We start from the raw sequence: 115343 nt of genomic DNA, 5'->3' as shown, positions 1-115343 counted from the left end.
CGAGATCGATGAATCAGAGTTTGAAGCCCTGCTTGACGCATTGCATGGTTCAGGAAAAGGCCCTGCAGTTTCGGATAAAGCACCTAGCCCTGCGGCAAGTGGTAATGATGATATTACCGATGATGAATTTGAATCACTGCTTGATGAGCTTCATGGTTCAGGTTCATTTAAATCAGAAGGTTCCAAGCCGGCCGTCGAGCCAGAGCCTGCTGCACCGCCAGTGGATTCAGATGAGATAACCGACGATGAGTTCGAGAAGTTACTCGATGAACTTCATGGTTCTGGTGCGCCGAATGTTGTCGCTGATGCCGGTAATAAACCTGCAGCAGTACCACCTAAGGCCGCTGCCCCCGTTGTCGCTCCGAAACCTGCTCTAGCACCAACTCCACAAGCTGCTGCTCCAGTTGTGAAAGAGAAAGCCCCAGTTGCTAAAGCGCCTTCGCAAAATATGCCGCAAGCTGAGACAACTGTTCGTGTAGATACCGCAAGGCTCGATCAGATCATGAATATGGTTGGCGAACTAGTATTGGTGCGTAATCGCTTACTGAGTTTAGGGATATCTCGTGATGATGAAGATATGTCTAAAGCATTAGCCAACTTAGATTTAGTCACAGCCGATCTTCAGGGCGCGGTGATGAAAACTCGCATGCAGCCCATTAAGAAAGTGTTTGGTCGCTTTCCTCGGGTTGTGCGTGATTTGGCGAGAAGCTTAAGTAAAGAGATTGATCTTCGTATGATAGGTGAAGATACAGATCTCGATAAAAACCTGGTTGAAGCACTGGCAGATCCATTGGTCCATTTGGTGCGTAACTCTGTCGATCACGGCATTGAGATGCCAGATGAGCGTGAAGCCAATGGGAAATCAAGAACCGGTACCATTACCCTATCTGCGAGTCAGGAAGGCGATCATATTCTTCTTAAAATTGAAGATGATGGTGCAGGGATGGACCCTGATAAACTTAAGCAAATCGCTATTACTCGCGGTGTACTCGATGAAGATGCTGCGGCCAGAATGTCAGATTCAGAAGCGTATAATCTGATTTTTGCACCGGGGTTCTCAACAAAGGTTGAAATCTCTGATATTTCAGGTCGTGGTGTGGGGATGGATGTCGTCAAGACTCGTATTACTCAGCTAAACGGTACTGTACATATTGACTCCCTTAAAGGTAAAGGGACCGTATTAGAGATTAAAGTCCCTCTAACTTTAGCTATTATGCCGACACTGATGGTTGGAGTGGCTGAGCAGGTCTTTGCATTACCACTATCGAGTGTCAGTGAAATATTCCACTTAGATTTGACCAAAACCAATATCGTTAATGGTCAATTGACAGTGATCGTGCGTGATAAGGCTGTGCCACTCTTCTACCTCGAATATTGGCTGAGTCGTAAAGAGGTCAACTTTAAGCATGGTGATAAGAAACACGGTCATGTGGTGATTGTTCAGCTAGGCACGATGCAAATTGGTTTTGTTGTTGATTCGCTCATTGGACAAGAAGAAGTCGTGATTAAACCGCTCGGTACCTTGCTTCACGGAACTCCAGGTATGGCAGGAGCGACCATTACCTCCGATGGTGGAATAGCATTGATTCTTGATGTGCCAGGCTTATTAAAACATTACGCGAAAAACAAGAATTAGTAAGGTTATGAGATAGCGGAAACTTAAACTGGCGTGATACCTAGCCGTATCACGCGCTGTTTCTGGACTGATGATCGCTGTCGATAGGAAAATGAATGGCCATTAAAGTATTAGTTGTCGATGATTCGAGTTTTTTTCGCCGCAGAGTCAGTGAAATCGTTACTAAAGATCCAGATTTAGAAGTGGTTGGTACTGCGGTGAATGGTGCTGAAGCGGTTAAGCTAGCAGAGCAGTTGAAGCCGCAAGTCATCACTATGGACATTGAAATGCCTGTGATGGATGGTATTACTGCTGTACGTGAGATTATGGCTAAATGTCCTACGCCAATTTTGATGTTCTCTTCGTTAACTCATGATGGCGCCAAGGCGACTTTAGATGCATTAGAAGCTGGGGCGCTAGATTTCCTACCAAAACGCTTTGAAGATATTGCGACCAACAAAGATGACGCAATTATCTTATTGCAACAGCGCATTAAAGCGTTAGGAAGGCGACGTGTATTCCGGCCTATTCAGCCAAGAACGCCAACACCGACACCAATCACCTCTCGGCCTTCAACATCTCGCGAGACAGCGCCAGCATCACGTCCTCCAGTGCGTGCGACCGCGCCTCAACGAGCCAGTGGTAAAAAGTACAAGATATTACTTATTGGTACGTCTACTGGTGGACCTGTCGCTTTGCAGCGAATCTTAACTAAACTTCCAGGGAATTACCCTCATCCAATTTTGTTGATTCAGCATATGCCTGCGGCATTTACGCCAGCCTTTGCTGGTCGACTCAATGGGTTGTGTGCTATCGATGTAAAAGAAGCCCAGAACGGTGATCAACTCAGGCCTGGTTGCGCTTATTTGGCGCCCGGTGGGATGCAGATGATGGTTGAACGCGGTGGTACTCACGGCAGAATAAAAATTGTTGCGGGTAGTGCTGACATGAATTACAAACCTTGTGTCGATATCACCTTTGCCTCTGCGTCTAAACTGATGGGCTCGGAGATTTTGGCCGTTGTCTTAACAGGCATGGGGGCTGATGGGCGTGAAGGCGCTCGGATGCTCAAATCAGCGGGTGCCACTATCTGGGCTCAGGATGAGGCGAGTTGTGTTGTTTACGGTATGCCTCAAGCCGTCGCATCTGCGGGATTGTCGACACAATCTATTGCGCTTGAAGATATGGCTGAATCCATTATTAGAGAAACCGCTCGTGGCTAACAAGCAAAAAGGCATGAGTACGCTCATGCTGCTTGTGTTATTTTTGATGTTAGTTAGCACTGTTGTCACGGGATCGCTGTATCTCGATATGCGCCATAAAAACCGCCTGTTACTCTCTGAGATTGAACAGCTTAAGAAAACCCAAGTACTTTTGATGGTGCCAGACGAACAGGCAAAGGCTGTTGCTGAATGGATGGCATCTAATCCTGACGCAACAAAGTCGTTGCTTTCTCAAGCTAAGCCAGGTGAACAAACCTCCGTTGAAATAGGACCAGGTGTTACATCCACAGAGCAATCTAAGTCTAAAGCGCTTAACGATAGAGATAGCCCATCTTTATTGATTTATCCTGCACCAGATATGCAGTCGACTGAGCCAGTTACAGTGCTAACTGACGACATTGAGTTGATCGATGCGGCTTCTACGACGACCGATAATAATATGTTAGGTAGTAAAACGGATGTAAACCCCGATCAAGTTGACAATTTGACGAGTTCGCAGCCAGTAAAGCTGTCTGAAAACCAAGATGGTGTTAAAGTAATAAGTCTGCCACATGGCGGAATACGGGTAACGACTCGTGAAGATAATTAGAACAGTAAGAGCTAGCACTTTGGTGAGTTAATTAAGGGGTTATTTTTGAAAGTCTGGACCATAGCAAATCAAAAAGGTGGTGTGGGTAAAACAACCACTGTTGCCAGCCTTGCAGGGGCTTTGGCAAAGCGTGGTCAGCGCGTACTCATGATTGATACCGATCCTCATGCCTCTTTAGGTTATTATCTTGGCGTCGACTCGGAAGAGGTTCCAGCATCGCTTTACGACCTGTTTCTTAAACATAAACAATTATCTAAAGACTTAGTCATCTCTCACATTGTGCCAACTAAAGTTGACGGAATTGAGTTATTGCCCGCAACGATGGCGTTGGCAACGTTAGACCGCTCGTTAGGTCATCAAGGCGGTATGGGGCTTATTCTTAAGAAGTTATTGACCTTAGTTGAAGACAACTATGATGTGGCATTGATCGACTGTCCGCCAGTACTCGGGGTGTTAATGGTGAATGCTCTGGCGGCGAGCCAGCATATTATCATCCCTGTGCAGACTGAATTTTTGGCCATTAAGGGCCTAGATAGAATGATAAAAACGATGACCTTAATGGGGCGTTCAAAGAGCACTACCTATAGTTATACGATTATTCCGACCATGTATGACAGGCGCACCAAAGCCTCTCCTTTAGCGTTAAATCAATTGGGAGAAGAGTACGGTGATACATTGTGGCCAGATGTTATTCCGGTGGATACTAAGTTTAGAGATGCAAGCCTTGCACACTTGCCAGCATCGCATTATGCGGGTAACACCCGAGGTGTCAAAGCATACGACAGGTTGCTAGATTATCTACTCTCTAAGGAGTTTGCGCATGTCAAACTCAGTTGATGAAGCAGTATTTGATTATTTCGCTCTGCTGCTTACAGAAGAGGATGTAGTTGAGGATGTCGCAGACGAGGCGGCTAAGAATATTAAGCCTATTATACCTCATGCTGCGCAGACTACTTTAGCTGCAACACCAGTTAAAGGTGACAAGGTGCTAGGTCAACAGCAGGTCAAATTGGCCGAGCAGCTTCAACGGGCGCCTGTCCCTGCAGCCAGTAAACCAAGTGTTGCAACAAAATCAGCATCATCGTTAGACAAACGAGCGTTGGAGCAATTATTGTCGGCCGTTTCCGCGCCCCCAACAGCACAGATCGACAAGCCTATAGAGGCGGTACAGACTAAGACTAAGGTTGCTGATGAAGCAATCGTGATTTCGAAAATAAAACAAACAGTTGTTGAGCCGCAAATAGAAGAAAAGATTGAAACTTCAGCTACTATTAAAGTTGAAGCGAAAGCGGTCGATGAACAAGTTACTGAGCAGCAACTTGAAACCCAAACGGGTATTACGCCACCGGGTATCACTGAAAGTTTAGTTGAGCAGTTAGATGAAGAGTTTCAGGTACTTTTTTTCAAAGTGGCAGGGCTCACATTGGCCGTCCCACTGGTTAGTTTAGGTGGCATCGTAAAAATTGAACGTGTAAATCATATTATGGGACGCCCAGAATGGTATCTTGGTGTGCAAACTCATCGCGAGTCTCAGCTAAATGTCGTTAATAGTTGTGCGTGGGTTATGCCGGAAAAATATGATGATACACTGGCGCAATCCGTTGATTACCAATATATTGTACTATTAGAAGATAGTAATTGGGGGCTAGCGTGCGAATCACTGGTTAACTCGGTTAAGATTTTGAAGTCCGAGGTTAATTGGCGTACAAAAGCCGGAAAACGGCCTTGGTTAGCGGGCGTGGTTAAAGAGCAGATGTGCGGCATATTACATGTGCAAGCATTGATTGAATTGTTGAATCTAGGATTAGGTAGTCAGGACTCTATTGGCTGAGGTTTATATGGCAGATGCAAAAAACGTAGCGGCAGTAGCTGCTGGTAAAGATGATGAAGTGTTGCAGTGGGTAACCTTCCGTTTAGATAATGAAACCTACGGTATCAACGTAATGCAGGTGCAAGAGGTATTACGTTATACCGAAATTGCACCGGTGCCTGGGGCGCCACATTATGTGCTTGGTATTATTAACCTACGTGGCAACGTTGTGACGGTGATTGACACCCGTTCTCGTTTTGGTTTGATGTCATCAGACGTTGATGATTCAACGCGTATTGTGATTATTGAAGCCGAAAAACAAGTAATTGGTATTCTTGTCGATAGCGTTGCTGAAGTGGTTTATCTACGTGGTTCTGAGATAGATAATGCACCGAATGTAGGCACTGAAGAGAGCGCTAAGTTTATCCAAGGTGTGAGTAATCGTGATAATGAGCTGCTTATTTTGGTTGATTTAGATAAGCTTTTGTCTGATGAAGAGTGGATGGATCTCGCGCAATTATAAATGGTGAATACTGTTAGCCATCGAGGTTATTAGCCTCGGTGGCGTTTTATTGCGTGGTCTTTACGGTGATGAGCATAATGCGAGTCGTTATGGTCACCAGGCTGGAAACTGGAGTGGTAACTTTTCATGATTGGCGATGAATTATTGATCGCGGCTTTGCTCTATGTCATAGCCTGTTTGGGGCTGGTGCTTTATCAGCAGAAACAAACCCGAAAACTGCAAGCAAAAATAGAAGCATTAACACTACTGGTAAAAGAGAGTGACCGTCAAAGAGAGGCGGTAAAGCGTGAGCTGCAAGAGCTACGCACAGGAACTATTGGTGTTGGGCGTCGCATGTTAGAACTTGAAAAGCGAGTTGCTAAACAAGATGCACGTATCGATGAAACTAATCAACAAGATCCCCAAGCCCGACTTTATTCTCGTGCCATGAAAATGGTTGCGTTGGGGGCCGGTGTCGAAGAATTAGTTAAAGAGTGTGAGTTGCCCAAGGCGGAAGCCGAATTACTGCTTAGATTACATAGCAAAGCGTAATATTTTAATACCAAGTTAATATAAAGATGTCAGCACTCAGCGAGAATTTAGCGCTTATCAGGCAAGGCCCTTAATTGCTCCTATCCATATAGTCGTGCATTAAGGGCATTCACAACATCCTTGTTGATTGCAACGAGTGAAGAGCCTAGTTGAACTAGGGTCAAGCTTATTAACGCGGCATCGAAAGCGCTAAGACTAGCCTGTTAGGCGTGTTTTTGACTTCCTACTTCTGCGTTGAACGGCCTCATAAGGGAGCAAGCATGCCGTCGTCCATTCGCCTTGAATTAGTTGTCAAAGTACACGGTGAGTCGATCACTTTCTTATACTGATTGCTATAAAGGCCTAGTATTAATATGCTGGGCTTCTTTCACTGAGTCATACTTATCTAGCGTCTATACCTGCTCCGCTATTTTTTGATGCATATTGTCCCATCTCTCGGGAAATTTTCCATCTAGCACATAAGCAAAGGCGATCAGCTCTGCAATAAGCTGATAAAGTTCTTTAGGGATCTCTTCGCCAATCTCTAGCATTTGCAAAAATTGACTCAGGTTGGCATCGCGATGAATATGAATGCCAGCCTCTTTGGCCAACGCTATAATCTCTTGGGCAACTAAATCCTCACCTTTCGCGGTCAGTGTTGGTGCACCATCACCTGTGTAACTGAGTGCAGCGGCTTGAGTCGATGTTTCGTTTGGCTGATTTTTGTCTGTATCTGGTTGCATACTGCCCTCAACTTTTCAATATGATGTCTGCTATGCGCACAAGTGCTAATACCGACTGAGCTTGAATGAGAGTCAAACCTTTAGCTTCACTAAATAGTGCTCGCCTGGTAATAAACTTGCGGGCAAGACACTTTTTTGTGTGGTTATCGGTTTTGGCTCAAAGCCTATTTGAGTCAGCTTGTGTGTTAGTGCGTCCGACTTATTAGTTATAGCTGTAAGCAACTGTTCACTGTCAGAAGTAAAACCGAGTGACACTTGCTGCTGTTTAACTTCTGCTTTAATCAATACCGCTCCAAGAGTTAAATGAAACTTGAGTTGTAAGCGCCAGTAATCTTTCTTTTGATGGTCTTGGTTGTCTTGTTCAAAATGCCCCTCAAACTCCTCTTGGCGTTCATCAATCATATAGGGCAGGGTGAAATACCACTGAGTATTTGTTGTACTGTCTGTTGAAGCTTGTTGGTATAAATTAAGCCCTGAAACCAATTTACCAAGGGATTCAGTCGCCCCCGCTTTATCGAGCATATTGAGTAAAGTTGAACGTATGCCAAGTTGCTGCTGTATCTGTTTTAACTGAGCACTTAATGCCTGACTGCTAGGAGTAGATTGTTGTCTGCCGAGCAGTAATTGAAATAACAGCGCGATGGTACCGCCGTGACTAGCATTTAATGCGTTCATCTGGCTGGGGGCCGATATACCTCTGAAGCTATCTATAAGCTCGGTTTTTAACATGTTAGTAGCAGCTAAGTCGGTGAGCGGTCTTGGAAAGGCCAGCGGAAACGCTATTTTTAATAAAGACAGTAGTGATTGTTGACTTGTGGTTTGCTCCGTTTGTAGCGCTTTAGGCCCTATATGGTTGAGTAGGTGCTTGAGTCCTCTGTGCAGAGGTTTAGTGGTTGGCGCCCCTTGGCTCTGCTCTGTATTGACCGTCAAACCGTTCGTTGATTTAGCAACAGGGTTAGCGTTGCTTTGCGTATGCTTAAGATTTGCCGTAGGTGATATGACTAAGTTGTCAGCACTGCCCCCAAGTGCTTCAGCTCCCTTGAACGTTTGCGCCATAGCGTCGACCGTTTGTTGGGGTAAAGGACTCTGGTTCGTCAATGGCTGAGTCAATTGGCCGGTTATCTGGCTGATCAACTTGAAAAGAGGAGTGTTCACTAACGCTGGCTGCTGCAATGCAAAGCTTGTGGTCGATAGAAGTGAAATACTGGCTACGGAAGGCCCGTTTCCCGCCTTAACTGGGCCTGGTAAAACGTCCACTGGCAAGGTGCCTCTTTGAGTCAACCCAATGGTATTAGATGACAATGAAGCTACTTCAGCTTTGTTGAGTGGCTGTGCAAGCGCGCTGAGTTGACTCTTGCTCAGTGACTGCTTGGCTAATTCGCGGTTTAGGCTAATGTAAGTACTCGCTAATGACGCCTTATTGATTAAGGCCGACATAGAAGAAGGCTTTGACTGTGTTGAGTTGTACGTATCTGTCCCTAATGCTGGCGATAAAGTGACGTTCGCTTGAGCAAGCAACGGTGATAGGGTAAGAGCAAGTGTGTTATTTTGCAGGGTTATTGTCGCTAAGTAACGCCCATTGCTGATTGCATCACCTGGCACAGTAAAGTGCAATGACTGACCAATTGTGGCTTTATTGCCTATGATGCTGGCTTCTCCAAGCTGATACCCTTGTGGACGCATTGCAAGCTGTTGTAATTGACTCTGGTCGATTTGATTTCCTTTTATATAGGCTAAAATAGAGCGAGGGAGCTCGATAGTGGTAGCCGTGCCGAAGGTTTTCAATAACGCGCTTATGCTTTGCTCAAGGCTCGCCTGCTGTTGAATAAGGGTTGTGGCCATGGGTTGTTCGCTAGCGAGTTTGATAAGGCTTCTATCTGTTGCTAGTAAATAACGGATATCTAGTGCTTGCTGGTTGAGAACGAGTGTGTCTTTATTAGTCGAAAATTGAATATTAGTCGGAATTAATTTTTCAATCGGCAGATTAGATGACGCAGTTGAATTTTGCCCAGTTGCGATTGCCGTTAAGGCTGGATTGATGCTCGACTGGCTCACAAATTAGCTCCCAATTTAGGTAATTAACACAACAGTATTTACAAAATTCAATTTGACCTATTCATTTTGCTGAGTATCCTTAGCCGTCTGAAACGGAAAATCAAACTGAGTAGTCTAGTATTACTACTATATCGTCACTTTTAGCCATTAGCTTTAACCGATAGGTAATACTAATTAGGAATCAAAGTTATATGAAGTGTAAATGGATTACGTTGAGTCTGCTGGTGTTTGTTGCATCGATTAAGGTGCAAGCGGCTGAGCAAAATGAGCAAGGTGCAATGGATAGCGCCGAAACGGTAGTTATTACCTATAATGATCCCCGTGACCCTATCGAGGGCTTTAACCGGGCGATGTGGGATTTTAACTATCAGTTTATGGACAGATATCTATATCGTCCTGTTGCGCATACCTATAATGATTACTTACCGCGGCCAGTTAAAACCGGTGTGAACAATTTTGTGCACAATTTTGAAGAGCCTAGTTCAATGGTCAACAATGCTTTGCAAGGCAAGTGGATGTGGGCGGTTAATGCGGGAGGGCGTTTCACCATCAATACCACATTGGGCCTTCTTGGTGTGGTTGACGTTGCGGACATGATGGGAATGCCGCGTAAGCAAGATGAGTTCAACGAAGTACTGGGTTATTATGGTGTGCCAAATGGCCCCTATTTTATGGCGCCATTTCTTGGCCCCTATGTTACGCGAGAATTAGCGTCAGACTGGGTTGATGGACTATATTTCCCATTATCCGAACTCACCATGTGGCAATCATTGGTTAAATGGGGTCTTAAAAACCTGCATAAACGCTCATCGGCAATTGATCAGGAGCGATTGGTCGACAATGCACTAGATCCTTATACATTTGTCAAAGAAGCTTACTTGCAACATATTGATTATAAAGTATATGATGGAGATGTCCCCAATACGACTGACGACGATGAGTTGCTTGACGAATATATGAAAGAGCTTGATTAACTTCAAATGACCTAGCTATATAGATTAGGAAACCGACGCTGTCGCAGTGTCGGTGAGGGAGAGGGAATTGCTAACTCAGGTTGTTGACGTAAACTTAAGCCATAAGGATGTTACATGGCATTAAAAGACCTCAGTATTTTGTTAGTAGAAGACGACCCCGTTTTTCGTAGTATCGTTGCGGCTTTTTTATCTAACCGTGGCGCCCAGGTTGTCGAAGCCGATGATGGTCAGCAAGGTTTAGAGCGTTTTAGCCAGAGTGATTTTGACGTTGTGTTAGCAGATTTAAGTATGCCTATCTTAGGTGGACTCGACATGCTAAAACAGATGATTAAACGTAAACCTAATACGGTAGCGATAGTTATCTCTGGAAACCAAGTGATGGCGGATGTGGTAGAGGCCTTGCGAGTAGGCGCCGTCGACTATCTCGTCAAACCCGTCAGTGATCTGTGCATCATCGAAAATGCAATTCTACAAAACCTTAGTGGCTCACTAGAACAAGATGTGAAAATTGACGATCTTGAAGAGCTTTCCTATCAAGAGCTTGAAGAGCACCTAAGCTTGTTAGAGCAAAATGCTCAGGCGGCAAAAAGTGTTCAACAGCAGTTATTCCCACCATCTGAAATCGACTATCCCAAAGCAAAAATTGATTACAGCTTATTCAAGTCAGATGAAGTGAGTGCCTATTTTATTGATAGCGCCAACGTTGGTGATCAATACTTAATCATGTATATGGCGCACTTTCATCCGCAAGATAATCGTGCAGCATTTGCCAGCGTGCTATTAAAAAGCTTCGTCAATCAAAAGTTAAAGCTATTCCGTAATGGCAGTACTCAAACGGTAATCGAACCGTTTAATATGCTCAGCTACCTTAATGAGCGGATGAACAAGTCCGGCTTGGATATCTACGTCGATATTATCTATTCGGTGGTAGAGCTAAGTCATTATCGTGCCTCAATTGCACAAGCTGGTAAGGGATTACGATGTTACATCCGCAACGATGAAGGCTTAATGCCATTAGCGCTGCCAGATTCGCTTCAGTTGGGGATTTTAGAGTGGGGGCAACCTTCTACGCAGTTTAGAAACTTAATGCCAGGAGAGAGCTTGTGTATTGTTTCTAGCATCGCTGAGCATAAGCAGATGTTGCTTGATAACCAATTCCATGGGCTAACCTACGACACCACCACTGCATCAGGCGGCTATGTTCAGATGAGTTTCTAGTCGCAAGGCTAGATATGCGCGCTAACGATACTCTACTGCATAAACAAAAACGCCTCGCTAGTAATAGCGAGGCGTTTTTTATTTTAGGACTTCTAAGCGTAAGAACCTAGAACTTATCTTTTGATTGCTTCATGCTCAGCAGTAACAGCAATCTCTTCTTCTAGTGCTTGCTCTTCAGTGTGGTGGCCATCTTCTGCGCCATGCATCCAATCGACTAACTTATCAGAGATAAAGTAGAGCAGAATACCTGACAGCGCAGCAGTGATAGCGATACCAGCAAAGATAGACATTGCATTAGCAAGTTGCTCTTCTTTCGCGCCGCCGTGTCCAATGAATGAACCAACGATACCACCAATCTTGTTAGCAGCCGCAACAAACAGGAACCATGCACCCATCATTAATGATGCGATACGCAGTGGAGCTAGCTTAGTCACCATTGAAAGGCCGATAGGTGAAAGACATAGCTCACCCATAGTATGGAAGAAGTATGCACCGACTAACCACCACATGCTTGACTTAGCACTTGCATCGCCACCCATTTCAAGTACGGCACCAATCATAAATAGGAAACCGATACCGAGTAGCACAAGACCTAAAGCAAACTTAACTGGAGAGTTAGGTTCGTTTTTGCCTAAGCGTATCCAGATAGAAGCAACGACTGGCGCAAAAATCACAATGAACATCGCGTTCAATGACTGGAACCAAGTTGTTGGTACTTCCCACGAACCGATTGAACGGTCAGTAAAGTCGTTAGTGAATAGGTTCATCAAGCCACCGGCTTGTTCAAAACCAGCCCAGAAGATGATGGTGAAAAGACCCATTATCATGATCACTTTAATGCGATCACGCTCAACTTTTGTCAGTGGTTCTTTACGAACTTCACCAGCGGCTTCAGCTTTCTCTTTTTCAAGTTGAGCGGCAGGGGTTCGACCGATATCACCAAGTAACTTTTGTGCAAAAACAAACTGGATGATTAGTGATAAAACCATACCAATACCAGCACAGATAAAGCCTGCTTGGAAATTACCGTCGAAGTAAGCGACTACTGAACCAACAATGATACCCGAGAGGAATGCACCGACGTTGATACCCATATAGAAGATGGTGAATGCACCGTCTCGGCGGTGGTCGCCTTCTTCATAAAGATCACCAACCATGGTAGAGATGTTTGGCTTAAACAGGCCGTTACCAAGAATAAGTACACCGAGACCGATATAAAACACTTCGGTTTCCATTCCTTGTACCCACGCATGTGGTGTACCAAGAATGAATTGACCCGCTGCCATCAAGGCACCACCAATGATAATGGCTTTACGTTGACCCAAATAGGTATCGGCTAACCATCCACCAATGAGGGGAGTTAAATAAACTAAACCAGTAAATGTACCATAAAGAGAAAGGGCATCAGCTTGGGTCCAACCCATGCCATGGCCGCCATCTGTTTGAACTTTATCAACCAAATACAGCACCAAAATGGCGCGCATTGCATAGTAACTGAAACGTTCCCATAACTCTGTTGTAAACAGCAGGAACAGTCCCTTAGGATGCCCGAGCATCGTACCTTGAGGTTTTGCTACGCTCATGTAAGTCTTCCACCTTCAGCTTGTGATTGCCTACATAACAAAAAATATGTAGAAAAATTGTTGTTGCGAATATTATCAATATCTTATCAAGAACTAGGTAATCATTAATAACTGATTGATCTTGTTTGAAGATCCAGTCTTTTAGGTTGCCTAACTGTTGTAGATTTTTGTTATATTTTAATATTTAGGGTGTAATTTTGTTTGAAACCCATCTTATATACCCTTTTAACCAGTCAAAAGTCAATTTGATTGGATTAAGTGGTGAGGAATTGAGCACTGGTAGACGTGGCATTCACCGCAGATTATCTGGTGTTTAGCTTAATTTATCGCAATAAATTGCGTGGTGGTTATATGATATAAAAAGGTTCAAATAGGTGTTTTCATTTCGTTAGAGTATTTGCTATGATTTCGCCCGTGATTAGGATGTCACTCGTATTATCTCGTTATCATTGCATTACGTGTTAATCATAGCGTCTTGCAATTTTCACTTTAATAGTGATTGTAAGGCCGTGTGGTTCCTACTAATTATTAACGATTAACACTAGGCGCTAAAGGAAGTTATGAAGTCTTGGTATCTTTTATATTGCAAACCCCGTGGCGAGGCCAGGGCACAGCAAAATCTTGCACTTCAGCAAATAGAAACTTATCTTCCCACCATGCCAGAGCAAATTACCAAGGGCGGTAAAACTACCGTTAAGCGTAATCCTTTGTTCCCTTGTTATCTTTTTATCTATTTTGATCCTTTAGAAACCAGTGTCAGTCGAATTCATTCCACTCGTGGCGTCTCACGCATTATTGGCTGTAAAGAAGAGATGACGGCCATTGATGACAGCATTATTCATGCAATTAAAATGCGTGAACATAAAATGCTGCTCAACTTGAAGCTTTCCGCAGATGAGTTCGTTGATGCTCAAGAAATCGAAGCGATCACAAAAGGTGGTAAAGTGAAATTTATAGAGGGGCCCTTTACCGACTTAGAAGGTATTTTCGAAGAATCAAGCGGTGATAAACGTTGCCATATTTTGTTTGAAATTATGGGGCAGCAAAAACGAGTCTCAGTACCAAGAAGTAGCATTAAATCAATTCAAGACCCAGAAATTAAATAATGTTGTGAGTGGTGCTGCTTACTGATCGTAAGCGGTTGAGCTTAAGCGACTAAGTTGCATAGAAAGTGAGTCAGTCGTAATACATAGTCGTAAGTCAAAGACGTAAGGCTTTGTAAGATATTTGCCATAGTGCATCTATTTCCTATAGAGAACAAGCGTTCGCTAAATCTTGATTTACTGATGTTTACTATTTGAGTAATTTGATGAATGTTTGCCCTATGCTGCTGTTATTTTTGATAATTTGTTAGTTATTCGTGTTCAGTTTGATGGGTTGGTGAGTAACTTGAGTGTTACTGCTAGTAAAGTAAACCAAGTGATTATGTGGCAAATGTCACCAAAAGTTTACTCAATGGTGTTTTGCGTTTGAATGGTGCATAAATGAGCAGTATTTGTAATTTACTTCCATTACAATGTGCCGCTGCTATTTTTGCGCATGACATAATGCAAAGGTTCGCATATACGGTTTGCCTAAAAGACTTAACTCAGTTCTCCGCTAGTTCTGAGCACTGAGTTAAGTTTTTTCAGAAGTTTAAAATTAGAATTTTCGCATCGCGAAGGGCAATTTAGGAGCCGCAACCTATGGGCGGTAGCGTGTCTGAAGGGTGATAAAACTGCTCGGTTCAAGGCTGTTTGCCAGCTCTTTGCTAAGAGGGGCTACATCCTGCTAGAGATCAAGCTGAAGAAGCCTCTTTTATTCCTGCTGTGGTTTTACCGTAAGAGTGATGTTCAGTCGATGAATTTACCAGCGCTCCGTATTTAGTAAGCGAAGCGTTAATCCCAGCTGTTAGTTTAATTTTTCAACGGAGATAACCGGTGTTACAACAAACCAAAAAAGTCATAATAACGGCAGTTGCAGCCCTGTTTTTGATGGGGACACAAGCGCAAGCTATTACTCCATCTCCTCAGATGATTGAGCAATTTAAAAACCTTCCCGCGTCTGAGCAGCAAAGACTTGCTCGTCAATATGGTATTGACCCATCAATGCTCGGTGGCTCAGGTCAATCGCAGCCAAAGGTTGAAAATCCTCAGGTTGTGCAACCTCGCGTTACCAATGATGTGGTTGATCACTCTCACGATGCCGCAAACGAATTAAATTTCTCCCAAGATTCGCAAAAAGCTGAACTAGAGCGTTTTGGCTATGAGTTGTTTCAAGGTGAGCCAACAACCTTTGCACCGGTTTCAGATGTGCCAGTACCAAGTGAATACCTAGTCGGGCCTGGTGATTCAATTAAAGTGCAACTTTTTGGTAAAGAGAACAAAGAGTATGACTTAGTCATCAATCGTGAGGGAAGTATTCAATTCCCTGAATTGGGCCCTATTTCTGTAGCGGGTTTAAGTTTTGCAGAGCTCAGAGAGTCGTTAAATCATCGCATTTCGCAGCAGATGATAGGGATTGAGTCAAACATCACTATGGGCGAACTGCGCTCTATTCGAATTTTTATTGCAGGTGATGCTTATAAGCCTGGCTCATATACCGTTTCAAGTTTATCAACTATCACTCAAGCACTGTTCGTTGCCGGAGGTGTCAATGAGATAGGCTCTTTACGCAACATTCAAGTAAAACGCAACGGTAAGTTAGTTGGCACGATGGATCTTTATGACCTACTCATGAGAGGTGATGCATCAGGGGATCTACGCTTACGTTCTGGTGATGTGGTGTTTATCCCGTCAGTGGGTGGCCTTGTAAGCATTACTGGAGAAGTTAGACGCCCAGCAGTATATGAATTAAAGCAAAACGAAACCATCGCTGACATCGTTGCAATGGCCGCGGGCTTAAAGCCCGGAGCATATCCTAAAAGCAGCAGCGTAGAGCGTTATAGCAGCAATGGTTTACGTTCAATTGTAAATGTTGATTTAACCGCACAAACAGGAAAAACAACCAAAGCCAAGTCAGGTGACTTTATCCGCGTAAAGAGTGCATCTAGCCAGTTTGAAGATGCTATAACCGTTGTTGGTGCCGTGGTTAGACCGGGTAAATACCAGTGGTATCAAGGTCAAAAAATCAGTGATTTATTTCCCTCAATATGGGGTGATTTAGCCATTTCAGCTGATCTTAACTATGCCATTATTGTTCGTGAGATTAACCGATATGGCGATATCAAGGTGTTACAGTTTTCGCCTAGCCAAGCGATTGGCGATAAGTTAGCAACGCAAGATTTAACATTACAGCCACGTGACAAGGTAATGTTCTTTAACTACAGCGATGAGACCCAAAATCGTTATGACTTAAACAAGTTAGTTAAACAGCGCGTCAAAAAGGTTACTGCACTGACGGGTGATTCACTAGTTGGCAACGATTTGTTTAAAGCAGGTTTTTCTCAGTTAGACAAAATGGAGCTGGTTAAACGTAGTCAAATTGGTGGCGTAGTGGTTGCCAATGAAGTGGTTGAAGATAAAAACCAGCTTGTTAAAGGTGAAGTCAACAAGATGTTGGCCAATCTGTTTGATGACAAAGAGCTGATAAAGCTCAGTGGTTCCATGAACCGCAGCGAATTGCTTTACCCGGTTGTTGCAAAATTAGCGACACAAGGTACAGCAGAGCAAGGCGCACAAGTTGTTGCTATTAGTGGCAAAGTACGTCATTCAGGGGTTTACCCGTTAAGTGAAGGCGCAAAGGTGAGTGAGCTCATTGCTGCAGCGGGTGGACTAACTGAAGGCGCTTATACTACTCGAGCTGAATTGACCAGTACTATGATTGCTGACGGTTCATCGTCTGTACGTCATACTAATATTGATTTAAATGCAGCAATCGCAGGTGATGTGAGTGCCGATGCTCAATTACATTCGCGTGATATCTTGACTGTGATGACAACACCAGACTGGCAAGAGAATAAATCGGTCGAAATACGCGGCGAAGTTAAATTTCCTGGTATTTATAATATCAGACGCGGCGAAACCTTAGCAGACGTGCTCGCCCGTGCTGGAGGGATGACAGAGTATGCTTATCTACCTTCGTCGGTATTTGTGCGTGAATCTGTGCGTCAGCAAGAGCAGCTAGAAATCAAAAAGCTTGCCGATCAACTAAGACGTGATATTGCAACGCGCGGTGTATCTAAAGACGGCAACGTGGTTAATTATAGCGATGCACAGATGATGCTGACTGACCTTGAGAATATCCAGGCAATGGGGCGTTTAGTGGTCGACCTTTCGGCCATTTCAGTGGGTATCGAGCAGGCTGATTTGCAGCTAGAAGACAAAGATGTGCTGTATGTTCCCTCAACCAAACAGACTATTGCTGTAATGGGGGAAGTACAACACGCCGCTACCCACAGATATAAAGATGGCTTAACGCTAGACCAATACCTAGCCATGTCTGGTGGCCCACGCCAGCGCGCCGATGATGACCGTACCTATGTGATTAAAGCAAATGGCTCAGTCATGATGCCAAGCCGCTCAATGTGGTTTAGTGGCGAAAGCAACTTGCAACCAGGCGATACCATCATTGTACCGCTTGATACTGAATACAAAGATAGCTTAACTCTATGGACACAAGTCACTGGCATCATCTACAACACCGCTGTTGCAATCTCGGCAATATCGGGACTCTAGTGCGGAGCGCTAGATAGACGCTGCTAGGACGTGACTTCGTCACTGCGAGAGCGCTTCGCTTCTAGATCATAAAAGCAGAATCTTTGGCTCCACTGTTGGCTGCACTATAGCAGGCCAAAGGCCGCTCTAGCCGCGTAGCGTCCTAGACTCTGCTTTAATCAAGGATTGATTATGCGATTTGAAAAGCTAGATGTATGGAAGAGAGCCTCACGTTTATCTTGTCAAATATATAAAGAGACTGAGGCTATTCAAAACTGGGGCTTTAAAGACCAAGTTACTCGTTCTGGCTTATCAGTTCCTTCAAACATTGCAGAGGGGGAGGAACGTGAAACCACAAAAGAGAAGATTAGGTTTCTCTATTATGCCAAAGGTTCATTAGGGGAGTTGGTTACTCAGTTATATATCGGAATAGAGATCGGTTATCTGAGTAAGCAATCTTCAATGGAAATGATAAAAGAAGCCAAAGAGATTGCAAAAATCATAGGTGCTCTAATTAGAAATAAGGAATCACAGATAAAAGAAGATAACGCTGATTACAAAATTTGATTAATTTAACTTAGCGGTTGGCTACTTTGACTTTCCGCTTGTATAGCAGCGTAGCGCTCTAGCCGCGAAGCGTCCTAGAATCTAGAATCTGAAGACTATATGAACAAACAAATACAACAAAAATACACCGATGCACAATTCGTCAACCCCCAAATAACGAGCGACGACGAAATTGATCTGCGTGAACTCTTTGCTGTTATCTGGCAAGGCAAGTGGTTAATCATCGCCATCACTGCTGTATTCGCTATTGGTTCTGTGATTTTTGCCATTATGCAGCCCAATATCTATAAATCTGAAGCACTGTTAGCCCCTGCGAGTGAAGAACAAGGCGGCGGATTAAGTGCCTTAGCGGGCCAATTCGGCGGTTTAGCCAGTATGGCTGGTATTAACTTAGGTGGCGGTGGTGGGGTAGATAAAACCCAAATGGCCATAGAGGTGATGAAATCACGCCAATTTGCCAGTGATTTTATTCAAAAGCATCAACTTCTGCCTGATTTAATGGCAGCAGAAAAATGGAACATGGCTGAAAATGCTGTCATCTACGATGCAGATCTTTATGACGTGTCAGCCAATAAATGGGTGCGAGAAGTCAAAGCGCCATTTAAACCTGAGCCCTCAATGCAAGAAGCATTTAAAGAGTTCAGTAAGATTGTGAGTGTAAACTCAGCAAAAGATACTGGCATGGTGACCGTTGCTGTTGAGCATTTGTCGCCATCGGTCGCTCAACAATGGGTCAACTGGCTAGTTGAAGACATCAACAAGGTAATGAAAGAGCGTGATGTAGCAGAGGCAATTCGCAGCAGTGACTTTTTAAACAAACAGATTGCCCAAACTAACGTAGCCGACATACGCTCCATTTTGTATAAACTTATTGAAGAGCAAGCGAAAACCATTATGTTCGCTGAAGTACGTGATGAGTATGTGTTTAAGACGATTGACCCAGCATTAGTGCCTGAAGAGAAAGCTAAACCCAAACGTGCCCTAATTTGTGTATTAGGCACCATGCTTGGTGGCATGCTGGCTGTGATGATTGTTTTAATAAGACATTTCGTTAGAAAAGAGAATTAAGAGTCTTTGGTTTTATCGTTTCTAGCAGCGAAGCGCTCTAGCAATCTAGAATCAAGTCTTTTAAGAGCCTATTGGGGTTGCTGCATTTAAATGAAGAGCAGAAAAAAGAATAGAAAAATCTACGAAACCCAAGGCTTACAAGGGATGGGCCTACTTAGAACTAAGAGCTACTGTCTCAAAATAGATCAAAAGTGTCTCGGCTTGGCTTGCAAGGTTGAGATGTAAAAGTACAAATTATCATCTAATTTTTGTGTATTTAATTTCGTTGGAACACCATCTATGAACAATAATCTTGAAAATTTAAACATTGGTATTATTGGGTTAGGGTATGTCGGTTTACCTCTAGCCGTTGAGTTCGGTAAGCAATACAACACCATCGGCTTTGACATCAATGAGCCAAGAGTAAAAGAGCTAACTTCAGGGAATGATTCAACTTTAGAATGTACAAACGCTGAACTAGCAGAAGCACATTTATTAAAATATACCTGTCATTTAGAAGATATTAAAGACTGCAATTTTTATATCGTCACTGTTCCGACACCTATTGATAGCAGTAATGCGCCAGATTTGACACCGTTGAGAAAAGCATCTGAGGCATTAGGTAAAGTTATTTCTGTAAACGATGTCGTTGTATTTGAGTCAACAGTATACCCAGGTGCTACTGAAGAGGTTTGTTTACCTATAATCGAACGTGTGTCAGGTTTGAAATTCAATCAAGACTTTTTTGCAGGATATAGTCCAGAACGCATCAATCCGGGTGATAAAGTTAACCGCTTAACAACCATAGTTAAAATTACATCTGGATCAACACCGGATATTGCTGATTTTGTCGATGCTGTATATCGTTCTGTTGTGACCGCTGGCACCCATAAGGCGTCATCTATCAAAGTGGCAGAAGCCGCTAAAGTCATTGAAAATACGCAGCGAGACTTAAATATTGCCATAATAAATGAGTTTGCCAAAATATTTAATCGTTTAGATATCGATACAGAGGAAGTGCTCAAAGCCGCTGGCACAAAGTGGAATTTTTTACATTTTAAACCCGGTTTAGTTGGCGGGCACTGTATCAGTGTTGATCCATACTACCTTACTTATAAAGCGAAGGAAGTCGGCTATATGCCAGAGGTGATTTTAGCCGGTCGTCGCATAAATGATGGTATGGGCAGCTATGTGGCAACTCAAATGGTAAAGAAGCTGGCAAGTAAAAAAATTCATATTGATGAAGCAAATGTGCTTGTGATGGGCTTCACCTTTAAAGGGAATTGTCCAGATGTTCGCAATACTAAGGTGATAGAGATAGTTAAAGAACTTAAAAGTTTCAATATTAATGTCGATGTACATGACACTTGGGCAGAACCTCAAGAAGTTAAGCATGAATATGGTATTGAGCTAACTTCAGAACTAAAAGAGAATTATTATGACGGCATTATCTTAGCGGTAGATCATAGTGAACTGAAGCAGATGGGTATTGAAAAAGTAAGAGCTCTTGGTAAAGAAAATCATGTTGTTTACGATGTGAAATATGTCTTCCCTCTTGATGCCGCTGATATTCGTTTATAAGGAATAACTTAATGAAAAAATTTGCCTTAATAGGTGCTGGTGGATATATCGCTCCTCGTCATTTGAAAGCCATTAAAGATACTGGCAACGATTTAGCTGTTGCTATGGATATTAATGACTCTGTAGGGATTATGGATATGCATTTTCCTGAATCTGAATTCTTCACAGAGTTTGAAGATTTTGCTGCTTACGTAGAAGATGAAGCGTTAAAAGGCAATAAACTTGATTATATTTCAATTTGCTCGCCAAATTACCTGCATACTCCACAGATGAAGTTTGCATTAAAAAACGGCATAGACGTTATCTGTGAAAAACCTTTAGTTCTAAGTTCTGAAGAGATTGATACGTTAAAAGTGTATGAGGAAAAGTATGGTGCAAAGGTCAACAGTATTCTTCAATTAAGGCTTCATCCTTCAATCATAGAGCTGAAAGAAAAGGTAATGAATGCACCTGAAGATAAAGTTTTCGATGTTGAATTAACCTATATGACATCGAGGGGGAAATGGTATTTAAAATCCTGGAAAGGTTCTGATGAGAAATCTGGCGGCATCGCTACAAATATAGGCGTTCATTTTTACGATATGCTTCATTTTATTTTTGGTGATGTTTTGCATAATGAAGTTCACTATCGCAGTGAAACAACCTCCTGTGGTTATTTGGAGTTTAAACGAGCGAAAGTAAAATGGTTCTTGTCTATAGATTCTAAAAACCTTCCTGAAGATGCTGTTGTTGGTGAAAAAACGACCTACAGGAGTATAGATATTGAAGGAGAGCAGTTAGAGTTTTCAGGGGGCTTTACAGATTTACACACTCAGAGCTACCAGCAAATTCTTAGCGGGCGTGGCTATGGTTTAGATGACAATCGAACTGCTATCGAGACTGTTGAAAACATAAGAAAGCAAATAGTCATCGATGATTCAATGAATAAACATCCATTGTTTTACAAGATATCATAAATTTATTCTGGTGAGATAATGAGTAGAAAATTTAATCGAATAGTTCGCCTATCGGAAGTTGATATTCCTAGTTTTAGTAATGTAGACGGTCTTGATGCTATTCAGGTAGAGTCTATTAGTGATAACACTAATACTAGTGAAAACAGTATTGCAGTTTACATTAAAGGTCCACTACCGAGTAATAAGGAAAACTTACAGTTATTGACATCGACAATCGTCCCCGGCTATTGCTGCATTATTGTTGACAATCCAAGAGTCGCTATGAATGAATTTATAGCTTTCATTGCGTTAAAAGTTGGCTTTACTCAAGATTATACTGACAGTATTTTACCTAGTTCAGTTAAAATTGGTAAGAATGTCGTTATTGAGCATAATGTAGAAATTGGTGAAGGTACTATAATCGAACATAATGTAGTGATTCATTCAGGAACTAGAATTGGCAGAAACTGTTTGATAAGGACTCATTCGTCAATAGGTGGCGGGGGTTATAATTATATAAAGGACAATCAATATCTTGTTAAGCAGATAGATCTCGGTGGTGTTTGGTTGGGTGATAATGTCGAAATTGGTTCAAATACCTGTGTAGTTAGAGGACTTGTTGACGATACTGTTATCATGAATAACGTCAAGGTTGATAATTTAGTTCATATTGCGCATGACTGTTTTATTGATGAAGATGCTTATATTATCGCAAAATCTGAATTATCCGGTTATGTTAAAATTGGCAAGCGAACAAGAATCGCTCCAGGATCGTGCATAAAACAGCGCTTAACAATTGGTGACGATGTTATTGTAGGATTAGGTTCTATAGTACTTAAAAATGTGTCAAGTGGATGTACGGTTTTTGGAAGTCCCGCAAGAAAAATTAACTAATTTTGTTTCTAGAGGTAAATATGAGTAATACAGCTAAAGTAATAGAAATCGTTCAGGATATCATCGAGATGGATAATGTAACGGCTAGCACGATATTGACTGAGGATATTTGGGATTCATTTGCTGTTATTTCATTTCTTTCTTCAGTACAAACTGAGTTTAATACTGTTGTTGATGCTGAAAAAGTAAGCAATGTGGAAACAGTTCAGGAGCTTATAGAGTTAATTAGCTAAAATCTAGTGTAAGTTTAGTTAAACTTTTTGTAATTGAATAGGAATGGTTATGAGCATGAAGGCTTATATTGCAGGTGTATCGAAATACCTGCCAACTAATACACTGACTAATGAAGAGTTGGTTCTTGATTATCCTGAGTGGAGTGTTGAGAAAATTTTTTCTAAAACGGGTATTAGTTCACGGCATATAGCTGAAGGCAATGAAACCGTATCTGATATGGCTGTTTCGGCATGTGAATCACTTTTTGACTCGTATAATGTAGATAAATCAAATATTGATTTTATTTTACTATGCACTCAAAGCCCTGACCATCTCCTTCCAACTACTGCTTGTATTGTTCAGCATAAGCTAGGACTCTCCACTACGTGTGGGGCTCTCGATTTTAACTTAGGATGTTCTGGTTATGTATATGGTCTAAGTTTGGCTAAAGGCTTAATAGAGACTGGGCAAGCCAAGAACATAATACTTATCACTTCTGAGCAATACAGCAAATATATCGCAGATGGTGACAAAAGTGTAAGAACGTTATTTGGAGACGCCGCAGCTGCGACTCTTATATCGGCGAGAGAATCTGCTACAGATCTATTGGGGCCCTTTTTATTTGGAACAGATGGTAGCGGCGCTGAGAACTTAATCGTACCTCACGGTGGTAGTCGCTTCCCGATTACGTCTGAATCTTCTGTCGAGCAAAGCGATAGTAGCGGAAATCGACGGGCACCTAAAAATCTATATATGAATGGTGGAGAGATATTTAATTTCACACTAAAAAGTGTTCCAGAAAGTGTTAATGCGATATTGGAAAAGGCGGAAGTAAAAAAGAATGACCTTGATTATATAGTTTTTCATCAGGCGAATAAGTTCATGCTGGAGCAGTTGAGAAAGATGTGCAAGTTTGAGAAAGAGCGTTTTTTAACTTCATATCAAAATTATGGAAACACAGTATCATCTACAATACCTTTGGGGATAGCTGATGCCGTGGATAATAAAGTGTTCAAGAGTGGTGACAAGATTTTGGTCCTTGGATTTGGTGTTGGGTATTCTTGGGCTGGTACTATTATTACATGGTCATAAAGCACTCCTTCAAAAGACATGGGTATAAATGTGAAAATAAACTTTATTGATTTAGCTGCGCAATATCAGCATTTAAAAGAAAGAATAGATTTAAGGATTAAGAGAGTTCTCGATCATGGAACCTATATAATGGGTCCTGAAGTCTTCGAGTTAGAAGAAAAATTAGCTGAATATGTTGGAGTGAAGCATGCAATCACGTGTGCTAATGGAACTGACGCGTTACAACTATCGCTAATGGTATTAGATATAGGTCCTGGGGATGTAGTTTTTTGTCCAACCTTTACATTCTTTGCTACGGCAGAAGTCATTGCTTACGCAGGTGCAACACCTGTTTTTGTTGATTCGGATATAGATACATTTAATATGTGCCCAGAGCACTTAGAGGTACAAATAAACAGAATACTTGTTGAGAAAAAACTTACTCCTAAAGCTATTATTTCGGTAGATTTATTTGGTTTACCAGCAAATTATCCGAGAATTGAAGCGATTGCAAAAAAATATCAATTGAGGCTGATAGAAGATGCTGCGCAAGGGTTTGGCGGCGAAATAAGTGGTAAAAAAGCTGGTGCCTTTGGAGATATCGCAACAACAAGCTTTTTCCCTGCTAAGCCTTTAGGTTGCTATGGTGACGGTGGCGCAGTTTTTACTAATAATGATGAATATGCAGAGTTAGTTAAATCGTATCGAGTCCATGGAAAAGGTCGTGACAAGTATGATAACGTCCGTATTGGCATTAATAGCAGGTTAGATACTATTCAGGCCGCAATTTTATTAGAAAAGTTGGCAGAATTTCCGATTGAATTAAAAAAACGGAATAATATCGCACATTACTACTCTCAGTCGTTACCAAGTTCCTTCATTAAGCCCCGTATCCCTAGTGAATACTCAAGTTCCTGGGCGCAATATACCTTGCTTGTAGAAGATCGAGAGGCCGTTAGAGAGCAATATGCAGCAAAGGGGATACCTACTATGATTTACTATGGTACCTGTATGCATAATCAAACAGCTTTTAGTCATTTAGGATATACTGATGAGGATTTTCCAGTAGCTTCGATGCTTGCAGAAAAAGTATTAAGTCTGCCTATGCATCCGTATCTGCCAGCGTCAACTTCTGATTACGACGATGCTAACTAGTTTAGTACAATTAAAGAACAAGTTTCTTTCTAATAAGTTCATATCTTCAGTGGCAGTTCTTGTGGGCGGAACTGCTTCAGCTCAAATAATCGGTATTATAACCTTACCATTTTTGACTAGAATCTATGGTCCAGAAGATTTTAATCTGTTTGCCATATTTCTTTCAATGTTAGCGGTTTTATCAGTATCATCTTGCCTTAGATTTGAAATTGCTATACCAATTCCAGATTCTGAAGATGATGCAATTAATTTAGTTGTACTTTCGTTATTAAGTTCAACATGTATCAGTCTACTGCTCTTTTGCATTATTATCTTAGTGCCAGATATCTATTTTGTAGATATTCTTGATGTTGATTTTTTGCCTTATCTAAAATGGTTGCCATTGGGCGTCTGGTTTTTATGTCTGTTCGGTGTTTTTCAGTATTGGACTATAAGATATAAACGGTTTGGATTATTAGCGAAAAATAGGATTAGTCAAGTCAGCATATATGTTGGTAGCCAGATTGTTTTTGGATTAAATGGTTTTTTATCATTTGGCCTAATTGCAGGGAATATAATTAGTAATATTTTTGCAGCTACAAATCTTGCTATGAATAATGGAAAGGTGCTCGTCGATAGAGTGAGTGCTATATCATACAGCAGTCTAAAACGGACATTCTTTAGATATAAAAATTATCCAAAATATTCAACTTTTGAAGCCTTTGCTAATAGCGCAGCAATTGAAGTTCCTGTTCTTATTATTGCAGCGCTCTCGGTAGGTCCTGTTGCTGGCTACCTTTTGCTTGCAACTCGTATTTTAGGTGCGCCTATATCATTACTTGGTAATGCTGTTGGACAGGTTTATTTATCACACGCCCCAGAAAAGTTACGCCATAATCTGTTGGCAGATTTTACTTTAACGACGCTACGGTCTTTGGTTAAGGTTGGGTTTGTTCCTATTTTTACATTCTCGGTGTTAGCACCGTATATTATCCCCCTAGTGTTCGGTAGCGATTGGGAGGCTACTGGTAAATATATCGTATTATTATTCCCTTGGTTTTTCATTCAGTTTCTTGTGTCGCCCATATCAATGGCACTCAATATTACAGATAATCAAAAGCTTGCATTGATGTTGCAAGTGGTTGGTCTAGTAATAAGAGTTGGTGCGATTCTTGTGGCTGCTGAGTATGCAAATAAGTTTATTATCGAAACCTATGCTATAAGTGGTTATATATTTTACCTTAGTTACTTATTGTTTGTGTTAAGGGTATTAGGAGTTCGTGTGACTCAACTCATTGGTTTATTAAGTATTGGCCTAACACTAGGTGTTATTAGTTTATGTTACTTCTCAATTATTTAGCCGGTGAATAATATGCGCCTTAAACTCAGTTCTTTGTTAGTGATCATATTCTTATGTTTTTTTGCGGTGAGTTGCGACTCTAGTTCAGTTGATGGTGGTCCGGGAACTCCACTTAAAGTATATGTTCATGGCAATATTGCACCTTATGATACGCTTTCTGATGCTGTTTCAGATATAGAGAATATAGATTGGCAAGAGGATAGCAAGAAAGCAGATGCAATAAGAACAGCGTTTGCTATTGAACAAGTAATAAGTCACTTAAAGATGAGTGAAATCGATATATCGTTCGGAAAGCCTGAATCTGATAATGATATATATGCAATTTATTTAAATTATTTTGAACCAAAAGAAGATGTTATTAACGAAGCCGATAGACAGTCGTACTCAATAATTTCTGATGACGTTAGTTTGAACATTTCGGCCAAATCGAGTATAGGTTTGTTATACGGGACATTCAGATATTTAGAGCACCTTGGCGTTAGCTGGTATGATCCGGAAGTAATCACATTTCCTGAACATTTAGAACTTAGAAAAGTTTGGGAAACCACTGAGTATCCAAAGAGCTTGAGTCGAGGTTTCTGGTTGTATAACCAAACACCTTTAAGTGACGAGTATCTATTATGGATGGCAAGAAATCGGCTTAATTTGGCAGGCCATAGCGAAGGAAACTATGCCAAAATGCTAGGTTTTAAGCGGTGGGGAGGCGGCCATCATATTATACAGGAAGTGTTTTCTGAAGATGGATTGTTTGAAAAGCATCCAGATTGGTTTGCATATAATGGGGGCGTGTACAGACAAATCCCTAAAAGTGGAACTTATTTTAACCCAGCTTTTGGCAAACAAGAAGTAGCAGATTTTTTTGCAGAGTCAATGTTAAAGCGATTAACTTTAGGTGATCTTGCTGATCACGATATAGTTAACGTATGGCCGGCTGATAGTAGACAGGACCTATTTGACCAAAGTGAGTTAGCTTTAAGTATAGGTAATGAGTCCGACAATCTAATGCTATTTTATCAGCGGGTTGCAGAGAAGTTTCAGCGAGCCTATGAGTCTGGAGAACTTAACAGACAAGTGACGCTTGCCGGGATCTCTTACTTTAATACTTGGAAAGCACCAATTAATGGATTTAGTTATAGTTTCGCTAAAAATAGCTATATTCATTTGTTTTATTTGAATGAAAGAACTTGGTCTTCGCCTTTATATGAGGACCTGGAAGTGCATGAGTCAAATAGACGGATCACCGAAAATCTATCGAGTTGGTCTGCTATCCAGGGGGTTGAGTTTGGCACTGTAGATTATTACAACTATAGTTCATTTTCGGCTGTGGGCTTATCTGACCATTTAAATTTTCAGGAGACTTACGACTCATTGGGCAGTATAAATGATGGATTAGTCGCCTATATGCACCCTCTCAAAACCAATCCTGGTCCGAGACGCCTAACAAATCAGTTGATTAGCAAGTTGACTTGGCAAGATACAGGTGAGGTCAATTCTCTAACTATCAGTGAACGTTATTTTAACGATCGATATGGCTCTTACTCGGATGAATGGCAAGCCTTTTATAAGACGTATTCCGATGCTATCGATAATGCAAAGGAGATGTTTGCTGAGGATTCGTTAACTTATCATTTATTTAAGGGGATCTTCTGGGGAGAACCTTGGACTGATAATGATATAAACATTATTCACCAGTTTAGGACTGGCGGTTTACAATCAATTCCTGTTCTTTTTCAAAATAGAAACTTATTGGAGCGTTTTAGGGGGTTAGATGAGTCGGTTGATATGTTAAATGATATAGTCTTCCGTTCTGAACGATTAATTAGTCAGGTAGATGATTTAAATATTAAAAATAATATGAGTCATGACCTTATTTGGTTTAAAGCTACTTATGCAAGGTATTTATTAATTTATTACATTTCACAGTTTGTTGAGTTGAAAATTGAAGGGCGGGATAATGATTTTTTGATCTCCAAAATTCAAACGGAAATAGATTTTTTAGATACTGTTAGTGTTACTGATGATACATTGTCCCCAGTAAATCAAAGGGCCTTTATCGTGTTCTGTAGAAAGTTAATTGAATGATTATCGTTAGTTTTCTTCGTTAGTATATTTGGGCTTAACGAATGATTTTTTTGAGTCAAGGTGATGATTATTAAAAAAAATAAAATGCAAAGTGTTTTTATTAAAAAGTCCTATGTATTTTTGGTTGTACTTCTATATGTGTTTTCAATATTGAGTGTGCAAAATGGATATTTATATAGTACGCAAAGTATGTTTGGCTTTAAGGAAGGCTATATTGATTTAATCGGTTTTGTACTTATATTTCTTTTGGTTTTTCCTTTTTGTTTTTTAGTGCCTATCACTATAAAAAAACCGTCAAATTTGATTGTGTGGATCGTTTTTGTTTTCATTTATATACCTTCTGTTGTTATTTCTATAACGAATGGAACTAATTCATATGAAAACTATCTTTATTCACTATTAGCATTCGCTTTGTCATTTATACTTGTAATTTCATTTTCTTTTTTTTGTATAAGGGGCTGGTCAGTAAAACCACTGTTTACATTTAGGCAATTTATGGTTGTAGTGACATTGTTCTGGTGTTTATTCGCTTCGATTCTTCTATATAATTATAGTTCAGTAATGAAACTGTCTGCGCTCGATTCTATCTATTTGCAACGAGAGTTAGGTAAAGCTACTTCTGCTTCTATGGGGTATATTCAGATTTACTTTGCTCAAGTGTTTACGCCCATTATGTTTACTATAGGTTTAGTTTATAAGAGAAGGATGTTTATATTTTTTGGTTTGATCGGTTTTGTTATGTCATATTCGATCACTGCTGAAAAGTCATTTATCTTGATGCCATTGATGATGGTTGTTATTAGCAGGGCTTTCTCAGAGGGTTGTATTAAGCTAAACAAGATATTAACGTCTATTATCCTGATTGCTTTATTAGTCCTCGGTGTGTCCTTGTTCTATCTTGACTCTATAATGTTTTTTATTATTGGCCTTTATTTGGTTGCTAGAGTTGTTGCAACTCCAGGGATAATGTTTAGCCTGTATAGTGATTTCGCTAATGAAAATGGATATACTTATTGGACTCACGTGAAAGGCGTTAGTCAATTTATCGAAATTCCAATTTTTTATGCAAACAACAGTTATTTTCCGGAGCTTGGACGTATAGTCGCGGAGTATAGTCTTGGAGTTAAGAGCAATTCAAATGCTAACTTTATAGCGGCGGATGGTATAGCAGCTCTAGGTCCTGTAGGGATAATTATTATCTCAATTTTATTTGGCATTTGGTTGTTGCTTTTAGATACTATGTCTAGACGGTGGAACACGCAATTTGTTTGTTGTGCCATGTTTCCCGTAATATTCGCTTTTACCAATGGTTCATTTTTTACCATTATGCTGTCTTTCGGCGGTATTTTTTGGATTATGTTGTTGTCATTATTTTCAAACACTCAGTCTGTAAAATTATAGATACTATGTAGGAATATATGGAATATTATCTTTCAAAAATATTAAAAAAAGCAAGATTTAAGTGTGTCAGAGCTTCAAACATCCATAGCACTGCGAAAGTAGAGTCAGGCTCATTGGTTTACAGTAGTAGTTTAGGCAAGCATAGTTTCTGCGGCTATGACTGTAATATTATAAACGCTTCCATAGGAGGGTTTTGTTCAATAGCTAGCCGTGTTTCCATTGGTGGTGCTAGTCATCCTGTCCATTTTGTTTCTACAAGCCCAGTATTTTTATCCCATAAGGATAGCGTTAAAGCAAAGTTTTCGGAGCATAATTATAATCCCCAGCTAGAAACGGTTGTAGGGCATGATGTTTGGATTGGCGAAGGCGCTTTTATTAAGGCGGGCGTAAAAATAGGACATGGTGCGGTTATTGGTATGGGAAGTATTGTGACTAAGGATGTGCCGCCTTATTCTATAGTCGGTGGTAATCCTGCAAAATTGATTCGATTTCGCTTTGAAGATGAGTTAATTGATGACCTTTTAGCTATACAATGGTGGGATTGGTCTGATGAGAAATTATCTAAATATGCAGAATTTTTTGATGACCCTGAAATTTTAGTAAAAAAGGTAAAGTCGCGAGGGGTTATATGAAAATAGTACATTGTTGTTTGTCTTGCTTTTATATTGATGGGTATGGATATCAAGAAAATGAGCTAGTAAGGCAAAATGTCGCGGACGGTCATGATGTAACTGTTATAGCTTCTACGGAAACTTTTGGTGATGATAGAAAACTGACTTATTTAGAACCGGGTGAGTATATCGGCACAGATGGCGCTAAGGTTTGCCGATTGGATTATGTTAAAATCCCCAAGTTTTTAGCTAGAAAGTTGAGAATAAACCCCGGGCTTATGAGGCTGCTTGAATTAGAAAAGCCTGATGTCATATTATTTCATGGTTTATGTGGTTGGGAACTATTAACGGTATCCAAATACAAAAAACTTAATCCAGAAGTAAAGCTATTCGCAGACAGCCATGAAGATAAGCATAACAGTGCTACAAGTTTTATTTCAAAGAATATTCTTCACTTAGGCTATTACAAACCCATAATTCAACGTTCTTTAAAGCACATTGATAAAGTGTTCTGTTTAAGCTCAGAAGTTAAAGATTTTTGTAGTAGTATGTATCAAATCCCCGATGAAAAAATGGAAATGTATCACCTAGGGGGGCACGTTTTATCTGATATGGAATACGATGAGCTTCGCACTCGAACTAGACGTAAACACGCTATTTCTGATTCAGATATTTTATTTGTCCAGTCGGGAAAGTTTGATTATAAGAAAAAACTTGTCGAGAGCTTGACGGCGTTTAAAAAGACTTCGAATGCATCTTTTAAGTATTTTGTAATAGGTGCTATTCCCGATGAAGTTGAGGCTGACGTAATGTCTTTGATAAAGTCGGACGTACGTATTGAGTTTTTAGGCTGGAAAAGCACAGAAGAACTACAAAATTATTTGTCTGCAGCTGATGTTTATGTGCAACCAGGTTCACAGTCAGCAACGATGCAAAATAGTGTCTGTGCTAGGTGCGCTGTAATTCTCGATGATGTAAAATCTCACCGGTTCCTACTTGGTGATGCTGGGTGGCTTGTCAGAGAACAATGTGATCTGGAAAATGTTTTCAATTTAATAGCTAATGACCCTAACTTAGTCAAATTACAGTCTGAGAAGTCGTTAAGCATAGCTAGGCAACATTTGGATTATAAAATGCTTGCTAAAAGATTAGAGGTTTAACTTTATTATGTCTGATTATTCGATTTGTAAAAAGTGCATCATGGATTCAAGCGATCCCAACTTGTCCTTGAATTCTGATGGGGTTTGCGAATATTGCCAAAATTTTGAGCAAAGTATTTTACCTAACTGGGACACTGGTAGCAAAGGTCACGCCGAGTTAATGGCTCTCGCTGCTAAAATAAAACAGGAAGGCGTGGGTAAAGAATTTGACTGTATTATCGGACTCAGTGGTGGGCTAGATAGTTCTTATACTGCATATGTCGCTAAAGAGATCATGGGTCTAAGACCTTTGTTATTTCATGTGGATGCGGGGTGGAATACAGACCAAGCCGTAGGTAACATTGAAAAGCTAGTCGATGGGTTAGGACTTGATTTATATACAGAGGTCATCAACTGGGAGGAAATGAAGAGCCTGCAGGTTGCTTTTTTGAAATCTCAAATACCTGATCAAGATTTCCCACAGGATACTGCTTTTTTCTCTGGTTTATATAAGTTTGCCCGTTCTCATAAAATTAAATATGTTTTGACAGGCGCGAATTATTCTACAGAGTGTTGTCGTGAGCCCGAAGAGTGGGGGGCTTATCCTGGGATTGACGCCATTTTGTTAAATGATATTAATAGTCAGTTTGGCCAGAGAGAGTTAAAGTCTTTTCCTGTTGTAGATATATTATCTTATAAGATTATTTATAAATACATATATGGAATGGAAGTCGTTAAACCTTTAAATCTGGTTCCGTACGATAAAGCCGATGCCGAAGAGACATTGGCGAAACTGTTTGGCTGGAAAAAATTCCAGCATAAACACCATGAGTCGAGGTTTACTCGTTTCTATGAAGATTACTGGATGCCACGCAAATTTGGGTATGAAAAGCGACGAGCACATTTCTCAAGCTTAATCATGACTGGACAAATGACGCGAGATCAAGCTCTTGAACGCATTTCTAAGCCCGAATTAGATGAAGAGTTTTTGAAAAATGAGTTTGAATATGTTGCACATAAATTAGATCTCACTGTTGAAGAGTTAGAGGCAATTTTTAACGGTGAAAATAAAACTGCATTTGATTATAAAAATAAGCGTTTTCTTATAGGAATAGGCGCTCGAGTCATGAGCTTTTTGGGCCTAGAGAGAAGGTTGTTTAGATGATTAAGATAGTCGATTATGGGTTGGGTAACATCCAAGCTTTTGTCAATGTTTATAGACGCTTACATATTCAAGTAGAAGTTGCTCGCACTCCCGACGAGTTGAAGGGTGCTAGCAAAATTATATTACCAGGTGTTGGGGCTTTTGATCATGCAATTGAGAAGCTTAATGACTCCGGTATGAGAGATGTTTTAGAGAAACTAGTCCTAGTTGATAAGGTGCCAGTTCTGGGCATATGCGTTGGTATGCAGATATTGGCCTCATCTAGTGACGAGGGAAGTTTACCAGGTTTAGGCTGGGTGCCAGGTAGAGTAAAAGCTTTTAGTCAAGTTGAGGGGTTCGAGAATATTGCTGTACCCCATATGGGATGGAATGATGTATCGCCCTTAGTAGATTCTATTCTATTTAGGGGAATGGAAGATTCGGCTAGTTTTTATTTTCTACATTCATTTTTTTATGAGTGCGATAATGAACTTAATATTTCCGCCACTAGTCAATATAATATGAAGTTTACTTGTGCTGTAAATGAAGGAAACGTTTACGGGGTACAATTTCACCCAGAGAAAAGCCATCACTGTGGTGTTGGCCTATTGAAAAATTTCGCGGAGATATAAAATGCTTCGACCTAGAGTTATTCCTTGTTTGCTTATTCAAGATAAAGGTTTGGTTAAGACAGTTAAGTTTAAGGATGCTAAGTACGTTGGTGATCCTATTAACGCCGTTAAGATCTTTAATGAAAAAGAAGCAGATGAGTTAGTAGTTTTGGATATTGATGCTACTCGTAATGGTGTCGAGCCTGATTTTGATTCTATTCGGCGTTTAGCTGCAGAATGTAGAATGCCTCTTTGTTACGGCGGGGGAGTAACAACGGCTAAACAAGCAAAACACATTATATCGCTTGGTGTCGAAAAGGTTGCTATTAGTGCCGCTGCTATAGACAATCCTGATTTGATTAAAGATATCGCTGATGAAATCGGCTCTCAAAGTGTAGTGGTTGTGTTAGATATAAAAAGGAAAATGTTCGGTTTAGGCTATGATGTATATACCCATAACGGAACTATTAATACTAAGAAGAATCCTTTTGAAATAGCCAAGGTATTTGAAAGTTTAGGTGCTGGCGAAATAGTTTTAAATTCAATAGATAACGACGGCTGTATGAAGGGCTTTGATCTTGACTCTGCTGATAAGCTGAGACGCGCAGTTAAGATCCCAATTACTATTCTCGGTGGTGCCGGTGAGTTGTCGCATTTTAAGGCTGCTGTGGATTCATGCGGAATAATAGGCGTCTCTGCAGGTAGTTTTTTTGTATTTAAGGGGCCTTATAAAGCTGTTTTGATTAGCTATCCAGAAGGCGAAATAAAGAAAAAACTTTTCTTATCTTAATTTCTCAACAAAGGTTTTTTATGTCTATATTTACGGGTAAAACTTTATTAATTACTGGTGGCACAGGATCATTTGGTAATGCGGTTTTAAAACGGTTTTTGGAGGGCGATATCTCCGAAATTAGAATATTCAGTCGCGACGAGAAAAAACAAGATGACATGCGGAAGGAGTATAATAATCCTAAATTAAAGTTTTACATAGGTGACGTTCGAGATTACAACTCTATTTTGTCTGCCACACGTGGAGTTGACTTTGTTTATCATGCAGCAGCGTTGAAACAAGTACCCTCTTGTGAGTTTCATCCAATGGAAGCTGTAAAAACTAACGTGTTGGGTACAGAAAATGTACTAGAAGCTTGTATAGCTAACGAAGTTTCTAGAGTAGTTTGCTTAAGTACCGATAAAGCTGTTTATCCTATCAATGCAATGGGTATTTCAAAAGCAATGATGGAGAAAGTTATCGTTGCTAAGTCCCGAAATGTAGATCCTGATAAAACCGTTATTAGTGCTACTCGTTACGGGAATGTTATGGCTTCTCGTGGTTCTGTTATTCCTTTATTTTTACGTCAAATAATTAATGGTGATGCGATAACAATAACCGACCCAAATATGACTCGTTTCATGATGACACTAAATGATGCGGTAGACCTCGTTTTACATGCGTTCACTCATGGTATTAATGGAGACATATTTGTTCAAAAAGCCCCCGCTGCAACGATTGATATATTAGTTAAAGCGCTAAAGACGATTACTGCAAAACCAGAACATCATGTGAACGTGATTGGTACCCGCCATGGAGAAAAGCTTTACGAGGCTTTGTGTAGCCGTGAAGAGATGTTTGTTGCCGAAGATCAAGGTGGATACTATCGGATTCCTTCAGATAATAGAGACTTAAATTACTCTCAATATGTTGAAGAAGGGGAACAAGATTTAAGTTCAATCGAAGATTATAACTCGCATAATACTGATCGTTTAGATGTTGAGGGTATGATCAAATTACTACATAAGTTAGATTTTATAGCGGACATAGAAGCAGGCAGTTTAGTCGTACCTGAGGGCGTATAATGAAAATACTAGTGACTGGGGCTAATGGCTTTATTGGTAAGAATTTGTGCTTTAAACTAGAAGAACAAGGTTTCACTGATGTTGTAAAAATTGATCGTGAAAACTCTCCTCAGGAATTGGATGCAGCATTGGAGAGTGCAGACTTTATTTACCATTTAGCGGGTATTAATCGTCCAAAGAATGATACTGAATTTACACAAGGAAATGTAGATTTAACATCTCGTATTGTCACTAAGTTGTTAGAACTTAATCGCCAAACACCTATTCTTTTGACGTCGTCAATTCAAGCTGAACATTCAAATCCATATGGTTTAAGTAAAGCACTAGCTGAAGATGCAGTGAACAAGTATGCTGAACAGTCTGAAGCAAAAGTGTTCGTTTACCGTTTACCAAATGTGTTCGGTAAGTGGTGTCGCCCTAATTATAACTCGGTAGTGGCAACTTTCTGTCATAATGTTGCTAACGATCTGCCATTAATTATTAATGATGCCTCAGCAAAAGTTAACTTGGTTTATATTGATACAGTTTGTGAACACTTTATTCATCATTTAACTAATGACGAACCAAGCGGTGAACAATCAATTAAGCCTATTTACCCTACTACAGTGGGGGAAATTGCTAGTGCTCTTGAATCATTTAAAGAGAGTAAAACTTCATTAGTTACTGAAAATGTAGGTACAGGGCTTTTGCGTGCGCTTTATTCTACTTATATTAGTTATTATTCTCCAGAGCAGTTCTCATACACCGTTCCGTCGTATATAGACCCTCGTGGGTCTTTTTGTGAATTATTGAAAACTAAAGAAGCTGGCCAATTTTCTTTCTTTACTGCTCACCCAGGTATTACCCGTGGTGGTCATTATCATCATACTAAGAACGAGAAATTTTTGGTGATAAAAGGAGAGGCTAAATTTAAGTTTGAACATATAGCAACAGGAGAATGTTATTCATTGGATGTTTCTGGAGATGATTACCGTGTTGTTGAAACGGTTCCTGGTTGGACGCACGATGTGACTAATACTGGAGAATCAGAACTTATCGTTATGTTGTGGGCTAATGAAATTTTTGATCGCGAGAAACCTGACACTGTTGCTAAACCATTGTAGGAATTAAAAATGAAAAAATTAAAAGTGATGTCAGTGGTCGGTACACGCCCTGAGATTATCCGTCTTTCTCGGGTTTTAGCTAAACTTGATGAGCATTGTGAACATGTTTTGGTTCATACTGGTCAAAATTACGATTTTGAATTAAACGAGGTATTTTTTAACGATTTAGGTGTGCGTAAACCTGATTACTTCTTAGAAGCTGCAGGGAAGAATGCAGCAGAAACAATTGGGCAAGTTATCATTAAAGTCGATCAAGCGCTAGAGGAAATCACCCCAGATGCTATGTTGGTGCTAGGCGACACAAACTCTTGTCTTTCTGCTATTCCGGCAAAGCGACGTAAGGTACCTATTTTTCATATGGAAGCTGGGAACCGTTGTTTCGATCAGCGAGTGCCAGAGGAAACCAATAGACGAATAGTTGATCATACTGCTGATATTAACCTTACTTACAGTTCTATTGCGCGTGACTACTTGCTTGCAGAAGGTTTGCCTGCTGATCGAGTAATAAAGACCGGTAGTCCAATGTTTGAGGTGTTAACTCATTATATGCCTCAAATTGATGCATCAGCGGTATTGAGTCGTCTTGACCTTGAAAAAGGTCAGTTTTTTGTCGTCAGTGCCCATCGCGAAGAAAATGTCGATTCACCAAAGCAACTGGCTAAATTAGCAGAAACACTGAATACAGTAGCCGCTTTTTACGATTTGCCAGTGATAGTTTCAACTCATCCGCGAACCCGGAATAGAATTGAAGCACAAGGAATTGAATTTCATAAAAATATACAGCTTCTTAAACCGTTAGGCTTTCATGATTATAATCATTTGCAGAAAAACGCCAAAGTAGTTTTATCTGACAGCGGTACTATTAACGAAGAATCTTCTATTATGAACTTCCCTGCTCTTAATATGCGCGAAGCACATGAGCGCCCTGAGGGGATGGAAGAAGCTTCTGTAATGATGGTTGGACTAGGTGTTGAGCGTGTGATGCAAGCATTACGAGTTTTGGAGACTCAACCAAGTGGTGGTGAACGTTTATTACGTCCAGTGTATGACTATAGTATGCCTAATGTATCAGATAAAATGGTGAGAATTATTCATTCTTATACCGATTATATAAAGCGAGTAGTTTGGAAAGAATATTAAATTACGTCGTTTTCACCTGTAACAAGTTCGGATGATGAGCCATAAATGAAAATATTGTTGTTAACTCAATGGTTTGATCCAGAGCCTACCTTTAAAGGGTTGTTGTTTGCTCAAGCGCTTCGGAATGAAGGGAATGAAGTTGAGGTTCTTACTGGTTTTCCTAATTACCCGGGAGGGAAAGTATATGAAGGGTATAAAATTTCTTTGTATCAAAGAGAAGTTATTGATGGAATAACTGTGCACAGAGTTCCACTCTATCCTAGTCATGGTGATTCAGCAATTAAGCGAATATTTAACTATGCCTCTTTTGCTGCGAGTTCTACTATTCTAGGATTGTTAAAAACCCGAGGAGTAGATATAATTTATAGTTATCACCCGCCTTTGACGACGAGCTTAGCAGCAGTTCTTCTTGGAATGTTTAAGCGAGTTCCATTTGTTGTAGATATCCAAGATTTATGGCCTGATACATTAAGTGCAACAGGAATGGTCAATAATAAGAAGGTGCTTAGAGTTGTAGACCGATTGTGTTCTTTTGTATATAGGAATGCCGCCAAAATAGTTGTTCTTTCTCCTGGCTTTAAAAATCGGTTGATTGAAAAAGGAGTTTCTGAGAATAAAGTGGAAGTTATATACAACTGGTGCGATGAGGAAGTATTTCTAAAGCCTTCTTTTTGCGATATTAAGTTGCCTGATAATGGTAATCTTAATGTAGTATTTGCTGGAAACTTAGGCTTCGCACAAGGGCTATCATCCATTGTTGGGGCTGCTAAGGAGTTAGAGGTACGTAATGTCCCTGTCAATATAGTATTCGTTGGTGATGGTGTCTCTAAATTGTCGGCAATTGATTTAGTCGAAGACGATTGTTTAGAGAATGTTTTTTTTCTCCCACGAGTGCCAATGAATCAGGTTGGTAATATCTTGAATTCAGCTGACGTTTTATTGGTGCATCTGACCGATAATGACTTGTTTTCTATTACTATTCCTTCTAAGACCCAGGCTTATTTAGCTGTGGGGAAACCGATCGTTATGGCGGTTAACGGTGATGCTTCTGACTTGATACTGGCTGCAAAAGCAGGGATTGTTAGCGAGGCTAATTGCTCTAAATCTCTCGCCGATGCGGTAGAAAAAATGACGCTTTTAAGTTCTTCAGAGCGAAATGTAATGGCTTTAAATGCTCGAGAGTTTTACAAAAAACAATTATCTTTAGCACATGGAGTAAAGAAGTTTATGAAATTATTTAATGAGGTTACTCATAAATGAAAAGGCTGTTTGACATTTTAATTTCAATTTTAACATTATCTCTATTGTTTCCTTTTATTATTTTGACTGCTTTTTTTGTAAAAATAAAATTGGGGTCTCCAGTATTATATCGTCAGCGTAGACCTGGATTGGGTGGAAAATCGTTTGAGATGGTTAAATTTCGCTCAATGCGAGATGCGTGTGACGCTGAAGGAAACATTTTGCCCGATAACGAGAGGTTGACTTCGTTTGGTAAGAAGTTGAGAAGTTCGAGTTTAGATGAGCTTCCTGGCCTATGGAATGTTCTTAAAGGGGAAATGAGCCTTGTTGGCCCCCGTCCTTTATTAGTTGAATATTTGCCATTGTATAACGATAGACAAGCTCGTAGGCATGATGTTCGACCAGGAATTACTGGGTGGGCTCAAGTGAATGGACGTAATGCACTGAGCTGGGAAGAGAAATTTGAGTTTGATATTTGGTATGTGGAAAATCAAAGCATTATGTTAGACGTCAAAATATTATTATTAACTATAAAAAAAGTTTTCGTTAAGGAAGGCATTTCTGCGTCAGGTGAAGCTACTATGCCTAGATTCAAAGGTTCTGCAAAATGAAAAAGCTAATAGTTATTGGTGGTGGTGGATTTGCAAAGGAGATTGTCTGGTTAGCTAGGGATTGTGGGTATGAGGTTGTCGGTGTTTTAGATGATAATGTTCAGGCTCATTCTGAATTAGTTGCAAATGCAAAAATCATCGGGGTTGTTGACGACTGGAAAAAATATACTGATGTAGAGTTTGTTATCGCAATAGGTTCTCCTAGGACGAGAAAAACGGTATACGAAAAAATCACCCAGTCTGGCAAACCTCGTTTTGCCAAATTGATTCACCCTACTGCTATTGTATCTCCATTTGTTAATATCGGTGAAGGTACTATTATTTGTGCTGGTTGCATCGTTACGGTTGACGTAGTAATAGGGGCGCATTGTATTTTCAATTTAAATGTTACTATTGGCCATGATTGTGCAATTAGTAACTTCACTACGATAGCTCCTATGGTTGCTGTGTCTGGAAACGTGACAATGGGGCTCTGTGTTGAAGTTGGTACAGGGGCTTCGATTAGGCAGGGGCTTACCTTAGGCAGTGGGTCTATGCTTGGAATGGGAGCTGTTCTTACTAAAAGTATTTCAGAATGTGTTATTTTTGCAGGTAATCCCGCTAGACGATTAAAGGAGCATTTAGCATTATGAAAGTAGTTGTTATTGGTAGCGGGACTATGGGCACGGGTATAGCTCAGGCCTTAGTTGTTAGTGACTCTGTGAGTCAATTGGTGGTGATTGCGCGAGAACAAGAGCGTTTGGATAGCGTTATGTCAGCATGCAGCAGGCATATAAAGCGATATGTCAAAGTAAACTCTTTGGTAACGCCTTTAGAATGTTTTACAGATAAGCTCAAATTTAGTACATCTTTTCAAGCTGTTGAAGATGCAGATATCGTGATTGAGGCTGTGGCTGAAATTACTGAGGTTAAAAAAAGAATTTTTGAGTCTATACGACCATTTGTTCAACCTTCTACTATTGTCGCTTCAAATACTTCATCCCTTTCAATAACTGAATTTGCAAATTTATTGGATTGTCCTGAAAACCTGGTAGGAATGCATTTTTTTAACCCCGCGCCGATTATGGAGTTAGTCGAAATTGTTCGAGGACTTTTAACTTCAGAAGAAACTGTTAAAGCTGTAAGTGAATTTGCAGAGCAGCTTGGTAAAAAACCTGTGCTGGTTAACGAAGCTCCTGGATTCGTTGTTAATAGAATGCTGATTCCAATGATAAATGAAGCTATCAGTATCCTCGCAGAAGGAGTTGCTACGGCTGAAGACATTGATAAGGCTATGAAGTTCGGTGCACATCACCCTATGGGGCCTTTAGCATTGGCTGATTTAATTGGTAATGATGTAAATCTGTCTATAATGGAGACTCTTCATAGTGAAACAGGGGATCCTAAATATAGAGCACACCCTCTTTTAAGAAAGATGGTGCGGGCAAATCTTTTAGGCCGTAAAACTAAGAAAGGTTTTTTTGAGTATTAAATATGTTAAATACTTCTTTTTCATCATGGCCCTTTTTTACACAAGAAGAAGCCGATTCTGTAAGTCGAGTTATTTTGTCTAATAAGGTTAATTATTGGACTGGAACTGAAGGTCGCGAGTTCGAGGAAGAGTTTTCTGCTTGGGCTGGCTGTGAATATGCTATAGCTTTAGGTAACGGCACATTAGCATTAGATGTAGCGCTAAAAGCTTTAAATGTCGGTGAAGGCGACGAAGTTATAACTACGCCTCGTACTTTCTTAGCATCTGCTTCATCTATTGTGACTGCTGGTGCATCACCGGTTTTTGCTGATGTAGATCTTAATAGTCAAGCTATTACTGCAGAATCAATCGAGGCCGTGTTAACAGAAAAAACCAAAGCTGTTATTGTGGTGCATCTTGCTGGTATGCCAGCAGAAATGGATGCAATTATGGCATTATCCGTAAAGCATGGTTTTTATGTGATTGAGGATTGCGCACAAGCTCATGGTGCCAAATATAGAGGGCGTAGTGTTGGAACTATTGGTCACATTGGTGCTTGGTCTTTCTGTCAAGATAAGATAATGACCACAGGCGGTGAAGGTGGCATGGTAACAACCAATGACAAAGCGCTATGGTCTGCAATGTGGTCTTATAAAGATCATGGCAAAAGTTTTGATGCTATTTATAACCGTGAGCATCCACCAGGGTTTCGTTGGTTACATGAAAGCTTCGGTACTAATTGGCGTATGACAGAAATGCAAGCTGCAATTGGTCGCATTCAATTGGCACGTATGCCTGATTGGACCGCTAAACGTCAAGCCAATGGTAAAGCGATTGATGAAGCGGTAGCCGATCTTAGTGTTGTTCGAACTGTGCTAGTGCCTGATTATATTGAACATGCAGAATATAAGCATTATATGTTTGTAAAGCCTGAGAAGTTAGCGGAAGGTTGGTCGAGAGATCGTGTCGTGGATGAAATAACAGCTCTCGGTGTACCTGCTTTTCATGGAAGTTGCTCAGAGGTGTATTTAGAAAAAGCTTTTGATGACACTCCGTGGCGTCCTGAACAGCGGTTAAAAAATGCGGTTGAGCTAGGGGAAACAAGTTTAATGTTCTTGGTTCATCCAACATTGACTAAAGCTGAGATAGATAAAACATGTGAAGTAGTTCGTAGCGTTTTATTGTCTGCACAAAAGCAGCACTAATATAGCCATCTGATGATGGTTTACTAGCTAAGCGCTTGATCTGATTGTGGTTGATCATATTATCAATATAACAGGCACAGTAAAAAACTGTCTCACTGCTATTGTGATGATTAATCGCAAAGTGATGGGTATTGGCTCTGTATCATGGTTTTTATCGCGTGAGTGTTAGCATGGTGCTTTAATGTTCATTGATTAAAGTATCGTGTGCTAAACTAGTACTCCTTAGTTTTCTGTAATCTAGCTGTGTTGTAAGATGTCATTCACTATGAACTTTATTGATTTGGAGCGAAAAATGGATTTTTTGCAAAGCTTGTTTGGTTTGAAACGTGCTCATAAGCGTCTCGTTAGTTTATCAGTAGACGCTGTTTTTCTCTGTTTAGCATTTTGGACTGCATTATTGGTTCGCATCGACGATGTGGTTGTGTTAGCAAATACTCACTATTGGTTGTTGCTTTTCATTGTCGTGCCACTGAGCTTAGTTGTATTTGCTAAGTTAGGTTTATACCGCGCAGTTTTACGTTATATGGGATTACAGGCCTTAACGGCAATTGGCGTTGGAGTGATGTTTTCGACTGTGTCATTAGTACTTTTTGCGTATTATATTGATGCGCAGTTGCCTCGGACAGTGCCAGTGATCTATGCAGCATTTTCACTGGTGTTTATTGGTGGTTCAAGGGCGATTGTCCGCTCAATGGTTGGTTCTGGTATGAAGCGTGTAGGAGAGCCTGTAATCATATATGGTGCGGGTGTCAGTGGTAGACAATTACTCTCTTCACTTGCTCAAAGTCATGAATATTATCCGTTCGCCTTCGTTGATGATGATAAAACACTTCATGGTACTGTCATTCAAGGTGTTCATGTTCACTCTCCTTCGATTATGCGCAAGCTTATACAACAAAAGACGGCTACTAAAATATTGTTGGCCATACCTAGTGCACCTCGTTCTCGTCGCCAGGCGATTTTAACGCAGTTAGAACCTCTTGCTGTGCAGATTCTTACTCTGCCCGCCATGGCTGATTTAGTGAATGGCACTAAGCTTTATAGTGACATTAAAGAAGTTGATATAGACGATTTGCTGGGGCGAGATTCTGTTACGCCACGAGGGGACCTATTATCTGCAAATATTCGAAATAAAGTCGTGATGGTCACTGGTGCGGGTGGCTCTATTGGTTCAGAGCTTTGTCGGCAGATTTTAAAGCAGACACCTAAAAAGTTGGTTTTGTTTGAATTGTCAGAGTTTGGCTTGTACTCCATTGAGCGAGAGCTCTCGGCGACGGCAAAAGAGCTCGGATTAGGCGTTGAGATATTCCCTATGATGGGCTCCGTTCAACGAGAGAATCGCGTTCAAGCTGTGATGGAGGCGTTTGAAGTCCAAACGGTTTACCATGCTGCGGCATATAAGCATGTGCCACTGGTTGAACACAATGTAGTGGAAGGTGTGCGTAACAACATTTTTGGTACACTTTATACGGCTCGTGCTGCCATAGCGGCCAAGGTGGAAACCTTTGTGCTAGTGAGTACTGACAAAGCAGTAAGGCCCACCAATGTAATGGGCACAACCAAGCGTATGGCAGAGTTAATCTTGCAGGCACTGTCTGCTAAGGAAGACCATCTTACTCGTTTTTGTATGGTTCGGTTCGGTAACGTACTGGGTTCATCGGGTTCTGTTGTGCCTCTATTTCGTAAGCAAATCGCTAATGGTGGACCTGTAACTGTCACACACCCTGAAATAACCCGTTTCTTTATGACCATTCCAGAGGCCTCACAGCTCGTTATTCAAGCGGGTGCAATGGGTAAAGGCGGTGATGTGTTTGTTCTGGACATGGGCAAGTCGGTAAAAATTGTCGATTTAGCGTCTAAGATGATCCGTTTAAGCGGATTTGAAGTTAAAGATGACACTCATCCTGACGGCGACATTGCGATTGAGTTTAGTGGATTACGTCCAGGCGAAAAACTCTATGAAGAGCTTTTGATTGGTGATGATGTAACGGGTACTGAACATGAGCGTATTATGACTGCTAATGAAGTCTGCTTAACTTGGAGCGAACTTGAGGCTATTTTAGACCGCTTAGATAAAGCTTGTCATAACTTCCAACATGAAGTGATTAGGGATATTTTGCTTACAACTCCAACTGGTTTTAATCCGACTGATGGTATTTGTGATCTAGTTTGGATGCAGCGTAATCAAAGCAATCAAGATAATACGATAGTTGATGACAAAGTTGTTCCTTTCGTGTCTTAAACGATTAGTATAATGTCTGATTTTAATTTCTGATTTTTTAGTTAAAACCTATTAAGGCCAATTCTTAGAATTGGCTTTTTTGTTTACATGGAAATTTAATATGTCTAGAAAATATTTTGGCACTGATGGTGTGCGTGGCAAAGTGGGTGACTTTCCAATTACGCCAGATTTTGCGATGAAACTTGGCTGGGCTGCAGGGACGGTATTGGCGTCCACGGGCACCAAAGAGGTGTTGATTGGCAAAGACACTCGCATTAGTGGTTATATGCTTGAATCTGCTATAGAGGCAGGTCTTTCTGCAGCAGGCATTAACGTCGCGTTAGTTGGTCCAATGCCTACTCCTGCCGTTGCTTACTTAGCATCGACATTTCGCGCCGATGCCGGTGTGGTGATTAGCGCTTCTCATAATCCTTTTTATGATAATGGCATAAAGTTCTTCTCTAACTCTGGCACTAAGCTTAATGATGAGCAAGAGCTTGAAATTGAAGCTCTGCTTGATAAAGCGATTAGTCACAATGCAATGCAATGTGTCACATCAGAACATTTAGGCAAAGTGCGCAGAATAAATGATGCCGCAGGACGCTATATTGAGTTTTGCAAAGGGACCTTTGCGAATGATTTGAGTTTGGCTGGGCTAAAAATTGTCGTCGATAGTGCTAATGGTGCGGCCTACCATATTGCGCCTAATGTCTACAGAGAGCTTGGCGCTGAAGTCATTAGCATCAACGACAAGCCTAATGGCCTTAACATCAATGAACATTGTGGTGCTACTAGTCTTGATAGCTTGCAGACAGCGGTTATGGTGCATGAAGCTGATTTAGGTATTGCACTGGACGGCGATGCCGACCGCGTGATGTTTGTTGATCATAAGGGGCATGTGGTTGATGGCGATCAGATCTTATACATCCTCGCTCAAGCCGCTAAAAAAGAGGGTACCTTAAACGGTGGCGTTGTTGGCACCTTAATGTCCAATCTTGGTTTAGAACTGGCATTAAAAGCATTGGATATTCCTTTTATCCGTGCAAAAGTCGGCGATCGTTACGTAGTCGAGCAGCTTAAAGCGACAGGATGGAAGCTCGGTGGTGAAGGTTCTGGCCACATATTAGATCTGAACTATGCGTCAACCGGTGATGGCATTGTTGCCTCACTCTTGGTTCTGCAGGCTGTATTGAAATCGCAAACGACATTAGCCGATGTCGCGTCAGGAATGAGTAAACTACCCCAGGTGCTTATTAATGTTCGTTTAACTGAAAATAACGCCGATGAAATCATTGCATCTGACAGTGTTAAAAAGGCTGTAGTCGCCGCCGAGCAAGTATTAGCTGATAATGGCCGAGTGTTACTGCGTAAATCGGGCACAGAACCATTAATCCGCGTTATGGTTGAATCGACTGATCTGTCAATGACTCAAGCACAAGCAGAGTTCATTGCTCAAGCAGTAAGGAAAGCTTGATTATTCACTGTTTAAATTTTTGCGCATGAGGCTTCTTTTGTTTGATTAAGCACAATCTGTTTCGATTTACAAACAAAGCCCGCTGTTAAAAAATTAACAGCGGGCTTTGCCGTTTTTTGCTTCAGGATTACTAGGTAGTTTAGTCATCCGATCTCAAAGGAAGGGCTAGAAACAACATGTTTTTAACGTCTTAAGCGGTTAACATGTAACACTCATAAATTTGACTGATCATTGTTGAGTAGTTTTAGTAATAATGGAGACAGCTTTTTGTCTTTTGTATCAATAGCTTTCTTATTTTTTTTGCCTTTAGTATTTATAAGTTATTACCTTTTACCTACTAAATATCGCTGGGCTTTGATGCTGTGTGTGAGCTATTCATTCTACGCCTATTGGGATTGGCGATATGTCCCATTGCTGTTTATCTCTTCATTGATTGACTATCTTTGTGCGTTAAAGATGGCGAGTCAGGGCAAGAAAACGAGTCGGCGTCCGTTTCTGTATTTGAGCCTGTTTGTTAATCTGGGTATTTTGTTTAGCTTTAAGTATTGGAACTTCTTTGGAAGTAACCTACAGGCTCTTTTAAATGTGGAGGTTGGGCTTCATCATCTACTTCTACCACTAGGTTTGTCATTTTATACGCTGCAAACCCTAAGCTATACCTTTGATGTTTATTTGGACAAAATAAAAGCTGAAAGACACTTGGGTTATTTTTGTCTATATGTTAGTTTTTTCCCTCAGCTAGTCGCAGGTCCTATAGAACGCTCTCGTTCATTGCTTCCGCAATTGAAGGCCTTAGCTTTACCTACCCTATACCAATTCCGATATGGGTTATTGCTCATTGCTTGGGGCTTTTTTGTCAAATTAGTTATTGCTGATAATCTTACCGCTAGCATCAATTCAGTGTATTTTAGTGATCAACGTTTTTCATTTTGGCTCTATTGGATTACCGGGGCTTTAGTGACACTAAAAATCTATTGCGATTTTATGGCGTATTCTGAAATAGCTAGGGGAGTGGCACTGCTATTTGGAGTAAAACTAACCATTAATTTTAGAAGGCCTCTTTTGGCTACCAATCTGCGTTCTTTTTGGCAGCGTTGGCATATTAGTTTGACACGTTGGATTGGTGACTATATTCAGATACCTCTGCTGCGACGCTTTCCGACCGAGCCGAGCAGGTCTTTTGTTACTATTGTAACGCTTGTTATTATTGGCCTTTGGCATGGCGCTAGCTGGAATTTCATTTTGTTCGGGCTGTTTCATGGGATTGCTATGGTGTTATGGTTTCCGGTTGCGAAAGGGTTTAAGGTGGTTTTGGGGAGGGAGGCAAATTCATTTCATATTGCTTCTAGGCTGTCGCTAGCGATTGTTTTGATGTTCAGTGCACCGATGTTTTACATTCATGATAGTTCAATACTGTACAGTGCAATCAGTAATATGCTTAGTTTTGGTGATGATAATGACCTTCTTGATAGCATGGATATAGAGGGAAAGCTTATGCTAGTGAAGGCATTTTTGGGCACTGTGGTATTGTTATGTGTCAGTTTTTACGATGAGTTTAAAGGTCATAATTGTATCCAAGAGGTGGCTATAGCATCATCTTTAAAACGTTGGGGCCTAACGCTTCTTGTACTTTTAAATATATTACTTTTTGGAAACTTCGTTAGTGAACCATTCATCTATTTTGAATTCTAAATATTTACTTCGCTTTTTGACTATATCGCTAATAGTTTTACTTTTGTTGTTAGTGATTATGAATGTGTTTGTGAGCTATTTTAAGGATGAAAAACAAACTAAGCTTTCACTATTTGAGGGAAATAGAGACGGATTTTCAGCATTAGCGCTAGGTACATCCCACAGTATTGGCTTTCATTTTCCGTCATTAGGTGTCGATGGCATTAATTTTCATGATGGAGGAGGTGACATTGAGGAGGCCTTCTTCAAGGCTGATATACTAATGGAACAAGCTGGATATATAGACACAGTATTCTTGGCGGTTTCACCGGGTAGTTTACATATGTCACAGCGTTATATCAGTGATGATTGGAGAATACGACAGGATTTTATTTTAAAAAATCTACCCATGTCATATAGATTGTTTTTTTCGCGACCAATCGCTACTTTCCAACATTTACCTTTAACTACTTTTCCAATCTACGAATTTCGTAAGTCTATTAAAGACTTCCTAGGGTATAAAAAGGCAGGGGCTCCTGTTGATATCGTTAGTTCATGCTTTACAATTGGGAGTTTTCATCTGGCTGACAGCGAGTTTTTGCTTGGTGATTATAGAGTGAATACCATAAAACCTCATTGTATTGCTGAGTATGCAAAGTCTACCGTAAAACGTCATAGTGAATATGTTGACGCAACAATACTCGCGAACTCGAATGTGCCTCAGTTGAATGTAAAAAGATTAGTTAAACTTGCTAGTATGCTTAAAGAAAGAGACGGTCGGCTTGTTCTAGTTGTTCCGCCATTTACCCGTGAGTATTACGAAGATGCAATAATACAGAAGTGGGTACCGGAACATAACGCTTTGTTAGCAGAGTTGGCTAAGCAGACTAATATCGAAGTTTATGATTTTCATGATTTCTTTTATGAGCAAATGGCAGATGGCAGTAATGATTTTTTTTACGACGATGACCATTTAGCGTTGCCTGGAGCCATAGAATTCAGCAAAGCATTAAAAAAAGCAATGGATGACAGAGCTCTTAGCAAAGCGCAAAGCAAGTTGATTTCTAATTAGAGGGTGATGCAAAGCTAAAATGGTAATCCGCTGAAAAAATACGCTTAAAATACAAAAAACGCTCAATATTGAGCGTTTTTTGTCGGAAAATTATACAGGCTAATTTTTTGTTTGTTGCAATTGTTCCAGCGAGCTCTCTAATTGTTCTATTTTAGCATTTTGCGATTCGACTTTATCCATGAGTGCTTTAATGGCGGCTAAGGATATGCCTGACGTATCGGTTGGCGAGATATGTTTATTATCGACACCTACATTAAAGGTTTCAAAAAACTCCTCAGCCATTGGGCCTATATGGGTGACTTTACCAGCGTCTTTAATGTATGACCAAGAATAGATATCTAGATTGGCAATGAGCTGTAGAATGCTCTCACCATTGATTAGATTGATATTATTTTTGGTGGCTCGGCTTGAGCCTGGGCTAATAGTGCCTTGAGCGGTAATATCTCCTCCTACCCATAAGTTTCCTGTCTGCTCTATGTTGCCATTCGGTAGTAAGTGCCAAGCGTATTTACCACCTTGTGATGCGGCATCTACACCATGGTTCATGTATATGTCACCAGTTTTATACAAAGCGTAGCCAATTAAGGGATTATCTTTGTTTAGTAAGGTCATAGCATTACCATAGACATCTGCCATACCTAACTCCCATTGATCGGCAACAGCATCGTTCTCATTAAATAGGATTTTAGGGTCATTAACTTTTCTGATAGTTGCTTGACCATCTGTTAGCAATAAATCACCAGATTCAATATCGAGTGCAGCATCTGGTGTTGCATCACCCAAGCCTATATCCCCATCTGTATCGATATAAAGAGAATTTGTCGGCGCACCAGGCCTTATTTTAAAAGGTAGTTTAGAGCCGTTAGTTGCATCTCTAACAAAAAAGTTTGTCTCGTTGCCCGCTACATCCCATGTTTGAGGAGTGAAGCCTGAACTGCCATCTTGCTCTAAGCGCATGGTTGGCGTGTTGCCCTCCTTGACATGCACATTCACAACAGGTGCATTCGTCCCTAATCCAATCCTGCCGCCATCATCTACGTAGAGAGAATGGCTAGGGGCGCCAGCCTCTAGAGTAAAAGGTGTTCTCCCGCCATCTATATCATCAATAGAGAACTTATTTGCACCGCCATTTGAGCTATCGTTGGCCGTGATTTGCCAGTCATTGCTAGGAAAGCTTGCCGAATTACTGGTATCTTGGAATTTAATTCTAAGGTTATTCTCTTTAAGGCGAATAGTATCAAAGCCAAAAGACTCTCCATTGACACAGTCTTGCCCGATACAAGCGCTGCCATCAATAATCACATCATCTAAGTGGACAACGTCTGCATAAAGGTTTGCAGAGAGCGCTAATGGCAATACTGCTATCGCGAGTGTGAGTTTATTTTTCATTATTTGGTCCCTGCTACTCTTTATGTTCAATAAGGGGTGAATGTTGTACGGCCTCAACTTGCTGTAAGCTCGTTTCAAGCTCTATTTCAGATACCTCTTCGGTAACAAACTCGTTGTCTCGTACGTTGAAATAACCCGACGATGTTTCAATAAGGCCTGTGTTGCGTGCGGCGCCTTGACGCCCAGTTTTGGCATCGCTGATATATTCAACTTTTCCGTGCTGAATATACTGTATTTGATAATTGTAATTGCCTGATGCTTGAATATTTAGCGTATCGATATCTATCTGAGTGTCGTCACTGCTTAATGTGTAAGAAGTATTAAAGCCATTCGGCCCAGAAATTGTGATGGTGGCTTCATCGAATTTTCGACCCGCTTCAATATCTAGGGTTGATCCGCTCGCGACGATAACGGCTGCAAAGCTCAGTGAGGGCGCTGTACAGATCCCCAACAGCGTGGTTAAAAAAAGTTTTTTTGCAGTTTTCATTCAAAAACCTAGTTTTTTATCATTGGCTTAATTTTAACCTAGTGGCAACAATTAGCAAACAATAGCTTTTTTTGTTTTACTGGTTTGACCTGCTGGCTTGTTTGGTTCAAATTTTGAGTGATGACATTGTTTTAACAATGTGTTGCAACTGGTCTTGTTGATTAAATTCCTTTTTAAACATTGGTTTGTAGTAATTATTTTTTATTGTGCACACTCTGGCTTGTTGTTTGATTTCATAAATTAGGCGTAATTAAACAAGCGCACTTTAGTTTTTTGCTGTTACTATTATGTTTACTTGGTGTAAAGGTTATGCGTTGCGCGCTAATGTTTGATGGCAATAGACCTTTTTATAATAATAGGGATAAAGGATTCGCTATGGCTGCGATTGTCGAGATATTTCATCATCGTCCGTTTACTGTTCAATTTCACTCATTACTTTTGGCACTGTTAACGACCTTTGGTGTGGTTGCTGCTGAAAATGATCTGTCGTTAAGCGGAGCGTTGAGTAGTTCTACAGTTGCGGTGGGTAATACCAGTACGTTGACTTATACGCTGTCTAATTCCTCTTCAACAGAGTCTGCTGCGAATATTGATTTTGTGATTAACTTGCCAATAGGTGTCGTTGTCGCTGCGCAAACCAATGAGCTAATGACTTGTACTACTGGGGGGTATTCCTTAGTAGCTGGGGGGGCAACGATTACTGCGACGGGTTACCAGCTTGGCCAGTCGCAAAGTTGTAAACTGCGCTTTAACGTTACAGCTAGTGGTTCAGGACCCCAGAATATTACCTCAACAGGGCTGACATCGAGCATAGGTAATGGTTTAGATAGCTCAACAACGTTGAATGCCAGTTCCACAAATGTTTCTGCCGTATTGTCATTCTCCCCAGCATCGGTCTCAGTTGGTAATATCAGTACACTTAACCTTGCATTATCTAACCCCGATGGCGAGAGTTTTGCCTATGGCTTTAGCGGCAAAGTGAATTTGCCAACGGGATTAACGATTGCGCCAGTGGCAAACTTCACCACTGACTGCGGCGATTACATGACACTGACAGAAACGTCTGGGGCCAGTAGCGTAACGTTATCTTCAATAAGCTTTAATAACTCACTTTATGCCTTTCTAGATACGGGACCGACCACTTGTAATGTGTCTGTTGATGTTATTGCTGATATTGCAGGTGAGCTAGAAACGTATACGAATGGTATGGTTTATCAAAACTTCGCTAACAGTATTGGTCAAGCGAGCGGTTTATTGTCGGTGCAGCGTCAGTTTGTCAATATGGCGCTAGACCCATTAACGGTATTGCCTGGGCAAACGGCAAACCTTAATGTCAGCCTTACTAACTTTGATCGCAGCAATAATGCAACCAATATCAGCTTTACAGATGATCTTGATGCTGCGCTAGCGGGCTTGGTTGCAACGGGGCTTCCCTTAACCGATGTTTGTGGAGCAGGGTCATCGATCACAGGGACCAGTGTATTAAGTTTAAACAGTGGGGTACTTGGGGCTGGCGATAGCTGTTCATTTAGTGTGCCTGTTACCATTCCTTTAGGCGCCGCGCTGGGAACTTATTCCAATACCGTTACTAGCATATCATCATCTTTAAATGGCGCTTATGCAGATGTGACTAACACCTTTAATGTGTCAAATGCTCCGACATTAAGTTTGACGGTTGTCGAAACCGGTTTAACGGCTGGTGACGCGATGACGCTAAGGTACACATTAACAAATGTAGATGCAGCCAATGCGATAACGGATTTAAGTGTTAGTACACTAGTCGGTGATGCTTCTGTAGCTGCTATTACTACCTTACCTGGCAGCAATTTTTGTAACGGTTCTGGCAGTAGCGCAACATCAGTGAGCTCTGATTTATTCTCTATTGATCTCTCTTCTTTAGCCTTGGCGGCTGGAGCATCTTGTACCTTTGATGCGCAATTACAACTCAATGCTGGCTTGAACTCTGGTAGTTATAGTTTTACCGCTAAACAGATCGTCTCAACAATCAATGGCGATAGTGTTTCGAGTCAAAACCCTTCGGCGAGTGCAACGATAACGGTAGATGCAGCGCCAAGTCTCAGTTTTGCATTTAGAGACGATGTGATGCTACCTGGTACTGCCGGATTCATCGACTTTGAGTTATTGCATCATGCCAACTCGTCTGCAGATGCAACAGCCACTGGTTTTTCTGTCGATTTAGAGGCTGGGTTAACCGGGTTAGTAGCAACGAGTTTACCTATTACAGATGCCTGTGGCGTTGGTTCAACTGTGACAGGTACTTCAGTTGTGACGTTGAGTGGGGCCACCGTTAACTTAGGTGAGTCGTGCACTTTCTCTGTGCCAGTGCAGCTGCCCTTGGGTACAGTTGGCAGTAACTTTAACTTTAGCAGTAGTGATGTAACGGCAACAGTTAATGGTAATGCAGTGACTAAGTCTGGGGGGGCCGCTTCGCTTGCTATTAGTGGGTTAACATTTACTAAGAGCTTTGGCGATGATTCTATTCTTGTAGGATCTGGCGGAACATCGGTCAGTTTAACCTATTTACTGACCAATGAAGCAGGAGCTGGCGATGCTACTGCGGGGTTCTTTACAGATAGCTTCAGTGGTTTTATTTCTGGAACAACCATAACATCTCTTGACCAAACAGGATTCTGCGGCGCAGGCTCCTCGACTACTGGCACTGGGGGCAATGTTTTAGTGGCAAGTGGCATAGAGTTGGCTAACGGTCAGCAATGTACACTTACAGTCACTCTTAATATTCCTAGTAGTGTTTCTCCAGGTAACTACCATTCTAATTCAAGTGGTTTGTCTGCAACCGTGGGCGGTATTGGTGCGACGATTAACCCCGCTGTTGCAAGGTTAGCAATCAATGAACTAACGGTTGTGACAAGTGTCGATGTGTCTAGCCCTACGTCTGAAACGACGATCAATATGTCAATTGAGTTTTCTGATGTTGTGACGGGTTTTAATCAATCTCTTATTAATGTCGTTAATGGCACCTTAGCTAATTTTGCCGGATCAGGGGCGAGTTACGCTGTTGAAGTGACACCATCGGCGGATGGGGATGTGACGATTCAAATCGCTGCAGGAGTTGTCGTCAGTGCTTCAGATGCAACGGTTAGTAATAAGGCAGCTACAGATATCGTGGTTAATTACCAAACGGTTCCTTTAGTGCCTACTCCGAGTTTATCTATTAGTGGGCCATCTTCATCTTTGGTGAGTAGCGGACCTGTCACCTACACAGTGAATTACGTGGATGTTGAACAAGTTGATTTGACTGACGCAAAAGTCGTGTTGAATAAGACGGGGTCAGCCAATGCAGATATTACGGTTATTGATGGTGATTTAAGTACAGCGATAATAAGTCTAGATAACCTTGTTGGCGATGGCTCACTTGGTGTGAGCATTGTTGTGGGCACCGCACGCTATAGCACTAATTTAGCGCCCGCGGCCGGACCATCAAGCGTTTTTGTGGTTGATACTCACCAGCCAACGACGACACTGACTACGGCAGCAGTCAACCAAACTGGTGACTTCACGTTAAACATTGCGTTTGAAGAGAATGTGACGGGCTTTGAAATAGGCGATATCGCTGTTACCAATGCAACGCTGTCAGATTTTCAATCGAGTGATGCGAAAAATTACTCCGTATTAGTTAGCGCGTCAGGCGAAACCTCTATATCGCTAAGTGTGCCTGATGGCGCGGCAGCAGATAGCGCTGGTAATGCTAACAGTGTATCCAATTTATTAAGTATTACCTATGATGATGTTGCGCCAAGTGTCAGTATTAGTGGTCCCACAGGTACTGTCATCGCAGGCTTCACTGCAACTATCGATTTCACTGAAGTCGTTACGGGTTTTGATATCGGCGATATTCAAGCCACTAATGCAACCTTGTCAGGATTTACTAATGTCGATGGCAAGCAGTTTACCGTTGCAGTTACACCACTCGCTCAAGCAAGTGTTGTTTTGGCCATTGATGCCAATGTTGCTATGGATGCGCTAACCAACAACAATACAGCGGCCAACAGTTATTCAGTCATTTATGATTTTAATGACGCACCAACCATCAGTGGTGTACCTGCTACATCGGTTAATGAAGATAGCCCTTATAGCTTTTTGCCTGCGGCGAACGATGCTGACTTGGGGGATTCGTTAAGCTTTACTATTGTCAATAAGCCGATATGGGCCAGTTTCGATTCAGCGACGGGTCTACTGTCGGGTGTCCCGACAAATGATCATGTGGGTGCTACAGCTGACATCATTATAACGGTTTCTGATGGTGCATTATCATCGAGTCTTAGCACATTTAGCCTCACGGTAGTTAATACCAACGACGCGCCAACTATTAGTGGTATGCCAGCGACCTCTGTTAACGAAGATAGCGCGTATAGCTTCACGCCAACGGCTGCCGATGTCGATAGTGGCGATAGCTTAAGCTTTGTGATCAGTAATATGCCTACATGGGCAAGCTTTAACGGCGCTACGGGGCAGTTGATTGGTACACCGACTAATGACGATGTCGGCATTACCTCAGGGATCGTTATTGGTGTTAGTGATGGTACGGTAACCACCAATTTGGCCGCATTTGGTTTGACGGTTATAAACACCAATGATGCGCCAACCATTAGTGGAGCACCTGCAACCTCTGTTAACGAAGATAGCGCGTATAGCTTCACGCCAACGGCTGCCGATGTCGACAGTGGTGATAATTTGAGTTTTGTGATAGCCAATAAGCCAACATGGGCAAGCTTTAACAGTGCCACCGGGCAACTGAGCGGTACGCCCACTAATGATGATGTCGGCAGTACCTCAGGCATTGTTATCGGTGTTAATGATGGCACGCTAACCACCAATTTGGCCGCATTTAGCCTAACGGTGGTAAACACTAACGACGCGCCGACCATTAGTGGAACCCCAGCAACCTCGGTCAATGAAGACAGCGCGTATAGCTTCACGCCAACGGCTGCCGATGTCGATAGTGGCGATAGCTTAAGCTTTGTGATCAGTAATATGCCTACATGGGCAAGCTTTAACGGCGCTACGGGGCAGTTGATTGGTACACCAACTAATGACGATGTCGGCATTACCTCAGGCATTGTTATTGGTGTTAGTGATGGTACGGTAACCACTAATTTGACAGCGTTTGCTATTACAGTCGTTAATAGCAATGACGCTCCGGTTATTGGCGGTACACCAAATGTCTCTGTTGATGAGGATACGCTATATAGTTTTACCCCGACAGTGACTGAAGATGATTCAACGGATACATTGAGCTTTATTATTGCAAACAAGCCGGCGTGGGCGCAGTTTAGTGTGACTGACGGGACGCTCACTGGTACACCAACCAATGACGATGTTGGTGTTACTACCAATGTCTTGATTTCTGTTTCAGACGGTACGATTCAGGTTGACTTACCCGCGTTCGATATTGAAGTGGTTAATGTTAACGACGCACCGATATTTGAATCAGAACCTATTATTGCAGCCAGTGTACTCGCGCCATATCAATACGATGTAATGGTCTCTGATGTTGATGTGGGTGACTCCCTGAACGTTTCACTTGTTTCCGCGCCAGAGTGGTTATCGCTTAATAGTGCTAACCAATTGGTTGGCACGCCTCCAGTGGAAGCTGCTGATACGAGTGAACTAGTTGAGCTTAGCGTGACTGATAGCATTGTCGATACGCCTGTACTGCAAAGCTTTACCATTGACATTTCGCAGCCGACGGATACAGAGCTTGATGTAAATATCTACTTCTCTCCAGCGCCGGCTACGGTTGGCCAAAGTGTTAACTTGGTCGTTGATCTGGCCAACCAGGGTTATACCGCTGCTAAAGGGGTTAAATACCACATTACTCTAGGGAGTGAACTCTCGTTAAATAATTTGCCGACTGAATGCAGTGACCTAGGTGCAGGTGTTATCGATTGTCTCTTTGCTGAAGATCTTGCTATTGATGCGAAGTTGACTCGGATTGTTGATCTAACTGTTGATAATGTGGATACCGGTTTTTGCTCCGCAACCTTGACGGTCAGTGGTGATAATCTTAATGGTGCGGTATTCGACGACAGTGCGAGTATCTTATTAGCGAATACCTTGTCGATCTTACCTGGAAAAGTATTAACTAGCGTGCCAGCTAATCTTGGTTATGCGGTTGATATGAATGGCGATATGTTTAGCGACTTGCTTATCTATTTGCCTAATGAGATGGCAGTTCAGGTGATGTTAAATGATGGTTTTGGTCAACTCATTGCTGATGTAAAAGTTGCAGTTGAGCAAGGTGTCACCGCGTTAACAGCCACTGACATTAATCTTGATGGTGCGGTCGATATTATTACGACGGGTGGTTCTGCTCAGGGGAATCGCGCATATCTGCTTGATAGTGAGTTTGCGCTAATAAATGCAGAAGCATTAGATGATGTGCAGGCTGATATTATTTTGATTGCCGATTTAGATTTAGATGGTAATCCTGAGGTGGCGTTAGCGGGTATTTACCAACCTCAAGTCGCTATCTACTCTGGGGTAGGTACAGGGGCGACGAGTGTCACTTTGCTCCCAATACCAACTACCTTGCCTTCATTAAGTGCAGCAAAAGGCATGAACAAGGTCGATGAGGTAACCAAAGCTCCATTGGAGATGGCTACAGGTGTTACCGCGTTGACGGCTATCAGTGGTAATGGCGTCACACAGTTGTTAGTGGGTGTGGATAACCAAGCCCCCGTGCTGTTGACGTTAGAAGACAGTGTTTGGGTGGCAAAAAATGTTCCAGCGCTTACTCAACATGTTCAGCAGATAATTAGCAGCGATGTTAATGATGATGGTCATATCGATCTATTGACTCTTGAGGATGATGGTTGGCACCTAATCATTAATGCCTTAACCGGTGAGTTTGTTGAGAGTAAGGTGGTATTCCCGCAAGCGGAAAATATCATTGTAACGGACTTAGAGGCTGATGGGGTTGCAGAAATCTTGCTGGTCATGCCTCATGGTGTCAGTATTTGGCATTACTACGATGTCGATGATATTCGACCTGATGAATATGTTATCGACACTAAGGCGCTTGGCACAGTCGCTCTTGTTGATTTTAATAACGATGGTTTGCTCGATATCGTTACATTTGATAATCAAGATGGTGTTGCTGTTTGGTATGTGAGCGCTGGCGGTGGAGTAGGGCCACAAGATGTCGATTTATCGCTATTTTCTAGCGGACCTAGTTTCCCTAAGTATGGTGAACCGACGTCGATGGTTTGGTCTGTCTTTAACCGAGGCGACGCAACGGCTACCGAGGTGGTTTATAGCGTGACGCTTGATTCTGCCTTGTTGCCGACTCAATTACCTGGTAATTGCTCGTTGGACGCACTCGTGGTGAGCTGTCGCCTAGGTGAATTAGCAGTGGGAGAGACTGCTGAAGTCATGCTTTGGGTTATTCCGGAAAAAGCACATGAGTTCACACTGTCTGGCATGGTGACCAGTTCAGAGCACGATACCGATGATAGTAACAATCATCGTGATGTGAGTTTTACGGTGCTCGCGCCTAACGCTCCAGAGAGTGATGCGGGTAGTGTGCCATTATGGGCTGTGTTACTGCTGTTACTTTGCGCGCTAGCTAGCGTCAATAGACCTCGCGGTAGCCATTTATAATAGGCTTATTTAATAATAAAAAATAATAGATGCTAGGCTAGCATCTTTTGCATTGTTTCCTGGGCGCTAAGTTGATTATTTTGTACTTAGCGCCTCAGTTTTAGGGATGAAGTTGATGGCAAATTTACGTTTTTCTCCGTTATTTTTAGCGACAGGCCTGTTACTTGGTGGCAGTCTCTTTAGCCTTAGTGTTACAGAAGCTCAGGCGATATTAGATCCTCTTCCTCAAAATGATGGTTTACTTAAGTTAATGGGAAAGCTTGAGTCAGCCAGAGACCCTAAGTGCCATGCTACGGCGACACGATTAGAAGGGCTCATTTATGGTACGCCGTTGAGCGATGATGCGCGCTACCTAAAAGCAGAGTTACAGCAGATATTAATTCGCAATATTTGGGCGCAGGCCGCGGAAGCTAACCCATCATTAACATTATTGTCAATTGACCAGATTAAACCCGCCGCTAACCGCTTTTTTAAAGCAGTGCAGCAAGATAATTTTTGGCGAGTAACCACTCCTTCTATTTCGGTGGATATCGATACTCGCGATCAAGAACATTATGGTTCTATTGCATATAGTTTTCGTGCCATGCTGGCAGTGCAACAAGAGACACTGCTCGATATAGACAGCAACTTACCTATGTTGAGTGATGAGGCTGCACAATTTATTACGGCGCAGATAGATCTTGTTACCTTATCTTTACTCAAACAAGCGGACACTCTAGCAAGAGTGAATAATCAGTATCAAGTAACGAAAGAGACCATGTCAGCAAGTTGGCAAAGTTTATTTTCTGAAGGCTCTGAGACGTTAATCGCTGGGCAACCTTTGACTAAAGGTGTTAAAAATTCGCCACCCACAGGTTTGCTTATGGAATTGATTGAGCAGAAAATTGCTGCTTTTGAACAATATAATCAAGTGAATCAAACTCTCTTCGCTAGAAACTTACAAGTCTATTTTGCTAAGTTAGCGCTTCCTAAAAATGCCCAACAGTCTGCTGAGTTTAAGCGTTATTTCACTGAAGCGATGATTGCATTTAGTGCTAATTTTTATTTGCAGTCACAAGCCCAAGCTCAAACTGGTTCTTTGATTAAAGAGGCCGACGTTGCTTTGGCGATGCAGAGCCTTTTACCCCACGATGTTAATGAATATGAAGATGTGATTTTTTATCCCAAGTATCCTCAAGACAAACAGGTGGTCATTGAGTCTTACGATATGGACTCGTTTAGAGACTCTGGACTGCATTGGTTGTACTTGAAAGAAGCACTATCTGATTTAGGTGAGCGGGTTACTTTAGAAGCGGATCCTTTTGCCGCAGAGTTACTCTCAGAAGCTATTGCTCATTACGGGGTATTGTTGCTACGCACAGCAGGTGAGCAAGGTAAGGCAAGTAAGCAAACAGCACTTTCAGCCGCTTTGGTTAGCACAGCTTATGAGCAGATTAATGGTGAGGTCAACACTCATAATCAATATCAGCCTGAGCCACTTGCAGCGCCTATTATTGTCTCTGCTGGTGACGAAGAGAGTAAGGTCATTCGCTATTTCGATAATGTGACAGATTCGCACAATATTAATTTTGAACACCGTTCTTCAGATTGGTTAAGTCGCCAATTGCGCAGTTATTTGAATAAAGACGCGAGTACCGGAATCTCTACAATCCCGCCAGCATTTGGTGGAGGAGGCGTTGCCGCTGAAGACGTTAATGGTGATGGCTTAGTTGATCTGTTTATTCTGAGTGGCTTGGGTAATAAGCTTTACCTCAATAGTGGTGATGGCTTTGTGGATATGACTAAGCAGTCCGGCTTAAGTAACATTAGCCAGCGCAAGGTGTTGAGGGGAGCTCAAGTGCTTGCGGGGGAGCCGCGCCAACCACTTATTGCCGATTGGGATAACGATGGTGATCAGGATTTGATGGTCACTTATGTCGATGAACCGCATCGAATCTATAGCAATAATGGTGATGGTACTTTTATTGAAGTGACGGAAAAAGCAAACTTGGGTGGTAGCGGTAAGGTGGGAGGGCCGGCTACGACCTTAGATGTTAATAATGATGGCTTACTCGATATCTATATTGAATATTTTGGTAATTATCTTAAAGGAGACCTGCCGACACTTAAGCGTCGTAATGATAACGGTGGTGTTAATGAGTTGTATATTAACAAAGGCAATTTTGTTTTTGAGCAGGCCAAAGATGCGTTAGGCGCCAATAATTCGGGGTGGGGCCAAGCCGTAACCCATACGGATTTGAATATGGATGGTTGGCAAGACCTTATCGTCGGCAATGACTTTGGTGTTAACGGGTATTATATCAACCAAAAAGGCAAAGGTTTTGTCGATTACGCGAGTAAACTGGGCACTGCGAAACCTTCTTACACCATGAATCTTAGCCTAAGCGATCTTAATCAGGATGGCGTGGCCGACGTCTATATTTCCAATATTGTCACCATGAATAAAGATCAGAAGTATGTGCTACCGAGTGAAGATACTCAGGCGGAGTTTAATCCTGATAAGTTGGCAAACATGCGAGTAGTTGAAGGTAATGATCTATTTATTAGTGGGTTTACAGCAAATGGTGCGTTGAGATTCCAAGCCAGTGATAAGGTCGGCCGTGGTTACTCGTCTACTGGCTGGGCATGGGATGCCGATTTTTTTGATGTTGATAACGATGGTGATGACGATCTATACGTACTTAACGGGATGAACGATTATTACGTCTATTCAACTGAAAACCCTTATTACGCCGATCCAAATACCGGTGAAAGTGTTAATGCACGTTTTCCAGATGCGGCTAAAGCCAGCAATGTATTTTTTCTAAATAATGCTGGTGGCTTAGTAAATACTTCTAGTCAAAGTGGACTCGACTTTGTGGGGAATTCTCGTTCGGCGACCTATTTTGATTTAGATAACGATGGCGATTTAGATGTACTGGTTAATAATTATCACGATAAAGCACAGCTATTTGAAAACAAAGCTGAATCACTAAAAAATAACTGGCTTAAGTTACGACTAGAGGGCTTGCCCGATGATGGGGTGAACTTAGATGGTATTGGTGCACAGATCATTGTTGGTTTCGGGGAGTCCGGCTATGGTTGGCGACAGGTCAATGGCAGCCAAGGCTATATGTCAGTACATCCAAAAGAGCAGGTATTTGGTTTAGGTCAAGAGCAAAAGGCAAGGGTTATGGTTATTTGGCCGAATGGTAAGCGCCAAGCGTTTGCTAATGTTGATGCTAATAAGTCGTATACCATCAAATATCGAGCTGAAGCGGTCAAATAATGCGCTTGATTCTGTTTATTATTGCGCTGCTAAGCGGCGGCGCGAGTGCAAACGATTTTGATTCGGTATTTGAATCACGTAAATCCTGGTTTGATGAGCGTGGTTTACTCGATAATGCGTATCAAGCCAATGGAAAACCACAGTATATCAATGCACTCATTGATGCCGATTCCCCCTATTTGCTCAGTCATGCATTGCAACCTGTTGATTGGGTTCAATGGCAACCACTGTTTGAACATGATTTTGCTAGCGGCAATAAACTCATTTTTATTTCAATTGGTTATGAAACCTGCCACTGGTGCCATGTAATGGCACAGGAGAGTTTTAATTCTGAAGCGGTAGCCGCAGTATTAAACCAGCACTTTGTGAGTATTAAAGTTGACAGAGAGCAGTGGCCATTAGTGGATAATCGTTACAAGCTTGCATTAGAGCTTTTAAAGGGGGAGGCAGGTTGGCCAATCAATGTCGTCTTAACACCGCAAGGCAAAGTTCTCTGGGCGGACTCCTATCTTCCTGCTAGTCAGTTTACCAAGGTGATTAATGCGTTGAGTCAGCGCTGGCAAACAAATCCTAATGCTCTACAAACCGTTGCTGCGGGCATATCTGCACGATTGGAAGCTCCTTTTAGTTCAACAACATCTAACGACCTAGATCCGCATATTGTGATCACCGAGCTTAACGCAAAACGTTTAGTCGCTTTGGAAGAGGAAGCGAGTAGCGGTGGTCCCAGGTTTTTACGAGAGTACTGGCTATTGGGGTTGCTAGAACAGTACTTAGATGGTGGTGAGCAGCGAATTTTAGAAGTAGTAAAGCGCCATGTTGATGGGATATTGCTTAGCCCGACCTATGATGCCGTTGATGGTGGTTTTCACCGCTATGCGGTGGATGGTAACTGGCTACAGCCGCATTTCGAAAAGATGCTTTATACTCAAGCGTTTATGATAAAAGTACTCGCACGCCTCTATCTCATTACTGACGAGATCCAGTATTTGGCAGCGATGGAGCAAACCATTGCTTGGGTTGATCACTCTTTATATCAATCTCATGGTCGTTCATCTGCGATGTCGGCCATTTCAGGAGGAGAAGAGGGGAGTTATTACCGTTTTGTCTCGACGGATCAATCGTTGCTATCTGAGTCTGGCTTTAATTATTATGCCAATAGTAAGCCTAGCTTGGCAGCGTTAGCAGCTTTAGGTATAGATTGGCGTAATAATCAGTTTCATCAGAAATTGGTTGCGCGACGTCATCAAAATGTAGCGCCGCTGGTCGACGAGAAAGTGATTGTGAGCTGGAATGCAATGTATATTGATGCGTTAGTTGACGCTTATCAAGTGACGAGTAAAAAACAATTCTTAGAGAGTGCAATACAGATTGCTGATCACTTGTGGGCTGCGGCGCGCAGTAATAACGTGCTTTACCGTATTGTATTTCAAGGGCGCCCCAGTATTGAGGCAACTTATGAAGATTATGCTTGGTTCGCTAGCGCCTTGCTAAAATTGAGTCTCTATGAAACTGTTTACCAATCTGATTTATCCAAAAGCACTTCTTTTCAAAAGGCAAGCGAGAGCGATTTCAAAGCAAGAGCAACTTGGTTATTGGATCTATTATCAAAATCGTATCGGTATGAAACGCTAAAAACTTTGGCCCAGGATGGTGAGCTACCTTCGGTCTATTCCAGCGTTTATAAGGCAATGGCTTTAGGTTATGAAAGTTTGGGTAATAAACAATACCGAATGACTGCAAAACAATTGATAAAGAAACACAGTGTCAAAAATGACGATATTCAAGACAATTATAGTTTTTGGGCTGCAATTTTTAAGCAAACTAACCACCTTAGCTTGAGGGCTTCTTATTTTGCGAAAGGACGAGGTAAGGTTACAGTGAGTCGTTATGGCCCTGATCTGGTGGTTGAACTTTATTTGGTCCCTGGATGGCATGTAAATGCGAATCCTAGTGCCAACGAAAAACTAATAGCGACCGAGATAGATGTTGTTAGCCATAAAGGTTTTTTCGTTGCAGACTATCCAAGTCCAACGCTGCATAAACTTAGCTTTAGCCAGTCATTACTTAAGCTCTATGAAGGGCGGACACGCATAGAACTTAGTGCTAAGTCCAGTTCATCAGGTAACACTAAAGGCCCGATAAAGGTGAAAGTGAGGCTGCAGGCTTGTTCAGATAAACTATGCCTATTGCCCGAGATCATTACTCTTGTGCTGTAAATTTTCAAAAAACTAGTGCTGTTTGTTTTTTGTCATCATGACCATTTGGAGTGATGTTATCTCGCCTCTAACACAATCGCTATCGTAAGAAGGATAGGTTTAGATAGGAGAGGGTGAGTGCTTTAATTCTCAAGGCTTGTCAATTGTAATCATGAAGCGTAGGCTGCGCTCAATACTCATTGCTGTTTTATCCGTTAATAGGAGAGTTTCGTGAAAGGTATCATATTGGCCGGTGGTACTGGTACACGGCTATACCCCATTACTCGGAGCGTCTCTAAGCAGTTGCTACCCGTCTATGACAAGCCGATGATCTACTACCCCATCTCGGTGCTGATGCTCGCAGGTATTCGCGACATTCTGATCATTACGACTCCTGATGAGCAGCTGTTATTTAGGCGCCTGTTAGGTGACGGCAGCGACTTTGGTGTCACGCTATCTTATGAAATACAGCCAAAACCTGAAGGGATAGCACAAGCATTCATTATTGCTGAAGAGTTCATCGGCGATGACAGTGTTTGCTTAGTGCTTGGTGACAATGTGTTTTATGGTCAAGGGTTCAGTGAAACCTTAAAGCGCACCGTAGCAGACTTAGAAGATGAAGATGCGAAGGGAGCGACCATATTTGCTTACCAAGTAGATCAGGCCGAGCGTTTCGGTGTGGTGGAGTTTGATGAAGGTTTTAATGTTCAATCGATAGAAGAGAAACCACAGCAACCTAAATCTAACTGGGCGGTTACTGGGCTCTACTTTTACGACCATCAGGTGGTCGAGATTGCAAAAGGTTTGCTTCCTTCAAAGCGTGGTGAGTTAGAGATTACAGAGATAAATCAAGCTTATTTGAAGCGTGGGCAGCTAAGTGTAGAATTACTGGGACGGGGTTTTGCCTGGCTCGATACTGGCACGTTCGATAGTCTGCAACAGGCATCCTCATTTGTTCAAACCATTGAAACCGTTCAAGGCCTAAAGGTCGCTTGTCTAGAAGAGATTGCTTGGCGTAATGGCTGGTTGAGCGATGATGAAATTAAGCGCCTAGCAACGCCGATGCTTAACAATAGCTATGGCCAATATTTGATATCACTGTTAAAAACTGCTGGTGTCATTGAAGGTTAATCGCTATCGGTAAGTCGTCGCAACCGACTAGCTTTGTTCATTGTGAGTTAAGAATGCGGTGTAATTCCGGATGTAGGCAACTTCACTTATAATGGTTAGCAGGGATTAATATAAAGAGGCAAATTATGTCACCTCAAACATTCATATTGTGTTCGTTATTAGGATTTACTGTCGCCACGCTATTAATCCTTGCTGTGGGTTACTTCGGCATTTGGAAGAATAAAGGCTAACGAGCTTGAAAAACACCGTCAAAGTGGCATCGCTGATTACTTTTTCGGTGTAATGGAACTTAAAGCTGAAGTGTAATCAAGAGTAGCTTGAGCGTGTTTATCACATTTTTTAGGGTTCTTATCTAACCACGTTAGAATTTAATTTGGCAGCGCATGAGCCGTCAAATTAAGCTGCTTTCTTGGTTCATTTAACAAGATTACTCGCGGTTGTCTCATCTCATAATCTTCATTTAGATATAAAAGCATACGATGTCTTTCAATCGCAATAGGCACTATCTATTTAGTCATTATCAATTAAGTAATTTTTGGGCAACGAGATTGCCTACTTAGAAATCATGAACTAACAGTGACTAGCAATGCCGATGTTTAAGAATTGTTAAGGTCGTTATTTGATGTGTTCGATAAGCAACACATAAAGGCGATAAACTGTGGGCTATAGGGGCAAGATGTCGAGTGATGGAATGCACGCGAGGGGAGTAGGCTACCAGAGCATTGAACGGGTTAATAGATCGATTGAGTTGCTATGGAGAAACGGTTATCAAGCGAGTAGACTAGTAGGTCAGTGGTAAAATTACTCAAAAAATAGTTTCATGCTAACGGAATCCCCAATGAAATTTCTTGTAGATGTTCATGCGCATACCATCGCCTCCACCCATGCTTATAGCACCGTTCATGATTACCTTTCTGTGGCAAAAGAGAAGGGGATTAAGTTGTTTGCTATTACCGACCATGGGCCCGATATGGCGGATGCGCCGCACTTTTGGCACTTTGTAAATATGCGAGTATTACCTCGGGTTGTAGGTGGTGTTGGAGTTCTTCGTGGCATTGAAGCCAATATAAAAAATGAACATGGTGAAATCGACTTTTTTGGTGATTATCTGCAAGAGCTAGATATTGTTTTGGCTGGTTTTCATGAGCCTGTTTTTCCGCCTTCGACCAAAGAGGCTCACACTAAGGCCTTAATAAACTGCATTGAAAGTGGCTACGTTGATATTATCAGTCATCCAGGTAATCCAGCATATCCGATTGATATTAAGCGTGTTGCTGTTGCAGCCGCAAAACATAACGTGGCACTTGAGATCAATAACTCTTCTTTTTTGACCTCAAGAAAAGGCAGTTTAAGCAACTGCACTGAAATTGCTTGTGCGGTGAAAGATGCTGGTGGCCTTTTGGTCATGGGCTCAGACTCCCATGTTGCGTTTAGCTTAGGTGAGTTTGATAAAGCCATTGAGTTAATTGAAGTCGTCGCATTTCCGATTGAACGCATCTTGAATCGGAGTCCCAAAGCCTTGCTGTCTTTTTTGTCCTCAAGAGGTCATCAATCCCTTGAGGAATATGCTGTGCTAACAGAGGATGAATAAAGAAGGCGCGGGGAAGTGCGAGGTGAGTTTTAGGTAGAAATGAGGCCGCGACATAAGAGCAAGGAGCGCTCTGCTTGAACGATGAGTGGCTTGGCATGAGTCGTGGAGATTAACAAAAGATTCGTTGACGCCGTGATACGTTTGCAGAACCCCGAACCCCGAACCCTTTCTTCCCTTCGATTACTTCATATTTCTTTTTGGTATAAATAAACCTGTATTTATAACTTCTAAAATTGATTCCTGCTGGTATTATCCTATCAACATCATTTTTAGTTAATCGATCTTAGCGTAGTTGTTTAATGAAATGTTAAGCTGGGTTAGCGAGATTGGTTAATAGAAACTTGATATAACTGGAATTATACGGAAGTCGATATGTCTACAGTTCACACCCACTTGAAACAACTCGAAGCTGAATCGATTCAAATTATGCGCGAGGTTGCCGCAGAGTTTGATAATCCCGTCATGCTTTATTCTGTTGGCAAAGATTCTTCAGTGTTACTGCATTTGGCACGAAAAGCCTTCTACCCAGGTAAGATCCCGTTTCCATTAATGCATGTCGACACAACCTGGAAGTTTAAAGAGATGATCGCGTTCCGCGATGAGACCGCTAAGAAGTATGGGTTTGATCTAATCGTTCACAAAAACCCTCGCGGTCTAGAGATGAATATCTCTCCTTTTACCCATGGTAGTGCGAAACACACCGATATCATGAAGACAGAAGGGCTAAAGCAAGCGCTTGACATGCATGGGTTTGATGCGGCCTTTGGCGGTGCGCGTCGTGATGAAGAGAAGTCTCGGGCCAAAGAGCGCGTGTACTCTTTCCGTGACAGTAAGCATCGCTGGGACCCCAAGAATCAACGTCCTGAACTGTGGAACATCTATAACGGCAAAGTGGATAAAGGCGAGAGCATTCGCGTGTTCCCATTGTCGAACTGGACCGAGCTTGATATTTGGCAATATATCTATCTTGAAGGGATTGAGATCCCATCTCTTTACTTAGCTGAACCACGTCCGGTAGTTAAGCGCGATGGCACACTTATCATGGTTGATGACGAGCGTATGGAGCTTGAACCTGGTGAAGAGGTTGAGCATAAGATGGTGCGCTTTAGAACCTTAGGCTGTTATCCGTTAACGGGCGCGGTAGAGTCACAAGCGACAACATTACCCGAGATTATTCAAGAGATGTTGCTGTGTACAACGTCAGAACGTCAGGGACGAGTGATCGATAACGATTCCTCTGGCTCGATGGAAAAGAAGAAGATGGAAGGTTACTTCTAACTCAAGCACTGAGGTTTTAAGCATTGACGGCCCATAGGCCAGGTACGCAGCAGATAACGAATACGAGAAACACCATGACTACTGAAAATACATTATTGCAGACTGACATCGAAGGTTACCTAAAGCTTCACGAAAACAAAGATATGTTGCGTATCTTGACCTGTGGCAGCGTGGACGATGGTAAGTCGACCCTGATCGGTCGCTTACTGTTTGATAGTAAGATGATTTTTGAAGATCAGATGGCAGCCATAGAGAAAGACTCTAAGCGATTTAATACCACAGATGAAGCGTTTGATTTGGCGCTATTAGTGGATGGTTTGCAGTCAGAGCGTGAGCAAGGTATCACCATTGATGTGGCCTATCGTTATTTTGCAACCGAGCAACGTAAATTTATTATTGCCGATACCCCTGGCCATGAACAATATACCCGTAACATGGCAACGGGGGCGTCGACCTCTGATTTAGCCATTATTCTTATCGATGCGCGTCATGGTGTGCAGGTGCAAACGCGCCGTCATAGTTATATCTGTTCGCAGCTGGGCATTAAGCATGTGATTATCGCAATCAATAAGATGGACGCGGTGGATTATGACCAAGGTGTGTACCAGAGTATTAAGAAAGATTATCGTGAGTTTGCCAAAGACTTAGCTTATACCGATGTGCGCTTTGTGCCTATTTCGGCGCTGAAGGGTGATAACGTGGTAAACGAAAGTACGCACATGACTTGGTACCCAGGTTCAACGCTGCTTAAGTTGTTAAACACGGTTTCTGTTGAGCAAGATAAAAGTGAGTCATTCCGATTTCAGGTACAGTATGTTAATCGTCCTAACCTCGATTTTAGAGGCTTTTGTGGCACCTTAGCGTCGGGCGAAATTAGAGTGGGCGATACGGTAGCGGCATTGCCATCGGGCAAAGAGAGTAAGATTAAGTCGATTGTTACCTTCGATGGCGAGTTAGAGAAAGCCGTTGCAGGGCAGGCGGTTACTTTAACCTTAACCGATGAAATTGATGTCAGCCGTGGCGATATGTTGGTGCGCCCTCACGACAAACCAAACTCCAGCGCACATTTTGAAGCAGATGTGGTGTGGATGACTGAAGAAGCGCTGTGCGTGGATCGTGAATATGCCATCAAACATGGCAGTAAGGCGGTATATGGTTATGCCGATGCGATTAACTATAAAGTTGATATTAATCATTTAACTCAGCATCCCGCTCAGCAGTTGGCACTGAACGAGATGGGTAACTGCCACTTTTCGGTCACCGAACCACTGCAGTTTGACCCTTATGACAACAACCGTGACACGGGTGCATTTATCATTATCGACAGGTTAACCAATGTGACCGTTGGCGCGGGAATGATCCGCAAAGCCATTGATGCGGGTAAAGGCAAAAAACGTGAGATCTCCGAGTTTGAACTTGAGATGAATGCTTTAGTGCGTAAGCATTTCCCTCATTGGGGCGTTAAAGATATTTCGAAAGCCTAACCAAGGTTGTGATGCCGAGTGCTAAGACCATTTTTTATGAATGGCTTAGCGTCGGCGCGATAACCTTATTGCAGAGCAGTGTTGCTCTAATTAAGTATCAGGTGTAAGTATCAGGTTTTTATGTCATTAAATGCATATCTCACCATCGCCATATTTCTCGCGACTATCGTGGGCTTGGTCCGATTTCAAAATCGGCCTTCGCTGGTGTTTGGCGTGACGCTACTGGTGCTGGTGGCCTTTAATTTGGTTACCAAAGAACAGCTGCTGTCGAGCATGTCAAACCCAGGTTTGGTGACTCTGGTTCTGCTTATCTTGTGCTCCTTCGCCTTAGAGAAGACCCGCTTACTGAGGGTGATTGCCTCAAAGGTCATTGTCAGTGGTTATCAAACCACGTGGCTGCGACTGTTTGGCATGACTGCACTGAGCTCAGCGCTGCTCAATAATACCGCTGTGGTGGCCACCTTACTCTCGCCTATTCGCAATAACCCCCATCATGTTGCCAGTAAACTGCTGTTACCGCTCTCCTATGCGGCAATATTGGGCGGCACGTTAACGCTAGTCGGCACCTCCACTAACCTCATTGTTAACAGTATGGTCATTGATGCGTCGGGTCAGTCGTTATCATTTTTCTCCTTTACCGCGATTGGTGCCATGTTGGTATTGGGGTGTGGCTTGGTGCTCAGGTTTGTGTCCGGTTTTTTACCCAATATCGCTCACGAAGAAACCTGCTCTAAAGGCTATTTTATCGATGCCAAAGTGGTTGAGGGGTCAGAGCTAATTGGTCGCTCGGTAGAGGACAACGGGCTTAGGCATCTCGAATCGCTATTTTTAGTCGAGGTGGTGCGTAATGGACGGTTAATTAGTCCGGTCACACCAACAGAGGTGTTGGAGCTGGGCGATCGGCTTATTTTTAGTGGTGATATCACCAAGGTAATGCAGCTGAGTCAGTTCTCTGGGCTGGAGATGTTTGCCGAAAAAAATGGCCTGCTGGACTCCAACCTTACTGAAGTGGTGGTTAAGCAAGAAAGTGTGCTGGTGGGCAAGACCATGAAAAAGGCTGGATTTAGAGCCTTGTTCGATGCCGCTGCTGTCGCGATTCGCCGTGATGGCGAAGAGATTTCGGGCAAGCTTGGTGAGGTGCATATTAAAGCTGGTGACTTTTTAGTGTTAGCGGTAGGCAAGGATTTCCTCAGTCGGCACAATATTGCTAAAAACTTCATTGTGATCAGTGGTGTTGAACCAGAAACGCGAATAAATGGTAAAAAGGCCTGGATCTCAATTGGTGGTTTTGTGCTGACATTAGCACTGGCTGCTACTGGTGTGATTGAGATGCTGCAAGGGATGCTATTATTGCTCGGCGTGTTAATTTTTAGCCAGTGTTTGAACGTTAATGAGGTGGTGCGTCGTTTCCCTGTCGACATCTGGTTAATCGTTGCATCGGCTATTTTATTGTCTCATGCGCTGGTTAATAGCGGTGTGGCAGATTTTGTCGCAACTTGGGTTGAAGGCGTTGCCGATAAAGATCATCTCATGCTGGCACTATTCTTAGTATATGTGGCGACTTGGCTGATGACCGAACTGATTACCAACAATGCCGCAGCGGCTTTGATGTTTCCCATTGCCTACAGTATTGCCTTAGGTTTTGGTGTCGATTTTCTCCCCTTTGTGATGACAGTAGCCTTTGCCGCCAGTGGCAGCTTTATTAGCCCTTATGGCTATCAAACCAACTTGATGGTTTATAATGCTGGTCGGTATCGACTCATGGATTTTGTTAAAGTGGGCGTACCCGTGAGCCTGACCTATGGTGCAATTGTACTGCTTGCAGTGCCGCTATTTTTCCCGTTTTAGGGGGTAAAAGCAGTTTCGAGTTAAAGACAGAGCAAAGAAGGCATCGAGCTACGAGTTAAAGATAGAGCAAAGAGGGCATCGGGCTACGAGCTAAAGACTGAGCAAAGAAGGCATCGGGCTACGAGCCTATGATTAAAGCCGTTATGCAACAGATTAGCCGTTGTCGTTTGTTGATTGGATTTTTACTATCGCGTAGCTCGTAGCTCGTAGCTCGTAGCTCGTAGCTCGAATTAACTTATGGATACTTTATGACATCGTTATTGAAAACTGAGGCATCGCCTTATAAAGAAATTGACAGCGAAACGGATAAATCTACCGATGTTGTGTGGCACCTTGCTAGTGTCTCCCATCAAGACCGTGTTGCGGCCAATGGCCATCAAGGCGCAGTGTTGTGGTTTACAGGCTTAAGCGGTTCAGGCAAATCTACGGTTGCTAATGCGGTTGATAAAATGCTGCATGATGTGGGCGCTAAAACCTACGTGCTTGACGGTGATAACGTACGTCATGGCCTCAATGGTGACTTAGGCTTTTCAGATAGTGACAGAATCGAAAACATCCGTCGTATCGGTGAGGTGGCTAAGCTGTTTGTCGATGCTGGCCTATTAGTCTCGACGGCGTTTATCTCCCCCTTCGCGGCAGACAGATCTCTGGTGCGCGAGTTGCTGGGTGACAAACCATTTATTGAAGTCTTTGTTGATACCCCTCTTGAGGTGTGTGAGCAGCGTGACCCAAAAGGGTTATATAAGAAGGCGCGCGCCGGTGAAATTAAGCACTTTACCGGTATCGACTCGGCTTATGATGTTCCCGCATCGCCAGAGATCCATGTTCAAACTGCAAACCAAGATGTGCAACAATGCGCCCAGCAAGTGGTGGATTATCTCAGAGCCAATGGATTAATGAGTTAAGGCGCTCCTTCGTAAGCGTATTTTAAGCAACCAGCTGTTTTAAAATGGTTTTGTAAACGAATTGATACTGTTAGTGGCTAATACCTAGCAAGCAACAGCTAATATGTAAAACCATAGAGGCATATAGCTTAAAGGTATTTGTCCTCACGCTTTGAACACATTATAAACTGAAAGCCCTGAGCATCGAATTAAGCCCTGACTTAGCGGTAAGTCAGGGCTTTTTTGTTGTTGTAGGTTAGCTTCAAGTTGTGTGTAAGGTTTCACCTAATTTAATTCTAATCATCCTCTCCCTTAACGTCACAATCTCAAGCCTTTATTAGTCGTTAGTCTAATTCTCTTTTGCTTACCACCGTGGTTGGGGAGTTTTTTAATGAGTTGTTAACATAGATTCTGTTGATTTTTTACAAGTTAGTCACTAGTATGATTCAAGTAAGCGCTTACATTTTTCATGTTGGTGTTAAAATTAAGAATAAATACGACATATTAAGCTGAATAATTTTGTTAATAAACAATGGGTTGGGCTTCGATGATGAGAAAGGTTTCTGGAACGACCAAATATTTATCCCTTGGTATTATAGCGTTGGCTATTCAGGGGTGTGGGGGAGAGACAAATACCTCCACCAATTTGGATAATGTGGATATTTCTGGGCCAGCTACGGGCTGGGAAATGGTATGGAGTGACGAGTTTAGCGGGAGTAATATTGATACGGCTAAGTGGACTCATGAGATTGATTGCGCGGGGGGAGGTAATCAAGAAGCACAATGCTACACCGATGCGCCTGAGAACTCTTGGATTGAAGATGGTGTGCTGAATATTGCAGCGTTAAAAGCCGTTGAAGGCGCAGAAAAGCCTTACACTTCAGCAAGACTCTCTACTAAAGGCAAGGCTGATTTTTTGTATGGCCGCATAGAGATGCGTGCCAAGTTGCCAGTTGGGCAGGGCAGTTGGCCAGCATTTTGGATGTTGCCCACTGACAACGTTTACGGTATTTGGCCACGAAGTGGCGAAATCGATATTGTAGAAGCGGTTAACCTAAAAGCTAAAGATGCTGAAGGTAACCCTGAAGCCCACGTGTACGGCACCCTTCATTATGGTCGTGAATGGCCTAAGAATGAGCAATCTGGCAAAGCCTATACCCTGCCTGACAACATCAACCCAGGAGATGACTTTCATACCTATGCAATTGAATGGCAGCAAGGTGAAATTCGCTGGTATGTTGATGACTACTTGTATGCGACTCAACGTCGTTCTGAGCTTAGATATAACGCTAAAGAGCAACCCGTTGGTTTAGCGTATAAAGGGTGGTTTACCGAATATTTTGATCAATCCACAGGTGACTTGAACTTAACCTGGGGCAATCAACCCTTTGATGAAAAATTCCATTTAATGCTCAATTTTGCTGTAGGTGGTAACTGGCCAATCAATGTAAATGAAACCGGCATTGATGAGGCTGCCTTTAACAGCGAAAACAAATATCAAGTTGATTATGTTAGGGTTTATCAATGTAGTGCTAACCCTGATACTGGTAAAGGTTGTGAAACTGTCCGTCCTGGTTACGATAAGCTTGATGATGCCCTCGTTGAGGGGAAAGCGCCCGCGCCAACGCCTCCATCTGATGGCGTGGCAAAAGATCTACTTATTTTTGACAGTATGCCAAATCCAAACTGGGCAGCGTGGGATTGTTGTGGTGGCTCAACGCCTGATTTAGTCGCCGATGCGGACAAAGGTGATGTTTATCGCTTTGTGGTGGGCGAAAGCCCAACGGTTAATGGGTTTATCAGTCGCTCTGCATTTATTACCGATCCTGAAGGTGTTCCAAGTCCATTTGATGCCTCACCGATAGAGTCTACTGGTGTGCTGAGTTTTGCCATGAAGTTGGTCAGTGCTCCGGCTGCACCTGATGTCACTTGGTCGGTGAAATTGGAAAGTAATGAAGGTGCGACGGCGGTGGAAGTGCCCATTACTGATAGCACTGAAGGTGTCCTGCCTACAGTAGGCCAATGGCAAACTTATAGTTTTCCTCTCTCCTTGTTAGCGTCTAAAGGGCTAGACCTATCAGCTATCGATGTGGTGATGGTGTTCCCTGCATGGGGAAGTGGCAATGGTGCCGAGTACCTTATGGATGAGGTTAAGATCGCCCGTCCAAATGCAACACTGCCTTCTGTCGTAATCTTTGCTGATAATGAAAACCCTGACTGGCCAATGTGGGATTGCTGTGGCGGTTCTACGCCTACCGTGGTCTCTGATGATGCGGAACAAGGAATCGTATCTGAATTCAGTATTGGTAGCGAGCCGACTGTGATGGGGTATACCAATCGCACTGAGTTTGGGGGTTCTGGGGCAACGTTTGATGCGAGCGCTATCTTTGAGAAAGGGTTGATTCAGTTTGACCTTAAGGTGGTCAATGCGCCAACTACACCAGATGCACCTTGGTTGTTTAAGGTGGAATCCAATAACGGTGATTCGGCTGCTGAAGTGGCATTAACCACCAGTGTTGAAGGAGTGGCGCCAACAGCCGAGTGGCAAACCTTCAGCTTCTCTTTAGCAGATCTTTCTGCTGCGGGTCTCGATATCAGTGCGATTGATGTGTTGATGATATTTCCTGCATGGGGCCAGGGTGAGGGCGCAGTTTATCGTATCGATAATGTAAAAATCTCTCAGCCCGGTGCAGAAGGCCCTTCCTTAGATGGACTTACGCTTTTTGTTGACCAAATTGCCGATGCTTGGTCGATTTGGGATTGCTGTTCGGGCAGTACTCCTGCGGTTGTCTCTGATGACAATGAACATGGAGCTGTAGCAGAGTATGTGATTGGCGAGCAACCAACTGTTGTTGGTTTCTTCGCGGACGATGGGGTTTATTACGATGCCAGTGCTGCAGTTTCTACTGGTGTGGTTCGCTTTGATATGAAGGTCGTGAGTTCGCCAAGTGATCCGAGTTCAGAATGGACATTTAAGATCGAATCTGGCGATGCAAGCAGTGCAGTGGAACTCAGTTTATCAGACAGTATTGAAGGGGGTGAGCCCGTCGTTGGCCAATGGCAAACGTACACCTTTCCCCTTCAAACGCTAGCGGATGCTGGACTTGACGCCAGTGCAATTGATGTTTTGATGGTCTTCCCCTCTTGGGGCACAGGAGATGGCGCGGTGTTCAGACTTGATAACGCTATCATAGGTACGCCTTGATATATGTGCCGATACCGCCACTTTGATTGATTTTGGTGGCGGTGCTTAATCAAATAAAACCAGTGAAGTAAGACTGTTTCAATTCAAAGAATAATGAGGCAACTATGCGCGAACAAAAATTCAGACTCAATAGATTGTCGGCCGCGTTGGCCGCTGTTATGGGGGTGGCGATGGTCCCCAATACTTTCGCCGCAGAAGAAGCTCCCGCGGTTGATGAACCAACGATCGAAGTGATTGAAGTCCGAGGGATAAGAGGAAGTCTTTATCGCTCTATGGATATTAAGCGTGGTTCAAATGGCGTGGTGGATGCGATATCTTCTGAGGAGCTTGGTAAATTTCCAGATACCAACCTAGCTGAGTCACTGCAACGTATCACGGGCGTGACCGTAAGCCGTGCAAATGGTGAAGGTAGTCAGATCACTGTGCGTGGTTTTGGCCCTGAATACAACTTGATCACCGTTAACGGCCGACAGATGCCAGGCACAGGTTACACGCGCTCATATAATTTAGAGAACCTGTCATCAGAAGGGGTTAAAACCCTTGAAGTCGTCAAAACTGCACGTGCAGAAACGCCGACAGGTGGCCTTGGTGCTACGGTAAACATCATCACTCAAAAACCGCTAGATAATCCGGGACAATCGTTTAACCTGTCTGCTAAAGGGATCTATGACGAGTCCAATGAGCTAGGCGATGATATTACCCCTGAAGTCGCGGCCATTTACAGCAACACCTTTCTCGATGATGACTTCGGCATCATGGTGTCAGTATCACAACAGGAAAGAGATTTCCGTCAGCAGACTGCCAATGTTCAGGGGTGGGTCGCTCAAACAGACAACAGTCGTTTACCTATTCTCGCTGGGCAACAAGGGCTAGATCATCGCGAGAAAGATGCAGACGGTAACCCTATTGCCAACTTTAAAGATGCCGATGGCAATGCCATTGCGCCATTTTTTATGCCAAGGGACTTGAACTTCAGCATCAGTGATGTAGAACGCGAGCGCACCAATGGCATGGTGTCATTGCAATATAGTCCTATCGACAGTTTAGTGATAACCGCTGATTATATGGGAACCCGAGCGCTAACGGCGACGAATGGCTTTGGCTGGGGGATATGGAACTCTTCAACCGATGGCTCGCCGCTCATTGGTTATGAAATTGACGAGAACGGCACTGGTGTTTATTCAGAGATCCGTGGTGGCGATGGATCATTTACAGCCGAACGCAATACCACTGAAGTTAGAGCAGATAGTATTGGCTTAAATCTCGATTGGAGTGCGAATGAATATTGGCGCTTTACCTTCGACTATCACGATTCATCCAATAAGATTGATAATGGTGCCGATAAAGGGCTGGGCAGTGCAGCTCAAATCATTTTGGGGTCAGATCAGCTAGCCTCAAAGGTTTACGATTACCGTACTGGTGACATCCCTAATTACCTGATCAACTGGAATAATGGGACTAATCAGCTCTCTCCTGGTGAGATAGACTCTAACTTTAGTCAGTTTATCCACTCTCCAGGTGAAAGTGATATTCAGCAGGCGCAGTTTAATACCAACTGGTATCCAGAGTTTTATGATGCTCTCGTAAAAGTGGATTTCGGCGCGTCTTACACTAAGCAGTCGATGTCTGGGACAACCGCGTGGAGTGGTTTACGTGGCGGCCCAGGCTTTAATCCGTCTTACACTGAGATCTTCCCTGATGGTATGTTTCAGGCACATGATGCTTCTGGATTGTTGGACGCCCTCGGCGGCGGTGGAAGCAGCATAAACCCTGATTACTATTATACCTTTAGCTTTGACGAAGCCATTGCACGTCAGCTGGCTTATATTACCCCCGACATTGCTGGCGATAACTATTACTCAATCGACCCTTACATTGACGGTATTGACAGCTCAAGCCTAGTGGAAGAAGAGACGCTTGCATTGTATCTAACCACTCAATGGGGGTTTGACATTGGTGATGTCGCTGTGAACGTTAATCTGGGCCTGAGATATGAGCAAACAGATACCTCAAGCACGGTTAAACAACGAGTTGAAGAGCAAGTCGTTTGGGCAAGCCCTACAGAGTGGATCATGAAATATGTCGATGGGGGAGATGATAACTATCTTACTCAAACTGGCGATTATGATGTTTGGCTACCAATGTTAGACATTGATGCGGAAGTGGTGGAAGACGTTGTGGTGCGTTTTTCAGCAGGTAAAACCATTGCCCGCCCATTGCTGGGTGACATGGTGGCAGGCCGAAGCTTAAGTGGTAGCCCCAAAATTGGTGCGCGTCGCGGGGGAAGTGGTAATCCTGGTCTACTGCCTTTGGAATCGTTTAACTTAGATCTATCCTTGGAATACTACTATGCTGATGCCAGTTATGCGGCGATTGGTTTATTCCACAAGGATGTCGATAACTTCGTTTCACGCTCGACATCGCAAACGACGATCGATGGTTTGCATGATGTCTACAACAGTCCACGTTACCTCGAGGCCGTTTCACAGCTTGAGTCGGCAGGCACTGCCGTTAATGAAAATACCATTTTCGAGCAAATGATTGCCAATGGATATGGTAATGCAGATGGCCAGATTGCGCCGCTAGACTCAGATCCGTTAATCGTTTGGGACCTAACAAGCCCAGTAAACAGTAACAAAAAGTCAGTACAGGGGATTGAGTTAGCGTTTCAACATGTATTTGGTGAATCGGGCTTTGGTCTAGGCGTCAATGGCACACTTGTCGAAGGCGATGTTGAGTTTGACCCCTACAGCCTTGCACAACAGCAACCGCTGGAAGGCTTGGGTAATTCAGCCAACTTTCAAGCCTTCTATGAGAAGGATGGGTTATCGGTGAAATTTACCTATGCTTGGCGTGATAGCTATCTGATTGGCGTAGGACAATCTCAGGGGTCTGCCGATGCGCCGCCACAATATGCCAAGGACTTTGGTCAACTTGATGCGAGCATCAACTACGATGTCAACGAATACTTAACGGTATTTCTTGAAGGCATCAACCTTAACAATGAAGTTGAGCAGGGCTATGGTCGGTTTGAAGAGCAGTTCCTATTTGCTAATCAGTACGGTAGCCGTTACGCATTAGGGGCAAGAGTATCTTTTTAACGCCTAATGTAGGTCGTTTATAAAGAGATACACAATAAAAACGCTGAGAGACTACTCAGCGTTTTTTTCTGCTTATTGCTCTCAAGTCTTTCTAGCAAGTCAGTGCTAGGGGGCTATTTGGCTTAGTGGTTAAAACATACCTGATAAAATGAGAACAGCTCAAACACCGTAAAGGGCTTGAGTTAAAATATTAAAATAGCTGTAAAGAAAAAGCCCTGAATCAACGATGAATCAGGGCTTTTCGCTACTACGGGCCAGCTAGAAGCTGCGCTCCCAGCTTGCATAGACGCTGGTATCCCAGTCATTACCGCCTTGATGGACATACTGGCTGTAGCCTAGTGTGCCGCCCATCTTTAGTGTGCCTTGATAAAGCGGTCTGTGGTAGCTGGTGTCAAACTGATATACACGTTCGTATTCGCCCGGCGAGACAGGATTTCCGCCCTCTGGGTTACCAGTGTCTCTTCCATCTGTGTTAAGACGCAGCCAACGGAATTTGTTGGTGATGCTTTGGCCATTTCCGAGCTGAGTGATACCGCCGATGACCAGTGTTTCAGAGTCATTGTCATAGGTGCTACCTAAACTTTTACCGTAGTAACGGTAGCCGCTTTTGTAAAAACCATGCTCATACAAACAGTTATAGACTTGTGAGTCGAGGCCGCAAGACACCTTGGTATCTGAGTATTCGATGAAAACTCGAGTATTGAGGTCACTTAATACAAAGTCGATACCGCCCATATTGGCCGCATTAATAAGCTTGTTTTTACCGTTATGATAGTCTTCGTGAATGCGCTCAAAGTAGATGCCGTAAGGAATGCCAAATGCAGTATCTGACCAACGCAAATCATAGCCAGCGAGCATATTCTCTTGGCCGTTTTCGATTTCGCTTTCAGTTTGGCCACCGTTAAAGAGTCCATCCCACCAGTCACTTAAACTGTTGCCATAACCTTCACCGCCCCATTGCATGGTCCATGAAAAACCCACTTCCAGTTTTGAGATAGGTTTTAGTGTGCCACGTGCGCCCCAATGTTTGGTGTCAGGAACATAGCGATCGCTCTCCATCTGGCTAAAGCTGGTGGTAAAGGTCCAAGGGCCAACCCAATTAAGCCAAGGCGTTTCGAAGGCTGAACTGTTGTTGCGACTGAAGGTAATACCAGGCATAGGCCGGGCATTGGTGGTCTGAATTAAACCACTGTCCCAGCCGGGTCCCCAATACTTTTGCTGGGCACCAGCACTGACTATCCAGTTGCCTAACATGACCGCAGCAAAGCTGTCATCGAGGCGTGCGCGATTGCCATCGAGTGGATCGGCATGATAACTACCAGAGAGGCGGCCACTAAACCAAGATTGGGTGACATCGACACTGATTTCGGCTTCTGCTTTATCGCGATAGTCGTGACCAAAGCCTAAGAAGCGAGCTGTATCAGTTGCCGCGGCGAGTTTTACGTGGGTGCTAACGGCCTGATGGTCATTGTCATAAGCACTCATCACTCTATTGAAGGCATCCGCTTGAATACGTGACAGTGACGTAATATCGGCTTTTTCGAGATCTTGCTTGAGTCCTGCCCACATCAACGGAAAGGTGGTAACAGGTTGCAAAATAATTCCAGTATCCGCAAGTAGTTGGATGTCTGCACGCAGCGGTAAGTCTGTGGGCTCAACCCACCACGCAGCTTGTGCTGAGCTAATGCTGAGTATCATCATTCCAGCGAGTAAGTATTTTTTCATGATATTCCCTTAACGATTTATGCCGCGCATTTTAGCGACATTGGGCGAGATAACAAGGCTATAAGTGTCATAGCGACTGAAGCGCTGGTGTTTGTTATTAGCTTGTTTTTATTGGGTTTGATATTGGTTGTAATCCTGTGGGATAGGATTATATGTTAAGTTGTGAGCAAGGCTGGCAGTAACAAACTGAGAACGAAATAGGCTTGTAGGCGATTTGCTGCACGACCGTATTGGAGAACATCTACCAAGGTGATGACTTAAGCTTATGAATTAGCGTCACGTTACTGCGCGGCTTGCGCTAAGAAGTGGAGGTGTGTTTCTACTCTGTTGCCTCTATGTTCAGTTTCATTATTGGTCAGATATTCTTGTTGAAAACGGTTAGCGCTGAATGAGAGTTTAGGGTCAGGTTTTAGGCTACTTTGTTGTCCTTGATGTGGGGAAATAAAATCGATTGTAAGCGCTTTCATTTTGTTGGCGATAGGCATATACTCTAGTTGTCGAGATGTTAATTAAGGTCGCATCTTGGTATTTAGGTGGTGTTTCTTTACGGAAGGCTGCAAAGGTGACTCCATCAGGTTAGCCAAAGTTTTGGATATGCTGTTTGACACGGAAAGTGGGCAGCAAATTTTTTAATGTTAGGCTTTTCCCCGTCTTGCTGAACATCCCTGTCCACAAATGTTGTGTTGCACATTTTACCGCTTAGCTTTTGCATTACTGGCGGCGAGTTTCAATGCTGTAAGCTCGCCGAAACATTCAAGCCCTTGTCCGCTGTTTATCTCTGTTCCACTATCTTGTTACGCTTTCAGCACTTATCTAACATTTAGCCGCTAGCCTATTTATAGCCGATAACCTATATAGGGCTGCGATTAGACGGCTTGAGTAGAATCTCGAATCACTACGCTTGGGGTAAAGATATGAGTGATATCATGCTCGGCTTGGTTGAAGGTGTGTTTTAGCGTCCAACATGCAGCCATTTTGCCCATCTGTTTGATCGGGTAATCCACTGTCGACAACTTAGGATGAATAAATTGCGAAAAAAAGATGTTGTCAAATCCCATAAGCGAGATGTCATCAGGAACCCTGATACCTTTCTCTCGCAGCACCGTCATGGCTCCCAATGCCATCTCATCGTTGGCACAGACGAGTGCGGTGAAAGGTCGAGATTGTTCAAGCAGGTAGGTGGTTCCTTGACTACCACTGGTTTCTTGATAATCACCTTCATAGGTTAATGCGTCATTGTAGGGGACATTAAACTCTTTTAGGGCGCGTTGGTGGCCTTTTAAACGCTCTTGAGCATCCATTTTCCATGAAGGGCCAGATATATAAGCAAACTGCCTGTGACCCTGTTCTAACAGGGCTTTAGTGGCGTAGTAACCACCGAGTTCGTTATTGAGGCTAATACAATGATCGGCAATTTCTGCGATGTAGCGATTGATGAGCACGATAGGGATATCACCCTTAACCAGTTCAACTAAGTACTCATCAGACACGGCTTCAACGTGCAAAATGAGCGCATCACATCTGCGGCTAATGAGAAACTCAATCCCTTCTTTTTCTAATGCTTCTTCGCTGTGGCCTGCCGCGATAATGACGTGTTTTTCAGCGGTTCTTAATTCCGCTTCAATGCCACTCATCATAGAACCATAAAAAGGGCCATGTAGCTCAGAAACTAAGATACCAACACTATTAGAGCGATTAGAAGCCAGGGATTGTGCAATAGCGTTAGGGCGGTAGCCTAACTGCTTCATTGCATCCTGCACCTTTTGGGCTGTTTTTTCGCTTACCTTGGCATTTTTGTTCATCACCCTTGAGACGGTGGCGAGAGAGACGCCTGCGAGCACTGATACATCATAAATTGTTGCCATAAAAATCCTTTACATTGCTACCAAAAGGAAAACCCAATCAGTCGGTAGCAGGTTGTAACTCCTGTTGTATTTGTGCGACTCGGTTGTCGTCCAAAATATACCAGCGCATGATACCTGCGACAATGAGTGAGCCGATAGCCGGATAGAGAGTAAATGAGAGTAAGATCCCCTCTTTAGTGGTGTTAGTTTGCGCGGCGTCAGAAACATAGCCGTAATACGCTAATGCCCACCCTGCGATAGCACCACCGAGTGCAATGCCCAATTTAATAAAAAATATCACCGTAGAATAAACCATGCCGGTCACACGGGTCCCGGTTTTCCACTGACCATAGTCAATTGTATCAGCCATTTTCGCCCAAAGTAATGGGCTGGCCATATCAAGGAAAAACTTCCAAAGGAAGAAGGCGACGAAGGCAATGATTATTTGCTCTGCCTGAATGAAAAAGCTCACTGCACAGATGATGGCGGCAATGATCTGCAACCCAATATAGGCCTTAACTTTACAGATATGTTGTGCCAATTTTTGTGCGAGCGCACAGCCTAACATACTGCCCACCATACCTGTGGTCATAAAGGCTGTAATTAAATCTTCGCGCTGTAAAAAGTACTTCACATAATAAACTGCTAATGTGATCCTCAATACCTGGCCAGTTAATAAGAATAGACCTGACATGCACAATAAACGAGCTTGGTCGTTATTCCAGAGGTGGCGTACCCCCTCTAAAAATGGTGTTTTCTGGGTTTTATTGGTGTGAACTCGTTCTTTGGTTACAGCAAAACAGAGCAGAAATAAGACCACACCACCTAAACTCATCGCGGCCATGGTGAGTTGATAACCTTTTGCTGTATCGCCATTACCAAACCATTCCACCAGTGGCATGGTACATGATGCTACGATGACGCCACCAAGCATGGCACAGACAAAGCGGTAAGATTGAATCGAGACACGCTCTTTAGGATTTGCGGTGAGTACCCCACCTAAGGCGCAATAGGGGATGTTGATGGCAGTGTAGGCAATCATCAATAGCGTGTAAGTAACAAAGGCAAAAATGAGTTTACTAGTGTCACTAAGGTCTGGTGTAGTAAAGGCCAACACACTGATAAGCCCAAAGGGGATAGCTAACCAGAGTAGATAGGGGCGAAACTGCCCCCAACGAGTATGTGTTCTGTCGGCAAGAGAGCCCATTAATGGATCTGTGATAGCATCAAATACTCTGACAACCAAAAACAGGGTTCCGACCGTTGCAGGCGATAGACCAACGACATCAGTATAAAAAATGAGGAGAAACATCATTACGGTTTGAAAAATGATATTGCTTGCGGTGTCACCTAAACCATATGCAATTTTTTCTTTTATAGCGATCACTGACATCTTACATTACCCCTGCTTACACGATATTTTTTATTATTGTTCATGATAGGGCTGACTCCATGTTATCTGTGCTGGGTTGAAAGCTTTCACTCATTTTTGTTTGAAACGGCATGCTCTCTTCATAGAAACGGACAAATTTTGCATCACACAGCGAAGCGATATCTCAAAAACGGCCTTAATCGTTGTCGATTATCGTTATCCATGGATGGTGACTTATTTTTATCTATTACTAATCAGTGCTTTATATGCATGGCCACTGGCTTTGATTATTCTTTCTTGGGTGTTGTAATCAACGTAAACGATACCAAATCGTTTCAGGTAGCCTTCAGCCCACTCAAAGTTGTCCATTAGGCTCCAGGCAAAATAGCCGCGAATATCAACGCCGGCGCTAATGGCGTTATTGACGGCATTAAGGTGATCATTGTAATAAGCGACTCTTTCATCATCATTGACTTTACCATCAACCAGTTTATCAACCATGGCCGCGCCATTCTCGGTGATAAATATTGGCGGTAGGCGGTATTTTTGGTTAAGAGAGATCAGTAGGTCGCTAAAAGCCTTAGGGTAGATCTCCCACCCCATATCAGTAACAGGCACATCCTTTGGCGGCACATCTTGAAACCCTGCCAGCGGGTCGCTGCGATAGACAGCGCGGGTATAAAAGTTAATACCAAGGTAATCGATTGGGGCTGAAATGATTGCCAAGTCACCCTCTTGAATGTCGGGGCATTCATCTGAAGGTAGTGCGGCAAGTAGATCTGGATAGGCACCATCGAAAATAGGCTTGATATACCACTGATTAAAATGCTCATCAGCCAGTTTGGCCGCTTCTCTATCTTTGAGGTTGTCAGTTTCTGCATAGCAAGGGGTAAAATTAAGTACTATGCCATGTTGGGCATTAGGGGCATTTTTTCGTAATACCTCTAGTGCTAAACCATGGGCTAGCAACAGATGGTGCGCGGCTTTTTTACCGAATTGTTTACCTTGGATACCAGGGGCATGGATACCCGCTTCATAGCCTAAATAGGCACTGCAAAACGGCTCGTTTAAGGTTGCATAGGCAAAGACTCTATCGGCAAATGCCTGAGAGATAAGGTCTGCATAGCGCTGGAATTGAAAGGCCGTATCACGGTTGAGCCAGCCACCACGGTCTTCTAAATACTGGGGGAGATCCCAATGGTAAAGTGTGATGTAAGGTTTAATGCCTTTGGCGATTAACCTATCGAGGATTTGTAGATAGAAATCGACCCCGCTTGGATTGAGTTCACCGGATAGGGTCATCACTCGCGGCCAAGAGATCGATAGGCGATAAGCATCAACTTCTAGTGAGTCAATCAGATCGATATCTTGCTGCCATAGATGAAAATGGTTACATGCTATTTCGCCATTTGAACCATCACGAATCTTATTAGGGGTATTGCAAAATGTATCCCAAATGGAGGGAAGACGATTGTGTGCGGCCCCCTCTATTTGAAAAGAAGCGGTTGCAACACCATAGGTAAATTCTGGTGTTAACATAGGTGAGTTATCTGGCAGCAAAATGTTCATAACAATCTATATCAATCCCTTAAAAAATTCTTTTTTTGTTGGTGCCGATAGCACATGGACTCATAAGCACCGACACAATTAGTTGCTTAGCCAAAGCGATTAGTCACTTAGAATACTGTATCGCCATGATGGTATTTGGCGTTGACTATGGGACTAAATACTCATCGGTTTTGGTAATCATACCATCATTCTGTAAGCGCTTACACAAATGTTGTCGCCATGGTTGTGTTTCGTTGTTATTATGTTATAAATGAAAGCGCTTACATTAAGGCTAAAACCTAAAACAATAAAGGTCAACCTATTTGGGCGATGTATGAATCATCAATGCAACTGTAGTGGTAAGTAAGCCTTTGTTCTTAGGAAAGAGTCGGTGTCGTTTAACAATAATAATGAAATAGAGGTAATTATGGCTGGTTCACCAATGATGTCGGATAGTCGTGCAGTGTTGGCTGCAAGCAAGGGGGAGGGGCATCGATTTGCGCTGGTTTCTTTAACATCTCTATTTTTTATGTGGGGATTCATTACCTGTTTAAATGATATTCTCATTCCTCACCTTAAAGCTGTTTTTTCATTGAGTTATACCGAAGCGATGCTAATACAGTTCTGCTTCTTTGGCGCCTACTTTTTAGTGTCGATTCCTGCGGGGAAGATGGTAAAAAAACTGGGTTATCAAAAAGGTATTGTGACGGGGTTACTTATCGCTAGCGCAGGGTGTGCGCTTTTTTATCCCGCTGCTGACCAAGCTATTTATAGTCTGTTTTTAGCGGCTTTATTCGTGTTGGCATCTGGAATCACCGTATTACAAGTGGCGGCCAACCCTTATGTCAACGCCCTAGGAAGTGCTGAGACCGCTTCAAGCCGATTAAATTTGACGCAAGCATTTAATGCATTGGGTACGACTGTCGCTCCCTATTTTGGTGCTGTGTTAATTCTCTCCGTGGCCGCGGGTGCAGGCAGTGATTTAAGCCATGCACAAGCTGAAGCTGAGCAGGTAAAGCTGCCATATCTAATGTTGTCTGCCATGCTAGCGATGCTGGCCGTTATTTTTTATCAGTTGAAATTACCCGTTATAGCGGAGCACGCCAGTGGTGATGACCGGGATATGGTAGAGCATTTAGGGAAAACCAGTGCGTTACAGCATCGTCATTTGGCAATGGGCACCGTCGCGATTTTTCTTTATGTTGGTGCAGAGGTGTCAATCGGTAGCTTCTTAGTTAATTTTCTTGGAGAACCTCATATCGCTGGGCTAGAGGAAGCCGATGCTGCTAAATATATAACCTATTATTGGGGCGGGGCAATGATTGGGCGCTTTGTAGGCTCTGCAGTGATGCAAAAAATTGCAGCAGGCAAGGTACTTGGGTTCAATGCTTTGGTGGCTGGCTTACTGGTAACCTTGGCTATTTTAAGTAGTGGACAAATAGCGATGTGGTCGATTCTTGCAGTGGGCTTATTTAATTCTATTATGTTCCCAACTATCTTTAGTTTGGCGCTGCAAAAGTTAGGCCCGCACACCTCTCAAGGATCTGGCTGGTTATGCCTAGCTATTGTTGGTGGCGCAATTGTCCCGCTTTTACAAGGTGTTATGGCCGATAGCCTTGGTATTCAGGTCGCCTTTATTCTCCCCGTGCTTTGCTACAGCTATATTATTTTTTATGGCGTTAAAGGCAGCCGTCCAGCCGTTTAATTGGTTGATTAAATAAAGACAATTAAGGACTTTTCATATGTTTCATGGTTCAAAAATTGCGTTGCCGTTGACTCTAGCTGTCGCGGTGTCAGCGTGTTCAACTGACAATATTAATGCCGTTTCCGATAACGACAGTGTTGTATCTATTGGAGACAGTCTGTCACGTGATGCTAGCCTCATTTGGCCTAAACTTAGCTTGCCTTTGGGTAAACAAAGTCAAATTGAGCAACGCGTCACCGCAATGTTGCAGCAGATGACCTTAGAGCAAAAAATTGCCCAGATGATCCAACCTGAGATTAGAGATATTACTGTCGAAGACATGCGTCGTTATGGCTTTGGCTCATATCTTAATGGTGGCGGAGCGTTTCCAAATAATGATAAGCATGCCACGCCAGCCGATTGGATAGCTTTGGCTGAGTCCATGTATCAAGCCTCTGTTGATGATTCGCTAGACGGTTCTAGTATTCCAACAATGTGGGGCACTGATGCCGTACATGGTCACAATAACGTGATCGGTGCGACCTTGTTTCCACATAATATTGGGCTAGGCGCTGCTAATAATCCGCAGTTAATAGAGCAGGTGGCTGCAGTCACAGCAAGGGAAGTGATGGTCACGGGGATTGACTGGGTTTTTGCACCAACGGTTGCTGTGGTGCGTGACGACCGATGGGGGCGAACCTATGAAGGGTATTCGGAAGACCCTGATATAGTGAAAGCCTACTCTGCCGCTATTGTAACCGGACTGCAGGGCAAGATCGGTGAGACCTTTCTAGATGAACAACATGTCATCTCGACGGTTAAGCATTTTCTTGGTGATGGTGGCACAGAAGGTGGAGTCGATCAGGGCGATAATACGGTCTCTGAGCAGGCATTGTTTGAACTTCACGCTCAGGGCTATGTTGGCGGACTAACGGCCGGTGCCCAAACTGTGATGGCGTCATTTAACAGCTGGAACGGTGAGAAAATCCACGGTGACGAGTACCTCATGACACAAGTGTTAAAACAGCAGATGGGATTTGATGGTTTAGTGGTTGGTGATTGGAATGGCCACGGACAAGTTGATGGCTGTAGCAATGAAAGCTGTGCTCGTGCGGCGAATGCAGGGCTTGATATTTATATGGTGCCTACTTCAGCGTGGAAACCCCTATATCAGAATACCTTAGCTCAGGCTAAATCAGGTGAGATCCCAATGGGTCGTATTGACGATGCGGTTAGTCGGATATTACGGGTAAAGCTACGCGCAGGCTTATTTGAGAAACCAAGTCCAAAGAACCGTCCACTTGCGGGTAAAACGCAGTTGATTGGTTCAAAAGCACATAGAGATATCGCTAGGCAAGCGGTGAGAGAGTCACTGGTGCTATTAAAAAATAATCAGGGAATTTTACCTCTATCGCCTAAGCAAAAAATATTAGTGACTGGCGATGCGGCCGACAATATTGGCAAGCAATCAGGTGGCTGGACGATCACTTGGCAAGGGACAAACAACACCAATGCTGACTTTCCTGGTGGTCGTTCGATCTATGCGGGGTTGGCTGAGCAAGTGGTTGCTGCCGGAGGGGAAATTGAGTTAAGCCAAGATGGTCGTTTCAACAGTAGACCCGATGTAGCCATTGTTGTTTTCGGTGAAGAGCCATACGCCGAGGGTAATGGCGATCTAGATGACTTGGAATATCAACGAGGTGATAAACGTGATTTAGCGCTGCTTCAATCGTTGAAGTCTCAAGGTATCCCTGTGGTCTCAGTGTTTATTAGTGGCCGACCAATGTGGGTCAACCCTGAACTGAATGCATCAGACGCCTTTGTGGCGGCTTGGTTACCGGGGTCAGAGGGCGATGGTATCGCGCAAGTACTGCTGCGAGACGCGCAGGATAAGGTACAACACGACTTTACAGGCAAGCTTTCTTTCTCATGGCCAGCGCACGCAAATCAAACTGCGGTGAACCGTTTTGATACTGATTATCAGCCATTGCTGCCCTACGGCTTTGGCTTGCATGCGGGCGAGGCTGGTCAGCTAGCTAATGATTTACCTGAAACCGTGCAGCGTGATCATCATGAGTTGGCAGCGTTAAGGTTATTTGAGCGTTCAGTGGTTAAACCTTGGATTATGGGGATTGGGGTTGGTGGTGATAATCAAGCGATCAGAGAGACGATTCAACAAAATTCGGTGGTCTATACGCGCACTATCGACAAGAAGGTACAAGAGGATGCTCGACTATTTACCTTTAACGGTAGTGGCCAGGGCAACGTTGCCATCTTTGGTGCTTTTCCTCGTGATTTAAGAGGCTTTAGCGAAAATCAGTCTGTACTAAGCTTTGATGTGCAGTTAATCGAGCCACAAACCGAGAAGGTTGTATTGAGCATGGACTGTGAACCGAGTTGCTCAACGAGTATCGACGTATCAAGCACTTTAGCAAGTTTACCAGTAAAGGTATGGTCAACTGTCACGGTCGATCTTAGCTGCTTTGAACAAAAAGGTGTTGATTTCAGCCGAGTGATTAAACCTTTTTCCTTGCAGACTAAGGGGCAACTTTCACTCGGACTCGCTAATATTGCCATAGTGCCGCCTGAGGTTGAGGCTGCGACGGTCAGTTGCCGATAGAGTGAGCATCAGAGAGTGACTTAATGTTTTTTATATAGATTAGTGACAAAAGCTTAAGCCACTCTCAATGTTTAATAATGAGCCTGTTCGCTCGTAAACATGTGTAGATCTAGCGCACTCAATTTACATTATAAATTGGCTGTATGTGGTGCTTATTTTGATAAGGAAACCTCTCAATGACACTCCACTTTAAAAGTATAGGATTACTGCCGACGTTGTTAATGTTTGCGTTAGGTGGTTGCACCTCCAGTGGCACTGCATCGCTAGTGGATCAGCAAACGGCTACCGAGCAAGCGGGACCTTGGCATTTAGTTTGGAGCGATGAGTTTGCAGGCAAGGAGATAGATTTAACGCGCTGGGGCTTTGAAGTGAACTGTTATGGTGGAGGAAATGCTGAGCAGCAGTGTTATACCGACAGAGCCGATAACGCGTTTGTGCGTGATGGCATACTCAATATTGTTGCAACGTCAGAAGTTTTTAATGGTCCAGCACTGCAAGATGATGATGTTAATTATGATGCGCTAGACAAGAGTAAAACCTTGCCCTACACCTCGGCGCGAATGCGAAGTGCCAAAAAGGGGGACTGGCAATATGGGCGGTTTGAGATCCGAGCCAAATTACCACAGGGGCAAGGTACCTGGCCTGCTATCTGGATGCTGCCTACTGATTGGGTGTATGGCGGCTGGGCAGCTTCGGGAGAAATAGACATTATGGAAGCGGTAAATCTCAAGGCGCGTAGCGACAGAGAGGAAGCCGAAGAAAATGAGTTAGAAGCTAGGGTGCACGGGACGTTGCATTATGGTCAAAGTTGGCCTGATAACGTCTATTCTGGGCAAGAGTATCGTTTACCAAACGATGTTAATCCGGCGGATGGTTTTCATACCTACGCCATTGAGTGGCAAGCCGGGGAGATCCGTTGGTACGTGGATGAAGTGCATTACGCCACTCAGCGCTCATCGGGTTGGTACAGCCAAACTATGCAAGGTGGTCAATTAATCACTGGTGACAGAGATGCGCCTTTTAACCAAGCTTTTCACTTGATTCTTAATTTGGCCGTGGGCGGTGCATGGGCTGGTAATGTCAACGATACGGGGATTGATGGCAGTGTATTTCCTCAAACTATGCAGGTTGATTTCGTTAGAGTATATGAGTGCAGTCTCTCTCCTGCAACGGGAGTTGGGTGCAGCAAGGTTGATGATTCGGTGCCAGTCCTTAAGGGACATCAAGCCCCCGTTTTTACTGACATAACTCAAGGCTCTTGACTGCAAAGCATGCCGTACAAACCAGTTGGTTGTGACTCCTGAAGGTTAACGCTCGCATAGTGATGATGGTCTGTATAAGTGGTCGTCACTTTGAATACGAATGCAGCCAAACACTATTGCTGTTAATGAATCATGCCCTAGCTTAGTATCTTTTGCTAAAAGTATGATTAAATCGTTATTACCTGCTTTTTCATTGCAATGGCATACTCACTTTGCCGTTAATAATAAGAGAGATAGATAAGTTTGAAGCATACATTTAAGCAAGAGTGGTTGGCTGAAATTGTCGATATCGCTAAAGAGGCCGGTCAGGCAATTATGGATATTTATCATTCCGATGGGTTTGCGGTGCAAACCAAAGTCGATGACAGTCCAGTAACCGCAGCCGATATCGCCAGTCATGAAGTCATTGTAGCGAGGCTTGCTGCATTAACCCCTGATATTCCTGTGATGTCGGAAGAGGCGGCTAACATTGCCTGGGATGAGCGTAAACATTGGCAACAATATTGGCTTATAGACCCCCTTGATGGCACCAAGGAATTTATTAAACGTAATGGTGAGTTTACCGTCAATATCGCCTTTATCGACAGTGGTAAAGCCGTTGCCGGAGTCGTTTATGCGCCAGTTTTAGATAAGTGCTACTACGGCGCATTATCGATGGGCGCGTGGTTAGCAAGGGATAGTCAGATTGTTGATCTCAACATGAGTGAGCATAGCGCACCCGCAACGCCGCGTGTGGTGGGCAGCAGATCCCATGTGAGCCCAGGCCTAGAGCGATATTTAGTTGAGCTGGGCGCACATAGTATGACCAGCATTGGTAGCTCGTTGAAGTTTTGTTTATTGGCCGAAGGCGTCGCTGAAATCTACCCGCGTTTAGGCTTAACCAGTGAGTGGGATACCGCTGCAGCACAGGCAGTACTTGAGAGTGCGCATGGTGCGGTCATCAATTATGAAACGGGTTTACCCCTTGATTACAACCAGAAAGAAAATATTTTAAACCCTTACTTTATTGCCACGGCTAAACACTGGTCAAGCAAACAATAAAAAGATAAACACGTTGGAGTTGAGTATGTTGAGAATGGGTGTTGACCTTGGTGGAACCAAGATTGAGTTAGTTGCGCTTAATGAAGATGGTCATGAGCTGTTTCGTAAACGCATTCCAACACCACGTGAGTATCAGGCGACGTTAGCTGCGATTGAGTCGTTAGTCGTTGAAGCCGAAACAACACTTGGGATGACGGGCACCGTTGGTGTTGGTATTCCTGGGGTGATCTCACCATTTTCTGGTCTGGTTAAAAATGCCAACTCCACCTGGATAAACGGCCACCCGTTGGACGTCGATTTAGGTAACCGACTTAATCGTGAGGTGCGTGTTGCCAACGATGCTAACTGTTTTGCTGTCTCTGAAGCTGTTGACGGCGCGGCGGCAGGGAAGGGCATGGTGTTTGGCGTCATTATTGGTACTGGGTGTGGTGCCGGTTTGGCGATAAACGGTAAGGTCCATGGTGGCAGTAATGGTATTGGTGGCGAATGGGGGCATAACCCGTTGCCTTGGATGACTGCGGACGAATTTAACTCGACTCAGTGTTTTTGTGGTAACCAAGATTGTATCGAAACCTTTATTTCTGGCACTGGCTTTGTGCGTGACTATAAGGCTGCTGGTGGTGATGCGCCCAGCGGGATAGAGATTGCCCAGAGGATGGCACAAGGGGAACCGTTGGCGACCGCTGCTTTTAATCGTTATATCGATAGACTGGCGCGCGCTTTGGCTCATGTCATTAATGTGCTCGATCCCGACGTGATTGTGCTCGGTGGGGGCGTGTCTAATATTGACGCTATCTATCCACTATTACCGGATGTGTTACCTAAGTATGTATTGGGCGGCGAGTGTCGAACCCCTGTGGTGCAGAACATGTATGGCGGTTCATCAGGTGTACGCGGCGCCGCTTGGCTTTGGTAATGACTTCATAGGTCGCCTAGGTTACACTTGCCCCACTTTATATTTGAACTAAATATTGGGGCAAGGATAGCCATGTTTTGGATTAAAAAGCTCGTTACGCAACTGTTTATGCCTATTTCGTTGTCGCTCATATTGTTGCTCGTTGCGATGATTATTTTACGGCGTCGCAAGCTGGTTAAGTCGCTTATCTTCACCTCTTTTTCTATTCTTCTGTTTGTCAGCAGTCAATGGGGCGCTAACCTGTTGGTTAACCCGCTCGAAATCCAATATCCGGTCAACAATCAACCCGCGCCTGCTGAGTGTGTGGTGATGGTGCTGGGCAGTGCCCATGATGACAGTATTCAAGGGGCGGCAACTCAACAGTTGTCGGCCACGGCATTGTCAAGGTTGACCGAAGGGCTACGACAGCTTGAACTGGGGCAAGGGTGTCAGCTGGTAGTGAGTGGTTGGGGCGGTGGGTTAAACCATTCGGCCCACGCCATGGTGATGGCGCAAGCAGCAATGTCGCTTGGCGTACCAGAGCACAAGATTATTGTCCTGCCTTTAGCCAAGGACACCATCGAAGAAGCCCAACATCTTAAATGGGAAATAGGTGATTTGCCCTTTCGTTTAGTGACATCCGCGACTCATATGCCGCGGTCGATGGCGATTTTTAAACAAGCGGGATTAAGGCCTCAAGCAGCGCCAACGGACTTTATCGGTCGCAACGATTATTGGTGGAAATTAGATGCGCGAAATCTTTTATCGTCACAACGGGCAATTCACGAGTATGTCGGCAAGCTTTGGTTCGATATACGCTATGGTGATGAAATTGAATTGCGTGATGCTGTATCCGAATCACTGTAGTGCGTGTTGTCAATAATGAAAGGAACAATGAGTGAGCGTAGAGCCTATTATTTTTCGTCCAACCACTAAGCACAATGGGTGGACGTTTACCCTTGTCGGCGCCGCGATGCTGATCTGTGGATTGCTGTTTTTTGTGTTATCGAAAACGATGTTTGGCCCCGGTATGGTCTGTTTTCTATTTGGTATGGTGCTGACGGTTCTTGGTGTGGCTAAGCTGATCCAGCCTGAGGTGAGTGTTGAGTTTAGATCGCAGGGGCTGGTTTATCATCATCGGCGCGGCACAATCTATCTGCGATGGGAGAATATTCAAAGAGTCGATGTTCCGCGCAGTATTTTAGCGCTTGATAGCGATGAGCTGCCTTATATCGGTTTACGGTTAAACCAGCTGTCAGCTTTGCTTGATGATATCCCCCCACGTTTGGCCACAGGCTTATTGACTGAGCAGCGTCCACTGCTGATGTCGTCGCTTACACTCGATGGTGAACTGTCTGGGTTAGAGCATTATTTAAACTCAGAGTTCTCGCCGCTGAATGTCGATGGTAAGCCGTATGATGGGGTTAAAGGGATGTTTGCTCGGCGCTGTGAGCAGTTAAATAATCAGCTGGGATACCATATCTACCTTCCCACAGATTGTCTCGACCGAGAACCCAGAGCATTTTTAACCTTATTGAGAGATTATAAAGCGCGTGCTACGGCGGAAAACTAGCCCGCGCGATATCTCTCGTTAATTAACGAGCTGCGGCTCGTTTGAATCATCAATCGTTGAATTAAGGCGGGTCTGCTCGCCTTCAAGTAGGGCTATCTCTTCGCGTACGCGCATACCGATAAATTGCCCGCCTTCAAAAATCTCCATTGAATTACAGGCGATTTCGCCTTCAACGGTACCAGTACTGGTGATATTGAGCTTTTCGCACTTAAGTTTGCCCTTGAATACACCAGAGACTTTGAGCTCTTTGCATTGCAACTCGCCATCGATATAGCCATCCACTTCGATGGTTAACTTACCGTTCGCACTGATTTTACCGTGTAGTTCACCACCGATAAGTGCTTCGCCTGCAAAATGGGTCTCACCGGAGAGTTTAGTGCCTTGAGCAATAAAGGTGAGGCCTGCGTTATTGTTTTTCTTTCCAAACATAATTGTTAACTTTTGTCGCGACTTTCACTAGATATTACCTGTAAAACTGGGCTAACAAAACCACTAATATTTGGCGCTTGTCTGTCAGAATTTTGGCAATCTATCATTGTTCCTTAAGCTTGGATCTTAATCGACTGGTTAGGACAGGGAGCGACACAGGCGCCACAGCCAGTGCAGCTTTCAAGATCAATAAGCGGCTTAGGTGCTTGGCCTATTGCTGGCTTAAAGCTAATTGCCCCAGGATCGCAGGCATCTTTGCAGGTTTGGCACCAAATTCCGCTATTGGCTAAGCAGGTATCATTGATGGTGGCTTTTATCTGCCACGGAACGTTTTGTGCTAAGTCAAATATTGGTTCAGGGCAGGCCTGTACGCATTTTTGGCAAAAAGTGCACTCGTCCTGCGCAAAGTTGATTTCCGGGAAACCACCGTCGCCACGGGTAATGATCTGGGTTTCACAGGCTGTAATACATTTATCACAGCGGGTACAGATATCGGTGAAGTCGATATCTGCTTTTACCCATGGCGGCCTAACCACGTTGCTTTTACGGCGACTAAACAGGTTGCGGCGGCTTTGATTAATACTATTACTCATTGGGTGCTTCTTTTTTTTATGATTGAGAGCGCACTCTAGTGCGCTCTGTTGACCGTTTAGCCGCCATATCCGTTAGGGTTACTCGACTGCCAATGCCAGCTGCTGTTGGCCATATCTTCAAGTGAATGGCTTGCTTGCCAGTTAAGTTCGCTTTGGGCTTTGGCTGGGTCGGCGTAGCAGGCGGCAATATCACCAGGGCGTCTATCGACAACCTTATAGGCAATGGCGTGTCCACAGGCTTGTTCAAAGGCTTTAACCATATCTAAAACGCTATAACCTTGACCTGTGCCAAGGTTGTAGGTCACAAGACCTGGTTGGGTATTGAGTTTTTCCAGCGCTTTGAGGTGACCTTTAGCTAAGTCGACCACATGAATATAGTCGCGCACGCCTGTGCCATCGGGGGTGTTGTAGTCGTCACCAAATACGCTCAACGCGTCTCTTTTCCCCACTGCCACTTGTGCAATAAACGGCATTAAGTTGTTAGGGATGTCATTGGGATCTTCGCCAATCAGTCCACTTTTATGGGCTCCGACCGGATTAAAATAACGCAAACGGGCAATGTTCCAGCTGCTATCTGAGTGATGCAAATCTGCCAATATATGCTCAACCATTAACTTTGATTGACCGTAGGGGTTGGTGGCTCCGGTAGGGAAATCTTCCAAAATGGGTAAGGAGGCGGGGTCGCCATACACGGTCGCTGATGAGCTAAACACGAGATTTTTAACCTTAAATTCAGCCATCACTTCACACAGGATTAAAGTCCCCGTGACATTGTTCTCATAATAACGCAGAGGTTGTGCAACCGACTCACCTACCGCTTTAAGCCCTGCAAAGTGGATCACAGATTTGATGTCATGATCGCTAAATATTTTTTGCAAGAAAGGTTTATTTAATACATCACCTTGATAAAAGGTCACTGTTTTTTGGGTGATTTGTTCGACACGCTTTAGGGCTTCAATGCTCGAGTTGCTCAGGTTATCGACAACCACGACGTGTTGATTATCGTTGAGAAGCTCTACAAGGGTATGGCTGCCAATATATCCTGCTCCACCTGTGACTAATATGGTCATGCATTATCTTCCTGATTAATTTTATTTACTAAGTCTGTTAGGTACTGCTTAAAGTCTTCGCCAATCTCATGGTGGCGCAAGGCATGCTCAACACTGGCTTGCATATAACCTTGCTTGTTACCGCAATCGTGGCTCTTGCCCTTCATGTAGTAAGCATTTACTGGCACTGTGTCCATGAGCATGGCTATCGCATCGGTAAGTTGTATCTCATCACCAGCCCCTGCTGGGGTTTTAGCCAGTAATGGCCAAATGGCTTTGGGGAGAATATAGCGTCCTACGACCGCTAGGTTAGAAGGCGCATCATCAATATCTGGCTTTTCCACCAAGGCAATAATGGGTTGTGACTCGCCAGGTTGCAGGGCGTGGCCATTGACATCGGCAATACCGTATTGATTGACGCAATGATGGGGGACACCTTCAACCATGATTTGGCCTACTTCAGTTTGATCGAAGCGGGCAACCATATCTGCGAGATTATCATGGGTTAGGTCACAGCTGGCTTCGTCGATAATGACATCGGGAAGAAGAACGGCAAATGGCTCATCCCCGACGACCTTTTGTGCGCATAATATAGCGTGGCCAAGGCCTTTTGCTTGAGATTGCCTTACGCTTATTACGGTGACATTAGCAGGGCAAATGGCTTGCACTTCAGCAAGTAATTGTCTTTTAACCCGTCGTTCAAGTTGTGCTTCTAGCTCAAAACTTGAGTCAAAATGGTTTTCGATTGAGTTTTTACTCGCATGTGTCACGAGCACGATCTCATTGATACCCGCCGCAATGGCTTCATTAACCACGTATTGAATTAACGGTCTGTCGACGACTGGGAGCATCTCTTTGGGTATGGCTTTGGTCGCAGGAAGCATGCGCGTACCGAGTCCTGCGACGGGGATAACAGCTTTACGGATCTTATGGTGTTTCATCCTAGTCCTAATGCGGCAGGTAAATGTTCCCTCATTCTAATAAAAAACAACTGAAAAGCCATTTTAAACTGAAGCTTAAGTAGAGAAAGGTGCAATTTTAGTCATTGTGCGCCTATTTCGTTACAGTCGTTAGTTAGTTGAAATTGTAGAGATTTAACATTTAGCGCCCACTAAATGTAAATTTTAAGTTACATAACTTGGGTGCGCCAGAGGCAACTATAAAGTGTGATCCTGTTAACAAAATGACGCGTTTGGTCAAATATGGAGTTAGGAACAGTCAATTGTGTTGTATTTATTATGAGCAAGCAAACAGCGTATCAGGCAAGATTACCTGATAGCAGTGGATATATTGAATATCCTCAAAATGAGCATGAAATTTGGCAGGCACTATACGACAGACAACAAGGTAATTTAGGCCAGTTTGCCTGTGATGCTTACCTGAATGGGTTAGCGGATCTCTCCTTACCACGTGACCGCATCCCTCAGCTTAGTGAGATAGACCAAGTGTTACAGGCTGCGACGGGTTGGAAAACGGCTGGCGTGCCAGCTTTGATCTCTTTCGAGAAGTTCTTCCAGCTACTCGCCAATAAAGAGTTTCCTGTGGCGACGTTTATACGCAGTAAAGAGGAGTTCGATTACCTGCAAGAGCCCGATATCTTTCATGAGATATTTGGACATTGCCCGCTGTTAACGAATGACTCGTTTGCACGATTTTCTCACCAATACGGCAAACTAGGCTTGGCCGCCTCGAAAGAGGAGCGGGTATTTTTAGCTAGACTTTACTGGTTTACGGTTGAGTTTGGTTTGATCCGTAATCGTCAAAATGAATTGAAGATATATGGCGGCGGGATTTTGAGCTCACCAGGCGAAACGCTTTACGCCATGAGCGATGCCCCGTTAATTAAACCCTTTGATCTGGTTGATATCTTACGCACGCCTTATCGAATAGATATTATGCAACCTGTGTACTATGCAATTGAATCAATAGATTATCTAGATGAAATCGTTAAAATGGATATCATGGCTGCTGTCACAAAGGCCCGAGAGCTTGGGTTGCATGCGCCGCTATTTGAGCCAAAATCCAAAGCCAGTTAAACAAGTTATAAGGATGAAGTATGACTGAATTAGCACAAATGAAATGCGAAGCTTGCCAAGCCGATGCACCGAAAGTCAGTGACAGTGAGTTGGCAGAACTTATCCGCCTAATTCCTGATTGGGGCGTGGAAGTGCGTGATGGCATTATGCAGTTAGAGCGTGTGTATAAATTTAAAAACTTTAAGTTGGCGATGGCATTTACCAACAAGTTGGCGGATTTAGCTGAGGAAGAGTTTCACCACCCTGGGATTTTAACCGAATGGGGCAAGGTGACGGTGACCTGGTGGTCTCATTCGATTAAGGGATTACACCGCAACGATTTCATTATGGCGGCCAAAACAGACCAGTTGTTAGACTAGAATTTAAGCTAATAAAATCAGCGTTATAGTATAACTATAGCGCTGATTTTTTTATTTGAATCACTTTCAGCTGTAAACAACTCTTGCCACAATTATCAGAACACACTAACGTATAGGCGATTTATCGACGCCAATATTATCACTCGGCCACTTGCCGTGTTGGTGAGATATTCCCAAAAACGATGAAGTTAAAAATAATAAAAGGGACGATAGCTGTATGCGCTTAGAAGTAAGTTGCATCGACCGTGTGGGTCTAGCAAAAGATATTCTGGAGATTCTAGAAGGCTACGGGATTAATCTGATTGCGATTGATGCCAGTAACCAAGGATTCCTCTACCTGCAGTTTGCTGAAGTAAACTTTGATGTACTCAGTGAACTCTTGCCGCTGATCAGAAAGGTGGAAGCCGTTCATGACGTGCGAACTGTGTCATTTATGCCGTCTGAACAAGAACATTACGCTTTAAAAACCTTATTAAAAACCCTGCCTGATTCTGTATTCTCCATCGATATCAAAGGACGCATTCGCATTATCAATGAATCTGCGGTGATGACACTGGGGATGGCGGAACATGAAGTGTTAGAGGAGCCGCTGAACCATTGGGTACAGGGGTTCAACTTTGCACGTTGGTTAAGTGAACCTTTAGTGCTGGCACAAGCCACTCGCGTCAATATTGGCCAGAGTGAATACCTTGCCGAAATGTTACCTATCTATTTGCCTGATGAGAACGATAAAACGATCCTTGCCGGTGCGGTGGTATCGCTTAAATCCCCTGCTCGTGTGGGTAAACAGTTTAATGCGCTTCAAAATCAGACGACAGGTTTTGAAAATGTGCTGGCGGTTAGTGACAAGATGAAAGAGGTGTTGGTGCAGGCGCAGCGTATGGCGCAGCTCGACGCCCCTTTGCTAATTACGGGGGAAACTGGCACAGGTAAAGAGTTAATGGCCAGAGCTTGCCATGATGCGAGCATGCGACGTGAACATCCATTTATTGCCATCAACTGTGCGGCGATGCCTGACAGTGCTGCTGAAGAGGAGTTGTTTGGTTATGTGAGTGGCGGTGAAGTGGTCAAACGTGGATTTTTTGAGGAAGCCAAGGGCGGTACTGTCTTTTTAGATGAAATTGCCGAGATGTCGAAAGCGGCACAGGTGAAACTGTTAAGGTTACTGCAAGATGGCACCTTTAGGCGTGTGGGAGGCGATGTTGAGGTGCGTTCCGATGTCCGCATTATCTGCTCAACTCAGAAAAACTTGGCCGAGTTATGTCAGACAGGTGAGTTTAGAGAAGATCTTTACTATCGCATTCATGTGCTGAGTTTCCACATGCCAAGCTTGCGAGATCGTAAGGTCGATGTGATCCCACTGACTGAGATGTTTCTTGAGCACTATAGCCAGCAACTCTCTATTCCTATTCGTCGGATCTCAGCGCCTTGTCGCGAGCACCTTTTGAGTTATGCGTGGCCAGGTAATGTCAGACAGTTAAAAAATGCCATATTTAGAGCGGTATCAATGTGGGATGGCTCTGCTGAACTAACGGTTGAGCAATTAAAGTTACCCTCTTATGCAGAAGGTTTTGGTTATTTCGATCACCAGTTTGAGGGCAGCTTAGATCAAGCGATGAAACAGTTTGAGGCGAGCCTGCTCAGACGTTTATATCCGGCTTATCCCAGCACGCGACAATTAGCCAAAAAACTGGGCGTATCCCATACCGCAATTGCGAATAAGCTTAGAGAGTATAAGATCAGCAAGCAAAAAGGGATGTAACAGCAGATTGCCAGTATAGTGGCGTATTTTTAGGCGGATAAAGTCCACATTGTACTGATATCGGTGGAAAACCCCGGATGTAATGATAAGTTTACAAAAAGAGTGGTTGCACAAGGTAATGTGATTCAGGTCACGCTATTCCTATCTTGGGAGCCATAGGGTATTTCTATGCCCATTAACGAGTGGATTGCTGTGCCGCGATGGCGTTATTGAGCAACACATTGAACAGATTGCGATAGGAGTCGGTATGAAGTTAGCAAGTTATAACAATGGTCGTCGTGATGGCCAGCTCATGCTTGTGAGTAAAGATTTAACCAAAACGGTAGCAGTGCCAGCCATTGCCCATACTATGCAGCAACTTATTGATGCGTGGGATTTGCTACAACCACAACTGCAAGAGCTTTATGAAGCACTTAATGACGGTCAGCTCGATAACGCGGTAGATTTTGATGAAACTAAATGTTTATCACCGCTTCCACGTGCTTATCAATGGGCCGATGGCAGTGCCTATGTTAATCATGTTGAATTAGTGCGTAAGGCACGTAATGCTGAGATGCCAGAAACATTTTGGACTGACCCATTAGTTTATCAAGGCGGTTCTGATTGTTTTATTGCACCAAAGGCTGATATTGAGTTAGCAAGTGAAGAATGGGGCATAGATTTTGAGTCAGAAGTTGCAGTGATCACCGATGATGTGCCTATGGGCGTGTCGGTTGAAAATGCCCATAAACATATCAAGCTGATCATGTTAGTGAACGATGTATCACTGCGTAATTTGATCCCAGGTGAGTTAGCAAAAGGCTTTGGCTTTTTCCAGTCTAAGCCATCGAGTAGCTTCTCACCTGTTGCGGTAACGCCTGATGAGCTTGGCGATAAATGGCAAGATTCTAAGGTTCACTTACCCTTAGTGACACACCTAAACAGTGAGTTGTTTGGTCGTCCTAATTGCGGCGTCGATATGACGTTCGACTTTAGTCAGTTGATTTCGCATTTTACTAAAACACGTCCATTAGGTGCAGGTGCCATTATTGGTTCTGGTACGATTTCAAACTATGACCGTAGTGCAGGTTCGAGCTGTTTGGCAGAAATTCGTATGTTAGAGACCATTGCAGAGGGTAAGCCTGCAACCTCATTTATGCGTTTTGGTGACAGAGTACGCATCGAAATGTTTGATGAAAACGAGGTGTCGATATTTGGCGCAATCGATCAACAGGTTGTCGAATATAAAGCTTAAGCTTAGTGGCTAGAGCGGAAAGTCGGGGCGCCTTTGGTCGCCCCGTTTTTTTATAGCATAGACCAGGGAGTCAGTGAATGAAATTGTATGGCTATTGGCGCTCAAGCGCCGCCTATCGTGTACGTATCGCATTAAACTTAAAAGGGTTAGATGCAGAGTTAATTTCAGTTCATCTGGTTAAAGGGGGCGGTGAGCAACATAGTGAAAGCTATGCAGCGCTTAATCCACAGGAGTTGGTTCCTACATTTATTGATAGCGACCAAGATGGCAATGCTTTTGTATTAACGCAATCCATGGCGATTGTAGAGTATTTGGACGAGCAGTACCCACAAGCGCCGCTGTTGCCAAGCACTACGCAAGCGAAGGCATCAGTTCGAGCCTTAGCGTTGTCGATTGCCTGTGAAATTCACCCTTTAAATAATCTACGGGTACTGCAATACCTGAGTGACACCTTAAAAGTGAGCGATGAAGCAAAAAACCAGTGGTACCATCATTGGATAGCGCAAGGGTTTAGTGCCTTAGAGCAACAGTTAGCTCACTGTGCGGGACGCTATTGCTTTGGTGACAGTGTGACGGTGGCCGACTTATGCTTAATTCCGCAAATTTATAACGCCAAACGTTTTAATGTGGATTTGACGCCATATCCGACTATTTGCCGCATTTGGGATAACTGCCACCAACTCGATGCCTTTATCAACGCGGCGCCTGAGCAGCAGGCTGATGCGAGTTAACCCCTGGGGTTAACGATGGGCCATCAGAAACTCAACAAACGCCCTATCGGCTAATCCGACGGGGCGCTCTTTATTCCACGCAATATGTAAATCAAGAAATACCGCAGGATTAAACGGCCTAGCTTGAATCTTGTCATGGGCTTCTATCACCATCTCCAATACGCTGGTGATGGCGTAGCCTTGTGACACGACCTGTTTGATTAAGTTGATTAAGTTGGTTTCAAAGGCGATATTGACCTCAATTCCCAAACTTTTAGCGTGAGAGAGCATCCATTCTCGATGGAAGTAGCCAGGCTTAAACATCACTAACTCGTGGGTCAGAAACTGCGGCAATGTGATGCTTGAACACTGTGACAAAGGGTGATCATCACTGAGTGCAACCACCATCTGTTCGCTCAGCAGTAAGTGGCTATCAAAATTGGGCTGCAGATCTTGGCCTGTAATGATGGCAATATCCACCTCTTCATTTTGTAGCATACGCAAACTGTCACGTGTTCCACCTTCAAATAACGACAGTTTTAAGTCTGGATACTGATGTCTGAAAGCCATTAGTCTTGATGGCAGGTAGTAAGAGCCTAGCATTCCGGGCACGGCAATACGTACTTCGCCTTGAGTCAGGTTCGCCATCGATCTTATCTGTGCTTCAGCCTGTTTAAGTTGGTTGATAATAAGTGCCGCGTGTTGTTGCAGCGCAACCCCTTCAGCGGTCAAGGTTAAACGGCTACCATCTTGGCCTCGATAGTGCGGATTGCGATTAACAAGAGTGACCCCTAAGTGCTGCTCCAAACGTTTAATGCTTTGGCTTAAAGCTGGTTGGGCCATGCTCAGTTGCTTTGCTGCTAAGGTGAAGCTGCCTTTTTGCGCCAATGCACTAAAATGCTTTAACTGTTTGATGTCCATGATCACTTACCTAGCTGCCTAAGGGCAATGGGTTTTATATCCATAATAAAATTGTATGGACATGATAATAATAATCTATTTTTGTTATGTTAATGTCAGTGGTAGCCTGTGTCTATCGTCTCAATAGAAAAGTGTGCGCTATTCATGCAGGGCAATATTCGATTACAGCATAGGTTGATATGGGGGCTCTCACTCGCGTCGGTCGTGGTGTATATCAACCTCTATGTGGTGCAAGGAATGCTGCCACTGATCGCGACCCATTTTAATGTAATGCCTGCACATGCGACTTTACTGTTGTCGGTAACCAGCTTTTCCATGGCCTTTTCATTACTGTTTTATGCCGTGATGTCAGACAAGATTGGTCGCCGAAAACCTCTTTTATGGAGCCTTGGCCTCTTAGTGCTGGTGGACTTGATTTTGGTTGGCCTGCAAGGCTTCTCAAGCTTAATCGCGATGCGATTGTTGCAAGGTGTACTGCTTGCTGCAGTGCCAGCAATTGCGATGGCCTATTTTAAAGATATGCTCGATAAAACCATTTTATTGTCTGCAGGGGCGGTATATATCGCGGCAAACAGTTTAGGGGGGATTGCTGGACGCTTGATTGGCGGAGCGATGGCGGCCTACCTTGATTGGCCTATGGCGATGATGATCTTAACGTTTATCAGCGCCGTAGGGGTGTTGATGGTTTATTTTTTACTGCCAAACCGCGACCGAGTTAGGGCAGAACGTGAGCCTAAAATACGCTTAAGTTTTGATGATCTGCGTGGGTTTACCACTCACCTCTCAGATAGCACGTTGCGTAAGCTCTACTTGTTGGGGGCTATCGCTTTTATGGTGATGGTTAACCAATTTAGCTATATCCAGTTGCACTTGATGCAAGCGCCGTTTAACTGGGGACGTTTTGAGGTGACCTTAATTTTTCTCTGTTACCTGAGCGGGACTTATGCCTCTTTTCGGTCGGCAAAATGGGTCACGCGAGTGGGGCGTCAACCGCTGTTTGTTCTATCAACATCGGTTATGTTGCTTGGTAGTCTAGTGACAACCATAGACACTAGCAGCACCATTATTGCTGGTTTTCTGTTGTCTAGCTTTGGTTTCTTCACCTTTCACAGTGTGTGTAATGCTTGGGTGGCTCAGCGAGCGCAGCAACATAGGGCCAAAGCAACGGCGCTTTACCTGTGTAGCTATTACCTTGGGGCGGCGCTAGGCGGACCATTTTTATTGCCATTTTGGCATCAGTGGGGCTGGAATGGGGTGGTAGTTGGTAGTTTATTGTTGCTCTTGGTGGTGATGGGCGTTGTGGCATTATTGGCGCGAGACAATCGTTCGCGCCAAACGAATGCCTTGCTTACTGAATAAAGGCTTTACGGTTTATGGCAAACTTCTGCATCTTGTCGTAGAGGGTTTTACGCGGCAGTTCCAGTTGCTCCATGGTGAGCTTAATACTGCCTTTGTTATGGCTTAGTGCTTCTTCAATCAATAAACGTTCAAAAAACTCGACCCGTTGTTGTAACGACATATTAGCATTGAGTTGTTTAGTCTGATTGAGCGAGGTTGCAAAGGCCGCATCAGCACCGAGTAGTACATAACGTTCTGCCAGATTTCTCAGCTCCCTGACATTACCCGGCCAGTCGTGCGACACTAATTGGGCGCTGTGTTCACTATTGAGCGGGATTAAGGCCTTGTGGTAGCGTGCCGATGCAATACGAGCAAAGTGAAGGAACAAAAGACTAATGTCTTCACGGCGCTCTCTGAGCGCTGGGATCGGTACAGTAACAAGGTTAAGACGATAGAGTAGATCTTGTCGAAACTCTCCGGTGTCACATAGCCCTTTAAGATCCACTTTGGTGGCGGCAATAATGCGGATATCTAAATCAATACTTTTATTTGATCCTAAGCGTTCAACTTTTCTATCTTCCAGTACTCGTAATAGTTTGACCTGCAACGACAGCGGGGTACTTTCAATTTCATCTAAAAATAGCGTGCCACCATTGGCGTATTCAAATTTGCCGATGCGGGTTTTATCCGCGCCGGTAAAGGCGCCTGATTCTGCGCCAAACAGTTCACTTTCAATAATGGTTTCAGGGATCGCGCCGCAGTTGATGGCAACAAAATTGGCTTCGCTTCGTTGGCTATGATCGTGAAGGTAACGCGCTACTAGCTCTTTACCCGTTCCTGTCTCTCCCTCAATGAGCACATCAGCCGGCATATCTATCACTTGATGAATAATATGCCGCATCTGTTTAATGCCAGGGCTGCTACCTAAAATGCGCGGGCCTGGTGTGCTTTGAGACTCTAGCTCTTTTTTCAGGCTGCGATTTTCTAGGGTGAGGGCGCGTTTCTCTATGGCGCGTTTAGCAATATCGAGCATATGCTCATTATTGAATGGTTTTTCGATAAAGTCATATGCCCCCTGTTTGAGTGCTTGTACGGCCATGGCAATATCACCATGGCCGGTGAGCAGGATAATCGGAATATCTTTATCGATAGAAAGCAATGAGCCCATTAAGGTTAAGCCATCAATATCAGGCATATTAACGTCTGAAATGATTATGCCTGGCCAATTTTCGGGGATCCCTTGTTCAATCTGCTGCGGATCCGTGACCGATAATGCGCGGTAGGATTCCAATTCAAACAGTTGTACTAAGGCTGAACCAATTAATGGCTCGTCATCGACGATCACGATATCAAACTTATTGAGCGTGTCACTGAGCATTATGCGTGTCCTGCGGCATGTATCGGCAATGAGATAATAAACATAGCGCCACCATCTTTGCGGTTGGTGACGCTAATTTGGCCCTGCATCGCTTCGACAATACGGCGAGAAATAGAGAGACCGAGACCAAGACCTTGACGAGAGCTGGTGTAATAGGGGTCAAAGATTTTTTTCATTTGGCTCTCTTCGATACCAGTACCAGTATCTTCAATCAAAATCTGCAGCTTATCTTGCTGTTTCACGCTGATGATAAGTTGTTTGGGCGAGCTGTGGTGCATCGCAACAATGGCGTTACTCATTAAGTTAATCAGCACCTGCTGTAGACGGATTGAATCACACCAAATCAATGCCTGCGTGTCAGTATTATTTAAGATCAGCTGAATGCCTTGTTTATCGACTTCTGGTTGAATAATGGTCAGCGCATCATGGATCGATTGTGCCACACTGGTGGCTTTATCATTGCCGCTGCTTTTGCGGGTAAAACTTTTAAACTGGGCAACGATGGCTGCTAGCCTGTCGGTCAGTTCAATGATGGTGATGATATTGGTGGACACATCATCCCACTTTGCACGTGATAGTAGGGTTTGGGTATTTTGAGCGTAACTGCGTATGGCGGCAAGGGGCTGATTTATTTCATGGTTAATACTGGCAGATAGGCTACCAATCACGGTGAGTTTAGCCGCTTGGACGAGCTCATCTTGAGTCTCTTTTAGCTGTTTGTTGCTGTTTTCAAGCTCCAGAGTACGCGCTTTTACACGTTGTTCGAGCTGTTCATGGGCCTGTTTAAGCCGTAGACCGTTCTTACGTCGCTCTATGGTATATAAGAGCGCGACTGCGCAAAGTAAGTACAGCGCACCGTAGAGCAATAACAGCGGCGGTAGTGCGCTATAGGTTGGAGCCATGGGTGCTAAGATATGAACTTTCCACCCTGCATTAGTCATCAATGCTTTAGTCTCCATATATTCTTGGAGGCCTTGGCTAGCGTTTCCGATTCGATAGATGTTGTAGGTGTCATCAAGGGATGCTTGGTAGGGCGGTTGAACCGTTAAACTGGAAATAGTGCGATTAGCATAACGGCGTGATTTAGCTATTAGTAATTGTTTATCGTCTGTGAGGGGGCTAAGTGAGTGTAACCGCCATTGTTGGTTACTTGATAGAAAAATGACGTCGTCACTGTCTGTAATGGTAAAGTCGTAGCCACTGGCTCTTGCCATGCCTGTGCTTTGCTGCTCAATTTCGGTGATATCGACTTTGACCACGATAACCCCAAGGATCTTGCTATCTGATTGTTCAGGGGTTAATGGATAGCCATGCTCATAGATGGGGTAGGAGAAGTAGTAACCTCGCTTGTTTGAGCTAGTCCCTACGGCAAAATAGCGTCCCAACCCTCCGTTAATTGCCTGAGTAAAGTAGGGGCGAAACCCGAAGTTTTTACCGATAAATGAATAATCTTGTTGCCAGTTGCTTGCAGCAATAGCTAACCCATCGGCATTAATGAGGTAGATATCTAGTGCTTCGGTAATGCTTTGGACCTCTTCAAGATAATGATTTAGTGGCTTAATGACCTCACTATTCGTGTTGGCGCGCAGGGCATTAGCAAGTAGCGGATTGGTTGAGAGCACATGTGGAATACTTTCGTAACGAGAGAGTGAGCCAGACATAAAGCTCATTAACTCTTTAATTTGTGCTTTGGATTGTGTTTGCGTCTGTTGATAACCTATTTCGAGGTGAAACCAATAGGCCAAGCGGAGAATGGCAACCAATCCTAATAAAACGATAAAGGTAACGCTAAGGTATTTTTTTGTTTTTATATTTATTGACATAAAAATGCATGTCCAAGTGGTAACAAAGCGAATCTAAACCTGTCACAAAGGTGTATGACATGTGTCAGACTCGCTTATATGTTACGCAAAATCAAGCTATTTAGTAACCATTTAACTTATCAATATATTCGGGCAAAAATAGCGAAATTTGCGGAATATAAGTGATTAAAATAAGGAAAAACAGCAACAATAATAACCAAGGTAAGCAGGAGTGGATCACCCAGCCCATACTTTTACCCGTGATCCCAGCCGTGACAAAGAGGTTTAAGCCCACGGGTGGGGTTAGCATCCCTATCTCCATGTTGACGACCATGATGATCCCCAGATGAATCGGGTCAATACCTAACTGTGTAGCGATTGGGAACAGTATGGGCGCCATGATCAGCAAAATTGCCGAGGGTTCCATAAAATTACCCGCCGCGAGTAGCAGCAAGTTGACGATGATAAGGAACCCCCAAACGGGGAGGCCCATTCCGACAATGGTTTCTGCAATAATATGCGGGATACGTTCCGTGGTGAGTACATGGGCAAACAACATCGCATTAGCAATGATAAATAGCAGCATAATACTGACTTTGGCGCCATCTCTGACGACATGACGGATCTCTTTATCGGTCGGAGTTTTTATCACGGCAAGTAGCATATAGCCGATATTTCTTATGCCTGCACTCAGCAATGCTTCCCTATTTTTACGCCACGCGACATGTTTGAGCGGACCAATGTCGCGATAACCAAACACTGCGATGAAATAGGCATAAACACAGGCAACGGCGGCCGCTTCAGTTGGACTGGCAACACCACCATAAATAGAGCCCAACACAATAAAGATAAGTGCTAACCCACCCATGGCTTTGGCACTCGATATCGCCAACACTTTTACCCCAGGAAAGGGACGAGAGGGCAGCTTTTTAATGCGCGCTACAATGTAGATAGCGAGCATTAGCAGTAAGCCCATCATTAATCCTGGAATAAGGCCTGCCATGAACATTCTGGCTGCCGATACTTCAGTTGCCGCAGCATAGACTAGCATCACAATCGACGGCGGAATAAGGATCCCCAATGTGCCAGATGTGGTGATAACCCCAGCAGCAAACTTTTCTGGGTAGCCCGCTCTCACCATTCCTACAATCACGATAGAGCCAATTGCCGCCACCGTTGCCGGTGAAGAGCCTGATACGGCTGCAAATAACATACATGCCATCACAGAGGCCATAGCAAGACCACCACGGATGTGGCCAACACTGTCCATGGCAAAATCAATGATGCGTCTGGCAACCCCGCCAGTGGACAAGAAGGCTGAAGACAGAATGAAAAAGGGAATGGCCAACAAAGTGTAGTGCTCAGAGGTTGACTCATAAAGCTTCAGGGCAATGGAGGCCAGTGAATCATCGGAGTAAAGCAAAATGGTGAGCATGCTTGAGAAGCCCAGTGCGATAGCGATTGGCATGCCGATTAACATACACAGGAACAAGCTGATAAATAGTGTGGCGATAGTCATTATTTATCTCCTTGCTTATGCGTGACTGAGGTGTCAGCTTCTTGGTCAATTAAATGCATGCTTTCCTTGGCTTCATCGGCAAATTTAAACCCATCAGTTTGATTGCGAATAATGGCGATGGCTAATTCAATAAATCGCCACGAAAGCAATGAAAACCCAATTAGTAGGATGCTTTGGGACATCCAAAGTGGTACCGCTGGCTCTTCTACATCAATGCGTAAATATTCCCATGCATTGTCCGGGTCAAGCTGGCTAACTAGAAAATGAGGTAGGTCAATATCTTCCATTGGTACACCGACCTGATACATTTTCGCTAAGTAATCCCAGCTGCCCAGCAGAAACATGACGCAATAGATTAAGCAGATAACCACTGCGATCAACGCGGTGATTTTACGTTTCTTTTTGTTTAACTTAGTGACAAAAGCGTCTACGCCTATGTGGGCACCCACTTTTACGCCATAAGACATGCCAAAGAGTACAAACCACCCACACAGAGTAAGGGTAAGCTCTTGGATCCACAGAAAACCTGTGTTGAAGAAGAATCTAGCGATCACTTCAGCAAACACTAGCAGTGTCATTGCAGAGATCAGTGCGTTGAGTACGCCTTCTTCAATGTGAGAAAAAATGCGAGATATCATCTCTTGTGCTCCTCAAGTAGGAATTAAACCTAGCTGTTCAGGTTACTAGGCTTAATTCCTTGGGATGTAATGATGATTTACTGGTTTGATGCTACCGCTGCGTCGATCAGATCTTTACCAATCTTCTCTTCAAACTGGGCCCATACAGGTTTCATTGAAGCTACCCATGCAGCGCGTTGGCTTGCATTGAGATAGGTGATTTCTGAGCGCTTTGAATCGATAATCGCTTGCTTGTCTTTGTTGACCTTTGCCGCCGCAATCTCATTACCATAAGCAACCGCTTCATCCAGTGAGGCTTTAATCACTTTACGCTTATCACCTGGAAGCCCTTTCCAAAACTCATTTGAGGTGACCACCATGTAATCCAGCACACCGTGATTACTTTCGGTTATGTTACTTTGTACTTCATAAAACTTTTTAGAGTATATGTTTGACCAAGTATTTTCTTGGCCATCGATTGCGCGTGTTTGCAGCAAGGTAAATACTTCAGAGAAAGGCTTTTTCACTGGGATGGCATCGATAGCCTGGAACTGCGCCGCTAATACATCAGAAGCCATGATGCGAAACTTCTTACCTTTGGCATCTTCAGGATTAACCAATGGACTGCTTGCTGAGAATTGCTTCATCCCATTATGCAGGTAACCTAAACCAATTAACCCTTTACGTTTCATTGAATTAAGCAGTTTTTGCCCCGCGTCACTTTGTTGGAAGCGATTCACTGCATCCATATCTTGAAACAGAAATGGCAGATCAAATATCTGTAATTTTTTGGTATAACGTTCAAATTTAGACAGCGAAGGTGCCACAAATTGCACGTCGTTTAGCAGTAGCGCTGACAGTTCATTGTTATCGCCAAACAGCTGCGAATTTGGAAAAACGTTAACTTGGTATTCGCCGGGAAGTCGCTGTTCGACCAGCTCTTTAAACTTAAGGGCCATCTGTCCTTTTGGGGTATTTTCCGCCACGACGTGGGAAAATTTTATTTCAACGGGTGCGGCAAAAGCGGTAAGGCTAGCTCCGAATAAAGCTGCAATGGCACTGATTTTGACTAATTTCTTGAGTGGAGACAGCTTTGTAGAGGTATTGAGTGTTGTCATCTTAATGTCCTTTTTTGTTAACTCTGTTGAACTGTTGTCGTTCAATGGGAGTTTTAGATCTATTTGACTCAATTAGTAATAGGCAAGGACTAGGCCATAATTGTTTTTATTTTGTTAATTTATCTATATCAATATGTTAAGTGGGAGTGCTTTGGGAGGCTCGGTATGTCATGGGCCATATACCGCCCACTTATTTTGATGCAATGGGTGGTTATCCACCCATCATCTTTAGGCAAAATCTAGATTTGTTGCCATCGTGCTTGTTGGTAATGGCCGCGATAAAAGAGTAAGGCCGCCGCAAGTGCGCTGACTGCGCCAAAGATCAGAGCCACTTTGACGTCGAATATCGATAGTACGCCGCCAATCAATGCCGCTAATAGGTTGCCGACGCAGAAGATGGTGACCAGCATGCCCATCAATTGTCCCTGAGCACGATGTTGATAAGCGGTTGATAGGTAAGAGGGCAGAAACCCATTGTAGATGGCGATACCTGCACCAATCGTCATAAAGGTAAAGAGATAAGCCGAGTGGTTGATAAAGGGAAAGCTCATTAAAGAGAAGATAAAGATCGCGATGCCCACTAAGCTGGCGTTGGCGTGCGAGAGTCTGCGTTGGATGATCGGGTTAAACCAGACACTTGTGGCGATCATGCTGGCAGTTAATAACACTGTAACCCAGCTGATATCGGTTGCAGTAAAATCAAATGCTGTGACTAAGTAGAGTGGGTAGAATTCATAGTAAAGGTTGACCCCCATAGTAAGCAGTAGGTACAGAATAAAAAAGCGTTTCAGTGCTGGGTCTTGCAAAAGTCGTAGACTCGAGCCTTGCTCTGCATGTTCTACGGGATTATTGAGGCTGCTTGGCAGCAGCTGATGGCTGAGCCCAGCGCAGAGCAAACAGGCGATGGCGGCGCTCCAAAAGACCATATCTATCCCCATGTAAAGCAAGTAGCCCCCCGCAAGCGGCCCGATAAGGTAACCGCCGTATCCCATGGCACTGATGAGTGAAAAACTACGGGTTTTGTCGAGTACAGGATGTAAATCCGCGGCAATAGCGCGCGCGATGGCTATATTTCCCTCGCAAAAACCGGTGAGCAATCTCGCTAAACAGAAAAGAATGAAGTGTTCTGATAGTGCCGCAATGGCGGTAAGCATGTAGCCGATGGCACTCCCCAGAAGCGTGAAGGTTAATAGGCGTTTTCGGCCATGATGATCCGAGAGTGCACCAATCATGCTACTGCCAATAATAATACCTAACGGATAGATCCCTAATACAATACCAAGCAGTAGCTCACTGGGGAGCCCCAAAAACTGCGTTAACGGTGAACTACTTTCTGCAAAGAGTGGGGCTAGCACTGGGTAGGGGAGTGCGATGCCTGCCACGCTAATTAGGGTGACAATGAGAGTCACCATTAGTATCTGTTTAGCCGTTGCATGTGCATCTGCAGGATTAACATCTATCTGTGGCATACGATCAATAGCTTGTTGAGTCGACGAAAGAGTGAATTGACTTTGTCATTAAAGCTTAATTAAGTAAAGCTTTTTGTTTATATAGTGGTGTAATCTGCTAGGGAAGCACTTTTAGGGAAGGGCTATAGTCGATAAATGGTTCAACGCAATGGACACTGCGTGCGAGGCATAATGGCCAAGGCTATTTTGTTGGATTAATACGTTTTAGAATGGCCTCACTAGGAAGGAGTTCTAAATGGCCATGCGCATCAAAGTACCATCCGGTGATAAACCCTTTTTGTCGCATGGTAACTAGGTTTTGCATCACCTCTTTCGCTTCAACCATTGCTGTTTGTTCGTCACATTCATGAGTGAGCTTTAAATATGCAGCAATACTCGCCAAAGAGGCTGATTGAGTTACATCGGCCATAAGTCACCACCGTAAAAATAGAGGGATTGAACTTGTAATAGTTGAAGAATAGTTGAGCTGATGGGAACTGCAACGGTAAACCACTAGCTAATGGTGTGCCTGATAGGCTGATTAATTATAAATTTTGAGAAAATATGAAGATGAAGAAATATGGTGGTCGATACTGGGCTCGAACCAGTGACCCCCTCCTTGTAAGGGAGGTGCTCTCCCAGCTGAGCTAATCGACCTGGGATGGTGAGTAATTTATCAATATCTTACAGTGAAGATATGGTGGTCGATACTGGGCTCGAACCAGTGACCCCCTCCTTGTAAGGGAGGTGCTCTCCCAGCTGAGCTAATCGACCTGGGATAAATACTACGCTAACTATTTCATAACAATGGTGGTCGATACTGGGCTCGAACCAGTGACCCCCTCCTTGTAAGGGAGGTGCTCTCCCAGCTGAGCTAATCGACCTGGGACATTATTATATTCGATATTCTCTCATTAAATGAGATGGTGGTCGATACTGGGCTCGAACCAGTGACCCCCTCCTTGTAAGGGAGGTGCTCTCCCAGCTGAGCTAATCGACCTGGGAATATCTCACAACATTAATTTGAATTACCAAACATTTCAACATAGTGCTGAAATATGGTGGTCGATACTGGGCTCGAACCAGTGACCCCCTCCTTGTAAGGGAGGTGCTCTCCCAGCTGAGCTAATCGACCTGGGATATTTCAAATTGTACAGCCATACAGAATATGGTGGTCGATACTGGGCTCGAACCAGTGACCCCCTCCTTGTAAGGGAGGTGCTCTCCCAGCTGAGCTAATCGACCTCGCTGTGTGGGGCCGTATTATAGGGGGGAACGATCTACTGTCAACGCTTTTTTTTGATAAAACATAGAGTCCGGTTCAAATTTGCACGGTTTGGCTTAATGTTAAACAAAACATCGTCAACTTAGGCATAGGGTTGACTAAATAATGTCTCATCGAGGAAATTAATCTGGGCAAGCGGCTTATTAAAACCTACCGAGTACGACATTCTTTAGACTGTTTTTCCATCAAGTTTGCATCGAGCTACTTAAACCTTGTCTATTGAATCGTGAAAAGCAAGAGATGATGGCTACATAACTTGATGACGCTTACCTTAGCGAAAGTGGAAACAACATCATTAGCTTCTCTATATTAGTGCAGAGTATTTTCTCTTAAGCGCTTTGGCTGTTAGAATAGCCGCCACATTTAATAGTTGAGTCTACAATTTAGACTTTCGAAGATAGGTTTGTGTCCCATTATGACGACTAAGACGCGTTTCGCTCCAAGCCCTACAGGTTTTTTACACGTAGGCGGTGCTCGTACTGCACTTTATTCATGGCTATATGCCCGTGCCAATCAAGGTGAATTTGTTTTACGTATCGAAGATACCGACCTTGAGCGTTCTACGCCAGAAGCATGCGAGGCGATTTTAGATGGTATGCAGTGGTTGGGCTTAACTTGGGATGAAGGCCCGTACTATCAAACAAAACGTTTTGATCGTTACAATGAGATCATTGCTCAAATGCTAGAGCAGGGCACTGCGTATAAGTGTTATTGCAGCCGTGAGCGTATTGAAAGCATGCGTGAAGAGCAGGCCGCTAAGGGTGAGCAACAAAAGTATGACGGTTGTTGCCGTGATAAAGCGCCACGTGACACTGATGAGCCGTTCGTAATTCGTTTTAAGAACCCAACTGAAGGCAGTGTGGTTTTTGATGATCACGTCCGTGGTCGTATTGAGATCTCTAATGAGTTACTCGATGATTTGATCATTGCGCGTACAGAAGGTACACCAACCTACAACTTCTGTGTAGTGGTTGATGATTGGGATATGGGGATCACCTGTGTTGTACGGGGTGAAGACCACATCAATAACACGCCACGCCAAATTAATATTTTGAAGGCTCTTGGCGCACCGATCCCAGAATATGCACATGTTGCCATGATTTTAGGCGACGATGGCGCCAAGCTATCTAAACGTCATGGCGCAGTTGGTGTGATGCAGTACCGTGATGATGGTTACTTGCCTGAGGCCCTACTTAACTATTTAGTTCGTCTAGGTTGGTCACATGGCGATCAAGAAGTCTTCTCTATTGACGAGATGAAGCAACTATTTAAGTTAGATGATATCAATAAGGCGGCTTCCGCTTTTAATACCGACAAGCTTATTTGGTTGAACCAGCACTATATGAAAGAGTTGGCACCTGAGTATGTAGCGAGCCATCTTGAATGGCATATGGCGGATCAAAAGATTGATACGACAAATGGCCCTGCGCTCGCCGAAGTGGTTACGGCGTTAGCAGAGCGAGCTAAGACGCTTAAAGAGTTAGCTGCATCTAGTCGTTATTTCTATGAAGACTTTGCCGATTTCGATGAAACGGCTGCGAAGAAGCATCTTCGCGGTGTGGCATTGGAGCCCCTTCAGTTAGTTCAGCAAAAATTGGCCGCGCTGCCTGAGTGGACGCTTGAAGCGATTCATCAAGCTATTGAAGATACCGCTGCGGAATTAGAAGTGGGTATGGGTAAGGTAGGTATGCCGCTTCGCGTTGCGGTAACTGGGGCAGGGATGTCACCTGCTGTAGATTTAACCTTATTCCTTGTCGGAAAGGCTCGTTGTGAACAAAGAATCTCCAAAGCGATTGAATTTGTAGCAAATAGAATAAATTCCTAAAAAACGAGTTGACACTTTTGGGTGTGCTGCATAGAATGCGCCTCGCAGTTGAGACACAGCGTCGTTAAATTCGCGGTGCACTCAAAAGCAACTAGTTAGGTAAAGGGGCCTTAGCTCAGCTGGGAGAGCGCAACACTGGCAGTGTTGAGGTCAGCGGTTCGATCCCGCTAGGCTCCACCATCTAACTGACTCGATGCAGAGTATAACGTATCACTAAGCGTTGATGTTTAGCCTACAGGCATCGATGAGTATTCACTCGGTACAGAGTATAAGGTACCAACAGTGTCCCATTCGTCTAGAGGCCTAGGACACCGCCCTTTCACGGCGGTAACAGGGGTTCGAATCCCCTATGGGATACCACTTTCTTGAGTGGTTGACTGTAAAGTTAACGATTCGATAGCGTTGAAGCGATAGCCTACTGGCTTCAATGAGTATTCACTCGGTACAGAGTATAAGGTGCCAACAGTGTCCCATTCGTCTAGAGGCCTAGGACACCGCCCTTTCACGGCGGTAACAGGGGTTCGAATCCCCTATGGGATACCAC

The 115343-nt window shown here is 43.4% G+C and carries 86 protein-coding genes and 9 tRNA genes (1 of these 95 running past the window's edge); 67 read left to right on the top strand and 28 right to left on the bottom strand.

Going from position 1 to position 115343, the window contains the following annotated elements:
* The 7 genes from BEL05_RS07205 to BEL05_RS07175 form a co-directional block, all read left to right on the top strand.
* A protein-coding gene (locus tag BEL05_RS07205) for a chemotaxis protein CheA (protein WP_069670751.1) crosses the window boundary here: on the top strand, positions 1-1636 show its 3' portion. It extends 515 nt beyond the left edge of the window; the window shows 1636 of its 2151 coding nt (coding positions 516-2151); its start codon lies off the left edge, out of view; it ends in the stop codon at positions 1634-1636.
* Positions 1637-1731: 95 nt separating this feature from the next.
* Positions 1732-2838 carry a protein-glutamate methylesterase/protein-glutamine glutaminase gene (locus BEL05_RS07200; RefSeq protein WP_028765194.1) on the top strand — a complete coding sequence of 369 codons (1107 nt, stop codon included), beginning with the start codon at positions 1732-1734 and terminating at the stop codon, positions 2836-2838.
* On the top strand, positions 2831-3427 hold the full coding sequence (locus BEL05_RS07195) for a hypothetical protein (RefSeq protein WP_083250319.1): 597 nt from the start codon (positions 2831-2833) through the stop codon (positions 3425-3427). Before BEL05_RS07200 ends, BEL05_RS07195 begins: the two co-directional genes overlap by 8 nt.
* A 45-nt stretch (positions 3428-3472) precedes the next feature.
* Complete coding sequence (locus BEL05_RS07190) at positions 3473-4264, top strand: ParA family protein (protein ID WP_028765192.1); 792 nt, start codon at positions 3473-3475, stop codon at positions 4262-4264.
* Positions 4248-5258: a chemotaxis protein CheW gene (locus tag BEL05_RS07185; protein ID WP_069670750.1), complete on the top strand. Its 1011-nt coding sequence runs from the start codon at positions 4248-4250 to the stop codon at positions 5256-5258. Before BEL05_RS07190 ends, BEL05_RS07185 begins: the two co-directional genes overlap by 17 nt.
* 7 nt (positions 5259-5265) lie before the next feature.
* Positions 5266-5760 (top strand): chemotaxis protein CheW, encoded by a 495-nt coding sequence (locus tag BEL05_RS07180; RefSeq protein WP_028765190.1) that lies wholly within the window; start codon positions 5266-5268, stop codon positions 5758-5760.
* 129 nt (positions 5761-5889) lie between these two features.
* Positions 5890-6291 carry a DUF2802 domain-containing protein gene (locus BEL05_RS07175; RefSeq protein WP_028765189.1) on the top strand — a complete coding sequence of 134 codons (402 nt, stop codon included), beginning with the start codon at positions 5890-5892 and terminating at the stop codon, positions 6289-6291.
* A gap of 392 nt (positions 6292-6683) precedes the next feature.
* Here BEL05_RS07175 and BEL05_RS07170 read toward each other — a convergent pair whose 3' ends face one another.
* Positions 6684-7013, bottom strand: coding sequence for an EscU/YscU/HrcU family type III secretion system export apparatus switch protein (locus BEL05_RS07170; RefSeq protein ID WP_069670749.1), 330 nt, complete (start codon positions 7011-7013; stop codon positions 6684-6686).
* A gap of 72 nt (positions 7014-7085) precedes the next feature.
* Positions 7086-9068, bottom strand: coding sequence for a hypothetical protein (locus BEL05_RS07165; protein WP_069670748.1), 1983 nt, complete (start codon positions 9066-9068; stop codon positions 7086-7088).
* A 191-nt stretch (positions 9069-9259) separates the two neighbouring features.
* Here BEL05_RS07165 and BEL05_RS07160 point away from each other — a divergent pair, with 191 nt between their 5' ends.
* Together BEL05_RS07160 and BEL05_RS07155 are read left to right on the top strand one after the other, a co-directional pair.
* Positions 9260-10042, top strand: a complete 783-nt coding sequence (locus BEL05_RS07160; protein ID WP_028765186.1) for an MlaA family lipoprotein — start codon at positions 9260-9262, stop codon at positions 10040-10042.
* A 114-nt stretch (positions 10043-10156) separates the two neighbouring features.
* Complete coding sequence (locus tag BEL05_RS07155; protein WP_069670747.1) at positions 10157-11260, top strand: response regulator; 1104 nt, start codon at positions 10157-10159, stop codon at positions 11258-11260.
* 113 nt (positions 11261-11373) lie between these two features.
* On the opposite strand, the gene BEL05_RS07150 is transcribed toward BEL05_RS07155, so the two are convergent.
* On the bottom strand, positions 11374-12843 hold the full coding sequence (locus BEL05_RS07150; RefSeq protein WP_069670746.1) for a peptide MFS transporter: 1470 nt from the start codon (positions 12841-12843) through the stop codon (positions 11374-11376).
* Positions 12844-13403: 560 nt separating this feature from the next.
* Between BEL05_RS07150 and rfaH the strand changes: the two genes are divergently transcribed.
* From rfaH to BEL05_RS07000, 30 genes are all read left to right on the top strand, one after another.
* On the top strand, positions 13404-13949 hold the full coding sequence (gene rfaH / locus BEL05_RS07145) for a transcription/translation regulatory transformer protein RfaH (RefSeq protein WP_069670745.1): 546 nt from the start codon (positions 13404-13406) through the stop codon (positions 13947-13949).
* Positions 13950-14762: 813 nt separating this feature from the next.
* A complete protein-coding gene (locus BEL05_RS07140; protein ID WP_069670744.1) occupies positions 14763-17498 on the top strand; it encodes an SLBB domain-containing protein in 2736 nt (911 codons plus the stop codon).
* A gap of 171 nt (positions 17499-17669) precedes the next feature.
* Positions 17670-18044, top strand: coding sequence for a four helix bundle protein (locus BEL05_RS07135; protein ID WP_069670743.1), 375 nt, complete (start codon positions 17670-17672; stop codon positions 18042-18044).
* 99 nt (positions 18045-18143) lie between these two features.
* Positions 18144-19112: a Wzz/FepE/Etk N-terminal domain-containing protein gene (locus BEL05_RS07130; protein WP_069670742.1), complete on the top strand. Its 969-nt coding sequence runs from the start codon at positions 18144-18146 to the stop codon at positions 19110-19112.
* 279 nt (positions 19113-19391) lie between these two features.
* Positions 19392-20672: a Vi polysaccharide biosynthesis UDP-N-acetylglucosamine C-6 dehydrogenase TviB gene (gene tviB / locus BEL05_RS07125; protein ID WP_069670741.1), complete on the top strand. Its 1281-nt coding sequence runs from the start codon at positions 19392-19394 to the stop codon at positions 20670-20672.
* 11 nt (positions 20673-20683) lie between these two features.
* Positions 20684-21628: a Gfo/Idh/MocA family oxidoreductase gene (locus tag BEL05_RS07120; protein WP_069670740.1), complete on the top strand. Its 945-nt coding sequence runs from the start codon at positions 20684-20686 to the stop codon at positions 21626-21628.
* An 18-nt stretch (positions 21629-21646) separates the two neighbouring features.
* Positions 21647-22501, top strand: a complete 855-nt coding sequence (locus tag BEL05_RS07115; protein ID WP_069670739.1) for a UDP-3-O-(3-hydroxymyristoyl)glucosamine N-acyltransferase — start codon at positions 21647-21649, stop codon at positions 22499-22501.
* 20 nt (positions 22502-22521) lie between these two features.
* Positions 22522-22734 (top strand): hypothetical protein, encoded by a 213-nt coding sequence (locus BEL05_RS07110; RefSeq protein ID WP_069670738.1) that lies wholly within the window; start codon positions 22522-22524, stop codon positions 22732-22734.
* 49 nt (positions 22735-22783) lie between these two features.
* A complete protein-coding gene (locus BEL05_RS07105; protein WP_069670737.1) occupies positions 22784-23806 on the top strand; it encodes a 3-oxoacyl-ACP synthase III family protein in 1023 nt (340 codons plus the stop codon).
* A 36-nt stretch (positions 23807-23842) separates the two neighbouring features.
* On the top strand, positions 23843-24940 hold the full coding sequence (locus tag BEL05_RS07100) for a DegT/DnrJ/EryC1/StrS family aminotransferase (protein WP_069670827.1): 1098 nt from the start codon (positions 23843-23845) through the stop codon (positions 24938-24940).
* A gap of 61 nt (positions 24941-25001) precedes the next feature.
* Positions 25002-26279 carry an MATE family efflux transporter gene (locus BEL05_RS07095; RefSeq protein ID WP_139151843.1) on the top strand — a complete coding sequence of 426 codons (1278 nt, stop codon included), beginning with the start codon at positions 25002-25004 and terminating at the stop codon, positions 26277-26279.
* 12 nt (positions 26280-26291) lie between these two features.
* Complete coding sequence (locus BEL05_RS07090) at positions 26292-28361, top strand: glycoside hydrolase family 20 protein (RefSeq protein WP_069670735.1); 2070 nt, start codon at positions 26292-26294, stop codon at positions 28359-28361.
* 60 nt (positions 28362-28421) lie between these two features.
* Positions 28422-29762: an oligosaccharide repeat unit polymerase gene (locus BEL05_RS07085; RefSeq protein WP_139151842.1), complete on the top strand. Its 1341-nt coding sequence runs from the start codon at positions 28422-28424 to the stop codon at positions 29760-29762.
* 17 nt (positions 29763-29779) lie between these two features.
* Positions 29780-30394, top strand: coding sequence for a CatB-related O-acetyltransferase (locus tag BEL05_RS21270; protein ID WP_083250318.1), 615 nt, complete (start codon positions 29780-29782; stop codon positions 30392-30394).
* A complete protein-coding gene (locus BEL05_RS07075) occupies positions 30391-31533 on the top strand; it encodes a glycosyltransferase family 4 protein (RefSeq protein WP_069670733.1) in 1143 nt (380 codons plus the stop codon). Before BEL05_RS21270 ends, BEL05_RS07075 begins: the two co-directional genes overlap by 4 nt.
* A 7-nt stretch (positions 31534-31540) precedes the next feature.
* A complete protein-coding gene (locus BEL05_RS07070) occupies positions 31541-32677 on the top strand; it encodes an N-acetyl sugar amidotransferase (protein ID WP_069670732.1) in 1137 nt (378 codons plus the stop codon).
* Positions 32674-33288, top strand: a complete 615-nt coding sequence (gene hisH, locus BEL05_RS07065; RefSeq protein ID WP_069670731.1) for an imidazole glycerol phosphate synthase subunit HisH — start codon at positions 32674-32676, stop codon at positions 33286-33288. Before BEL05_RS07070 ends, hisH begins: the two co-directional genes overlap by 4 nt.
* 1 nt (position 33289) lies before the next feature.
* Positions 33290-34057, top strand: coding sequence for an AglZ/HisF2 family acetamidino modification protein (locus tag BEL05_RS07060; protein WP_069670730.1), 768 nt, complete (start codon positions 33290-33292; stop codon positions 34055-34057).
* A 20-nt stretch (positions 34058-34077) separates the two neighbouring features.
* Positions 34078-35121: a polysaccharide biosynthesis protein gene (locus BEL05_RS07055; RefSeq protein WP_281179892.1), complete on the top strand. Its 1044-nt coding sequence runs from the start codon at positions 34078-34080 to the stop codon at positions 35119-35121.
* Positions 35121-36224 (top strand): UDP-2-acetamido-2,6-beta-L-arabino-hexul-4-ose reductase, encoded by a 1104-nt coding sequence (gene wbjC, locus BEL05_RS07050; RefSeq protein WP_069670729.1) that lies wholly within the window; start codon positions 35121-35123, stop codon positions 36222-36224. Before BEL05_RS07055 ends, wbjC begins: the two co-directional genes overlap by 1 nt.
* Before the next feature lie 9 nt (positions 36225-36233).
* The gene (gene wecB, locus BEL05_RS07045) at positions 36234-37364 is read left to right on the top strand and encodes a non-hydrolyzing UDP-N-acetylglucosamine 2-epimerase (protein WP_069670728.1); all 1131 of its coding nucleotides are present in this window, start codon (positions 36234-36236) and stop codon (positions 37362-37364) included.
* A 45-nt stretch (positions 37365-37409) separates the two neighbouring features.
* Positions 37410-38624: a glycosyltransferase family 4 protein gene (locus BEL05_RS07040; RefSeq protein WP_069670727.1), complete on the top strand. Its 1215-nt coding sequence runs from the start codon at positions 37410-37412 to the stop codon at positions 38622-38624.
* Positions 38621-39214: a sugar transferase gene (locus tag BEL05_RS07035; RefSeq protein ID WP_069670726.1), complete on the top strand. Its 594-nt coding sequence runs from the start codon at positions 38621-38623 to the stop codon at positions 39212-39214. Before BEL05_RS07040 ends, BEL05_RS07035 begins: the two co-directional genes overlap by 4 nt.
* Entirely contained in the window at positions 39211-39846 is a 636-nt protein-coding gene (locus BEL05_RS07030; RefSeq protein WP_069670725.1) for an acetyltransferase, read from the top strand. The genes BEL05_RS07035 and BEL05_RS07030 overlap by 4 nt, the downstream gene beginning before the upstream one ends.
* Positions 39843-40685 carry a 3-hydroxyacyl-CoA dehydrogenase NAD-binding domain-containing protein gene (locus tag BEL05_RS07025; protein WP_069670724.1) on the top strand — a complete coding sequence of 281 codons (843 nt, stop codon included), beginning with the start codon at positions 39843-39845 and terminating at the stop codon, positions 40683-40685. Before BEL05_RS07030 ends, BEL05_RS07025 begins: the two co-directional genes overlap by 4 nt.
* Positions 40686-40687: 2 nt before the next feature.
* Positions 40688-41869, top strand: coding sequence for a DegT/DnrJ/EryC1/StrS family aminotransferase (locus BEL05_RS07020; protein WP_069670723.1), 1182 nt, complete (start codon positions 40688-40690; stop codon positions 41867-41869).
* Between the two features lie 292 nt (positions 41870-42161).
* Entirely contained in the window at positions 42162-44111 is a 1950-nt protein-coding gene (locus tag BEL05_RS07015) for a nucleoside-diphosphate sugar epimerase/dehydratase (protein WP_069670722.1), read from the top strand.
* A gap of 100 nt (positions 44112-44211) precedes the next feature.
* Positions 44212-45564 (top strand): phosphoglucosamine mutase, encoded by a 1353-nt coding sequence (glmM, locus tag BEL05_RS07010; protein ID WP_069670721.1) that lies wholly within the window; start codon positions 44212-44214, stop codon positions 45562-45564.
* 267 nt (positions 45565-45831) lie between these two features.
* Positions 45832-47256, top strand: coding sequence for an MBOAT family O-acyltransferase (locus BEL05_RS07005; RefSeq protein WP_083250317.1), 1425 nt, complete (start codon positions 45832-45834; stop codon positions 47254-47256).
* Complete coding sequence (locus BEL05_RS07000) at positions 47228-48307, top strand: SGNH/GDSL hydrolase family protein (protein ID WP_139151841.1); 1080 nt, start codon at positions 47228-47230, stop codon at positions 48305-48307. The genes BEL05_RS07005 and BEL05_RS07000 overlap by 29 nt, the downstream gene beginning before the upstream one ends.
* Before the next feature lie 99 nt (positions 48308-48406).
* Here the strand turns inward: BEL05_RS07000 and BEL05_RS06995 are convergent, their stop codons facing one another.
* On the bottom strand, positions 48407-49696 hold the full coding sequence (locus BEL05_RS06995; protein WP_069670718.1) for a tail fiber domain-containing protein: 1290 nt from the start codon (positions 49694-49696) through the stop codon (positions 48407-48409).
* 13 nt (positions 49697-49709) lie between these two features.
* Positions 49710-50183, bottom strand: a complete 474-nt coding sequence (locus BEL05_RS06990) for a hypothetical protein (protein ID WP_069670717.1) — start codon at positions 50181-50183, stop codon at positions 49710-49712.
* 375 nt (positions 50184-50558) lie between these two features.
* On the opposite strand from BEL05_RS06990, the gene BEL05_RS06985 reads away from it, so the two are divergent.
* The 11 genes from BEL05_RS06985 to BEL05_RS06935 all read left to right on the top strand — a co-directional run bounded on the left by BEL05_RS06985 (position 50559) and on the right by BEL05_RS06935 (position 77812).
* Positions 50559-57824 carry a DUF7933 domain-containing protein gene (locus BEL05_RS06985; protein ID WP_069670716.1) on the top strand — a complete coding sequence of 2422 codons (7266 nt, stop codon included), beginning with the start codon at positions 50559-50561 and terminating at the stop codon, positions 57822-57824.
* A gap of 115 nt (positions 57825-57939) precedes the next feature.
* Entirely contained in the window at positions 57940-61092 is a 3153-nt protein-coding gene (locus tag BEL05_RS06980; RefSeq protein ID WP_083250316.1) for a CRTAC1 family protein, read from the top strand.
* Positions 61092-63311 (top strand): thioredoxin domain-containing protein, encoded by a 2220-nt coding sequence (locus BEL05_RS06975; RefSeq protein ID WP_069670715.1) that lies wholly within the window; start codon positions 61092-61094, stop codon positions 63309-63311. The genes BEL05_RS06980 and BEL05_RS06975 overlap by 1 nt, the downstream gene beginning before the upstream one ends.
* 210 nt (positions 63312-63521) lie before the next feature.
* Positions 63522-64421 (top strand): glucose-1-phosphate thymidylyltransferase RfbA, encoded by a 900-nt coding sequence (rfbA, locus tag BEL05_RS06970; RefSeq protein ID WP_069670714.1) that lies wholly within the window; start codon positions 63522-63524, stop codon positions 64419-64421.
* An 838-nt stretch (positions 64422-65259) separates the two neighbouring features.
* Positions 65260-66012 (top strand): phosphatase, encoded by a 753-nt coding sequence (locus tag BEL05_RS06965; RefSeq protein ID WP_069670713.1) that lies wholly within the window; start codon positions 65260-65262, stop codon positions 66010-66012.
* Between the two features lie 372 nt (positions 66013-66384).
* Positions 66385-67290: a sulfate adenylyltransferase subunit CysD gene (cysD, locus tag BEL05_RS06960; RefSeq protein ID WP_069670712.1), complete on the top strand. Its 906-nt coding sequence runs from the start codon at positions 66385-66387 to the stop codon at positions 67288-67290.
* A gap of 74 nt (positions 67291-67364) precedes the next feature.
* Positions 67365-68774: a sulfate adenylyltransferase subunit CysN gene (cysN, locus tag BEL05_RS06955; protein WP_069670711.1), complete on the top strand. Its 1410-nt coding sequence runs from the start codon at positions 67365-67367 to the stop codon at positions 68772-68774.
* Positions 68775-68894: 120 nt separating this feature from the next.
* The gene (locus BEL05_RS06950) at positions 68895-70622 is read left to right on the top strand and encodes an SLC13 family permease (protein ID WP_069670710.1); all 1728 of its coding nucleotides are present in this window, start codon (positions 68895-68897) and stop codon (positions 70620-70622) included.
* Positions 70623-70870: 248 nt separating this feature from the next.
* Positions 70871-71527, top strand: a complete 657-nt coding sequence (gene cysC, locus BEL05_RS06945; RefSeq protein WP_069670709.1) for an adenylyl-sulfate kinase — start codon at positions 70871-70873, stop codon at positions 71525-71527.
* A gap of 529 nt (positions 71528-72056) precedes the next feature.
* Complete coding sequence (locus BEL05_RS06940) at positions 72057-74711, top strand: family 16 glycosylhydrolase (protein ID WP_439332366.1); 2655 nt, start codon at positions 72057-72059, stop codon at positions 74709-74711.
* Between the two features lie 104 nt (positions 74712-74815).
* Entirely contained in the window at positions 74816-77812 is a 2997-nt protein-coding gene (locus tag BEL05_RS06935) for a TonB-dependent receptor (RefSeq protein ID WP_069670707.1), read from the top strand.
* 258 nt (positions 77813-78070) lie between these two features.
* On the opposite strand, the gene BEL05_RS06930 is transcribed toward BEL05_RS06935, so the two are convergent.
* The 5 genes from BEL05_RS06930 to BEL05_RS06910 form a co-directional block, all read right to left on the bottom strand.
* The gene (locus tag BEL05_RS06930) at positions 78071-79537 is read right to left on the bottom strand and encodes a capsule assembly Wzi family protein (protein ID WP_069670706.1); all 1467 of its coding nucleotides are present in this window, start codon (positions 79535-79537) and stop codon (positions 78071-78073) included.
* Positions 79538-79818: 281 nt separating this feature from the next.
* A complete protein-coding gene (locus tag BEL05_RS06925; RefSeq protein WP_139151840.1) occupies positions 79819-80004 on the bottom strand; it encodes a hypothetical protein in 186 nt (61 codons plus the stop codon).
* A 399-nt stretch (positions 80005-80403) separates the two neighbouring features.
* Complete coding sequence (locus BEL05_RS06920; RefSeq protein WP_069670704.1) at positions 80404-81402, bottom strand: LacI family DNA-binding transcriptional regulator; 999 nt, start codon at positions 81400-81402, stop codon at positions 80404-80406.
* A gap of 37 nt (positions 81403-81439) precedes the next feature.
* The gene (locus BEL05_RS06915; protein ID WP_069670824.1) at positions 81440-82768 is read right to left on the bottom strand and encodes a glycoside-pentoside-hexuronide (GPH):cation symporter; all 1329 of its coding nucleotides are present in this window, start codon (positions 82766-82768) and stop codon (positions 81440-81442) included.
* Positions 82769-82993: 225 nt separating this feature from the next.
* Entirely contained in the window at positions 82994-84322 is a 1329-nt protein-coding gene (locus BEL05_RS06910; protein WP_175427329.1) for a GH1 family beta-glucosidase, read from the bottom strand.
* A 424-nt stretch (positions 84323-84746) separates the two neighbouring features.
* On the opposite strand from BEL05_RS06910, the gene BEL05_RS06905 reads away from it, so the two are divergent.
* The 7 genes from BEL05_RS06905 (at position 84747) to BEL05_RS06875 (ending at position 93376) form a co-directional block, all read left to right on the top strand.
* On the top strand, positions 84747-86006 hold the full coding sequence (locus tag BEL05_RS06905; protein WP_139151847.1) for a sugar MFS transporter: 1260 nt from the start codon (positions 84747-84749) through the stop codon (positions 86004-86006).
* 37 nt (positions 86007-86043) lie between these two features.
* Entirely contained in the window at positions 86044-88605 is a 2562-nt protein-coding gene (locus BEL05_RS06900; RefSeq protein ID WP_069670701.1) for a glycoside hydrolase family 3 protein, read from the top strand.
* A 176-nt stretch (positions 88606-88781) separates the two neighbouring features.
* Positions 88782-89867, top strand: a complete 1086-nt coding sequence (locus BEL05_RS06895; RefSeq protein ID WP_069670700.1) for a glycoside hydrolase family 16 protein — start codon at positions 88782-88784, stop codon at positions 89865-89867.
* 243 nt (positions 89868-90110) lie between these two features.
* Positions 90111-90908, top strand: coding sequence for a 3'(2'),5'-bisphosphate nucleotidase CysQ (gene cysQ, locus BEL05_RS06890; protein WP_083250315.1), 798 nt, complete (start codon positions 90111-90113; stop codon positions 90906-90908).
* A 25-nt stretch (positions 90909-90933) separates the two neighbouring features.
* Entirely contained in the window at positions 90934-91824 is an 891-nt protein-coding gene (gene mak / locus BEL05_RS06885; protein ID WP_069670698.1) for a fructokinase, read from the top strand.
* Between the two features lie 72 nt (positions 91825-91896).
* Complete coding sequence (locus BEL05_RS06880; protein WP_069670697.1) at positions 91897-92670, top strand: YdcF family protein; 774 nt, start codon at positions 91897-91899, stop codon at positions 92668-92670.
* A gap of 31 nt (positions 92671-92701) precedes the next feature.
* Entirely contained in the window at positions 92702-93376 is a 675-nt protein-coding gene (locus BEL05_RS06875; RefSeq protein ID WP_069670696.1) for a DUF2982 domain-containing protein, read from the top strand.
* A gap of 18 nt (positions 93377-93394) precedes the next feature.
* Here the strand turns inward: BEL05_RS06875 and BEL05_RS06870 are convergent, their stop codons facing one another.
* The 4 genes from BEL05_RS06870 to galU all read right to left on the bottom strand — a co-directional run bounded on the left by BEL05_RS06870 (position 93395) and on the right by galU (position 96388).
* Positions 93395-93805 (bottom strand): bactofilin family protein, encoded by a 411-nt coding sequence (locus tag BEL05_RS06870; RefSeq protein WP_069670695.1) that lies wholly within the window; start codon positions 93803-93805, stop codon positions 93395-93397.
* Positions 93806-93918: 113 nt separating this feature from the next.
* Positions 93919-94398: a ferredoxin-type protein NapF gene (gene napF, locus BEL05_RS06865; RefSeq protein WP_069670694.1), complete on the bottom strand. Its 480-nt coding sequence runs from the start codon at positions 94396-94398 to the stop codon at positions 93919-93921.
* Positions 94399-94454: 56 nt separating this feature from the next.
* The gene (galE, locus tag BEL05_RS06860; protein ID WP_069670693.1) at positions 94455-95468 is read right to left on the bottom strand and encodes a UDP-glucose 4-epimerase GalE; all 1014 of its coding nucleotides are present in this window, start codon (positions 95466-95468) and stop codon (positions 94455-94457) included.
* Positions 95465-96388, bottom strand: coding sequence for a UTP--glucose-1-phosphate uridylyltransferase GalU (gene galU, locus BEL05_RS06855; protein ID WP_069670692.1), 924 nt, complete (start codon positions 96386-96388; stop codon positions 95465-95467). Before galU ends, galE begins: the two co-directional genes overlap by 4 nt.
* Positions 96389-96685: 297 nt before the next feature.
* Here galU and phhA point away from each other — a divergent pair, with 297 nt between their 5' ends.
* The 5 genes from phhA to maiA all read left to right on the top strand — a co-directional run bounded on the left by phhA (position 96686) and on the right by maiA (position 101569).
* Positions 96686-97483, top strand: coding sequence for a phenylalanine 4-monooxygenase (gene phhA, locus BEL05_RS06850; protein ID WP_069670691.1), 798 nt, complete (start codon positions 96686-96688; stop codon positions 97481-97483).
* Positions 97484-97503: 20 nt separating this feature from the next.
* Positions 97504-97842, top strand: coding sequence for a 4a-hydroxytetrahydrobiopterin dehydratase (locus tag BEL05_RS06845; RefSeq protein ID WP_028765137.1), 339 nt, complete (start codon positions 97504-97506; stop codon positions 97840-97842).
* Positions 97843-98059: 217 nt separating this feature from the next.
* Positions 98060-99604: a transcriptional regulator TyrR gene (tyrR, locus tag BEL05_RS06840; protein WP_069670690.1), complete on the top strand. Its 1545-nt coding sequence runs from the start codon at positions 98060-98062 to the stop codon at positions 99602-99604.
* Positions 99605-99851: 247 nt separating this feature from the next.
* Positions 99852-100838 (top strand): fumarylacetoacetate hydrolase family protein, encoded by a 987-nt coding sequence (locus BEL05_RS06835; protein WP_028765135.1) that lies wholly within the window; start codon positions 99852-99854, stop codon positions 100836-100838.
* Between the two features lie 77 nt (positions 100839-100915).
* Positions 100916-101569, top strand: coding sequence for a maleylacetoacetate isomerase (gene maiA / locus BEL05_RS06830; protein WP_069670689.1), 654 nt, complete (start codon positions 100916-100918; stop codon positions 101567-101569).
* Between the two features lie 9 nt (positions 101570-101578).
* Here the strand turns inward: maiA and BEL05_RS06825 are convergent, their stop codons facing one another.
* Positions 101579-102469, bottom strand: a complete 891-nt coding sequence (locus BEL05_RS06825) for a LysR family transcriptional regulator (RefSeq protein WP_028765133.1) — start codon at positions 102467-102469, stop codon at positions 101579-101581.
* Positions 102470-102613: 144 nt separating this feature from the next.
* On the opposite strand from BEL05_RS06825, the gene BEL05_RS06820 reads away from it, so the two are divergent.
* The gene (locus BEL05_RS06820; protein ID WP_028765132.1) at positions 102614-103828 is read left to right on the top strand and encodes an MFS transporter; all 1215 of its coding nucleotides are present in this window, start codon (positions 102614-102616) and stop codon (positions 103826-103828) included.
* Here BEL05_RS06820 and BEL05_RS06815 read toward each other — a convergent pair.
* The 13 genes from BEL05_RS06815 to BEL05_RS06755 all read right to left on the bottom strand — a co-directional run bounded on the left by BEL05_RS06815 (position 103818) and on the right by BEL05_RS06755 (position 112934).
* On the bottom strand, positions 103818-105185 hold the full coding sequence (locus BEL05_RS06815; protein WP_217629854.1) for a sigma-54-dependent transcriptional regulator: 1368 nt from the start codon (positions 105183-105185) through the stop codon (positions 103818-103820). The genes BEL05_RS06820 and BEL05_RS06815 overlap by 11 nt on opposite strands.
* Complete coding sequence (locus BEL05_RS06810; protein ID WP_069670687.1) at positions 105185-107008, bottom strand: sensor histidine kinase; 1824 nt, start codon at positions 107006-107008, stop codon at positions 105185-105187. The genes BEL05_RS06815 and BEL05_RS06810 overlap by 1 nt, the downstream gene beginning before the upstream one ends.
* A 100-nt stretch (positions 107009-107108) precedes the next feature.
* Complete coding sequence (locus BEL05_RS06805; RefSeq protein WP_069670686.1) at positions 107109-108506, bottom strand: TRAP transporter large permease; 1398 nt, start codon at positions 108504-108506, stop codon at positions 107109-107111.
* Positions 108506-109144: a TRAP transporter small permease gene (locus BEL05_RS06800; protein ID WP_028765128.1), complete on the bottom strand. Its 639-nt coding sequence runs from the start codon at positions 109142-109144 to the stop codon at positions 108506-108508. The genes BEL05_RS06805 and BEL05_RS06800 overlap by 1 nt, the downstream gene beginning before the upstream one ends.
* Before the next feature lie 77 nt (positions 109145-109221).
* Positions 109222-110241 (bottom strand): TRAP transporter substrate-binding protein, encoded by a 1020-nt coding sequence (locus BEL05_RS06795; protein WP_069670685.1) that lies wholly within the window; start codon positions 110239-110241, stop codon positions 109222-109224.
* Positions 110242-110480: 239 nt separating this feature from the next.
* Complete coding sequence (locus tag BEL05_RS06790; protein WP_069670684.1) at positions 110481-111710, bottom strand: MFS transporter; 1230 nt, start codon at positions 111708-111710, stop codon at positions 110481-110483.
* A 181-nt stretch (positions 111711-111891) separates the two neighbouring features.
* A complete protein-coding gene (locus tag BEL05_RS06785) occupies positions 111892-112119 on the bottom strand; it encodes a hypothetical protein (protein ID WP_028765126.1) in 228 nt (75 codons plus the stop codon).
* Between the two features lie 151 nt (positions 112120-112270).
* Positions 112271-112346: transfer RNA gene (locus tag BEL05_RS06780), tRNA-Val, on the bottom strand.
* Positions 112347-112387: 41 nt separating this feature from the next.
* Positions 112388-112463: transfer RNA gene (locus BEL05_RS06775), tRNA-Val, on the bottom strand.
* Between the two features lie 34 nt (positions 112464-112497).
* Positions 112498-112573: transfer RNA gene (locus BEL05_RS06770), tRNA-Val, on the bottom strand.
* Between the two features lie 40 nt (positions 112574-112613).
* Positions 112614-112689, bottom strand: a tRNA-Val gene (locus BEL05_RS06765).
* A 59-nt stretch (positions 112690-112748) separates the two neighbouring features.
* A tRNA-Val gene (locus BEL05_RS06760) sits at positions 112749-112824 on the bottom strand.
* Between the two features lie 34 nt (positions 112825-112858).
* Positions 112859-112934 (bottom strand) — tRNA-Val (locus tag BEL05_RS06755).
* A 455-nt stretch (positions 112935-113389) separates the two neighbouring features.
* Between BEL05_RS06755 and gltX the strand changes: the two genes are divergently transcribed.
* From gltX to BEL05_RS06735, 4 genes are all read left to right on the top strand, one after another.
* Positions 113390-114799, top strand: coding sequence for a glutamate--tRNA ligase (gltX, locus tag BEL05_RS06750; RefSeq protein ID WP_069670683.1), 1410 nt, complete (start codon positions 113390-113392; stop codon positions 114797-114799).
* Positions 114800-114903: 104 nt separating this feature from the next.
* A tRNA-Ala gene (locus BEL05_RS06745) sits at positions 114904-114979 on the top strand.
* Between the two features lie 104 nt (positions 114980-115083).
* A tRNA-Glu gene (locus BEL05_RS06740) sits at positions 115084-115159 on the top strand.
* A 107-nt stretch (positions 115160-115266) separates the two neighbouring features.
* Positions 115267-115342: transfer RNA gene (locus BEL05_RS06735), tRNA-Glu, on the top strand.
* Position 115343: the final 1 nt, after the last annotated feature.

This window comes from Shewanella colwelliana (assembly GCF_001735525.1).
In the GTDB taxonomy this organism is placed as follows: Bacteria; Pseudomonadota; Gammaproteobacteria; order Enterobacterales; family Shewanellaceae; genus Shewanella; species Shewanella colwelliana.
The sequence above is the reverse complement of the archived record's forward strand: the minus strand, read 5'-3'. Positions and strand labels throughout refer to the sequence as shown.

Bases quoted from the DNA above. Each gene is read 5' to 3' on its own strand.
- mak (WP_069670698.1), top strand. From the start codon at position 90,934: ATGTTGAGAATGGGTGTTGACCTTGGTGGAACCAAGATTGAGTTAGTT.
- BEL05_RS06805 (WP_069670686.1), bottom strand. From the start codon at position 108,506: ATGACTATCGCCACACTATTTATCAGCTTGTTCCTGTGTATGTTAATC.
- BEL05_RS06905 (WP_139151847.1), top strand. From the start codon at position 84,747: ATGTCGGATAGTCGTGCAGTGTTGGCTGCAAGCAAGGGGGAGGGGCAT.
- BEL05_RS06790 (WP_069670684.1), bottom strand. From the start codon at position 111,710: ATGCCACAGATAGATGTTAATCCTGCAGATGCACATGCAACGGCTAAA.
- BEL05_RS07090 (WP_069670735.1), top strand. From the start codon at position 26,292: ATGCGCCTTAAACTCAGTTCTTTGTTAGTGATCATATTCTTATGTTTT.
- wecB (WP_069670728.1), top strand. From the start codon at position 36,234: ATGAAAAAATTAAAAGTGATGTCAGTGGTCGGTACACGCCCTGAGATT.
- BEL05_RS07185 (WP_069670750.1), top strand. From the start codon at position 4,248: ATGTCAAACTCAGTTGATGAAGCAGTATTTGATTATTTCGCTCTGCTG.
- BEL05_RS07160 (WP_028765186.1), top strand. From the start codon at position 9,260: ATGAAGTGTAAATGGATTACGTTGAGTCTGCTGGTGTTTGTTGCATCG.
- BEL05_RS06870 (WP_069670695.1), bottom strand. From the start codon at position 93,805: ATGTTTGGAAAGAAAAACAATAACGCAGGCCTCACCTTTATTGCTCAA.
- gltX (WP_069670683.1), top strand. From the start codon at position 113,390: ATGACGACTAAGACGCGTTTCGCTCCAAGCCCTACAGGTTTTTTACAC.
- BEL05_RS07115 (WP_069670739.1), top strand. From the start codon at position 21,647: ATGAGTAGAAAATTTAATCGAATAGTTCGCCTATCGGAAGTTGATATT.
- tviB (WP_069670741.1), top strand. From the start codon at position 19,392: ATGAACAATAATCTTGAAAATTTAAACATTGGTATTATTGGGTTAGGG.
- BEL05_RS07015 (WP_069670722.1), top strand. From the start codon at position 42,162: ATGGATTTTTTGCAAAGCTTGTTTGGTTTGAAACGTGCTCATAAGCGT.
- BEL05_RS06930 (WP_069670706.1), bottom strand. From the start codon at position 79,537: ATGAAAAAATACTTACTCGCTGGAATGATGATACTCAGCATTAGCTCA.
- phhA (WP_069670691.1), top strand. From the start codon at position 96,686: ATGAGCAAGCAAACAGCGTATCAGGCAAGATTACCTGATAGCAGTGGA.
- wbjC (WP_069670729.1), top strand. From the start codon at position 35,121: ATGAAAATACTAGTGACTGGGGCTAATGGCTTTATTGGTAAGAATTTG.
- BEL05_RS06900 (WP_069670701.1), top strand. From the start codon at position 86,044: ATGTTTCATGGTTCAAAAATTGCGTTGCCGTTGACTCTAGCTGTCGCG.
- BEL05_RS07135 (WP_069670743.1), top strand. From the start codon at position 17,670: ATGCGATTTGAAAAGCTAGATGTATGGAAGAGAGCCTCACGTTTATCT.
- BEL05_RS06950 (WP_069670710.1), top strand. From the start codon at position 68,895: ATGTCATTAAATGCATATCTCACCATCGCCATATTTCTCGCGACTATC.
- BEL05_RS06975 (WP_069670715.1), top strand. From the start codon at position 61,092: ATGCGCTTGATTCTGTTTATTATTGCGCTGCTAAGCGGCGGCGCGAGT.
- tyrR (WP_069670690.1), top strand. From the start codon at position 98,060: ATGCGCTTAGAAGTAAGTTGCATCGACCGTGTGGGTCTAGCAAAAGAT.
- BEL05_RS06895 (WP_069670700.1), top strand. From the start codon at position 88,782: ATGACACTCCACTTTAAAAGTATAGGATTACTGCCGACGTTGTTAATG.
- BEL05_RS07105 (WP_069670737.1), top strand. From the start codon at position 22,784: ATGAGCATGAAGGCTTATATTGCAGGTGTATCGAAATACCTGCCAACT.
- BEL05_RS06990 (WP_069670717.1), bottom strand. From the start codon at position 50,183: ATGAAAACTGCAAAAAAACTTTTTTTAACCACGCTGTTGGGGATCTGT.
- BEL05_RS06795 (WP_069670685.1), bottom strand. From the start codon at position 110,241: ATGACAACACTCAATACCTCTACAAAGCTGTCTCCACTCAAGAAATTA.
- BEL05_RS06925 (WP_139151840.1), bottom strand. From the start codon at position 80,004: ATGAAAGCGCTTACAATCGATTTTATTTCCCCACATCAAGGACAACAA.
- cysC (WP_069670709.1), top strand. From the start codon at position 70,871: ATGACATCGTTATTGAAAACTGAGGCATCGCCTTATAAAGAAATTGAC.
- BEL05_RS06965 (WP_069670713.1), top strand. From the start codon at position 65,260: ATGAAATTTCTTGTAGATGTTCATGCGCATACCATCGCCTCCACCCAT.
- cysD (WP_069670712.1), top strand. From the start codon at position 66,385: ATGTCTACAGTTCACACCCACTTGAAACAACTCGAAGCTGAATCGATT.
- BEL05_RS06815 (WP_217629854.1), bottom strand. From the start codon at position 105,185: ATGCTCAGTGACACGCTCAATAAGTTTGATATCGTGATCGTCGATGAC.
- BEL05_RS07150 (WP_069670746.1), bottom strand. From the start codon at position 12,843: ATGAGCGTAGCAAAACCTCAAGGTACGATGCTCGGGCATCCTAAGGGA.
- BEL05_RS07075 (WP_069670733.1), top strand. From the start codon at position 30,391: ATGAAAATAGTACATTGTTGTTTGTCTTGCTTTTATATTGATGGGTAT.
- glmM (WP_069670721.1), top strand. From the start codon at position 44,212: ATGTCTAGAAAATATTTTGGCACTGATGGTGTGCGTGGCAAAGTGGGT.
- BEL05_RS07070 (WP_069670732.1), top strand. From the start codon at position 31,541: ATGTCTGATTATTCGATTTGTAAAAAGTGCATCATGGATTCAAGCGAT.
- hisH (WP_069670731.1), top strand. From the start codon at position 32,674: ATGATTAAGATAGTCGATTATGGGTTGGGTAACATCCAAGCTTTTGTC.
- BEL05_RS07110 (WP_069670738.1), top strand. From the start codon at position 22,522: ATGAGTAATACAGCTAAAGTAATAGAAATCGTTCAGGATATCATCGAG.
- BEL05_RS07130 (WP_069670742.1), top strand. From the start codon at position 18,144: ATGAACAAACAAATACAACAAAAATACACCGATGCACAATTCGTCAAC.
- BEL05_RS07055 (WP_281179892.1), top strand. From the start codon at position 34,078: ATGTCTATATTTACGGGTAAAACTTTATTAATTACTGGTGGCACAGGA.
- BEL05_RS07120 (WP_069670740.1), top strand. From the start codon at position 20,684: ATGAAAAAATTTGCCTTAATAGGTGCTGGTGGATATATCGCTCCTCGT.
- BEL05_RS06920 (WP_069670704.1), bottom strand. From the start codon at position 81,402: ATGGCAACAATTTATGATGTATCAGTGCTCGCAGGCGTCTCTCTCGCC.
- BEL05_RS07030 (WP_069670725.1), top strand. From the start codon at position 39,211: ATGAAAAAGCTAATAGTTATTGGTGGTGGTGGATTTGCAAAGGAGATT.
- BEL05_RS07020 (WP_069670723.1), top strand. From the start codon at position 40,688: ATGTTAAATACTTCTTTTTCATCATGGCCCTTTTTTACACAAGAAGAA.
- BEL05_RS06820 (WP_028765132.1), top strand. From the start codon at position 102,614: ATGCAGGGCAATATTCGATTACAGCATAGGTTGATATGGGGGCTCTCA.
- BEL05_RS06910 (WP_175427329.1), bottom strand. From the start codon at position 84,322: ATGAACATTTTGCTGCCAGATAACTCACCTATGTTAACACCAGAATTT.
- BEL05_RS07060 (WP_069670730.1), top strand. From the start codon at position 33,290: ATGCTTCGACCTAGAGTTATTCCTTGTTTGCTTATTCAAGATAAAGGT.
- napF (WP_069670694.1), bottom strand. From the start codon at position 94,398: ATGAGTAATAGTATTAATCAAAGCCGCCGCAACCTGTTTAGTCGCCGT.
- galE (WP_069670693.1), bottom strand. From the start codon at position 95,468: ATGACCATATTAGTCACAGGTGGAGCAGGATATATTGGCAGCCATACC.
- BEL05_RS06935 (WP_069670707.1), top strand. From the start codon at position 74,816: ATGCGCGAACAAAAATTCAGACTCAATAGATTGTCGGCCGCGTTGGCC.
- BEL05_RS07025 (WP_069670724.1), top strand. From the start codon at position 39,843: ATGAAAGTAGTTGTTATTGGTAGCGGGACTATGGGCACGGGTATAGCT.
- BEL05_RS07170 (WP_069670749.1), bottom strand. From the start codon at position 7,013: ATGCAACCAGATACAGACAAAAATCAGCCAAACGAAACATCGACTCAA.
- cysN (WP_069670711.1), top strand. From the start codon at position 67,365: ATGACTACTGAAAATACATTATTGCAGACTGACATCGAAGGTTACCTA.
- maiA (WP_069670689.1), top strand. From the start codon at position 100,916: ATGAAATTGTATGGCTATTGGCGCTCAAGCGCCGCCTATCGTGTACGT.
- BEL05_RS07155 (WP_069670747.1), top strand. From the start codon at position 10,157: ATGGCATTAAAAGACCTCAGTATTTTGTTAGTAGAAGACGACCCCGTT.
- BEL05_RS21270 (WP_083250318.1), top strand. From the start codon at position 29,780: ATGGAATATTATCTTTCAAAAATATTAAAAAAAGCAAGATTTAAGTGT.
- BEL05_RS06810 (WP_069670687.1), bottom strand. From the start codon at position 107,008: ATGTCAATAAATATAAAAACAAAAAAATACCTTAGCGTTACCTTTATC.
- BEL05_RS07035 (WP_069670726.1), top strand. From the start codon at position 38,621: ATGAAAAGGCTGTTTGACATTTTAATTTCAATTTTAACATTATCTCTA.
- BEL05_RS07040 (WP_069670727.1), top strand. From the start codon at position 37,410: ATGAAAATATTGTTGTTAACTCAATGGTTTGATCCAGAGCCTACCTTT.
- BEL05_RS06995 (WP_069670718.1), bottom strand. From the start codon at position 49,696: ATGAAAAATAAACTCACACTCGCGATAGCAGTATTGCCATTAGCGCTC.
- rfaH (WP_069670745.1), top strand. From the start codon at position 13,404: ATGAAGTCTTGGTATCTTTTATATTGCAAACCCCGTGGCGAGGCCAGG.
- galU (WP_069670692.1), bottom strand. From the start codon at position 96,388: ATGAAACACCATAAGATCCGTAAAGCTGTTATCCCCGTCGCAGGACTC.
- BEL05_RS06785 (WP_028765126.1), bottom strand. From the start codon at position 112,119: ATGGCCGATGTAACTCAATCAGCCTCTTTGGCGAGTATTGCTGCATAT.
- BEL05_RS06985 (WP_069670716.1), top strand. From the start codon at position 50,559: ATGGCTGCGATTGTCGAGATATTTCATCATCGTCCGTTTACTGTTCAA.
- BEL05_RS06835 (WP_028765135.1), top strand. From the start codon at position 99,852: ATGAAGTTAGCAAGTTATAACAATGGTCGTCGTGATGGCCAGCTCATG.
- BEL05_RS06825 (WP_028765133.1), bottom strand. From the start codon at position 102,469: ATGGACATCAAACAGTTAAAGCATTTTAGTGCATTGGCGCAAAAAGGC.
- BEL05_RS06800 (WP_028765128.1), bottom strand. From the start codon at position 109,144: ATGATATCTCGCATTTTTTCTCACATTGAAGAAGGCGTACTCAACGCA.
- BEL05_RS06980 (WP_083250316.1), top strand. From the start codon at position 57,940: ATGGCAAATTTACGTTTTTCTCCGTTATTTTTAGCGACAGGCCTGTTA.
- BEL05_RS06940 (WP_439332366.1), top strand. From the start codon at position 72,057: ATGAGAAAGGTTTCTGGAACGACCAAATATTTATCCCTTGGTATTATA.
- BEL05_RS06845 (WP_028765137.1), top strand. From the start codon at position 97,504: ATGACTGAATTAGCACAAATGAAATGCGAAGCTTGCCAAGCCGATGCA.
- BEL05_RS07200 (WP_028765194.1), top strand. From the start codon at position 1,732: ATGGCCATTAAAGTATTAGTTGTCGATGATTCGAGTTTTTTTCGCCGC.
- BEL05_RS06880 (WP_069670697.1), top strand. From the start codon at position 91,897: ATGTTTTGGATTAAAAAGCTCGTTACGCAACTGTTTATGCCTATTTCG.
- BEL05_RS07180 (WP_028765190.1), top strand. From the start codon at position 5,266: ATGGCAGATGCAAAAAACGTAGCGGCAGTAGCTGCTGGTAAAGATGAT.